The organism is Neorhizobium huautlense, assembly GCF_002968575.1.
In the GTDB taxonomy this organism is placed as follows: domain Bacteria; phylum Pseudomonadota; class Alphaproteobacteria; order Rhizobiales; family Rhizobiaceae; genus Neorhizobium; species Neorhizobium huautlense.
Window position 1 is genome coordinate 1 of record NZ_PVBM01000014.1, and the last position, 115,343, is coordinate 115,343.

Consider the following 115,343-nt stretch of genomic DNA (forward strand, 5'->3'; position numbering starts at 1 on the left):
TTCGATCCACGCTTCCTCCCCACGGTCGGTCGCCCTTCCGCAGTTGCGCTTCACTTCGCTCGCCATGACCAGCTTACGGTGGGACTTCCACCCACAAGAATGCGCCCATGCTGGGCGCACAACAAAACACCTCCCGCGCCAGCGGAGCGCGGGAGGTGTCGTACAGTCTTGGGAAGACCGGAAGCTTACGGAAAGAGCCCAAGCACTACGGCGCCGACGAAGATGAAGGCTGCCGAAACCAGGGCGGTATTGGCTGCCCACTGCCATTTGCTAGCGCTACGAACGGAAAAGGACCGTGTCTGATGTTGTAGCTGGCGCATGGATGCCTCCCGGGTTCTGGTGCCGCCCTTTGCGAGCGTTACCTATGCTACCTTATCTCGATAAACCCGATAGAGATAATGTTTCACTCAGCTATGCGTTCCGTAGAAAATCCTTTTTTCTTAACGAGCATTCCAAGGGATTAACGGTTTGTTATTCCCTGAGCCTCGTATCGCTTCTAAATTGCACTCTGGTCAAGGGCCAGACGAAAGACATTTGGGTCGATATTCCCGCCCGAGCAAATGGCTATCACTGTTTCCCCGAGCGTTTCCCCATGGAACAGCGCTGCGGCCAAGGCTACAGCACCTCCTGGTTCCACGACGATCTTGAGGCGGTTGAAGGCAAGTGCTACCGCATGAAGCACTTCACTTTCCGTCACCACGAGGCCCGAACCACAAAGCCGCGACATGATCGGAAAAGTAATCGCACCTGGCTGGGGCGTGATGATTGCATCGCAAAGCGAGCCGGATTGGGTGGAATTACGTTCAATCCTTCCGGACGCCAGAGAGCGCGCGACGTCGTCGAAACCTTCCGGCTCGCACGGATGTACCACAAAATCAGGGGCTTTGGCTTCCAGGGCCAAGGCGACACCCGAAATAAACCCGCCGCCGCCGGTCGGCACCAGCACGTCGGCCTTCTCGATGCCCAGTTCTTTCGCCTGTTCGGCGATTTCCAATCCGGCGGTGCCTTGACCGGCAATCACATACGGGTCATCGAACGGCTTGACGAGGGTGAGCTGACGCTCCTGCGACAATCGAGCGCCGATAGCATCTCGATCCTCGTTGGCGCGATCGTAAAGCACCACCTCGGCGCCATAGGCGCGGGTGTTGTCGATCTTGATGCGAGGTGCGTCGGACGGCATGACGATAACGCTCGGGATACCATGGATCTTCGCTGCAAGCGCGACGCCTTGCGCATGGTTGCCTGAAGAGAAGGCGATGACCCCTTTGGCACGCACCTCAGGCGAGAGAGCCGATATCGCCGACCAGGCGCCGCGGAACTTGAAGGAACCGGTATGCTGCAGACATTCCGGCTTCACGAATAAGCGCCGCCCCGCAATCTCATCGAGGAATGGAGAAGACAGCAACGGCGTGCGGCGCACGTGCCCGTCCAATCGGGCCTGCGCGGCTTCGATCATGCTGATATCGGTCATATGGAATTCCAAAGGAAAGATGAAGCAGATGGCCGACAGCCTATCGACGCTTTCCGTCCTGGTAAAGGCTGTAGAACATATCAGCCGGCTTCAGCGTGATCGCTGGCAGGCAGCATGCCGAGCTTCAACACTGCCTTGATCGGCAGGTGGTCGGAAGCAAGCCTTGCGAGGGGCGTGTCGTGGGTCTCTACGGTGTCCAGCAGACCCGGCCGGTTCGCCATGATTCGATCAAGAGCCAGCACCGGCAAACGCGACGGAAAGCTCGGCACAGCCGCCGGCAAACCGAACACGCTCGCGAGCGTGTTGAGGGAGGACCGGTCTCCCAGCCGCCATTCGTTGAGATCGCCCATCAGAACGGTCGGCTGTTCGGCACGTGATCGCAGGATATCGATGATGACGCGGGCCTGCTGATGCCTGGAACGGTTGAGAAGCCCGAGATGGGCGGCGATGATCCGGAACGCGCTGCCGTCCTTCAATTCCAGCTCTGTGATAAGGGCACCCCGAGGCTCGAGCCCCGGCAATTTGACCTGATGCACGTCGCGAACCAGCCCTTCGCGAAAGAAGACAACATTGCCGTGCCAGCCATGCGCCTTGGCAACGCCGCTGATCGGAACGGGAAAGAGCCCGGTTTCACGCTCCATCCAGGCGAGGTCGAGCAGCCCGCGCCGTTCGCCGAAGCGGGTATCCGCCTCTTGAAGAGCGATCACGTCGGCGCCTATCTCGCGGATGACATGGCTGGTTCGAGCCGGATCGAACTTGCCGTCGATGCCCACGCATTTATGCACGTTATAGGAGGCAACCAGCATGCCCTTGGCCCGGTCATGCGGTGCATGGACGCCGGCTCCGCGGTCCTTGCGGGCGCGGATTGATGCCAGGATATTTGTGGGAAGATTTGTGCGCTTTTCCCGCATGGTTCCGAAGGTTATTCGCAGAGAGGTGGATTATACGACAATCCGCTCATTGATCTAGCATTTCCAGCTCAGTCTAAAGATAGGGTGACCCGAGCCATAGCACGCGCTCAATGAGACGTACCACAAAGGGTCTTGCCATCAACGCCTCAAGCGTCACTTCAGTTGCGGAGGAAATTGCCAGGTCGATCCTTCGCTCCAAAGCTTCCACAAACGCGCAATCCAGAACTTCGAGATCCACCTCGAAATTAAGCCGAAGGGACCGAGGATCGAGATTTGACGAGCCGACATAGCCCCACCGACCATCGATGGCCATGAGTTTCGAGTGATTGAAGGGACCGGAAGCTCGCCAGATCCGACAATGGTTTTTCAGCATCTGATCGAATTGCGCCGTCATCGCCCTGTCGACCAGCACCAGATTGTTGGAGGTAGGGACGACGATATCGACCTTCACACCACGTCGCGCCGCGGTAACTAGCGCCGTAATCAACTCGCGATCCGGCAGAAAGTATGGCGAGACAATGCGGATGGAGGACCGCGCCACCGATAAGGCGCCCATCAACATCTTGTGGTTCGTCTCCACGCTGCGGTCGGGGCCGGACGACACAGCTCGCACGAAGACGGCTTTTCCCGGCTCCGTTTCCGGCGGATCAAGAGCCCAGGCCTCCTCGTCCAACATCTCGTCGGTAGCGAACCGCCAATCGGCTGCCGCAATCGCGAAGAGATCGGCCACGACCGGACCGGTGACCCTGAAATGCGTATCGAAGGAGCACATGTCTCCGCTGAATTCGCTTGAAAAGCCTTCGCGGATGTTCATGCCGCCCGTAAAGGCTGTCTTGCCATCGATCACCAATATTTTCCGGTGCGTTCTGAGATTGGCATAGGGCAATCTAAGTCCCATGATGACATTGCCGTTGAAGACGTCGACGATGACGCCGCCGTCGCGCAACCGGCCGAGAACGCTCGGGACGGAATACCGAGCGCCAACCGCATCAATGAGGACACGGACCTCAACGCCGCGTTTCACGGCCTCGATCAAGGCGCGGGCGAAACGCTCACCGATCCTGTCGCGATCGAATATGTAGGTTTCCAGGATGATGCTTCGCTGAGCACCGTCGATGGCACCGAGCATCGCGCGATAGGCCTCGTCCCCGGTATCAAGCGCAATGATCAGATTGCTGGTCGTCAAGCGATGATGCGTCACACGATCGCCAAGCGTCTTCATGGCTACGAACCGGCGGCCGAATCCGTCGGCGACTAGGTCGTCCGTAGCATCATAAGAAGCGAAATGGGCACGAATCTCCCCCTGAAGCAGCGCGCGGCGATCACTGATGACGGTGCGTCGGATGCGGTTGATCCCAGCAATCAGGTAAAGCAGGGCTCCGATGATCGGGGAAAGGATGATGACGCCGACCCAGCCCACGGCCGAACGTACTTCCTCCTTTGTCATCGCGGCGTGAATTGCCGCCGCCGCCCCCGCCAGGACCGATGCAGTGAAGAGGATGTGCGGCCAATAGCCCTCGGCGAGATCAAGCATAACGCTCAATATAGGAGCGCAAGTGCTTTCCGCAATCGAGCCGGATCAAGAGGTTATCCAGATCCGGTACGATGTCAGGCGGCGAGCTGTTTCTGGAACAGGTCAAGCGAAGCTTCAAAGGTGTCGAAAATGGCGTCTACCTGCTGCTCGTTGACGATCATCGGTGGGCAAAGTGCCATGGAATCTCCGATCGCGCGGGAGATGAGGCCCTTTTCCACCATGATCGAAAACAGCTTCGGACCAAGCTGTCCGGCGGCAAAACCGTCACGCGGCTTCAACTCCAATGCGCCGATCAGGCCGACGCCGCGCGCTTCGATCGCCAGCGGATGGCCTTCCAGCGCCTTCAGGCGACTCTGGAATTTCGGCGCCAAGGCCCGCACGTTACCGACGAGATCGCGCTCCTCTATGATCGCGATGTTTTCCAGCGCTACGGCGGCCGCCACTGGATGCCCCGCGGCCGTCACCCCATGGCCGAAGGTGCCGATCTTCGCCGATTCATCGGCGAGCGGTTGGTAGACGTTCTCGTTGATAAGCAGTGCCGAAATGGGTTGATAGGATGAGGAAATCTGCTTGGATAACGTCATGATATCCGGCTGAAGCCCGTAGGTCGTCGTGCCGAACATCTCGCCAGTCCGGCCAAAACCGCAGATCACTTCATCGGCGATCAAAAGAACATCATATTTCTTCAACACCTTCTGGATCGCTTCCCAATAGCCGGCAAGCGGCACGATGACCCCGCCGGCACCCATGACCGGCTCACCGATAAAGGCCGCCACGGTTTCAGGGCCCTCCTTCAGGATCAGATCCTCAAGGTCCTTTGCGCAGCGCTCCACGAACGCTGCCTCGGTCTCGCCTTCCTGCTTGAAGGTGCGATAATGCGGGCAGGTCGTGTGGAAAATTCCGGGCAATGGAAGATCGAAGGAACGATGATTGTTCGGTAGGCCGGTCAGGCTCGCAGCTGCGATCGTCACCCCGTGATAACCCTTGATGCGGGAGATTATCTTCTTCTTTTCCGGCTTGCCGAGCGCATTGGAGCGGTACCAGACCATCTTGATCGCGGTATCGTTGGCCTCCGAGCCGGAATTGGTGAAGTAAGCCTTCGACATCGGAACCGGCGCCATCTGGATCAGCTTTTCGGCGAGCTCAATGGAAGGTCCGTGGCTGCGGGCCGTAAAGGTATGATAGTAAGGCAGCTTCGCCATCTGCCTGGTGGCCGCGTCAACGAGACGGCTTTCGCCAAAGCCGACGGCGACGCTCCAAAGCCCTGCCATCGCTTCAATGTATTTCTTGCCGTTGTTGTCGTAGACGTAGATGCCTTCGCCGCGATCCATCACCAGGGAACCGTCCCGTTCCAATGCGCGGGCATTGGTGTAGGAGTGAAGGTGATAAGCCTTGTCCCGGGCTTCGATGGAGTTCGGCTGAATAGTCACGGGTGACCTCCTGTGAGACATACCACGATAGATGGATTTTCATAGGAGCAAACCACGGCATTGGACAGTCCCAATTGCCGTTTTCAGCCCCACCGAACGGTCAAAAGAATTGACGGTTCGATCAATGGATTTGGCTATTTCACCGTCATCGCCGCAACTGGCGGCTTGGCACCCGGCGGAATTGGGCTTGTATAAACCTGTCCCTTGCGCCGTCTCTTCAAGTCGGCCCAAGCGGCTTCGCGGAGCTGCTCGCTCTCGATCGCGGCAAGACCGGTAGCAGCCATAGCCTTGGCTGCAGAGATCATTCCTTTATGGGCAAGGGGGCTCTTGCCCTGCGCGACGACCTGCCACGTGTGAAGCTGGGTCCCTACGGCAAGCGTTGCGCCGTAGGCCTGCACCGTCGGCACCACCCAGCTGACATCCCCCACATCGGTGGAACCGCCCATCTGGCGATTTTCGCTATGAGCCGGCAGGATGAAATCCGCAAGCGGGACATCCCGTTCCTCCAGCCGCTCCTGGCTCCAGCTTGCCGAAATGTCCTCCGGGGTTAATGTTGCGCGGATTTTTTCCGCGAATATTCGATCTTCCTCATCGAATGGAGGCGGACCGATGCTGTCCCAGACGTCCTGCATCACATCCATCAACGGCGTGTTGACGATGAGGTTGGATACGCCCGCAAGGATGGTGCTCTCGACCTTCGTCTCGGTCATCAAAGCCGCGCCCTCCGCGACTTTCTTCACGCGCTCGATCAGTGAGAGGAGGCCCGGCAGTTCCGGCGCACGGACGACGTAACGAACCTTGGCATAAGCCTGCACCACATTCGGCGAAATGCCGCCGGCATCAAGCACCGCATAATGTATGCGACAATCGGACGGCATGTGTTCACGCATATAGTTGACGCCGACATTCATGAGTTCCACCGCATCGAGGGCGCTGCGCCCAAGCTCCGGCACCGCGGCTGCATGAGCGGCGCGTCCAGTAAAGCTGAAATCGATCCTGCAATTGGCGAGCGAAGTCTCGCGCTGCACGCCTGCAAAGTTGCTGGGGTGCCAGCTGATGGCAATATCCACGTCCTCGAAGGCACCGGCGCGAACCATGAAAGCCTTGGCCGCACCGCCTTCTTCCGCGGGGCAGCCGTAGTAGCGCACGCGGCCGGGCGTTCCCGTCTCTTCCAGCCAATCCTTGAGCGCCGTCGCCGCAAGAAGCGAGGCCGAGCCGAGGAGATTATGGCCGCAGCCATGCCCGTTTGCGCCAGCAACAATCGGCTCGTGGTGGGAAAGTCCCGCCTTCTGGCTCAGTCCTGCCAATGCGTCATATTCCCCGAGAAAGGCGATGACCGGGCCACCTTCACCCGCTTCCCCTATCAGCGCTGTCGGTATGTCGGCCACATCTTCAGTAACGGCGAAACCTTGAGCTTCCAGCATTTCCCGATGCGCCAACGCTGACAGCTTCTCCATGTAGCAGGTTTCAGGCGTCTCCCAGACCCGGTCCGCCAAATCGATAAAAACCTCGGTCTTGCGGTCGATGAAATCCCAGATAAGCGGGAGATTGGAATTGCCTGTCCTCATGAACCATCGCCTCGATGCAAGTAATGCTGATTGGAGGGCCGAACCGTACTCCATTCTCACCCGATGGCAATGCGCCAATACAGCACTCGTCAGGATCACACATCTGAAATGAAAAAGTGACCGAAAAGGCGAATTTTCGCATCTCGACAACAGAATGATAATCGCTATGCTCCCGCGCCGTTGCCGGTCGAGAATCTAAAGATCGGACCAAAAATGGTAAGAACACATGGGGATTGTGTCGAACTTGCGGAAAATTTTCTAAGAAACGCTGTCGCTACGAAAATAGACGGAGCTGTAGCCTTGCGAAAACCTGGCGCTCTGCAATTACGTGGACGTAAAATGACTTCCGCCGGAAGGAACAATCGAAGCACACGAGGGTCCAATTCGCCGACCGGGAGGTAAATAACAAGAATATCAAGCTTGAAGCGCACCGTTGCGCATCTAGTTCAATGACAGATTACCTGGGCCGCAAGAGGCCACAGGTCACACGGGAGAGACTATCATGAAATACAAACTGACCCTTGCCGCGGCGCTGCTGTCGGCGACCTTCTTCGCGGGCGCTGCTAGCGCCAAGACCTTCGTCTACTGCTCCGAAGGTTCCCCGGAAGGCTTCGACCCCGGCATCTACACGGCCGGCACCACCTTCGACGCGTCCGCTCATCCGATCTACAACCGCCTTCTCGAATTCAAGCCGGGCACGACGCAGCCGGAGCCAGGCCTCGCCGAGAGCTGGGAAATCTCCAGTGACGGCACTGTCTACACCTTCAAGCTTCGCCCGAATGTGAAGTTCCAGACCACCGACTTCTTCACCCCGAGTCGCAACCTGAACGCCGACGATGTTGTCTTCTCGATTGGCCGCCAGATCGACACGAAGAACGCCTGGAACCAGTATATCCCGGGTGCCGCCTGGGAATATGCCGCCGGCATGGGCTTCCCGGAACTCATCAAGTCGGTGGAAAAGGTCGATGACCTCACCGTCAAGATCACGCTGAACAAGCCGGAAGCACCGTTCCTCGCCAACCTCGCCATGCCGTTCGCATCGATCATGTCGAAGGAATATGCCGACAGCCTCGACAAGGCCGGCAAGAAGGAACAGCTTAACCAGATGCCGGTCGGCACCGGTCCGTTCACGTTCGTCGGCTATCAGCAGGACGCGGTTATCCGCTACAAAAAGAATGCCGACTACTGGGGTCCGGCTCCGAAGATCGACGATCTGGTCTTCGCAATCACCACCGACGCAGCAGTTCGCTATCAGAAGTTGCAGGCTGGCGAATGCCACCTCATGCCGTATCCGAACGCAGCCGACGTCCAGTCCATGAAATCCAATCCGAACCTCACGGTTCTGGAGCAGGAAGGCCTGAACGTCGCCTATCTCGCCTACAACACAACCCAGGCTCCATTCGACAAGGTCGAAGTCCGCAAGGCGCTGAACAAGGCGATCAACAAGAAGGCGATCGTCGATGCCGTCTTCCAAGGCATGGCGACCCCGGCGAAAAACCCGATCCCGCCGACCATGTGGTCTTACAACGAGGCCACCCAGGACGACGCCTATGATCTGGACGCTGCAAAGAAGATGCTCGCCGACGCCGGCGTCAAGGATCTTTCGATGAAGCTCTGGGCGATGCCGGTTTCGCGCCCCTACATGCTGAACGCCCGCCGCGCAGCGGAAATCATGCAGGACGATTTCGCCAAGATCGGCGTCAAGGTCGAGATCGTTTCGTATGAATGGGCCGAATATCTCGATCGCTCCAAGGCCAAGGACCGTGACGGCGCCGTCATTCTCGGCTGGACCGGCGACAACGGCGACCCGGACAACTTCCTCGACACCCTGCTCGGCTGCAATGCCGTGGGCGGCAACAACCGCGCTCAGTGGTGCAACAAGGAGTTCGACGAACTCGTGAAGAAGGCCAAGGTCACGTCCAACGACGAGGAACGTACGAAGCTCTATGAGCAGGCACAGGTGATCTTCAAGAAGGAAGCCCCCTGGGCCACACTCGATCACTCCCTCTCCATCGTTCCGATGCGCAAGGGCGTGACGGGCTTCACCCAGAGCCCGCTCGGCGACTTCACCTTCGAAGCCGTCGATATCACCGAGTAATTTAGCGGCTCACAATGTTTTTGCCGCGGGGCGCGTTGCGTTTCCCGCGGCATTTTCTTATGAGACGCCAAAAAATGTGGCACAGACGCCTCAATCGCCGCTTCCATGGCTTGACAAAGCCTTGAACCGGCCAAGACCGAAACCATCGAAGGTTTTAGAATGTTTGGCTTCCTTTTGCGGCGCCTCGCCGTGCTGGTCCCGACTTTTATCGGGGTCTCTATCATCGCCTTTGCCTTTATCCGGCTGCTGCCGGGCGATCCCGTGGCCCTTCTTTCGGGTGAACGAGTCATGTCGCCGGAGCGCCATGCCGTTATCAGTCAGCAACTGGGTCTCGATCGGCCGCTGGTGGTCCAATATCTCGATTATCTAGGCGGCGTGGTGACCGGCGACTTCGGTTCTTCGATCGTGTCGAAGAAACCGATCCTCGACCAGTTCCTGGCCCTCTTCCCAGCCACGATCGAACTATCACTCTGCGCAATCATCATCGCGGTTGCACTTGGCATTCCGGCTGGCGTAATCGCGGCCATCAAGCGGGGATCGTTCTTTGATCAGGCGCTGATGGGCGTCGCTCTCGTCGGTTATTCGATGCCCATCTTCTGGTGGGGCCTGCTACTGATCATCCTCTTCTCGGGCACCCTGCAGTGGTTCCCGGTCTCCGGACGCATCTCGTTGATGTTCTTCTTTCCGCCGGTGACGGGCTTCATGCTGATCGATTCGCTGCTGTCTGGCCAGAAGGGTGCTTTCGCATCGGCACTGAGCCATCTGGCGCTGCCTTCGATCGTGCTGGCCACGATCCCGCTGGCAGTCATTGCGCGGCAAACGCGCTCGGCCATGCTGGAGGTCCTGTCTGAGGATTACGTCCGCACCGCCCGGGCAAAGGGGCTTTCGCCCTTCCGCGTCGTCGGCATCCATGCTCTGCGCAACGCCATGATCCCGGTTATCACCACCATCGGCCTGCAGATCGGCGTCATGCTCGCCGGCGCGATCCTGACCGAAACGATCTTCTCGTGGCCCGGCATCGGCAAATGGATGGTCGACAGCGTCTTCCGCCGAGACTACCCGGTCATTCAAGGCGGCCTGCTGCTCATCGCCGCCATTATCATGTTCGTCAATCTCATCGTTGATTTGCTCTACGGCCTGATCAACCCCCGTATACGGCACTAAGAAGGAGAAAATCCCATGGCCGATACCATCATCGACAAGGCGCCCGCGGCCGTTTCGACCGCCGCCATGCGCCGCCAGATGCTCAAGGAGTTCTGGTTCTATTTTTCCGAAAACCGCGGCGCCGTCATCGGGCTTTTCGTCTTCCTGGCGCTTGTCGTAATCGCGGTATTCGCACCGATCATCGCGCCGCACTCACCCTTTGAACAGTATCGCGACGCGGTACTGGTGCCGCCGATCTGGACCGAAGGTGGCCGCGCTGGATACCTGCTGGGCACCGATCCTGTTGGACGCGATATTCTTTCACGCCTGATCTACGGCGCTCAATATTCGCTGTTCATCGGCGTCTTCGTAACCACGCTGTCGCTGGTGGGCGGTATTCTGGTTGGTCTGATCGCGGGCTATTTCCGTGGCTGGGTCGACACAGTCATCATGCGCCTGATGGATATTATCCTGGCCTTTCCGTCGCTGCTGCTCGCCCTGGTGCTCGTTGCCATCCTGGGACCCAGCCTGACAAACGGAATGATCGCCATCGCGCTAACGCTCCAGCCGCATTTCGTGCGTCTCACCCGCGCGGCTGTGATGGCCGAGAAGACCCGCGACTATGTGACCGCGGCCCGCCTTGCAGGTGCCGGCCCATTACGCCTGATGTTCCGTACGATCCTGCCGAACTGCACCGCGCCGCTGATCGTTCAGGCAACCCTTTCCTTCTCGAACGCCATCCTGGACGCGGCTGCCCTCGGCTTCCTCGGCATGGGTGCTCAGCCACCCGCGCCGGAATGGGGCACGATGCTCGCCGAAGCACGGGAATTCATCCTGCGCGCCTGGTGGGTGGTCACCTTCCCCGGCCTGGCGATCCTCATCACCGTCCTTGCCATCAACCTGATGGGCGACGGCCTGCGCGATGCGCTCGACCCGAAACTGAAGAGGTCCTGATCATGGCGCTTCTGCAAATAGACAATCTCACAGTCGAATTCGAAACCGCGACAGGCTGGTTCAAAGCCGTGGACGGAGTCTCGCTGTCGGTCCAAAATGGTGAAGTGCTGGCGATCGTCGGCGAATCCGGGTCCGGCAAGTCGGTCGCCATGCTTGCGGTCATGGGGCTTCTACCCTGGACTGCGAAGATCACCGCAGACCGCATGCTCTTTGAAGGCCGCGACATCCAGAAGATCAGCCCGGCCGAGCGGCGCAAGCTGATCGGCAAGGATATCGCGATGATCTTTCAGGAACCGATCGCCAGCCTCAATCCGTGCTTTACGGTGGGCTTCCAGATCGAGGAGGTACTGCGCGTCCACCTCGGCCTCGACAGACAAGCCCGCCGCGCCCGCGCCATCGAACTCTTCAAGCAGGTGGGCCTGCCTAACCCGGAAGAGCGGCTGGGCAGCTTCCCGCACCAGATGTCGGGCGGGCAGTGCCAGCGGGTGATGATCGCCATCGCCATCGCCTGCAACCCGAAGCTCTTGATCGCCGACGAACCGACCACGGCTCTCGACGTGACGATCCAGAAGCAGATCCTGGACCTCATCATGTCGCTGCAGGCCAAGAACGGCATGGGCCTCATCATGATCACCCATGACATGGGCGTCGTGGCCGAGACGGCCGACCGCGTGGTGGTGCAATACAAGGGCCGCAAGATGGAGGAGGCGGACGTGCTCTCCCTCTTCGAAAACCCGAAGAGCAACTACACAAAAGCCCTGTTGGCGGCGCTGCCGGAAAACGCCACCGGCGACCGCCTCACCACCGTTTCCGCCTTCTTTGACGGAACTCCGGAACCTGCCCAGGGAACGGGATTGGGAGCAAATGCATGACCGATAATACTATGCTCGAGGTGCGCGACATCAAGCGCGACTACGAACTCTCAGGCGGCCTCTTCAAGCCCAAGAAGATCATTCACGCGGTGAAGGGCATTTCCTTCAAGCTGGAACGCGGCAAAACGCTCGCGATCGTCGGCGAATCCGGTTGCGGCAAGTCCACGCTTGCCCGCATGATCACCTTCATCGACGAGCCGACTGCCGGCGACCTTCTGATCGACGGGAAAAAGGTCGATACACGTCCGGGGCGCCTCACCCATGAAATGCGTCAGAAGGTGCAGATCGTCTTCCAGAATCCGTATGGCTCGCTCAATCCGCGCCAGAAGATCGGCGATGTGCTCGGTGAACCGCTAGCGATCAATACGGATATATCGGCGGAAGAACGGCGGCATCGCGCAAACGAGATGCTGAAGAAGGTCGGTTTGGGGCCGGAGCATTATAACCGCTATCCGCATATGTTCTCCGGTGGTCAGCGCCAGCGTATCGCGATCGCGCGCGCATTGATGCTGAATCCAAAGCTCCTCGTGCTAGACGAGCCGGTCTCGGCGCTTGATCTTTCGGTCCAGGCACAGGTGTTGAACCTGCTTGCCGACCTGCAGGACGAGTTCAATCTCACCTACGTCTTCATCAGCCACGATCTCTCCGTCGTTCGCTATATCGCTGACGAGGTCATGGTGATGTATTTCGGAGAGGCGGTTGAATACGGTACGCGCGATGAGGTCTTTTCCGACCCCAAGCACGAGTATACCCGGACGCTGTTTGCAGCGACACCTCGCGCGGACGTCGAAACCATCCGCCAGCGTATTGCAAAAAAGAAGGCGATGGCCGAGGCCTGACTCCTCCCCTCAAGGAGGTGGGGTGATCCATCTGAAAGATTGCACCCCACCCACCGCTTCGCGGCGACATCCCCTTCAGGGAAGGTCACAGCTTTCACTCCACGAATACCCTGACGCTCGCGGCTCTTCCCACGGCATCAATCACCGTCAGTGTCGAAAAGCCTGCCCCTTCTGGCATCCATTGATTGGTTCGCCGACGCGACAATTCGGTGAGCGGTCTTCCATTGGCCAGCCAGCGGAAGGGCGCCCGCCCGCCCTGCAGTTTCAGTGCCAGCGGCGAGATTTGCCCGGACCGAGCGCCAAGATCGACCCTTGCCCCTTCGGGGGGATAGACGATCTGCGGCGGCGGCTCTCGAGTCGAGGCCGAGATGAGGCCGGCCGCCGTCATCGAAAAGCGTCGGTGGCTGATCGGAAGATCGGCCTGCGCAAGCCGCACGACACCAGCAGGAGCCGGCGGCAAGGGCGCGATCGGAACGCCTGATTTGGAAAAGGCTTCGAAGAGGATCGGTGCAGCGGTCTGATAGCCGGCAATGCCCGGCACCGCTCCATTGTCCGGCCGACCGACCCAGACTCCGAGCACATAACGACCGTCATAGCCAACGGACCATGCATCACGATAGCCGTAGCTCGTGCCGGTCTTATAGGCGATGCCGAGTCTCGGGCTCCCCTGCGGCGGCAGAACGTCCGACAGAATATCTGCGACGTGCCAGACAGCCTGCGGCTCGAGCAATGGCTCGCCCTCAATGAGACCCGGCGCCCGATCGACCCCATTTCCGAGCAAGACGGGCTGTCCCTGATTTGCCAGCGCGGCATAAGCCTGCACGAGATCCTTGAGCGTGATGCCGACGCCGCCAAGCCCGATTGCCAGACCGGGTGCCTCATTTGGTGGCAGGACCGGCCGTATATCGGCTCGCCGGAAACGGATCATCAGCCGTGACGGCCCGACCGCATCGAGCAGACGCACGGCAGGCACATTGAGCGACAATTGAAGTGCCTGCCGTATGCTGACGTCGCCCTGGTAGCTCATGTCGAAATTTTTCGGCCGGTAGCCGAAGAAATCCGCCGGCCGATCTTCAATGATCGTCTCCTGGGAGACGATCCCCTGCTCGAAGGCTAGTCCGTAGATGAATGGTTTTAGGGTCGAGCCAGGCGAGCGCAGAACCCGCGTCATATCGATCCAGCCTGAACGGCTCGCATCGAAATAGTCCGCGGAACCCACCTCGCCGACGATTGCACCGGTCGTCACATCCGCCATGACCATCGCGAGCGAAACCCGGGGGCTGAGCCTGGATGTCGCCTCGCGGGCGACTTGTTCCAGTCCCTGCTGGATGCCGCGTCTGAGCGTCGTCTTGTGCTGTTTGATATCCGGTCGCTTTCGAGTAGCCGCTTCGGAAAGATGCGCGGCATAGGCCGGCAATTGCAGCCGCCGCAGCGGGATTGCCTCGCTTAGGGCACGCTCCGCCTCGCCCTCGCCCGTCAAGTCCGCGACGGCCGACCTCACCAGCACCCGCTCACGCGCTGCCTTCGCGCTTCGGGCATGCCGATCCGGACGCCGGCCTTCAGGCGATTGCGGCAGGGCCACGAGCAGGGCTGCTTCCGCCACCGTCAATCGGCGCGGCTCCTTGCCGAAATAGGCGAGGCTCGCAGCACGAACCCCTTCCAGGTTGCCGCCATAAGGTGCATGGGTCAGGTAGATTTCGAGAATTTCCTGCTTGCTCAAGCGCCGCTCTATTTGCAGGGCACGGACAAGCTGAAGGAGCTTTGCAGAAAAGGAACGGGTTTCGCGCGGCTCTATCAGCCGAGCCACCTGCATGGAAAGCGTGGAGGCTCCGGAAACGATGCGGCCGTTCGTGATGAATTGCAGCGCCGCCCGGCCGAGAGCCAGAGGGTCGACGCCTGCATGGTCGTAGAAACGCTGATCTTCATAGGCAACCAGCATTTTGATAAACCGAGGATCGACGTCCTCCGCTGCGGTCTTCAGTCGCCAGCGACCTTCCGGCGTGGCAAAGGCCCGCAACAGCACACCATCCGCGTCCAGCACTTCGGTCGAGACGACCTGCGCCTTTTCAAGCGGCGGTGGGAAGGCCCGGTCGGCGGCATCAAGACCGGCGACCAGCCCGGCCAGGAGGACCAGGCCGGCACCGATGCCGATCGAGAGCTTCCAGCTGCGTTTCATGGGATCGAGCCGCCGCTATTGCGCGGCGAGCACCTCCATCTTGCCGGTTGCAGTCCGCGCCGAGAACTGCGGCCGGTACATATCTTCGACCTGCGCCGCCGGATGGTCATAAACGCCCGGTGTCACGGCGCGCACGACATAGGCGAGCGTGATCTGGCGATTGTCGCCGGCGCTGCGATCGAATGCGGCAACGAAACGGTCGTTGCGGAACTCCGTATGCGCAGCCTGAACCTCCTCCAGCCAATCGAAATTCGAAAGGTTGGCGCTGTTGACGACGCTCGGATTGTCGATCTCAAAACCGGCCGGCAGCAGATCGGTCACGACGATGCGCGACGGCCACTCGTTCGTCTCGGTGATGGTCAGCACCGCCACGTAACGTTCATTCTGCTGCGCCTCGCTGACGTTCACTTCCTCGCCATCCATATTGTAATAGGTTCGGGAGATTTCGAAGCCTTCTCCACCGGCAGGAAGCGGCTGGGCGGGCGCCGCAACCGTGGTTATCGCCGCCGAAAGCGTTTCGCCGCTGTCGTTCCTGATCGTTACCGGATGGTCGATCAGCGCGTCACCCGTCATCTGCGACATCAGCGTCCCGCGGTGAGAAGCGCCATTGACGTTAAGCCGCAGGCTGTCGTCGCCGTTCTGCAGAGCACGGGCGGCGAGCAGCATCCAGGTCTGTTCCTGAGTGCTGGTATATTTCTTGGAAGCCCATTCCTTGGCAACGATGTTCGCCAGCGCCGGGACGATCGGCGGCACGGGTTTGCTCTCGGCGGCCAGTGCCAGGACCGCAGCGCCGTCCCGCAACGACGAACCGTAGTCGGAGCGAGCCAGGCTCACCTTGTGGATTTGCGCCTGTTCCGACATCTGCAGGGAATCTGCAAAAATGCTCTTTGAGCGCTGGGCATCCCCATAAAGCGCCAGCGCCGCAGCAATATGGGCCTTGGCGAGAGGCGTCGGGAAGTCATTGAGCGCCGTGTCCGCGTAGTAGCGCAGATCGCTGATCGCGGCTTTCCGGTTTCGCGCGAGCACGTAGAGCGCATAGGCGATTTCGTTGCCCTGGTCCTTGATGTTGTTGGTATAGCCGAGCGTATTCTGCAGGTTCTCCAACGCCTGAACCAACGTCTTTTCCGGAACGTCGTAACCTTGCTCTCGGGCACGAGAGAGGAAGTCCGTCACATAGGAATCGAGCCACAAATCGCCGCCGCCCGGAGCCCAGAGGCCGAAACTGCCGGCCGAGGACTGGTACGAAAGCACGCGATAGATGGCGTCCTGCACCCGCTTCTTGATATCCGCATTGTCGGCCAACCCGTTCTGCACCGCCATTTCGCTGAGATAAAGAAGCGGAAGCGCGCGGCTCGTGGTCTGTTCGGCGCAGCCGTATGGATAACGGCTGAGGCCCATCAGCAGCGCCGGAATGTCGAAGGCGTTCGACCGGCTGACATTCACACTGACGGAGCCCCCGGGCAGGACACTGTCCGCAAGCAAGTTGGAATCAACTGTGAGGCTCGCCCCGGGCCGAAGCTCAACAAGCCGACGCTCCGTAATGGGCATCGACGCCGGCCGCACCGGGATATCAAGCTGCTGATACACGGAAGGTCCTGAAACGCTCGCCAGACGCACATAGACCTCACCATTGCCCGGTTCGATACCGGAAAGCGGGATTGTGAGATTTGCCTTTCCGCCTGCTGCGAGCTTTAGGTTCTTGCTCCCGTTCTGCCCGACTGAGACCGGATCGGTCGTCATGACAGTAAGCTGATAGTCGCCGGCCGGCGCATCCGTGTTGGCGATATCGAGACGCAGATTGCCCTGATCTCCAGGGGCGAGGAAACGCGGCATGCTTGCGGTTACCACGATCGGGTCGCGGATGATCACATCCTTGACGCCATGTCCGACCCCCAATTTCGACCAGGCGACCGCCATTATGCGGGCGGTGCCGTTGAACTGCGGAATATCGAAGGAAACTTTTGCTTTGCCCTCGGCGTCGAGTTTTACGGGGCCTGAGAAAAAGGCCACCAGCTTCTCCTTTGGCGGGCTCGCCTGCAGGGCAATGCTGCCGCCATCACCGCCGGTGCGCAGGCGGCCGGTGGCGCCGAGCGAGCCGTCGATAAGCCGGCCGTATATGTCGCGAATCTCAATCCCGAGGCGGCGCTGGCCGAAATACCAGTCGTCCGGTGCCGGCGGCTCGTAGCGCGTCAGGTTGAGGATACCGACATCGACCGCGGCGACCGTTACATAGGCGTTTTCATTTGCCCCGGCTCCGGCTACCTGCACGGAAATATCGAGCGGCTGACGCGGCAGCGTCTTTTCAGGCGCATCAACCGAGACCTGCAGGTCCCGATTTTCCGGATCGACCTTCAACCATGTGATACCGATCGCGCGCATCGGCATCCGGCTTTGCTGTGCCTCGCCCGGACGATAGAGCGTAGCTGTTACATAGGCGCCGGCGCCCCAAGCCGCCGTGACGGGAATTTCCACCTCACCGCCCTGCTCGCCCATGCTCGCCGCCTGCACGGTGATCAGCTCTTCAGAGCCTGCCGTCAGCATCAGTTCTCCGGCATAACGCGAGGAGACTTTGAGCTTCGCAGTGTCGCCGATTTTGTAGCTCGGCTTGTCGAGAGCGATTTCCAGTGCATCCGGCGTTTCGGTCGAGGTCGCGGTCACGAACCAGCCGGCGTCGAATTCCACGCTCGACGCGGGTCCGCCGACATCGGCAGTCTCGACCTCGAGCCTGTAACGTCCCCAGCCGACCGGGACGGAGATCCGGCCGCCATCGGCGGTGACGTTGACGGCACCATCGGCAATCTGGCTCGTGCGCGTTACCGGCTCGAAACGCCAGGAAGACCCGTCGCGATACCATTGGTAGTCGCGGTCGACCTTGATGAGCTTCCACGAAAGGCCGCGCATCACCTGCTTATTGCCGTCGGCGCCCACGACGATGACCGTGAAATTGCCGACCGAATTTTCTGTCAGATCTCCGCTAAACTCCGGCTTGATCCCGATACGAGAGCCCTCTGACTTGACAGGTAAGGTCATCGTGCGCTCGACGGCCCGGCCACCTGCCTCCTGCATCCGCACGACAATATCTGCGTTGACAAGCTGCGTGGTCGATGGGATTTCGCTCACCAGCGCTTCGATGGTCGCCTTGCCTTCCTCGTCGGTCGGCTCCAGCTCATCGAGCGGTATCCTTACCGTCTCGGTTTCCTCTTCATCCGCCAATCCGAATTGATAGCCGGGAAACGCCGAATTTTCCCGGGTAGGCTTCAGTGCAATCTCACCTTCCAGATTGAGACCGGCTGCGGGTGCACCATAAAGGAAGCGCCCGTCGACGTTGATTGACGCCGGCTTGCCCGCTTCGATCTCCTTCGCATCGCTCGCCATCTCGAACTCGATGCGGTCAGGCACGAAGTCATCGACGAGGAACGTCTTTTCGCCGATTGCGGAGCCCTTCGGGTCCGTGAAGATCTGCATCGTCCAGGTGCCACGCATGGACGTCTGCTGCAGCGGCAGGCTCACGGCATAGCCGCCGAGCAAACCATTGCTGACCATCCGCCGATCCTCGACGCCGTCCGGACGCAGGAAGACAAAGGTGAGCGGTAGATTTTCGATGGCCGATGCATCGACATCGCGGGCGAGGGTACTCGCGTAAACCGTTTCGCCGGGGCGGTAGATGCCCCGTTCCGTCCAAGGCAGGATATCGATGGCACCCGGCGCCGGGCGGCCTGTGACGCCCCGGTCCGAGAGATCAAAACCGGCGCGGGTCATATCGAGGAAGACGAAATCCTGGCCGCTGTTCAGTGCCGTCAGGACCGCCGGCACCATGCCTGCGGTGCCGCGCATCAAGCCGGCAGTGAAAACCGCGCGGCCATCCGCATCCGTCTTCGCGGTGCCAAGGATTTCATTGTTCTTGGCAAGAAGCTGAAGATCGACGCCGCTGATCGGCTTGGCGGAACCAAGCGAGCGGGCGAAGACATGCAGGCCGTCCGTACCGGCATAGGTGGTAAGGCCGATATCGGAAACGACGAACCATTGCGTCGCTTTGCTGTCCCATTCCTGCGAGACCGTATTGGAAGCGGCCGCCGTCAGCACATAGACGCCCGGCTTCCGGGCGGGCAACGCTTCATCGACCGGAAAGCTCGTCACCACATCCTTGTTGAGTTCGGTGCCAATATCGATCGTTCCCTGCCAGACGAGCTCGCCGCTTTGCTGCTCGATCTGGCCGGCATTGTAGCCGTCCATCTGGGTGAGAAACTGCGAATTGGCGAGAAGCGAGGCGATATTCCGGTCGCCTATCCGGTAGAGCTTCAGGTCCGCCTTTTCCGTATTGACCGAAACGATCGGAATACCGCGACGGGCCGTCGAAGGCAGGACGAAACTGTCACCGGTGAAGCGTACCGTCGCTGAGCGGTCCTTGACGTAGAGATCAAGATCGATCTGGGCGACGAGCGGCTCGTCGACCGATGACGGGAGGCCGCGGCGGAGCGATAGCTTGTATCGCTGGCCGTGCGTCAGACCTTCGACGCAGATCTGGTTGTCCTTGGCTTCCATAGCCTTCGGCGCCTGGCCGTTTAGCACCACGAACGGAGCGTAATCGACACCGGCTTTCACCAGTGGCTCGGAAAATTGCACGCAGGCGCGCGGATTGGCGCTGTCCGCATCGACCGTATTACCCGTCACGCGGAAACCCTGGCGCTCGCGAAGGTCGTTGTAGGCCGTCTGCACGGTACGGGCCTTCACCAACGCGAGGCTCGCTTTATAGGCATTCAGTGCAGAGCGGTAATTCTGCTGCTTGGTAAGCGCTGCTCCAAGAACCGCCAGTGCATCCGCGCGGCTTTGGGCCGTGCGGGACAGCTGGTAGCCGTTGATCGCAGCAAGGGTACCTTCGCTATCGGCGGTGCTATTGTCCCTTGCGGTGCCGGCAGCACGCGCCAGCTCGATCCAGAGCGCACCATTATCGGGGGTCAACGTAAGCGCACCTTTGAGATTGTAGATCGCGGTATCGACATTGCCGCGGAGGAGTTCCGCCTGGGCGATCGTCTTCAGGTTTTCGACACCATAACCCTGCTGGTTATCCCCGAGCGTCAGGCCCTCTTTCTGCTCCCTGGCCTGCTGCAGCAGGTCCTCGGACAGGAAAGAGAGCTTTTGTGGTGCGCCTATGTCCGGCTCCGTGGCGACGTCAACGATCTTGCCCGCCACGGCGCCGGGAAAGGGATTGAGCTGGCCGTAGTCCGTCTTCAGGAAACACCACTTGGCATTGACGTTATAGGTGAAGGCTTTGCATGCATTGTCGCCGATGCACGCCGCCTCGCATTGCGGCTGGCTGACGTTCTTCACGGTTCTGAGATCGAAACCAAGATAGTCGCTATCCGGTGTGCTCTCGATACGCCGCTCCGCAGCCGTCAACGGCAAGGCGAGAGCGAATGCGGAAAAGAGAAGAGCGGAAAAGCCGAAAAACGCGCGCCTGGACATGAACCGTCCCCCCAATGGCTGTCGTTGAATGCGCCAGTTTTCCGATGTGTGCGGGAACTTGTCAAACGAAACTAAGGCGGTTCACGCACCCCTTTTCATGAAGATATTGTCATACAGGAAAACTGTGCCGGATCGGATCAGGCCATCAGTCCGGCTGCCGTAAAACCACCATCTACGGCCAGGATCTGGCCGGTCACATAGGAGGACTGTTCGCCGTCAACGAGGAAGGCAATAGCCGATGCAATCTCCTCCGGTTGACCATAACGACGCAATGGAACCGTGCGCTGCCATTCCTCCCGTGTCACCGCAGTATGGTTTTTCTTGACCATCGGGGTTTCTATCGGCCCGGGTGCGATCGCGTTGACGCGGATCAGGTCGTCAGCGAGTTCAACGGCCATGATCTTCGTCAGCGTGATCAACGCGCCCTTGGAAGCGCCATAAGCCGAGCGACCGAGATTGCCCTTTATCCCGGAAACCGAGGCAATATGGACAATCGAACCGCCGCCATTCTCCCTGAGAACCGGGGCCAGCGCCTGCGATAGCGCAAAGGCGCCGATAACGTTGATCTCATAGATCTTCCGCAGCATGTCGGTCGTCGTATCGGCAAAACGCGCATTGGCGGCAATACCTGCGCTATTGACGAGCGCGGCCAGCGGCGCATTGAGCGTTCGGCATCGGTCGGCCAACTGCGCGACCGCCGCTTCGTCCGTCACATCAAGCGGCGCAAGCGTGATCGCGTGACGATTGCTAAGCCGCTCGCCCAGACGCGCGAGGGCCGAGGCATCCCGGTCGGCTGCAACCACATGCCAGCCGCCGTCAATCAGAAGCTCCGTCGTCGAAAGGCCGATACCCGATCCCGCACCCGTAACGACGACGCTTCGCATCCCATTCTCCTAGTTTCCGACAATGACCAGTTCGAAAGTGACGCCGACGGGGTTGTCGCCGCGCGCAAGCCGCCCGTGGTAGATGACGCCGTCCGTATCGACGACCGCCGCATCCAGCGTTGCGCGCGGCCCCTCGGCTGTCTGTTCCAACAGCCCCGTCTCGATAGCGATCTCGGTCGCCAGGCAGGCAACTCGTCGCCCATCCTCGAACACCGGCTCATTGATGCTGCCGATGCCGAAGATCCTCCCGCTTTCAATCCCGTGCTGATGACACACGTCCTCGATTACCGTTGCGATATCTTCGTTCGGCCGCACCAGCAGCAGCATGCCATTGCCTGACCCGCTTTCGCCCTTGGCGGAAAACAGGGTGAAATTTGTTTCTGGGTCGGGGATCGAATCGAAGGTAGCGGTTGCGCTGCCGTAGCCCTTGACCGTGACCGGCTCACTCACCACGCTGTCGAACGGCAGGACATGGCCCATTCGAAGCCTGTTCTCGCCTGTGTCCCAGATACCGTGGCAATGAAGGAAGGGCACACCATCGCGTTCGCCGAATATGGCGGTGGCCTTCTCGAATCTGCCGCCCGCCGACGGCGCAAAAGTCGCGCTGTACCAGGCGGCATGGTCCTCGTCCGGGGAAAAGGCCGGAAGCACGTAGCTGAACGGGTCGCAGGCTCCGCCTTCGATATTGACGTAACCGCCTTTGCAGCCCGCATCTGCAAAAACACGCGCTACGCCGGCGAGAAAGACTTCGCCCGGTCGCAGCTCGCCTTCGACAGGCCTCAATTCAGTCCGCACCGCCTGATGCCGGATTCGCGCTACAGGTCCCGGATGTTTGAGCTGACGCAGCACCGGTTTTTCATGAGCCGGCTTGTGATCAAGCTCGCCTCTCGCCTGAAGCTCTTCGCGGATCATCTTCTTGGTGATCTTGCCATAGGCGGATTTCGGCAGCGCATCCCAGAAGATGAAGCGTTTCGGGATCTTGTAGCGAGACATCTTGCCATCGATGAATGCAAGCATCTCTGCTTCTGTAACGGTCGTGCCGGGCTTTACGACGCAGACCGCATAACCCACCTCCCCCCAAAGCGGGTCCGGCACGCCCAGCACCGCCACTTCGCTGATCGCAGGATGGGTGAGCAGCTTCTCCTCGATCTCGCGGGGATAGACGTTCGAGCCGCCGGATATGTACATGTCGGATGCACGCCCGGTGATATAGAGAAAGCCTTGGTCGTCCATGTGGCCAAGGTCGCCCGTTCGAAACCAACCGTTGCGGAACGCTTTTTCGTTCGCTTCTGGATTATCGTAGTATCCGGCAAAGACCGCCGGTCCGACGACGCAGATTTCCCCAGTCTCGAAGGGCGGGACCTCTTCACCTGTATCATTCTGGATCGACACCTGCATGCCGGTACGTTCCATACCGCAGGTCCCGATCTTCACGCCTTCCCCGTCTTCCGCCGAATGAAGAGCCGGCGGCAGAACGGTGATCGCGCCCGTTACCTCACCGAGACCGAAATACTGCACGATGACGGATCCCAGGCTCTTCAGCGCCCGTTTCTGATCCTCGCGGTACATCGGCGCACCCGCATAAATCACATACCGCAGCGAGGAGTGATCGTATTTCTCCGCCGCCGGGTGCTCGACCAGGAGCTTGAGGATCGTCGGCACGGTGAACATAGTCGAGACGCGCCATTTCTCGATCAGCGCCCATGCCCCATCGATGTCGAACTTTTCGGTCGGCAACAGGATCGTCTTCGCCCCATGCGCAACCTGGGTCAACTGGTGCACGCCGGCCCCATGCGACAGCGGCGCGACGACCAAAGCCGCATCGGCGGAAGTAACGCCCGGCATCAGGTCGCAGAGATGGTTATTAACCACGAAATTCATCTGGCCATGGGTCAACACCGCCGCCTTGGGCCGCCCCGTCGTACCCGAGGTGAAGAAGAACCAGCAAGGATCATCTCTATCGACCCACTCCTCGCGAGCCGCCCGTCCACGAAATTCTTCGGCAATTTCGTCGTATGAGGGACCGAATTCCGTTTCGCCAATGGCGATCACGAAACCGATCTCGGCGCTCGCCTCGCGCGACACGCGTGCGTGATCGGGAAAGGAGGCGTTGCAGATCATGCCCTTGGCGCCGCTGGCCTTAGCGAGATAGGCCACTTCTTCCGGGGTCTGCCGAAAATTGGTCGGCACCCAGACAGCGCCAATCCGGAAACAGGCGAACATGGATTCGAACATCTGGTTGCAGTTCTGCGACTGAACCAGGATGCGGTCACCCTTGGAGACCCCAAAGCGCTGTTGCAAGGCAGCGGCCATGGCGTCGATACGCGTCTCGAATTCCTCCCATGTCCAGGTCTTCTCCGCCCAGACGAGTGCCACCCCCCGGGGATCGCGGCGCCTGGCCTGCGTCACGAAATGCGCGAGATTCATGACTCGTGTCGAGCAGGGCACAAGCCCTCCCTTCGGCTCGGCAGGATTACTGGCAGACACCGAAGTGACGGCATTCATTTCGTCCGCTCCAGAATGGAGACGTAGTTGGCGACAGCCGCACCGCCCATATTGAAAACCCCGGCAAGGGTGGCGTTCGGAATCTGCATCTCGCCTGCGTCGTCACAGAGTTGCATTGCCGCCATCACATGCATGGAGACGCCAGTGGCGCCGATCGGATGCCCCTTGGATTTGAGCCCGCCCGATGGATTTACCGGCAAACGGCCATCCTTGCGGGTAATGCCTTCACGAATAACGCGATAACCCTCTCCGGGTGCCGCAAGTCCCATGGCTTCATATTCGATGAGTTCTGCGATCGTGAAGCAGTCGTGCGTTTCGACGAAATCTAGATCATCGAGCGACACACCCGCCTCACCAAGCGATTTCTGCCAGGCCCTGCGCGCTCCCTCGAAGGCGATCGGATCGCGCCGCGACATGGCGAGGATGTCGTTGGCATGGTTGCGCGCCTTGAAGGCGACAGCCCGTTTCATGCCGGCGGCAACTTCGGGTGTCGCGATGACCAATGCGGCTGCTCCATCCGATACCAGCGAACAATCGGTACGGCGCAGCGGCGCTGCTACGTAAGGATTCTTGTCCGACACGGTGTTGCAGAAATCGAAGCCGAAGTCCTTCTGCATATGGGCATAAGGGTTCTTCACGCCGTTTGCATGGTTCTTCGCGGCGATCATCGCCAGCTCTTCTGAACGGTCACCGTAGCGCTGAAAATAGTGGCTGGCGATGCGTCCGAAGAGGCCGGCAAACCCCCCTTCGACATCCGCCTCCTCTTCGCGATAGGAAGCGGAAAGCAATATATCGCCCGTTTCCTTTGTCGGGAGCGCCGTCATTTTCTCCGCGCCCACGACGAGGGCGATCTTGCCTCGGCCGGAGGCGATAAAATCGAGCGCTGAATAAAGGGCCGCCGAACCCGTTGCACAGGCGTTCTCCATCCGCACCGCAGGCACGTGGTCCAATCCGTCGGCAGCCATCGCGACGAGAGCGCCTTGAAAATCCTGCTTGGAAAAGCCGTTGTTGAACACCCCGACGAAGATCCCGTCGACGTCCCTTGCCGTGATCCCCGCGTGTTCGAGCGCCGGATTGATCACCTCGGCCATCAGCTCCCTGGTCGATCCGGCTTCGGACTTGCCGAATTTCGAATGAGCCCAACCGACGATCTGTGCTCCTGCCATGACCTTCTCCCTTGTTTCAGACCCGTTCTGGCGCCCGTGTGCGCGCCGCCAGCTGCGGCTTTGGAATGGGCGCTTTTTCGCCGCCGAAAAGCGCCTTCAGCTTGCCTTGGACTCGCTCCACCTCCTTGCGCAGCAGTGCCATCAGTTCTTTCTGCCGCATTTCATTCATGCGGCTGTCGATGGCCGCAATGGACAGCGCACCGGCAAGACGGCCATCCGGCAGCAGGATTGCCATTCCTATTCCCCAGGAGTTGGCGATCACTCTTCCTGGGTTCAAGGCATAGCCCCGTTCGCGCGTCCAGGCGATATCTTTGGCGATGATTTCCGGCGAATAGCCGGGATACTGAGCCGCGACGACCCCTTCTATTCGGCCGATTATCGCCGCCACTTCTGCATCCGGCAGAGCAGCGAGCATAGCAAGCGACCCCGCACCGACGCCCAGCGGATTCTGATCGCCTGCAAGAAGGGCGTGCGTTCGGACTGGAAACGTCCCTTCCTCGCGATGCAGGCAGACGGCATAATCGTCACGCCGCATGGAAACGAAACTGGTGTCGCCTGACGCGGCGGAAAGCCGCTTCAGGCTTTCGCCAGCCATTTCCAGCAGGCCATGCCGGCGCGAAGCCAGCATGCCGAGCACGTAGAGCTCCCCTCCGAGATAATACCGGCGGGTTAGCTCATCCTGTTCCACCAGGCGGGACCGCATCAACGCCATGAGCAATCGCCGGGCGGTGGGTTTGTTCAATCCGCTTTCGGCAACCACATCGCCAAGGGCAATGCCCTTTTCCGCACGGCGGCCGACGATGGAAAGTAGTTGCAAAGCCCGTTCCACCGCTTGCGCGCCGGTTCCCGAAGCCACGCTCTCGCGCAGAACCGCCGGAATTTCCACGTTCCGCTCCATCATGAGCCTCTATTGGCGCCTGGTTTTCCTGCTAGCCCAGCGTCTTGCCGACAGCCTTCTCCAGGATCGCCCAGGCCTCGTCGCCGTACTTGGCCTTCCAGTCCTTGTAGAAATTGGCGCTGCGCAGCTTTTCCTGGAAGAGAGCACCATCCGGCTTGTTGAACTTCATGCCTTTGCTCTCCAGTTCCGCCTGAACAGTAGCGTTCAAGGCCATGACGTCCTTGCGCTGCAGTTCGGCAGCCGCGTTGAAGTGCTTGGAGACGATCTGCTGCAGATCTTCCGGCAACGCTTGCCACGAACGGCGGTTGAGCAGGATCCAGAAACCATCCCACATGTGGTTGGTCAGCGAGACATATTTCTGCACTTCGTAAAGCTTCGCAGTCGCAAGGATGGCAAGCGGATTTTCCTGGCCATCGACGATGCCGGTCTGCAGGGCCGTATAGGTCTCTGCGAAGTTAATCGATGCCGGTGCCGAACCAAAGGCGGTGAACATCGAGGTCCAGAGCGGGCTGACCGGCACGCGAATCTTGAACCCTTCGAGGTTCTTCGGGGACTCGATCGGTCCCTTGGATGAAGTGATCTGGCGGAAACCGTTGTCCCAGATCTTCTCCAGCGTCAGCAGGCCCTTCTTCTCGATCTCGCCGCGGACGTATTTGCCGAGCTCGCCGTCCATCGCCGGCCAAACCTGATCGTAGCTGGGGAACGCGAATCCTACACCGTTCAGCGACGCATTCGGGACGAGCGTCGAAAGAATGATCGGCGACAGGCTGAACATTTCGACGCCGCCGGAACGCACCTGGCTCAGCATGTCGGTATCGGCACCGAGCTGGCTGGACGGGAAGATGTTGATCGCCATGCGGCCGCCGCTCTCCTCCTGAATCTTCGCCACCGCTTCCTTGGCGCGAATGTTCATCGGGTGGGTCAAAGCCTGGTTGTTCGCGAACTTGTAGGTGAACTCGGCGGCATTCGCGGGCCGCGTGCGGATCGAAAATGTGGTGGCGAGACCAGTCGTGGCCGCGCCCAAAAGAATAGTTCTGCGATTGACGTTCATGAAATCCTCCTCCGACTTCAGTTCCCGGTTATGCGTTTCCTGCCCTCTCACAAAAAGGCGGTGGAAAAATAGGGCACAGCTGCGATCACCAGAAGGCCGATCATCAGCGCGCCGATATAGGGCCAGATGGCCTTCATGGCTTCGTCCGGCGAAACATTGCCGATTTTACACGCGATGTAGAAACCGATGCCGATCGGAGGGGTCATGAGACCGATATTCATCGCCGTCACCACCACCATGGAATAGTGAATGTCGTTGATGCCGAGCGAGCGAGCGACGGGGAACATGATCGGTGCCATCAGCACGATCGCCGGCAGCCCTTCGAGCACGCAGCCGAGCACCAGAAAGATGAGGATGGTGACGCCCATGAAGGTCATCCAGCCGCCCGGCAGTCCCTGCACCGCATCAACGAGCTGGGCGGCAAAACCGGTCTGCGTCAGCGCCCACGCCATGGCCGAAGCAGCGCCCAGGATCATCAAAATTGCACCGGAAAGTGCCGCGGTCTCAACCAGCATCGAATATAGCCGGCCATAGCTGATGCCGCCATAAAGCAGGACGCCAATAATCATGGCGTAAAGCACGGCGATGGTCGAAACTTCGGTAGCGGTTGCAATGCCCTCACCGACCGCCGTGCGGATCAGGAAAGGCAGCACGAGGGCGGGCGCCGCGACCAGAAGAGCTTTCTTGACGACCGGCAACGGCGCCCGGCGCACGCCGGCCATGGATTCATGCCGCGATTTCCACCGGGCAAGGACAGCCAACACCAGAAGCAGCACCATGGCGATTGCAAAGCCGGACGTAAACAGGCCCGCGATGGAAACTCCGGCTGCTGACCCCAACACGATCAACACGATCGAAGGAGGCACGGTCTCGGCCATGGCCGCCCCGGTCGCGAGCAGCGCAATCATCTCCGGCGGCTTGTGACCGCGCCGTTTCATTTCGGGAAACAGCGCCGGCGCAACCGTCGCCATGTCCGATACTTTAGAACCGGAAATACCGGAAACGAGAAAAAGCGACCCGAGCAGCACATAAGACATGCCGGCGCGCACATGCCCAAGCAGCGAGGCCAGGAATTCGACGATCGCCTTGCCCATGCCTGTCGCGTCGAGGATGCAGCCGAGAAGGACGAAGATCGGCACCGAGAGTAGGATTATGCTGGACATGCCTTCATCGATGCGACCGATCATCACGAAAACCGGTACCGAAGTGGTGAAGGTGAGAAAGGCGAGTGTTCCGAGGCCGAAGCAGAAGGCTATCGGCACGCCGAGCACCAGAAACAATCCCACGAAGCCGACCAGGAAGATTGGAATATTCCAGTTGCCGATCTGCTTGAGACCCGGCCCGACGAGCCACAGGAGACCTGTGACTGCCGCGATCAGAACGATACTACCGGCAACGCGCCTGACGCCTGACCCTCTAAGCCCTTTGGCCAGCGCCAAGATCAGCATCAGGGCGACACCAACAGGCAAGGCAGCGGCTCGAAAACTCATCGGGATATTGAGCGCAGCGGACGTAATGAAGGACTCTTCAATCGCATATTCGTAGGCAGGCAGCAGCATGGCCGCGAGGAATACCGCCATCAATAACATCGTCAGGGTATGGGCCAGGTCCTGCAGTTTACCGGGCAGCATGCCCACGAACAGGGTAAGCCTCAGATGCTCGTTGCGGTCGACCGCCATTGCGGCTCCGAGCATTGCGAGCCAGAGGAAGGAAATCGAGGCAACCTCGTCAATCCAGACGATCGGCAGCGAAAAGACATAGCGCGAAACGACCCCGGTCAGAAGCAAGCCGATCACCGCCACAAGCAGCATGGCTGCGATCCACTCCACGGGACGCATCCAGATCGACCCGCGCTGCTGTGGAGCTACACCTTCAAGGCCGGCAAGCAACGAAGCCTCGTCCATGGACTCGATCACGTTGTTCGCTGCCGTCACAACTCCCCCTCCTCCGAACAGGCGCACGCGAAGGCCGAAAGCAGACGGGGAAAGCGGCTCACCGCGAATTTGAAACCGCAACGCCTCCTCACCGGCGTCGCCGTTCCTCCCTGTCTCAGGCTCCTCCAGCCTCAATAATAGTCCACTTTCTGGAACTGGTTCTCTCCGAACTCCCCAAACTCTGCGCGAGCTTCGTCAACTAGGCAAGCGTAAAATCAGAACAGAAGGAAAAATCTTCTTTTCTGGTTCATATCATGGAACAAGAATCGGCTCAGGTGATGCTCCCGGAAACCGTGACATGCAGACCTCCGTCTACCGGCAATTCCACGCCGGTGATGTATTTCGCCTCATCGGAGGCAAGGAAAACGGAGGCCCAGGCAATGTCCCAGCCGTCTCCCTGCTTTTTCATAGGTGCCAGAGCATCGCGTTTGGCTTTCATTTCTTCCGCCGAACCATAGTAGCCACTTATCTGCTTCTGGATGTGGGGCGTATCCATGACCCCGGGAAGGATTGTGTTCGCGCGGATGCCTTTTGCGGCATACTCGATCGCGATGGCCCGTGTGAAGTGATTGAGGCCCGCCTTCGATGCATAATATGAAACATAGCGATAGCCGGTCCACCTGATGGATGCGAGCGACGAGATATTGATAATGGCACCACCTCCCTGCCGCTCCATAATCGGCAAGACCGCCTTGCAGGTCAGAAAAGCGCTGGTCAGATTGACGTCGATCACGCGCCGCCAGCTTTCCTCGGTCGCCTCCGCGGCACCGCCCGGAAGATTGATGCCGACATTGTTGTGCAGCACATCAATGCGACCGAACCGCTCCATGGTCTTTTCGATTACGGCAGCGATGTCATCGGATTTGGTCACATCAGCGGCAAGCGCCAGACCGACGCCACCCTCGGACTCGATCACCTCAAGAGTATTCTCGGCAGCGTCCCTGTTGACGTCGACACAGACGACGCTTCCGCCTTCGCGAGCGTAGGCAACAGCCGCCGCCTTGCCGTTTCCGAAGCCAGGTCCTACCGACCCCGCGCCGAACACAACGACGATCTTGTTCTTCATGCGATCCATGCGTTAATCCTCCCGCTCGCCCTCCAGACAGCGAGGCGCAACTTAAGCACGTCGGAGCTGCCGGTCCATGTTCAATCCCGAACAGGATATGTGCAGAAACGTGCCCGCTTGGCTGAGCCAGTTGCCGAAGCATTTGCCGCAATCGCTATTCTTGCGCAGGGCTCGAAGTCGCGAAAGCACCTTCGGCCAGATGTCTGGCATGGTCGCGGATATCCTTCGGCCATGGCGCGACCAGATCGGCAAACCGGTCAGCCTGCCCTGCATAGAGCGCTCGAGCCGCCTCTTCGTAGCCCGGCTGATCGCCAGCGAGCGCCTGCATGAAGCGATCGGCAGCCTCCTGAGCCTGTCGCTTGCGATTGTCGGGCTCACCGGCAGCCCGCGCAGATTCGACCAGTTTCCGCAATGCGACGGATGCACCTCCCGGTTGCCGGTTAAGCCATTCCCAATGCCGCGGCAACAGCGTCACTTCGCGAGCGACGACACCAAGCTTCGGACGCCCCGGCCGCCGTTCCGTCGGCTCAACGGAACTTTCGTCACCCATCGGTAGGCGCGCAAGGCACTCCTCGACATCCCCACGCAGGTCGAGATCGACGAGCCGTCCAGTAGCGTCGTCAAAGATCAGAACTCCGCTTGTTTCCTCGGCTTTCAATGCCGTGACGACTTCGACCGGCGAGCCGCCGGCGATGCGTTTATCGCCCTGAAAGGCGGTCCAACTGAGCTTCACCCGCTTCTCCTCATTTCGGAAATGATTTATCCGGGTAAAATCGCAGGGTCAATCGGCTTGGATTGCCCGCTGCCTCCGACGTGAGACGCCATCCTCGATCCGCCGGGCGAATTGGATGATGACCCGCCGAGCGGCCGGTTCCACCCCCCTGGCGATCAACCATGACAGGAGGAAGAGGACCGCAACCAACGCGACGCCGACTATCCAACGATCATCTTCCGTGCCGAAATGGGCGAAGACAGAGTAGCCGATGTTTTGATGGAGCAGATAAAGGGGGTAGGTCAGTCCGCCCAAGCCCATAGCCAGGCCAGGAGCAATCCGCAGTGACGGCGAGAGCGCGGCAATGGTCATGACCGCAAGCGCTGCCGGACCTATAATGGCTAGGCCGACAACCTGCCGGCTCAGGCCATAGGTCTCGACGAAATCCGATTCGGTGAGGAAAGGCGTGAACATGGCCCAGATAACGGCCACGCCAAGGACGCAAAGATTTCCAGCCGAACGATGCCGCTGGGTCTTGTAGAGCACCAACCCGAACGCAAAGTAACCAGAATACTCTGTAATCAGCAGTTTTTGCAGGACTCCGCTTCCGATTGCAATTTCATTGCAAGCGGAAATGCTAAGCCACAGCAGGATGAGCATGCGCCAGCCGCGGTCGAAAAGGCCTGTTGCAATCAGCAGAAATATCCAGCCGTAGAAGATGATCTCGTACGCAATCGTCCAATAGGCACCATCGAGGAAAGGCTGGCCGAGCGCTCTGGACAGGATGACGGCATGCGCCATCCACTGCTCAAGCGTCGGGGGCTGGAGGGACGGTACCGGCATGGCTGTCAGAACGATGGCGGTAATCGTCGCGCAGACGATAAAAGTCGGCCAGAGCCTGGCCACCCGCCCGACCGCAAATTCGTAAGCCGAACGTCCTTCTGCCGACATCGTGATGACGTAGCCGGAAATAGCGAAGAAGATCAGGAGGCCTGTGTCGAACCACATGGCCAGCGGCGCAAGCTCTGGAAAACCGATGCCGCCGCCCTCCCCGGAAATCTGCATGCGGAATCCGTAGTGGAACAACAGCACCATCAGTGCCGAAATGAGGCGCAGCAGATCCAGGTTAAGGATACGTGGCGTCTTCCCAATCGTCATCGACACCTCTCACAGGATAATTTGCGGCATCTTATGGAATGAGCCTTTGAAAACCGTGAATCCATCGGAAAGAATATGAATAGATCTGACCGGTGAGATCTTCCCGCACGCAACGTCTTCCCTTTCCGCCGTGAATGGCGTTTCCTCTTGTCTTGCGAGCGGATTCGGTCAGGACATCGAGGAGGATTCCCATGACGATCTTTGTTTGCTCCGCCTGCGGCACATCCTTCGATGACGGCGAGCATCCACCAAGAACATGCCGGATCTGCGCCGACGAGCGCCAATATGTGCCGACCTCCGGACAGGTTTGGACGACGCCGGAAAAACTTGCTCTCGCACACCGGAATACGTGGTTTCAACTCGAGCCGGGATTGATGGCCATCCAGACTGTTCCGGCCTTCGCCATCAACCAGCGTGCGCTGCTTCTGCATACGCCGGCCGGAAACGTGCTCTGGGATTGCATTGCTCTGCTTGACGAAGCAACTAAAGCAATTATCCACGCGCTTGGCGGCCTGAGCGCAATTGCCATCTCGCACCCTCACTACTACACGACGATGCAGGACTGGGCCGCCGCATTCGACGCGCCTATTTATCTTCACGCCGCGGATAAAGAATGGATCTGCCGTTCCTCTGATTACATCCGCCTATGGGAAGAGGATGCTCTCGTCCTTTCCTCCGCCGTCACGCTTGTTCATGGCGGAGGACATTTCGCCGGCGGTACCGTATTGCATTGGGCCGGCGAAGATGGGCAGGGCGTGCTGCTTGCTGGAGACATCGTCCAGGTAACTCCGGGAGCAGATCACGTGTCATTCATGTGGAGTTACCCCAACATGCTGCCGCTCAGTGCCGCGGAGGTAGCGGATGTCGCCGAACGATTGGCGCCATGGCCTTTCGAACGAATCTACGGCGCCTTCTCTCACCAGAATGTGCGACAAGGCGGGCAGGATATCGTGGCGCGCTCTGCGCGCCGCTATATCGATCGGATCAAGAACCCCAACCAGTGATAGGCAATCTGTCGGCCGAGAACACTCGTGTCTGCGACATCTGCGATTGATGCCTTGCCCGACTGACGCCATCACGGCGTGATCGCGCGCTCCCCGGATATCTGTTCATTCATCCATTCGGCGCCGGCACGAATACCACCAAGCGGGAAGACATGGATGCGGTCGATCAGGCTTTCCGGATGAGCCGCTTTGTATTGGGCGATCTCCGTCAGAAAATCGGTAGGCTCATATGGCACCAGCAGCTTGCTGAGATCCATCGCTCGCCGCTGCAACACGCTCAACGAGGCACCCACACCGCAAGAGACCGCAAACTTGATCAATGTCTGCAGCTTGGTCGGTCCGGCGACGCCGAGATGGATCGGCAACTTGATGCCGGCCGCAGCAATCCGCTCCGCCCAGGCGATCACGGGTTTGGCATCGAAAGCAAACTGGGTGACGATTGCCATCTCCGCATCGGTGCGCTGGGAAAAAGCCTGCTTGAACTGCAGCGCTTCGTCGACGATCTTCGTACCGCCGCCGGTATCTATGTCCTTGTTGCCTTCCGGATGGCCAGCGACATGCAGGCGTTTGAAGCCATAGCGATCGAATAGACCGGATTCGATCAGCTGGATCGAGCTGTCGAAATCGCCTGCCGGCGTCGTCACCCCACCCCCGAGCAACAACGCCTGATCGACACCGGCTTCGTTTCTGTAACGCTTGATCCAATCTTCAAGCGTTGCGACACTTGGAATGATGCGGGATGGGAAGTGCGGCATCACCGCAAAACCGTCCTTGGCCAGACGCTTGGCCGTTAAAACCATATCTTCGATTGGCGTGCCATCGATATGGGCGATATAGACCCGCGTGCCTTTTGGAAGAAGGACCTTGAAGTCTTCTATTTTAGCCGCTGTGCGCGGCATGACTTCGATGGAGTAGTCAGTGATGAGATCCCTGAAGCCAGCCGGCTCGGTGGATTTCTCCTCCTGCTTTCCCTTGAAAAGATTCAAAAGTGCCATAATCGATCCTCCCCCGTCTAATCCGAATGAACCTCCGGCCAAGATGGACGGAGCGGCGTGCGAGACCCATGTTCTCGCACGCCTGAAGATCAGAGGGCTTTCTTTGTGCGCCAGCTTTCGGCGTAATTTTCACGTGCTTCCTGTGCGTAGGGCACTGCAGCGACGCGAACGCGGATCTCGGCCTGGCCGTGGCCTTGCTCAACAGAGGTCTTGGAGGTCCCGCCGTCGGGCTCGCCCCAGACGAGCGTCAGGATATCGTTTTCCTTGATGTCAGCATCAACGACGCCGAGCGACAGCATTGAACGCTCGTTGTAGCTATAGCCGTTGAACATCGACAGGCCGACGACCTTGCCGTCCTTCAGAACCTTGTCGAAGCTCGAGGAGGCGTAGTTGGAGAGTGGGAAGTCGATCCACTTCTTGGCCTGTTCGCCCGGCTGGAAGGCCGAGGCAATTATTTTGACGACGTCGTCGGAATTCCATTCGAAGGTGACCTTGCGGCGCTGCGGGGTTGCCTTCTGCTTTTCGACGGCGGCGCGGCCGACGAAGTCGTGGTCGAACTTGACGTAGACGCCATAACCCAGCTCGTAGGGGTTCAGGTAATAGTCTTCGATATTGTCGGAAACGTAGCTGCCGCCGATCGAGCCGCTGGCTTCATAGCTTTGGGCAGAAAGCCAGTCGCGATATCCTTGCAGTTCATCACCGGTGTAAATCGCCGGAAGCGGCGACGGAATCCAGCCGGATTCCAGGGTGTTTGTGGCGTAGGCGCGGCTGCCGACCGGGCGCAGGTCGACGCCGGCTTCTTCAGCTGCCTTGATGATGGCGGCGCGGACTTCGTCCTTCTCCGCATAGGGACCCCATATTTCGAGACCCGGAGCGCCGGCCATGCCGTGGCGCAGAGCCTGAACCTTGCGGCCGCCGACATTGATCCAGTCGACGTGGAAGAACTTGATCTCCGGGATCGGTCCGCCGTTCATCTTTTCGAAGACCTTCGGCGCGTCCGGTCCCTGGATCTGGAACCTATAGTGGATTCGGGTAACCTCTTTGCCGTCCGGACGGGAGGGAGATCGCGGATCGTGTGTCAGCTTGACGTTATATTTGCCGAGAGAAGCATTGTAGAGCAGCCAATTGGCGGTCGGCGCGCGACCGACGAGAACGAACTTCTCCTCGGTTTCGCGGAAGATGATCATGTCACCTATGACATGACCGGCCGGCGTGACCGGAACGTAGTGCTTGGCGCGGTCGACACCGAAATTGGCGAAGCTGTTGATCGCGAGGCTCTCCAGGAACCTAGCGGCATCGGGACCTTCGACGACAAGTTCGTCCATGTGATGGGACTGGTCGAAAAGAACAGCCGTCTGCCGCCAAGCAGCCTGTTCGGAGCGCCAGTTGGAGAATTCTGGAGCAACCACAGGGTATACATAGATCCCTGTTTTGGAGTTGCGAAGATGCGTGACTGTGTTACCCGCATCCTTCAAAACTTGGGTGAGATTGGCTTTGGTCATAGAATTCCTCCCTATGGCTTGAAGTTTCATGTATACATGACGCCATCTGGGAGGAAATTCAAGGGAAAATATTCGAGGTCAGCGCGACCTCCGGCCTGCACCGTCGGAAGTGCAAACGTGGTGCTGCGTCAGGAGTTGAGCAGAACGAGGCCGGGGACGGTCAGCAGCAGCTCCGGATTTTCGTAGACTGCATATTCTAGGTTTTTACGGGCAATGCGCGCGTGTTCCCGCGCGAGAAACTCCGCTCGCGCTCCCTCCCGCCCGACGATCGCAGCGACCAGAGAACGATGTTGGTCCTGGGCGATATGCAGAGACTGCCGGAAGGCCGCAACATGCGTTCGGCTGGAAAGGAATGCCGATGGCGACGCGAAGGGCAGGCGCGTCGCTCGCTCTACTTCGCGCTGGATGACAGAACTGTTGGAAAGGGCAACTAGAGCCGCATGGAATTTCGCGTTTGCCTCGGAATAGGCTTCCAAATTCACGTCGTCCTGGCCATCCCCGAAACATGTCTCGAGACGCGCCAGGATTTCATGAAGCTGATCGATTCCTGTCTGAGGCACCCCACGCTCAGCGGCAAGTCGCGCTGCCGTTCCCTCCAGCACGCCGCGCAGCTCAATGGCGTCCACGGCGTCCGCGTATGTGAAGCTGCGTACGACGAAGCCACCGTTCGTGAGCCGATCAAGCAAACCCTCCTCGGCAAGACGCGACATAACCTCGCGAACCGGTGTGCGGGAAATTTGCAGTGTCTCCGCAAGCGGAACCTCGAAAAGCCGGGTGCCTCCGGGATAATCGCCGCTCAATATCTTCTTGCGCAACTCCATCAGAGCCCGCATCGTATGAGTGTTTCTCGAAGTTTCTTCCAAATCAGCACCTGTGCTCTGCGGCGAGGTCGGCACAGCCCCACCCCTCGATCCCGAAATCTTAGCCACATCTGATCAATTGGCCAAGCGCCATGTATACAGCCTGGCTGTGCATGCCCAGCACCGGCAGATCAGAGACAGGGGCTGGAGGATGAGTACGCTATCTCGACTGACGGCGGGCAGCCAGAACGCGCGCGACTGTCTGCCTGAGATTTCCCGCAGTTTTTGGGCCGGTTGCTGCCATCTCGTCCTGCACGGCGGCAATTTCCCGGGCAAGCCCGCCGTTGAGGCCCAGGGCATCAAGCGTCACGCCGCTTTCCCTCATTTCAGCTGCACGACGGCGGCCATGCCGCGTGGTCCGTTCGAACTGGTAGTCTGGGAATTTGGACCAGTCGAGGCCAGGGAAACTCCGGGACAGGGATGCCAATATCTCTTCGAAACAGCCGGATGCCTCGGCGGCGAGAAGAGCTTCGACCGTGATCGCCTCCAGCCCTTTGACGAACACGGACCGCACCATCTTGATGGCAGTCGCCGCTCCGGGCGCATCACCAGCTAAATCCGCTTCGAAACCGAGACTGCGAAAACGCTCCAACAAATCTGCGGCCTCCGCGCCGGCAATCAGCACCGGAGTCGCATGTCCTTTTGGATGCACGGGCGCCATGACTGCCATGTCGAGATAGGTGGCTCCCGTCGCATGAATAAGCGCCGCGGTCTCGCGCTTGCGGCCCGGCGAAACGGAATTGATATCGATCAGCAGTGCGCCTTGACCGAGATGCGGCGCCAAAGACTGCGCGGCAACGAAGCTCTGATCGGCTGTAACGGCACTGAAGATCCATTCCGCGTCTGCAAGCTCCGCCGGTGACGCGGCGGGCTTAACGTTGCGGCTGGTCATCGCCGTAAGCATCTCCTCGACGCTTTCGGTTTGATCGAGCAGCAGATCATAGGCCCGGAACTGGGCATGCTCGAGCGTCGGAGCGAGACTGTCGTGGAAAGCGCGCGCCGCTTCGCCAAAGCCCAGGAATGCGATCCTCATATTGCTGCCTCACAGATCATTCCGCAAAGACCCTGCCATCGAAAAGCTTGCGTGCCGTCCGCAATACGGCGGCTCGATCGACTTCGCCGTCCTTGATCGTGGCAATGACGCTCATTTCGCCGGTCGGATGCTCGATCGACAGCAGCTTCTCATCGCCGCCGGGTATCACGGCGAGCTCCGATGCGGGGCCTGACGGCAGAAGACAGGCGGTCGCAACGCTGACGGCGCCCAGCACGCCGATTGCATCGTGACAGGTGTGCGGAATGAAAGTGCGTGTGGAAACAGCCCCGCCTGCCGTCGGTGCCGAAACCATCGTCATTTTCGGCACCGATTTTTTTGCGACATCACCAAGATTCATCATCGGTCCGGCTTTTAGCCGGATTGCCTCGAGCCTTGCTCGCAATTCCTGGTTCACCTCCAGTTCCTTTGGGCTTTCCGTGCCTTTGATACCGAGGGCATCGGCCCGCATCACCACACAGGGCATGCCGTTGTCGATAAGCGTGCAGGCAACGCCATCGATCACATCGACCGCATTTCCGGTCGGCAGCAGCGCGCCGCAGGAAGAACCGGCCGTATCCGCGAACACGATCGGCACCGGCGCGGAGGTTCCCGGCACGCCGTCGATCCGGGCTTCGCCCTTGTAAGTCACCCGGCCGCCGGGCGTCTCGATCGTCGCAATGGCGATCTGGCCGGTATTTTCCATGAAGATCGACACCTCGGTCTTTTCGCCTCGGACCGGCACCAATCCCCGCTCGATCGCGAAGGGTCCTATACCGGCGAGGATGTTGCCGCAGTTCTGCGCATCCGTAACGATCGCCTGATCAACGAAGACCTGCAGGAACAGATAATCGACGTCGACACCCTCCCGCGCTGATTTCTTCACGACCGCCACTTTGGAAGTGAGCGGGTTGGCTCCGCCCATACCGTCGATCTGGCGCGCATCGGGCGACCCCATGACGCGCAGCAGGAAATCCTCACGGTCGGCCGGCAGGTCTTCGGCCAAAAAATATCCGCCTTTGGATGTACCACCCCGCATCCACATGCATCGGACGCCGGTTTCGGTTTTACTCATGACCGCCTCCGCTCTTTTGCAGCGCTCAGATATACTTCAGGCCCTTTTCAGCCAGCCGGCCGCGCATGTCGTAGATATCGAGGCCGAGTTCGCCGGCCGCGAGCCGCTTGCGTTTACCATCTTCGGCCGCAACACGGGCTTCCGCCTTCTTTGCGACCACTTCAGCTTCCTCGCGCAGCACGACACAAACGCCATCATCATCGGCAACGATCACATCGCCCGGGCGAACATAGGCGCCAGCGCATACGACCGGTACGTTCACAGAACCGAGGGTCTCCTTGACTGTGCCCTGGGCGAAGATCGCCTTCGACCAGACAGGAAATTTCATCTCCGTCAGATCAGCCACATCCCGAACACCCGCATCGATGATCAATCCCTTGCAACCGCGCGCCTGCGCAGACGTGGCGAGGAGATCACCGAAATAGCCGTCCTCGCAGGGGCTGGTCGGGGCGAGCAGCAGAATGTCGCCGGCCTTCAACTGTTCGATCGCCACATGCAGCATCCAGTTGTCGCCCGGAGGTGCGGAGATAGTGACGGCACTCGCCGCGAGGCGTGCACCCGGAAAGATCGGCCGGATATAGCTGGCGAGCAGGCCCTTGCGGCCCTGCGCTTCATGCACCGTGGCAACGCCGCAGGCGGCCAGCCGGTCGATGACTGACTGATCAGCACGCTCGATGTTCTGAACGACAACCGACATCAGAGTTCATCCACAGTACGGGGGAAGACGGACTGGAAGCCTTCGGCGTGGGTGGACTTGCGCCCGCCGGACTGCCCGCCCGAATTGCGCATGAAATGGTTTCCGCGGTTTTCCGCGACGTTCTTGTAGTAGTGCCACAGGTGCTCCTGGCCCTCCATGCACTGGATAGCCGCCCACTTCTTTTCCCAGACGGGCGAGATGTCGAGGAAAACATCCGGTTTCCATTCCATCTGTTCGGTCTGGTGCGGCTCGAACAGGTAAAGCTGCGGCGCGCCGAGAACCTTTTCCCCGGGATTGTGGCCCCAGGCCTGGGCAATCATGCGGGCGTCAAGTGCCACCTGTGTCGCGTACATGTGGTCGGTATTGTACGGGTCCCATTTCGAATGAGAGAGCATGAATTCCGGCTGAACCTTGCGGATCACGTCGACCAGCTTGAACTTGGCGTCCTGATCGACGACCAGTGGATAGTCGCCGAGATCGAAAAACTGGATGTCGGTAACATCGAGCGCTTTTGCCGCGTTTTCCGCTTCCCTGCGGCGCTCGGTCTTCACCTTTTCGAGCGTCATGCCCGGGTTTTTCCAGAGCTTGGCACTTTCGCCGCGCTCGCCATAGGACAGGCAGACTACCGTAACGTCATAGCCCTTTTCCTCGTGCAGCGCGATCGCGCCGCCGCAACGCCAGACGAAATCCGCCGAATGGGCGCTGATGACCAATGCTGTCTTTGCCATGGGATGCCTCTTGATTTACTTATGCAGAGCCGGCGGCGTGCCGTGCGTGTGGAAGGTTTCGATCGTCTTCATCCCCCAGGCCTGGCCCTTCTTGCGGTCGGCTTCGGTCCAGACGACCGGCTTCCAGTCGGGCCGCAAGATCAGGCGGGCGCCTGCATTGGCGAGTTCAACGCGATTACCGGCCGGCTCCCAGACATAGAGGAAGAACGTGCCCTGGATCGCATGCTTGTGCGGGCCGGACTCGATGTGAACGCCATTTTCCAGGAAGATGTCGGCGGCGCGCAGGATATCTTCGCGCTGGTCGCAGGCATAGGTGACATGGTGGAAGCGACCATGCGAACCGGTATGATCCTCGGAGCAGGCGAGGTCATAGGTCTTGTTGTTGATGGTGAACCAGCAGCCGCCGAGACGGCCGTTGTCGAGCTGGATCATTTCCGTCACCCGGCTGCCGAGCGCCGTGATCATGAATTCTCGCATGAGGCTGACATCGGCGGCGAGCAGATTGACGTGGTCAAGGCGCCGAGGACACGTTCCGCGGCCATGGTAACGCTGGGCGATGTTTTTTAGTGCCGGCTTTTCCTCCGGCGGCGCCACATATTCCCTGGTGTCCCAGTAGAGTTCGAACAGGTGACCGTCGGGGCTCTTGAACTGGTAGGCGCGGCCATGGCCAAGATCGCCTTCCATCCAGCCGACGCCCCAGCCCTTTTCCTCAATTACTTTGACGCGCCGCTCAAGCGCTTCCACGGACGATGTGCGATAGCCGATATGACCGACACCCGTGGTATGGTGCTTGGTGAGCTTCAGGGTATGGAATTCGTAGTCGTCGAAAGCTCGCAGATAAACGCTATCGCCTTCACGCCCATTTTCCGTGAGCCCGTAGATGCGGGTGAAGAAATCCAGACTTTCATCGAAACGATCAGTGTAGAGTTCCACGTGACCCAGATGGGCGACATCGTAACAGGGTTCGGTCATTGGGTCTGTCCCGAGCGGTTAGCTCATAGGCGCCAGGCGGAAAGACGCCTTCTCCTCCAAACGAAAGCCGCGTCCTCCACCTCAACGCGGCCGGCGACGAACGCCGCATCATGGTAAAGGCATAAAAGCAGATCGTCGGCATGACGAATAGGTTCTGCTGCAGGGCCATAAGTTTTGATTGAGGAGGGGATAGGCTCGCGAGCAGCGAGCAAGAGTACCGGTCGTGCAAAGGCGGCGCGGTGAAGATCTCACCGCGCCGCGAATAATCAGCCGCCGAGATAGGGCATGACTTCCACCGCGCCGCGCCAGATCATTTCGAGCGCCACGTAGAGGATCACGGCAAGACCGACATAAGCGATCCACCGGTGCTTGTTGAGGAGACGCGCGATAAAGCTTGCGGCGACACCCATGAGAGCGATCGACAGAACCAGACCGAAGATCAGGACTTCAGGGTGCTCGTGGGCTGCGCCGGCGACAGCCAGGACGTTGTCGAGCGACATTGAGACGTCTGCGATAACGATCTGCCAGGCAGCCTGCGAGAAGGTTTTGCGCGGCGCGCCACCGGCAATGGTGCCGTCTTTATTGAGATCCACCCCTTCGAGCGCCTCAGCCGCCTCGTCCTCCTGCTGATGCGGTGTACGCAGTTCTCGCCACATTTTCCAGCAAACCCACAGGAGCAATACGCCCCCTGCAAGCAGCAAGCCGACGATCTGCAGCAACTGCGTGGTAGCAAGCGCAAACCCGATACGAAGAACAGTCGCGGCAATGATACCGACGAGGATTGCCTTGGCCCGCTGTTCCTTCGGCAGTCCAGCTGCAGCAAGACCGATGACGATCGCATTATCGCCGGCAAGGACAAGATCGATCATGATAACTTGCAGGAGGGCAGATAACGCCTCTGCGGTGAAGATTTCCATCATTTGGCACCCAATCTCTTATGGCGTGGAATGCCTCATGTCGCGATGGTAGTTCAGCAGGAGCATACGACTGACATTTTGCCTGCCGTAGGTTCACTGCCGTTTTCGTTGGAGACCGCCACGAACACCAGGCACCTAACTTGGACGATTCCAGTCCGACATCACAGTTCAAGACGAACTGCCAGAGGGGCCCGGTCTGGTGGCGTGAGATTTAACGGCCCGACGACAGAAACTCAAGTGTTGAGTTGAGGTCTCTGTTGCCACTCCCATATTCCCACTGACCGGCCTAAAGCCAGACAAGATCATCCAGGAACTTCCACTGTTGTCGGGCAGAATAAGCGCGGAATCGCAGGCGCTATTTAAGACGTGTCTGGAGACTGTCGCGAATGCGCTTGCCCAGAGCTTGATAGTTTTCATCGAAGTGATGACCACCCTCGATCGGTGCGACTTCGACGCCTCGATCCTTCAACGTGGGACAGGGATCGTCATCTTCATCCGTGCCATAGACGCATTGGATGAGTTTGGGATCGATCTTCGCAATGTCATCCACGGGATCTCCACCCTTGCCGGATCCCTCGGCTCCCAGCCAACCGGTCACGGAAATTTCGTAATCAACCTGGTGCGACAAGCCCAAAAGGGTGATCTGTTTCACTCGTTCCCGGTCCGAAGGCGCGAGGCGATTGTAGGTGGCCGGCAACACGTCCGCACCGAAGGAATAGCCGACAAGGAGGACGTTCTGAACATTCCATTGGCGACGATAGTGCTCGATGATCCTTGCAAGATCTTCCGCCGTCCCCTGGGGGGACCGCTCCGACCAGAAATAGCGCAAGGAGTCCACCCCGATGGTTGGTATGCCCTGCGATTGCAGATAGCCGCCAACCTCGCTGTCCAAATCGCGCCACCCGCCATCGCCGGAATAAATCACGGCCATCGTGTTTATTGCTGGTTTGGCTTCCAGCACGGTCAGCGGCAGGTCGAGCGGCAGGTCGTTCATACTTGCTGCTGAGAGGCCGACCGCCAGCGCTTGGGAGAGCGCCGCCTCGGGGGGTGAGGCAGAATCATCAAGCTGCACTTCCGGATGTTCCTGCTTCAGTCGTTGGGCATGCGCCTTTCCGGCAATATCGGCCGCTGCGGTCGAAATGATCGTAACCGCCGTCGGCAAGGAGCCGCCGTCGAAGCCGTAGATCGTGCGATCACCGACTTTCTGTTTCGGAGCTGGAGTGCAAAGCTCCTTGGAGAGCGGTATGCCCGCAACCGGGTCGACTGCAATCGCCTCGCCAATCGTAGCATTGGGACTCTGCGAGACCATGGCCAGCGCCAGCGCTCCTCCCTCACCGAGGCCAGCCACGATCGGATGGCGATAATTCGAATTGCCGATCCGCCGCTGAATCTGCTGGGAGAGGTCTTCGACATCGGAAACCATGTAGACGCAGCCGCCGTCGTCCGCCGCGAGCGATTTGATGTAGGACGGGAAATCGATACCGACCACTGCGGCACCGGCATCCACTGCAGCCTGCGCCTGGACATCCTCGCGAGCGCTCCAACCTTCGCCGCCGGATATCAGAAAGACAATACCGTTGAGATCGGCGCTATTGGTCGGCAACAGGATACGAGGCGCCGGGATCATTCCCGTATTGAAGCCTGGCTGCTGACCGGCAGCCCCCGTGATATACAACCATGCGGCAAGCGAGATGACGAGAAAACGTATAGACATCATTTGCCGACCACTCCTCTCAAGCCGCCGCTGATCAGAAGCGTCGCGTCCATCATCACGATGGCAGGGCTCACGCCACCTGCAACGGCCAGGTACCGTGGCTTCCAGATCGGATGGAACTTCGACTTGAAGGCCTTTAATCCCCTGAAATTGTAAAACCGTTCGCCATGTTCAAACACGATGCCGCCGATCCGGTCCCAGACCGGCGCTGCCTCGCGTGCAGCCATACCCGAGAGCGGCGCCATGCCAAGATTGAACTGCGCATAACCGGCGTCGCGGAGATATTCCATGATCTTCGCAAATAGAAAATCCATAGATCCCCTGGGAGCTTCGGGCGCAAAACGCATCAGATCAACGGTTCCTTCCTGCTTCGTATCAGTGACCGACAGCGTTGCGAAAGCAACGATACGATTTTCTTTTCGCAAAACGGCAACGGCCTGAGAGCTCACATAGTCGTCGCGGAAGGAACCGAGCGAGAAGGTCTTTTCACGGGTATTATGCTCCGCAAGCCATGCATCGGAAACCGCTTTAAGATCCTCGATCGAAGCCATGACCTCCGGCTGGTCGATCACCGAAAATTCCAGTCCTTCCCGCGCTCCCTTGTTAACCGCTTGACGAAGGCTCGCGAGGCGACTGCCTTTGAGATCGAAACGCGTGAGGTCGACGATTGCAAGTTCACCCAGCTTGAAAGCCCTCAGCCCCGCATCTGCACAATGGGAAAGAAGATCTGGCGATATCTGGTAGAAGACGGCCCGCCCGCCTCGGGCACGTGCCTCCTCGATGAAACGCCACACCAGATCGGCGGTTTCCTCTCGGGCTCCTACTGGATCGAAAAGTGCAATCCAGGATCGGCCCTGAATCCCATACATGATGAACGCATGTCCGCTTTCGGAAAACATCAGCCGCTTATCGCCCATTCGGACCAGGTTGGCGTCGGCGTTGTCCTGCGACATCGCAATCCGAATGGCCGCCTCAAGGTCGCCGGTCGTTGACGGTGGCGAGCGAAATGCCGCCGGTCGGAGCAGACTGAAAAGAGAGAGCATTCCCGCAAAGATCGTAAGACCGAGCGCAGCACGCAGGCCACGTGGCGCCTCTTCGGCAAATTCAAACTGCCACCACAGCTCGTGGGTGTATTGCACCTCGCGATATACAAAAAGCAGGACAGTAACGGCTGCGGCAACAATGACCAGCATTGCGGTCATCCAGCTCGGTGTCAGAACCTGACCAAACATCGAAGACCGCCGATTGAATTGTTTGGCGCTGAGAGCTAGCCCCGCAAGAAGAATGATCAAGAACACTGCTTCGAAAAGAGCAACCGCACGTACAAAGGCAAAGACAAGAGCGAACGCGGCACAAACCAGCCCTGTCCACCAGGCTCCGTCGAGCCTCTGCCCAATGCCGCGCGCAGCGACGAACAACACAAGTCCGAAAATGCTTGACAGGAAATGCGCGCCTTCCACCAACGGCAGCGGCAGATAGCTGGAAAGCAGGTCAAGATCGGAATCCGGCGTCGGAGTGACGCTGGAAAAGATCAGCATTGCCCCCGCGATCATCGCAAAAGTGGCAAGCAGGGGCGGTGCCAGCCGGAATTCCAGTTTTCGCAAGGTCGACGCAACCGGATGATGGGCTAGCTGCCGAATTTCAAGACCGATAACGACGAGTGTCGCGATCAGCAGAGGCAGAACGTGGTAGATGACACGGTAGAGGACGAGGCTGCCAAGAACCTCGTCGACGCTGACCGTGCTGCCAAGAGCCGCGATGATTACGGTTTCGAAGACACCAAGACCTGCCGGCACGTGGCTGAGTACCCCAATTCCCACGGCGGTAGCATAGATTGCCAGGAATGACGGCCAACCGATTTCGGTCTGCGGCAAGAGGACGTAGAGGACCGACGACGAAGCGGCGATATCGAGCACAGTGACCAGAAACTGCTGCGACGATGTACGGGTGTCCGGCAGCCGGATGTTCAAGCGGCCTATCGCTATGGTCCGACCGTTCTTCCCCAATACAACCAATGCAAAAAGAACCGCGATGATCAGAACCGCCACGGCTCGCACCCAGCCTTGGTTTATATGGACGATTGCCGCGATCCGCGGGGCCGTAACGAGCGACGCGAAAGCAGTAACCGCCAACAATCCGCTACCGAAAGCAAGCGTAACGAAGGCGATGACCCGGCCGATATCATCGGGAGAAAGCCCCAGACGCGAATAGGCCCGGAATCGAATAGCCCCGCCGCTGAGCGCCCCGAAGCCAGCGGTGTTGCCGACCGCATAGGCGCTGAACGCTGTCATTGCGACCGGCACCGGCGGCAATGACCGACCGATATAGGCAAGCGCGTTCATGTCGTAGCCGACGAGCGCCGCAAAGCTCAACGCGGTAAAGAAGATCGCCAACCCGATCGAAGACCAACGGGTATGGCCGAGCGCCTCAATCACGTCGTCATAGCTGACCTCGGTCGTGAGATCGTAGATCGCAAAGGTCGTAAAGGCGAAGACCAGCAGCACCGCGAGCGCGATGAGGTAAGAACGATACGTTTCAACGAGGTCTCGAAAGCGGTTGGGCTGACGATCCGTGGATTCCATTTTGGTTGCCGATACTGAGAAAGATTTCGCGCCCGGATTTTGATCAGACGCGCAGCAAAAGCAACGGGATCGCGGCTATAATGTGTCTGATATCGTTAAAGCGCAGTCCCAGTCTTCAATATGCCGTCGGGCCCATTGGTCCCACCGGCGAGAGGGGCGCTCGCAAGACGACCATAGCCAGGGCGGCTCACGAATTATAAGCTTGACGGCCGGATCCGAAGCCATATAGTTTAAACTTAAAATAATAAACGGTGAACTGTGAGGAGGACTTGGATATGCGCATCGTCTGTATCGGTGGCGGCCCGGCCGGCCTCTATTTCGCGCTCCTGATGAAGAAGTTTCATCCCGAGCATTCGATCTCGGTGGTCGAGCGCAACAAACCTTACGACACGTTCGGCTGGGGCGTGGTGTTCTCTGACGCCACCATGGTGTCGATGAAGGCCTGGGACCCGGAAAGTGCCGCCGAAATCGAAGATGCGTTCAATCACTGGGACGATATCGAACTGCTCTTCAAGGGCACGCGCCAGCGCACGTCCGGCCACGGCTTCGTCGGCATCGGCCGCAAGAAGCTCTTGAACATCCTGCAGCGCCGCTGCGAGGCACTGGGCGTCGAACTCGTGTTCGAAACGGAGGCCAATGGCGGTATCGACTATCCGGATGCCGACCTGATCATCGCCTCCGACGGCTTCAACTCGAAGATCCGCAACCGTTATCCGGAAGTTTTCGAGCCGGACCTCGTGGTGCGCCCGAACCGCTATATCTGGCTCGGGACCAACAAGCTGTTCGACGCCTTCACCTTCGATTTCCGCAAGACGGACCATGGCTGGTTCCAGGCGCATATCTACAAGTTCGACGACAAGACCTCGACCTTCATCGTCGAGACCACCGAAGAGGCTTACGAAAAGCACGGCCTCGGCCAGATGGACCAGCAGGGCTCGATCAACTTCTGCCAGGACCTGTTCTCAGAAGTGCTCGAAGGCTCCGAGTTGATGACCAATGCACGCCACCTGCGTGGCAGCGCCTGGCTGAACTTCAACCGTCTGATCTGCGGCAAGTGGAGCCATTTCAACGGCAATTCGCATGTCGTGCTGATGGGCGACGCCGCCCACACCGCGCATTTTGCGATCGGCTCCGGTACCAAACTTGCGATTGACGATGCGATCGAGCTTACCAACCAGTTCAACAAGCTCGGTCATTCCAGGGAAAACATCCCGCAGGTTCTCGAAACCTACGAGGAAATCCGCCGAGTCGATGTCGCCCGCATCCAGAATGCGGCCCGCAACGCCATGGAATGGTTCGAAGTGGTCGGCCAGCGTTATGCCGATACGCTGGAGCCGGAACAGTTCATGTATTCGATGCTGACCCGCTCGCAGCGCATCAGCCACGAGAATCTCCGGCTGCGCGATCCCAAATGGCTGGAAGGTTACGAGCGCTGGTTCGCCAGGAGGAACGGCATCGAGGTGACCGGCAACGGCCGAACCCTGCCGCCGATGTTCACGCCCTATTCGCTGCGTGAAACGCACCTGCCGAACCGGATCGTCATGTCGCCCATGGCCATGTACTCTGCCAAGAACGGGCTGCTGGACGATTTCCATCTGGTCCACCTCGGTTCACGCGCGCTCGGCGGTGCCGGCCTCGTGTTTGGGGAAATGACCTGTGTCTCGCCGGAGGCCCGCATCACCCCCGGCTGCCTCGGTCTCTGGAACACGGAGCAGGCGGCCGCCTGGAAACGCTTCGTCACCTTCGTACATGAGAATTCCGCGGCAAAGGTCGGTATCCAGCTGGGACACGCCGGCCGCAAAGGCTCGACCAAGGTTGCCTGGGAAGGTATCGACCAGCCGGTCGAAGAGGGTGGTTGGCCGTTGCTCTCGGCTTCGGCACTCCCCTACCTCAAGAGCAGCCAGATCCCGAAAGCGATGGACCGAGACGATATGGATCGCGTCAGGGCGGATTTTGTACGGGCGGCTGGATATGCGGCCGAAGCCGGCGCCGACTGGCTGGAACTGCACTGCGCACACGGTTATCTGCTGTCGAGCTTCCTCTCTCCGCTCACCAATGTCCGCACAGACGAATATGGCGGCAGCCACGAAAACCGCGCGTGTTATCCGCTGGAGGTCTTCAAAGCGATCCGCGAAGTCTGGCCAGACGACAAGCCGATTTCCATCCGACTTTCCTGCCATGACTGGTTCGAAGGCGGAAACACGCCTGAAGACGCGGCGATCTACGCGCGGATGTTCAAGGATACCGGTGCCGACCTTATCGATTGCTCGTCCGGTCAGGTCTGGAAGGAAGAAAGGCCGGTCTATGGCCGCCTCTTCCAGACGCCATTCTCCGACAAGATCCGCAACGAGATCGGCATCCCGACCATCGCCGTCGGCGCGATTTCCGAGGCCGATCACGCCAACTCGATCATCGCCGCCGGCCGCGCCGATCTCTGCGCCGTCGCCCGCCCACATCTTGCCGACCCTGCCTGGGTGCTGCACGAGGCGGCAAAGATCGGCCTGACCAACATCCCGTGGCCGAAACAGTATTATTCCGGCAAGGCTCAATATGAGACCAACCTCGCGCGCGCTGCTGCAGCGGCTGCCCCTCCGGCCGTCGGCCCGGCGGCTGCGGCGAAATAAGGATCACGTCATGACCGAAGCGGCCCCGGCCAGGCTTGCCAACCGCCACGCCCTCGTCACCGGCGCGGGCTCGGGCATTGGCGCGGCCATCGCCACTGCACTGGTGGAGGCCGGCGCGCGCGTCACTCTGGCCGGCCGCCGGGCGGAGCCGCTGGAGGCGCTTGCCGCAACGCTTGGCAAGGACAGGGTGTGCGTCGCGGATGGTTTCGACGTGACCGACGAAATGGCGATCGGCAACGGCCTGAAGACGGTGCATTCCGCGTTCGGTCCTATCGATATCCTGGTCAACAATGCCGGCGAAGGCCCGAGCGCGCCCTTCGAAAAAACCTCGCTGGAGATGTGGAACCGGGTCATGTCGGTCGATCTCACCGGCGTGTTCCTCGTAACCCAGGCCGTGCTGCCGGATCTCAAGGTTTTTGGCGCGGGCGCGCGGATCATCAACATCGCCTCGACCGCGGGACTAACCGGTTATGCCTATGTTTCGGCTTATGTGGCCGCCAAGCATGGCGTCGTCGGCCTCACCCGTTCGCTGGCGCTGGAACTGGCAAAGACCGGCATCACCGTCAACGCCGTCTGCCCCGGCTTTACCGACACGCCTCTGATCGCCCGTTCGATCGAAACAATCGTCGCCAAGACCGGACGGACGGAGGAGCAGGCGTTGAAGGAATTTACCAAAAGCAATCCGCAGGGGCGGCTGGTGAAACCGGAGGAGGTCGCGCACACGGTTCTGTGGCTGGCATCGCCCGGAGCTGCATCAATCAACGGACAGGCAATCGCGGTTGCCGGTGGGGAGGTATTGGCAGGATGAGCGAGCAGGCTTCGATGGCGGGACATCTCCGCCCCTTCAAGGACTACCAGCCGCAGCACTTCCTTTGGGAAGCCAGCGACAACGGCCGCGTCGCGACCATCCGCTTGAACCGGGCGGAGCGCAAGAACCCTCTCACCTTCGAAAGCTACGCGGAACTGCGCGACCTTTTCCGTGATCTGGTCTATGCGTCCGATATCCGCTCGATCGTGCTGACCGGCGCCGGCGGCAATTTCTCGTCCGGCGGCGATGTCTTCGAGATCATCGAGCCGCTGACCCATATGGCGATGCCGGATCTGCTCGCCTTCACCCGCATGACCGGCGATCTCGTCAAGGCGATGAAGAAGTGCCCGCAGCCGATCGTCGCCGCCGTCGATGGCATCTGCATGGGCGCCGGCGCGATCCTCGCCATGGCCTCCGACATCCGGCTGGCGACGCCCGAAGCCAAGACCGCTTTCCTCTTCACCCGCGTCGGCCTCGCCGGTGCCGATATGGGCGCCTGCGGGATCCTGCCGCGCATCATCGGCCAGGGCCGCGCCGCCGAACTGCTCTTCACCGGCCGCACCATGAACGCCCGCGAAGGCGAGGCCTGGGGCTTCTTCAATACCATCCATCCGGGCGACGTTCTCGAAGCCGAAGCCGTGAAGCTCGCCCATTCGCTGGCCGACGGGCCTTGGTTCGCCCATACGATGACCAAGACCATGCTGAACCAGGAATGGGCGATGGGCATCGACGAGATGATCGAATCCGAAGCCCAGGCCCAGGCGATCTGCATGGCCACCAAGGACTTCCGCCGTGCCTTCGAGGCCTTCGCCGAAAAACGCAAGCCGGTCTTCGAGGGCAATTGATGGCCGCCCCCACGACGCTCAAAGGGCCGGCGCGCGATTTCCTCGACTGGCCGTTCTTCGACGGGAACCACAAGGCGCTCGCCGAAAAGCTCGATGCCTTCGCGGCCTCCGGCGCGCTCGCCCATATCGACCATTCCGATACCGACAACGCCTGCCGGGCACTCGTCAAGGCGCTTGGGCAGGCCGGCCTTCTGGATGCGGCGACCGGCGCCGGCGGCAGCCAGCCGGTCGACAGCCGCGCCGCCTGCCTCACCCGCGAAACGCTCGCCTGGCATGACGGCCTTGCCGACTTCGCCTTCGCCATGCAGGGCCTCGGCACCGGCGCGATCGGTCTTTCCGGCTCCGAGGAACTGCGCCGCACGGTTCTGCCGAAAGCGCAATCGGGCGAATGGATTTCCGCCTTCGCGCTCTCTGAAAAGGAAGCTGGGTCGGATGTCGCCGCCATGGCCTGCGCCGCCCGCAAGGACGGCGACCACTACATACTGGACGGCGAGAAGACCTGGATTTCCAACGGCGGCATCGCCGATGTCTACACGGTCTTCGTCCGCACCGGCGAAGCGCCCGGTACGCGGGGCATTTCCGCCTTCGTGGTCTTCGCCGACGATCCGGGCTTCTCGATCGCCGAGCGCATTGACGTGATCGCTCCGCATCCGCTGGCAACGATCCGCTTCGAAAACTGCCGCATTCCGGCTTCGCGCCTGCTCGGGTCACCCGGCGAAGGCTTCAAGATCGCCATGCGCACACTGGATATCTTTCGCGCCTCGGTCGCCGCCGCAGCGCTCGGCTTTGCCAAGCGCGCGCTCGACGAAGCGGTTGCTTATGCCAAGGCGCGGCCGATGTTCGGCAACCACCTTTCCGACCTGCAGCTCACTCAGGCCGCTTTCGGCGACATGGCGGCCGGGATCGATGCCGGAGCACTCTTGACCTACCGCGCCGCCTGGCGCCGCGACGTACAGGGCCTGCCGACCACCAAGGAGGCCGCGATAGCCAAGATGGTCGCGACCGAGAATGCACAAAGCGTCATCGACCGCGCCGTGCAGATCTTTGGCGGCCGCGGCGTGAAAAGCGGCGAGATCACCGAAAGCCTCTACCGGGAAATCCGGGCGCTGCGCATCTACGAAGGCGCGACCGAGGTCCAGAAGCTCATCATTGCCCGCGAACTTCTGAAGGCGTGAGGAACGATCATGGCTTACACGACCTCCCGCCGCCTGAACTTCGGAGATTGCGACCCCTCCGGCATCGCCTATTTCCCCTCCTACCTGAACATCATGGTCGGGGTTTGCGAGGAGTTTTTCGGCGCGCTCGGCGCGCCATGGCCGGAGATGATCAACCACCGCAAGATCGGGGTGCCGACGGTGACGCTCGACGTCGCGTTCAAGAGCCCCGGTTATCACGGCGACATGATGGATTTCACCATCAGGGTCATCCGGGTCGGCGACAGTTCCGCCGATCTCGAATACGAGGTACGGGTCGGCGACCGGCTGCTCTGGACGGCAAAGCAGCGGCTCGTCGCCATCTCGAACGAAACCCACAAGGCCCTCCCCTGGCCGGACGATATGCGCGCGGCGCTGACACAGCATTTGGAGAACGATGATGCACACGATTCTGCAGCCTGAAGGCTGGGCCAAACCGATCGGTTACGCCAACGGCGTTGCCGCCAGCGGCCGTCAGATCTTCGTCGGCGGGCAGATCGGCTGGAACGGCCAGTGCCAGTTCGAGACCGATGATTTCGTCGGCCAGGTTAGGCAGACGCTGCAGAACGTCGTTGCCGTGCTGGCGGAGGCCGGTGCCGGGCCAGAGCACATCACGACCATGACCTGGTATTTTACCGACAAGGCCGAATATCTCGGCAACCTCAAGGGCATAGGCCAGGTCTATCGCGAAATCATCGGCAAACATTTCCCCGCCATGGCCGCCATGCAGGTCGTGGCGCTGGTGGAAGACCGCGCCAAGATCGAAATCCAGGCGACCGCCGTCATTCCGGCCTGAGGCAGTCATGAGCAAGACGATCGAATTTTCCGCCACGGTTTCCGCCACGACCCGCAACGGAGTTCTGGTCGTCACGATCGACAATCCGCCAGTCAACGCCACGTCCGTCGATGTCCGCAGCGGTCTTGCCAAAGCGCTTGCGCACGCGGAAACGGCAGCCGACGTGACCGGCGTCGTTGTCACCGGCGCCGGCAAGACATTTATCGGCGGCGCCGACATCAAGGAATTCGGCAAGCCGGCCACGGACCCGACATTGCCTTCCGTCATCGAGAAGATCGAAGGCCTGTCGAAGCCGGTCGTCGCTGCCCTGAATGGTGCCGCACTCGGCGGCGGTCTCGAAGTCGCACTTGCCTGCCACTCTCGCGTCGCCGCGCCGGCTGCGCAGGTCGGCATGCCCGAAGTCAAACTCGGGATCGTACCCGGCGCCGGCGGCACGCAACGCCTGCCGCGCCTGATCGGCATCCCGGCGGCACTCGATCTGATTACCTCGGGGCGTGCGGCGAAGGCCGAGGAAGCCCTGAAACTAGGGATAGTCGACACGGTGGCCACGGACCTTGTCGAGGCCGCAATATCCGCTGTTTCCGCATTGGCCGGCAAACCTGTCCGCCGCACCGGCGAGTTGGGCATGGCCACTGCCGATCCGGCCGAAATCGCAAAAACCTCGGCGAAGATCCTCGCCAGGGCACGCGGCCAGAAGGCGCCCGCCGAAGCCGTCCGGCTGGTTACTTCGTCCGATCGTCCCCTTGCCGAAGGCCTGGCGGACGAACGCGCTACCTTCCTCGCACTCCGCGACAGCCGCGAGGCGGCCGCCCTTCGCCATGTTTTCTTCGCCGAGCGCGAATCCACCAGGGTGGAAGGTCTTGAAGGCGTCGAACCACGTCCGGTCAGGACGATCGGCATATGCGGCCTTGGCCTGATGGGCAGCGGCATCGCCGTCTCCGCCCTTGGCGCCGGTTATTCGGTGATCGGCCTCGACCAAACCGTCGAAGCCGCCGAAAAAGGCCGAGAACGCATCATCGGCCTTCTGGAACGCAACGTCGCCTCGGGCCGTCTGGACCAGGCCGGTTTCGAAGCCCAGAAGGCAAAGCTTTCCGTGACGGCGATGGACGCCGATCTTGCCCCCTGCGATCTCGTCATCGAAGCCGTTTTCGACGATCTCGCCGTCAAGACCGATCTCTTCCGGCGCCTCGACAAGGTTATCCGTCCGGATGCCGTGCTCGCCACCAATACCAGCTACCTGAACCCGGACGAGATCGCCGCCGCGACCGCCCATCCGCAGCGGGTGCTCGGCCTGCATTTCTTCTCGCCCGCCCATGTGATGCGGCTCCTGGAGGTCGTTCGCTGCGCCGAAACGGCGCCGGATGTCCTGGCGACGGGGCTGGCGGTCGCCAAGAGTCTCCGCAAACTGCCGGTCGTGACAGGCGTCACCGAAGGTTTCATCGGCAATCGCATCTTCTCCGCCTATCGCCGCGAAGCTGAATTCCTTCTGGAAGACGGCGCCCTGCCGCACGAGATCGACGCCGCGTTGGAAGATTATGGGTTCCCGATGGGCCTGTTTGCCGTCTACGACATGGCCGGCCTTGAAATCGCCTGGGCGCGCCGGAAGCGGCAGACCGCCGCCCGCGATCCTTCGATGCGTTATGTCGAGATCGCCGATACGCTTTGCGAGGCCGGTCGCCTGGGCCAGAAAGCCGGTCGCGGCTGGTACGTCTATCCGGACGGCAAACGCACCATCGACCCGGAGGTCACCGCAATCATAGAAGCCGCTCGGACCAAAAAAGGCATCGCACCCCGTACCTTCTCGAGAGAAGAAATCCTTGGTCGCTTGTTGAGCGCTATGGCTGCGGAAGGAAAGGCCCTGCTGGCTGAGGGCATTGCGAACCGTGCCAGCGATATCGATCTCGTAATGATCAACGGCTATGGCTTTCCTGCCCACAGGGGTGGACCAATGTTCCTCAACGGCTGAGGAGTCCAAGGTCACATCTGCCAGAGCGCCTTTTCGCCGCAGAAGGCCGCCGAACCTCATGCATGTTTCGTTGTCACCTCGGCTTCGATCTGTCACATATTTCGACAACAGCATCGCCCGAGTGGGCCACAACGACCTGACAATCCAGGAATTTCATGATGAGGATACCCCCTTCCCGTCAAGCGACCATCGACAAGGCCGTCAGCTATGTGGACGACGGTTCCTTTGAAGCCACGCTGCGCGATCGGATCGCAATACCCTCGGTAAGTCGCGTTGCCGCCAATCGGCCGGACCTTTGGCATTACGTAACAAAGAATATGCAGCCCTTCTTTCAGCAGCTCGGTTTCACCACCAAAATCTATGAAAGCGAGGTGGCCCCGGGACCGTTCCTGCTTGCTGAACGCATGGAGAATCCGAGCTACACGACGGTCCTGCAGTACGGCCACGGCGACGTGGTCGCCGGACTTGAGGACCAGTGGGACAATGGCCTCTTGCCCTTCGGGATGAGAGTGAGAAATGGCGCCTGGTATGGCCGTGGCACCGCAGACAACAAGGGCCAACATACGGTGAACCTAGCGGCAGTCGAGGCATTGCTGGCGGTCAAGGGGTCCTTGGGTTTCAACCTGAAATACCTGATCGAGATGGGCGAAGAGTCCGGCTCGCCCGGCCTGGGGGAGATATGCGCCGCGCATGCCGAGGAGTTGAAGGCTGATGTGTTCATCGCATCCGATGGACCCCGGCTCTCGTTTGACCGGCCGACGATATTCCTTGGCGCCCGAGGCGGCATCTCCTTTCATCTGGAAATCAACACGAGAGAGACGTTTCAGCACTCGGGCAATTGGGGCGGTCTTCTTTCCGACCCGGCTATCGAACTTTGCCATGCGATCACAACGCTCGTGGATCGGGCCGGCCGCATCCAGGTGCCCGAGATGACACCGGGAATGATCCCCGAAAACGTCCGGGTAGCCTTAAAGGACTGCCACATCGCACCCGCCGACGGCGACCCGCCAGTCGAACCTTGGTGGGGAGAGCCGGGCCTGACGCCGGAGGAAAAGGTCTTTGCCTGGAGTTCCTTCGATGTCATGGAGATGGAATGCGGCAATCTCGCTCAACCGCTCAATGCCATACCGCCCAGGGCAAGGGCGCGGGTCCAGCTACGTTTTCCGGTAGGCGTTGATCCGGATGCGGTCATCCCCGCCGTCCGCAAGACATTGAAGGCGGCCGGCTATGACCGGGTGGTCGTCAAAGACCCGACAGATGCTACCTTCCGCGCAAGCCGCCTGGACCCGGATCACCCTTGGGTAAAGCGGGTCGCGGCATCCATTGAGAAGACGCTGGGTGCACCACCCGCGATCCTTCCCAACCTGGGAGGCTCGCTGCCCAACAACGTCTTCTCGGACCTGCTCAGACTGCCGACGATCTGGATTCCACATTCTTATCCAGGTTGCTTGCAGCATGCGGCCAATGAGCATCTGCCGATATCCATCGTCAGGGAAGGGTTGGCGATCATGGCGGGACTTTACTGGGATATCGGTTCAGACGCCGTCTGAGCATATAGTTGGATGTATTCCTTCGTTACTTGAAGTAAGTCGCCGACGCTCGTGCAGACCGATGAGTACGGCCGAGCGTGCAACCAAGGGGAATGCACCGCTCCCCATGATCATGGCTGGTCTGGCGGGATGATTTACGCGATAGTCCCGCAGGGCATCAAATGGGCGGAGAGGAATTCAAGTGTCATCCGTACGGTCGAATGGGGGTACCGGCAATCCGGTATCGATTCTGATCGTCGAAGACGACGCGCCGACCCGTTGGCGCATCAGCGATGCACTGTCGCGCGAGAGCGAATTCAGCGTTGCAGAGGCGGCAACCCTCGGCGAGGCCCGTCAGATCGTCAACGCTTCCGTGCCGGACGTATTGCTGACCGATCTCCAGCTTCCTGATGGGAACGGGATGGAGCTGATCCGTGAGGTGAAGCAACGCAACGGCACCACCGAGATTATGGTGATCTCCATACTCGGCGATGAGGAGAGCGTCATTTCCGCAATTCTGGTGGGCGCAAACGGCTATCTGCTGAAGGATGCATTTCCGACGGACATCGCCGATACGGTGCGAAACCTGTTGCGGGGTCATTCGCCGATATCGGCGTCGATCGCCCGCTTCATCGTGAGGCGCACGCAAGGAGGGCCGGGCACCAACTCTCGTGTCTCCGACCTCAACACCGCAAAACTCACCCGCCGCGAGATCGATATCCTCTGGGGCATCGCCAAAGGCTTCAGCTATGCGGACATAGCCGATCATCTTGGGATATCGCGGCAAACCGTTCCGGGTTATATCAAGAACATTTATCGCAAGCTCGAAGTCAACACCCGCGGCGAGGCAGTATTCGAGGCTCTTCAGCAAGGGCTGATCAAATTGTAGAAACAATTTTTAATGACCGATACTTTAACCATTGCTCGCCCGCGGGATCTGAGGCTGCCGACCTATCTCGGTCTGCAGCTCATTATTATGGCTGCGTGTATCTTCCTCCTACAGTTGGATCCACCCAGACCGCCGGCACAATACCAAGTGTTGAGCGCCGAACTTCGCCAGGACGAAGCGGTTTGGCTGGCAATCGCCCTGCCTCACCGGCACCAGCGGACAAGGACCGACGCGCCGCCTTTCATCTACAGAATGAGCTTTGAACGCGCACCCACGGAAGCATCGCAACCTTGGGCGATTTTCCTCCCCAGATTTACCAGTGGGGTGGAGGTGGCGGTCAATGGGGCCACAATCCTGGATAGCCGCCTCAATCCGACCGCTGGACGCGTGGATCGCAACATTCCAGCCATAGCCCCTATTCCATCCGCACTCCTGCGGGACGGGCCGAACGAAATTACACTGCGGCTCTTCGTCTGGGGGCCACTCACGGGATACCTGGACACTATCTATGTCGGCCCGGATACAGAACTGAGGTCTTCGTACGATAAGCGGATGCTCCTGTTCCAGACAATCCCGCTCATCCTGGCTGCCTGGCAGGGAACTGTCGGTGCGATCCTCGGTTTTATATGGCTCAGCAGGCGCCATGAACACGCCTATGGTTGGCTTGCGGCGGCTATGGCGGTGGGGGTTATCCAACAATTCATCCCTTTCCCCACCCATCAGATATTGCATGGCTTTCTCGGCGCATCGGTCCCGCTGGAAAGCGCTCTCGTGCTCCATTTCGCAGCGCGTTTCACTGGCCTTAAGGTCTCGTCGCGGCTGGGATGGTTCGTCTTCCTTCCAAGCCTGATCATCTTGGCAGCCAGCGCGATTGGCGATCCCGAAGTCGTCAGAACAACCTATATGTTGCTGGGACCCGCAAGCATCGGCGTGTTCGTTGTACTGACGGCTGTCATTCTTGGCTGGTCTGCGTTGTTCCGAAGCGAACGAAGCAGCTTTTTCCTCGGATCGACGCTCACTGCAGTCCTGGTTTTCTGGGTCCACGATGCGCTGACCGTGCTCGATGCACTGCCGGGCGAGCGTATATTTCTCGGTCGTCTCTCCTACTCGGTAGTGCTGATTGCAATCGGTATCGGCCTCACCCTGCGCGTGGTCCGGGCCTTGAACCAAGCTGACGATTTTGCGGGCCGCCTGTTCAGGCAGGTCCGGGACGCGGAGGAGAAGCTGCGCGCCAGTTTCGCGCGCGAGGAGGAACGATCCCGCAAGGAAGCATTGGCTGCGGAGCGAACACGCCTGATGCGCGATCTGCACGACGGTTTAGGGGGGCAGCTCGTCAGCATCGTCGCGCTCGCGGAACAGCAACATGGCGGCAGCGCAACAGTGATAGGAGACGCGGCGCGTGCCGCACTGAAAGACCTACGCCTCGTCATCGATGCCATGGAGGAAATCGACGGCGACTTGATGCTGGTACTCGGCTCATGGCGCGAACGCATTTCGGCACAGCTACGCGCACACAGCATTCAACTCGAATGGCAGGTGCTGACGCCGGGTGGTCTGCCTATTTTTCCGGGGTTACGGCCGTGGCACGTGATCCAGGTGATCCGCCTGCTCGATGAAGCGGTCACCAATGCCGTGAAGCACTCAGGGGCCAAGAAGCTCCGGGTTATCATCGAGACCATTCATGATGTCCCTGAGGAGGCAAGCGGGCGGATCAGCGTCGAAGATGATGGCAGCGGGTTCGACCTCTGCATACCGCGCGTCGCTGCCTCACCGGCTCATCCGCGGACAGGGCGGGGACTTCTGAACATGAAGAGGCGCGCCGAGCTGTGCGGCGCACTTCTTACCATATCCTCCGGACAGCAAGGTACGAGGGTAAGCCTGATCCTGCCCAGTCACTTCGGTACGACGCCTTCTGCCGATGACAGGGATGGCGCTGCAGGCGAGCGGCACTGACCGGCATAGGACCTGCCGTCCAAGACGGACAGGTCATACGCCGTCCTATCGTCTGCCTACCCGGTTAACTGGGCCGCCCCGATTCATCGGTGTTCCGACGACGCCCACGCCCGGAGCCCCAACGCGGGGAGCGACAGCAACGGGATGGGGCCGACATCCAACCGGCACGCCGGGTGCAGTGCAATAGATCGCGGTCGCCGTCCTCGGACGAACCACGCAGCCCACGGGAACGCCGGGCGCGGTGCAATAGATCACCGCCGCAGCCGGCGGTCGGACCACGCAACCCTTGGGGATACCTACCGCTTTGCAATAGACCACGGCCGATGCCGGTGCCGGCACCAATCCGGCGATCGACAACGTCGCTAGATAGACGAACGCCAATCCGGCGCGCACGGGACCCGTTTTGCGACCCATCATCTTCCTCCTGTCGAGACCTTCAGAGCCCAAGCCATCCTGAGCGTGAACCTCACCATGCGGAAAACCGTGACGTCGGGACATGCCATGTTCATGGGGTGGCTCGGAAAGTGTTCTCAGGATATTCCGCTCCGGTTCAAACTCGATCACCGCGCATTGGAGAACCTGAAATCGCCGCGGCTGGTTGGAGGAGTCGGGGGTGATATGCAATCGACTGGAGTATCGAGAGGGGGATCGCTCCCGTGAGCGCACCGCCTCAACTGGTGGCGTCAGAATTCGGCTCTCCGCTGCAATTGATTCAAGCCTTTGCCGATCGGCTGGAAGCTGAACTCGTTGCGGCCATACTGGCGTTTCCCCGCCTGCCCGAAGACATTCTCCGGACATTCCAGTCGAACGCCGGGCATGTTTCCGCTCATCTAACCGCAACGGCGACAATCAGTTGTGCGGCGATATTGGCCTTTGCAACGGTTGCCCATCTGCTTCGCGACAGAAGACAGGCTGCGGCACGCGAACGGCTGCCCTTCATCGGCATGCTCAAGCTCATGGGATGGGATCTGCTGCCGCTGATTGCCGCTATCGTCGTCGCACGCCTCTTGCTCGTGCGCTGGTTTGGCTTTGCCCCGGGCGAAGCGACGTTTCCCGTGGATCTTGCCGGGGGAATGATCAGATGGTTGGCAACCCTGACGTTGATGGGCGTGATATTTCGGCCGAATATCTCGTCGCTCAGGCTCATAGCGCTCGATGACGAGGGCGCCCAGAAGGCCGTCTGGTATGGCAGCGCCATCCTCGCCGTCGGGCATCTGCATGCCGTTGTGCTCGAGGCCGCCGGCCGCAACGGATTGCCTCTTGATTCCGTCAAGCTCCTGACCTTCACGATTTCTTCCGCAATGCTGGCCGGCACTTTCCGGCTGTTCCATGTCCTGCGACAGCATGGGCTTCGGCCGGAACTCTATCTGTTCGGCATTTGGCTTGCCCTCCTCACCCTCCTGTTGTGGACATGGGGCTGGATTGCCGACGACTTCGATCTCTATCGAGGCATCAAGGGCACAATTGCCGCCACCTTTGTTACGCTTGTTTTTGATCGAACGCTGGCGCTCAGCATTGCGTTGTCGCGCCGCCCCGCAACCATGCGCCTGCTATTTGTCCTGCGCGTAGCGATCGACAGCATCGCCATCGCGGTAATGTTGCGCGTCATCGCAGAATATTGGCTCGTAGGGACCTTCGGCTTCGTCGCACCAGCAGACTGGCCGCATTTTTCGCGACGCCTGACATTCGCTTCCGTCGTGCTGGTGGTCGCTGCCTGGCTTGGGTCTGCCACGCATGTCTGGATCGAAGCACAGATGACGCCACCAGAAGCCCTAGAAGCCGCAGCGGCGAGGGAAACACGACAGGCGCGGCTTTCGACAGTTCTGCCTGTGGTTCGGTTCACGGTCCTCGCATTGATTGCATGCGTATTCTCTTTGATCGCACTCTCCGCCCTTGGCATCGATATCACGCCGGTTATGGCTGGCGCGGGCATCCTCGGGCTTGCGATCAGCCTTGGCTCGCAGGCCCTGGTCAAGGATATCATCAACGGCATTTTCTGCATGCTGGATGACGTATTCCGGCTCGGAGAGATGATCGAAATCGGCGATGTCCGAGGCAGAGTTGAGCAGATCAAGCTCCGGAGCCTCCGGCTGCGCGATGACGATGACCGGTTGCATACGATACCGTTCGGAGAAATTGCGACGGTGGCCAGCTACAGCCGCCGCCTGTCGAGCGTCACCGCGACCGTTCCGGTCGCGAGGCTCCCGAACAGAGCGGACCAGGAGCGATTTTCCCGGCTCGCTGCGGCAACAATCCGTAGCGAACCGGTCATTCAAGCCGCGCTAATCGGCAAGATCAGCACCACCGCGATGAATGATGAACAGGAGCCTGGCGGGCGGCTCCTGTTGTCCTTCCACATGTCCCGCCCTGTTGCGCTGCATTCGGAAGCGTTGATCGCCAGCCTCGTCGAAGAGGCGATCGGCGACGCGGGCTTGGATAAGCTGCTGACCGGGAAGGTGAATGTCTTTGTTTCCGGTGTGCGGGAGGCAAATGGCTCAGTCCCCGTCCCCTCGCCACGAGCGTCTACACCATGAACATGGGATAGCCTGAGCGGCAAGCCTTGATAAACCTTCAGCCGCCTGAAGTTCCGTATTCGCGGACGTTCGGCCACTGAATATGGGGGAAGCCAACATGCTGAAGAGGGCCCGTCTTGCGACGGCAGGGCGACGGGGCGCCATAGCGGATCGCCTTTTGAAGAGACCCGACCCAAGGCTCTCGGCTCGGGCGATCAACGGCAGACGCCGGCGCCAGCATGGAGCCGCCGCCATCGTGCCAATGCTTGTCATTGCAGCGATGAGCAGTTGCAGCACGCCGGACGCCGGCGTGCTGATTCCGCTGAAGAGTGGGGCTGATGTAAGTTGGACAAAAACGATTTTGGCGGTCACGACGCGCCGGGCTGCAGAAAAAAGCTCACCCGGTTTCCTCTTCAGCGGAGAGCGCGACAATCGCGTCCATTTCCTGAGCCTGACCATCTCAATGCCACCCCAGCGGGAACCAGGCACCCTGCCTGTGGCTGATGATCACCCGGATCCGAAAAAGGACATCGCTCTCGTCTCCTCAGAAGAGCTGAGCTATTCCGATTTTATCGCGCAAGCGAAAGCGTGGCCCTCCGCTGATCCAGTAGCCAAGCCCCGAGCTCTCGTCTTCACACACGGATACAGTACCCGCTTCGATTCCTCGGTCGTGCGCTTTGCCCAGATCGTCGAGGATACCGGCTTCCAGGGCGTCCCCATCCTCTTCAGCTGGCCTTCACGCGGGCTGACCGCCGCTTACGGATATGACAAAGATTCCGTCAACTTCAGCCGCGACACCATGCAGCAGCTTCTCGAGACGCTGACGTATGAGCCCGCACTGGGTGGCGTGGATATGGTCGCCCATTCAATGGGCGGCTGGCTCACGATGGAAACGCTCCGCCAGATCGCCTTATCGAAAGGGGCGAAGACCCTGGACCGGATCGGAACCGTCGTCCTCGCCGCGCCCGACGTAGACATGGATGTTTTCAGGACACAGGTCAGCCAGCTTGGACCGCTTCGTTCCCGCATTCAGATCTACGTATCCCAGGACGACCGTGCGCTCAGGATCTCCAGACGCCTGTTTGGCGGCAAGATCCGTGCCGGTGAGAATACCGATATCGTGCAGTTTGAAGAGCTCGGCATAACGGCCCACGACATTTCCGGCGTGAAGGGTGGCATCGGCAAGAACCACGGCAAGGCATTCGGTGACGATGCCACCATTGCCGGCATCGGACGAACGCTCGCCGATGGAACCCGCAGCAGCCCGCTTCTCAATGGCTTGGAAACGATCGTGCTCTCCGTTCCCAGACTCGACAATGCCCTGCTCTCCGCTTCCGCGGCGGCGGGACACCGCTGAACGCCGCCCAATCTCGGGTGACGAACGATCAACCGCAAACGACACCAGGAGAAATGCAATGTCTGTAATCAGAACTCTTTCGCCGGCTTTTGCCCTTGCCGCTGCTCTTGTTACCGCACTTCCGGCGGCCGCTCAGGAGCAGGCTTTCCTTACCGCAGATAAAAGCGGTGACGGCTCGCTTACGCAGACCGAATTCAAAACGTTCGTGGATACGATCGCCCAATCAGGAAAGCCGATTGCAGCCAAAATCAAGGCCTCCGGCCGCTATGGGCTCGCCTTCGGCCGCATTGACAAGAACAAGGATGGCCTCGTCTCGGTGGACGAACTCTCATCGCTCAAGTGATCGGCTGACGTAACTGCATCGGGAATCGAAACCATGTGCCGGTCGACAACTGTATTTGCGATCCTGCCTCTCCTTTGCATGCTCAACGGCATCGCCGCCGCACAGGAGGTTCAGAGGAAAGTCGTCGCGCAATCGCCGACGCGCCAACAGGTGACGCGATATCTTCATTCGACCGGCACATTGAAGGCGGTCAACGCCGTCGATCTTGTCGCCAGGGTGTCGGGAACGCTTGAAAAAATCAACTTCGAGGATGGCGCACGCGTGCGCAAGAACGACATCGTCTTCGTGGTCGAACAGGAGCCTTACCGGATCGGTCTGGCGTCAGCCGAAGCGGAACTTGCCCAAGCGCAAGCCAATCTGCAGCAGTCGGATGCCAATCTGATCCGGCAGGAGGCGTTGTCCAAACAGCAGGTGACCGCCCAGGCGGCGCGCGAATCTGCTGTCGCGCAGAATGAGATTGCCAAAGCCCAGGTAACCGCTGCCGAAGCGAAGGTCCGCAGCGCACAGCTCAACCTCAGCTACACCGAGATCCAGGCCCCGTTTGACGGAATTCTTGCAGCTCGCGCAACCGACATCGGAGCGTATGTCAACGCGGCATCGGCTCCGAAACTAGCTGCCCTCGTCCAGCCCGATCCAATGCATGTGCTTTTCTCTGCCAACGAACGGCAGGTCATCGAAATTCGCAAGGCGCTGGCAGAACGGAATATGACGATCGGCGATCTTAGCAAGATCAGAGTGGAATTTGGCCTCCAGGCCGAGGAAGGATACCCCCACTCCGGCAAGCTCGACTACATCTCTCCCGAGATAGACCCCGCTTCGGGAACTATGACCGTGAGGGGCATCATCGATAATCGTGACTACCTTTTTTCCTCGGGCATGTTCGCAAAGGTTCGCATTCCGCTTGCGACCCATACGGCGTCTGTCGTCCCGGAAACCGCCGTCGGTAATTCGCAGCAGGGGCGGACCGTTCTTGTCGTGAATGCGGATAATCGGGTTGAACTGCGCAAAGTGGTCGTCGGCGAAAATGCAGGAGCCGGTTCCCGGGAGATTGTGGAAGGGCTCTCCGACAAAGACCGCGTTATCGTCCAGGGAGCTGCAGGTGTGCGGCCCGGCGAGACGGTCACGGTGGTCGAGAAACTCCAGTAATTCCACCCTACAGGCTTGCTATGATCGCCAAGTTCTTCATCGATCGACCGATTCTTGCCAACGTCATCGCCATTCTGACGATGATTCTCGGCATCGTGGCGCTAACGCGGCTGCCTGTATCCCAGTATCCCGATGTGGTGCCGCCATCGGTCCAGGTCACCGCTCGTTATCCCGGCGCCAATGCCGAGACCATTGTTCGCGACGTGGCCCTGCCCATCGAACAAAAAGTCAATGGTGTCGAAGGCATGCTCTATATGCAGTCAACCGCGACGAGCGATGGGTCCTATACGCTCACCGTCACCTTCGCGATCGGCACCGATCCGGACCAAGCGCAGATCCTGGTGCAGAACCGGGTGGCAGGGGCCGTTCCCTCGCTACCCGACGCAGTGCAGGCTCAAGGAGTGCAGACCGCCAAACGTTCGACGGCAATCCTTGCGATTGTCGCCCTCTCGTCCTCCGATCCAAGCCATGACAGTCTGTTCATGGCAAACTACGCGACGATCAACGTTATCGACCAGATTTCGCGCATCCCGGGCATTGGCAACGTGGTTGTCTTCGGCGCCGGACAATACGCGGTCCGCATCTGGATGGATCCGGAACTTCTCGCCGCCCGAAGCCTCGTTCCGGCCGACATCATCAACGCGATCAACAGGCAGAGCCGCTCCACGTCGGCGGGACAACTCGGTCTTCCGCCGGTGCCGCAGGGTCAGAGTTTTCAATATACCCTCAGGCTCGATTCCAGGCTGACCGATGTACCCGCGTTCGAAGACATCATCGTCCGCGTGTCGGATGGCGGGCAAGTGATAAGGCTGCGCGATGTGGCGCGTGTGGAGCTGGGTGCCCAGCAATACAACCAGGACTTCTCGATGGACGGCCGGCCGGCCGCAGGGCTCGCGCTCTTCCTGTTGCCGGAAGCTAACGCCCTTGACGTCATGGAGCGCGTCAACATGAAGATGGCGGAACTGTCTGGCGATTTTCCGCAAGGCATGACCCATTCCATTCCCTTCGATACCACCCGTTTCGTCTCCGCCGCGATCGACGATGTCTATCATACGCTGGCGGAAGCGGCGGTATTGGTGCTCGTGGTCATCCTGATTTTTCTTCAAGACTGGCGAGCGACCTTGGTACCGGCAACAACCGTCCCGGTCACTATTATCGGTGCCTTCGCTGCGCTCGCGATATTCGGCTTCACCGTCAATCTCTCCACCCTCTTCGCGATTATTCTTGCCATCGGCATTGTGGTCGATGACGCCATTGTGGTTGTCGAAGCGGCGGCGAAGCACATCCGAGAGGGTCATTCCCCGCGCGACGCAGCCGTTCTCGCGATGCGGGAGCTGACAGGCCCCATTCTCGGCATCACGCTTGTTCTGCTGGCCGTATTTCTGCCAGCTTCCTTTCTGCCCGGCCTCAGCGGCGAAATGTACAAGCAATTCTCGCTTGTGATAGCGGCAACAGCGCTCATTAGCGCGGTCAACGCGATGTCGCTGAAACCTGCCCAATGCGCCCTCTGGCTGAAGGCACGCCCACCCGGATACCGCAAGAACATCCTCTCTCGTGGCTTCAACAGGGTCTACGACGCGAGCGAACGCCTCTATGCCGCTATGGTGGCGCGGATGATCCGTGTCAGCACAGCGCTGACACTCGTCACCGCCCTACTGGTAGCCTTTTCAGTCTATCTTCTGTCCCGCGTGCCGACGGCTTTCCTGCCCGTCGAGGACCAGGGTTATTTTCTGGTATCGGTGCAGCTTCCGGAAGGAGCCTCTTTGGAACGGACCCGCGCCGCGCTCGAAACCGTCCGCAAGCGGATCGAGACCGCGGAAGCCGTTGAGACGGTCATCGCCATCAGTGGACTATCCGCCCTCAACAACAATGCAGGCCTCGCCAACGCCGGAATCCTCTATGTCATTCTCACGGACTGGAGCGCTCGGAAAGACGGAGAAGATCTGCTTTCTCTCTACACGAAACTCCACCAGTTGACCGCCGATCTGCCGGATGGTCAGGCGCTGGTCCTTCCGCCGCCTCCGATCCAGGGCATAGGCAACGCGGCCGGCTTTTCACTGCAGATCGAAGCGCGCGACGGCAATTTCAACTACGCGGCTCTGCAGGAGGTCGCCGCTTCGATTACCGAAGCGGCGCGGATCAACCCGGTCTTTCGCCAGGCATTCAGTCCCTTTAGGGCCGATGCCCCCCAATTCGCCGTATCCATCGACCGAACCAAGGCCGAAACGGCGGGCGTCGACATCGGCAACGCCTATGACACGGTCAGTCAGTTCATCGGCTCTTCCTACGCCGGCCAAGTCAATCTTTTCGGGCGGGTTTTCCAGGTCTACGTTCAGGCAGAGGCGGGCAAGCGGATCGAACTTGCCGACCTCCAGCAATTGAGGCTCCGGAGCGCGACCGGCCAAATGGTGCCTCTCGGCTCATTGGCGGAGGTAAAAGCCGTAAGCGGACCTTCACTGATCAGCCTTTACAATCTTTATCCCTCTGCACAAATCATCGGCACGCAGGCCCAGGGCTACAGCACGGGTCAAGCGCTGGATGAACTGGAAAGGATGACCAGCGATCTACTGCCTGGTGACTTCTCGACCGAATGGACTGCCGTCTCCTATCAGGAGCGCGAACTCGGCGGGCAGATTTACCTGGTCTACGCCCTCAGCCTCATCCTCGTCTATTTCGTGCTGGCCGGCCAATACGAGAGCTGGTACGCACCCGTTTCGGTGATCGCCACGGTCCCTCTTGCGCTGATCGGCACAGCGGCCACGCTTCTGGCCGCCAACGCTGCCGTCAATCTCTATACCCAAATTGGTCTCGTGTTGCTGATCGCACTTTCTGCGAAAAACGCGATTCTCATCGTCGAAACGGCGCGGCATATAAGGCTGACTAGAGGCAGAACGATCCTCGAGGCCGCAGTGGATGCCGCTCGCAGCCGCTTCCGTCCGATCCTGATGACGTCAATTGCCTTCATTCTCGGGGTGGTGCCCTTGGTGCTTCAGACCGGCGCAGGTGCCAGTGCCCAGAAGTCCATCGGCATCGCCGTGCTGACCGGCATGCTTGGTTCCACATGCTTGACGGTTGTCTTCGTACCGTCCCTGTTTGTGGTGATGCAGCGCCTGGAAGAAAAATTCAGTCGAAAGCGCCATTTCCTTGCAAACGACTCTGACACCGGGGGCAGCCGACCAATCGCCGGCAAAGTCTCGACGCAACATGAAAACTGCGTCGAAACTCGCAAAGGCGGTATCTAGTTTCTTTCCGGCTGGTAGCCGAGCCCGGTGGAGGCAGCAAGCCCCGCCGCGCGCAAGAGCTCGACATATTCGGATTTCCGGCTTTCATCGAACCGGAACATCGGAAAGGAAATCGACATCGCCGCGACCGGTTTTCCCAAGTAGTTGAAGATCGGCGCCGCCATGCACCGCACGCCCGCCTCGCTCTCTTCCACCTCCTCGGCAAAGCCGCGGCTGCGGGTTATATGCAGTTGTTCAAATAGTTCCTGCGGATCGGTGATGGTGCGCGGCGCGAGCTTCGTCAGTTCCATCTTGTTGATCCGCTCACGGATCTCCTCGTCGTCCCGCCAGGCAAGAAGGGCTTTTCCCAGAGAGGTGCTGTGCAACGGGTTGCGTAGCCCCAGTGTCGATTTCATCGAGAGACTGTAGGCGGAATCGTATTTGTGAATATAAACCACCTTTTGATCGCGGTCGTCGAGAATGCCGAGATTGATGGATTCGCCGGTTGCTCGGGAAAGTTTTCCCATCGCCGGGTCCGCCACACGCAGCAGGTCGGTCTGCTCGGTCAGCGAACGGGCCCCGAGGCTGAAGAGTTTCAGCGTTAAGCCGTATTTTTCCGTCTCCGCATCCTGCTCCACATAGCCGAGATCGACCATGGTCTGCAGCAGGCGATGCGCCGTGGTTTTCGAGGTCATGGCTCGTTGGGCGAGATCCGCAAGGCTCACCTTTTTCCCCTCGACCAAGGCCTCCATCACGGCAAAGACCTTAAGGACGGCAGCGACATTTTCGGTTTTCGAGTGCAGCTCTGACATCGCTTGTTCTATTTTTTTCGAAATCTCATTCTGGAATTTAGAGAAACCGATGTCAAGATAGACAGGCGGCACCCGGAGGCTCCGTCAGGAAGCAGACTGCAGCAGAAAAACATGGTTGAAAAGCCAGCAGGAGTGTGATTTCCTAAAATCCGGAATAACGTTCCGAATATTTTAAAGGAGGTTTCCGGATGCATCCGCTGCTGCGGCAGAAGCAACACCTGATCCAGCGCAGTGATGTGTGCAGCCTTATCGATCGGCTAATTGACAACCTTGTCCATATCGAGGATCGCACCGGCGAATTTCTCCTGCGTCTCGATGACGGCCGCGTTATCGACACCAAGGGCTGGGCGGGTTGGGAATGGACCCATGGCGTCGCCCTTTTTGGACTTCTCAAATATTGGCAGCTGACCGGCAACCAGAAAGTGATGGATATCATCGTCGATTGGTTTGAAGCTCGGCTTGCTGAAGGAACGCCCACGAAGAACATTAATACCGTCGCACCGTTCCTGACGCTTGCCTATCTCTACGAGATGACGGGGGATTCCCGGTGGCGGCCATACCTGGAAACCTGGGCCGAATGGGTGATGTACGAGATGCCGCGTACCCGCGAAGGCGGGCTGCAGCATATCGTCTATAACAGCGTCAACGATCAGCAGATGTGGGATGACACGCTGATGATGAGCGTGCTGCCGCTTGCCAAGATCGGCCTTGTGCTCAAGCGGCCGGAATTCGTGGAAGAGGCAAAATACCAGTTCCTGGTCCACGCCCAATATCTCTCCGATACGGAGACCGGCCTCTGGTTCCACGGCTGGACGTTCGACGGCAATCATAATTTCGCCCGGGCTCGCTGGGCACGCGGCAATAGCTGGATCACGATCGCCATTCCGGAATTCATCGAGCTCCTGGATCTTTCCGAAAACGACCCCGTCCGCCGTCACCTGGTGTCCTTGCTCGGCCGGCAGGCAGCCGCGCTGAAACTGCACCAGCATCCATCGGGCCTGTGGCACACGCTGATCGATGATCCGTCGAGCTATCTGGAAGCCTCGGCGACTGCCGGCTTCGCCTATGGCCTGATGAAGGGCGTGCGCAAGCGGTATTTGGGCATCGAATATCTGGAGACCGCCGAGCAGGCAATGAAGGGCGTGATCGATAACATCAGCCCCGACGGAGAACTTCAGCAGGTATCTTTCGGTACGGCGATGGGCGGCGATCTCGATTTCTATCGGCAGATCAAGCTGACATCCATGCCCTACGGTCAAGCGATGGCCATGCTCTGCCTGACCGAACTTTTGCGCAGCTTCATCTAGCAAGCTGTGCGGACAAGAATGAAGCGTATCCGGCAGGAGGAGCCGTCACGCAAACATGAACGACCGCAACGAATCCGGTGCCGAAAAGGCGCTCCGGATTAGAAGGAGGAGGATGAAATGACCAAACTGACAAGACGTGCCGTGCTGAGCACCATCGGAGCGGCGGCCGCTGCTTCTGCACTTCCAGCCACGCCGCTTTTTGCTGCCGATCGCACGATCCGGCACTATTGGTGGGGCAATCCGGAGCGAGACAAGCGCACCTTTGCAGTCATCGACACGTTCCAGAAGAAGAACGCCGGAATAAAGGTTTCGGGCGAAACGATCGGCTGGGGCGACTATTGGACCAAGATGGCGACTCAGACCGCAGGCCGGAACATGGCCGACCTCGTGCAGATGGACTATCGGTTCCTGTTCGAATACGTCCATCGCGGTGCGCTGAAGCCTCTCGATGAATTCGTCGGCAAGAGCCTGATGATCGCCGATTTCGACAAAGGCCCGCTTGACGGCGGCAAGGTCGATGGAAAGCTCTACGCCCTCAACATCGGGTCGAACAGCCAGGTGATGGTCCATAATACACGCGCCTTCAAGGAGGCCGGTATCGATGCCGACCTGATCAACTGGACCTGGGACGACTTCGGCAAGGTTTGCGAAAAGATCACCGCCAAGTCCGGAGGCAAGATGAAGGGGTCGGACGATCTGTCCCTGATGATCGAGACCTTCGAATCCTGGGTTCGCCAGAATGGCCGGGAATTTTATGGCCCGGAGGGCAAGGTCACGGCGACGGCTGAGGACGTGGCCGGTTGGTGGCAGATGTGGGCCGACCTGCGCAAGGCCGGGGTCGTCCGCGACAAGAACAAGACCGTCATTCTCGACCCGCCGATTGCGGAGTCCGGCATTGCCGTTGGCGACACTGCCATGTCCCACTACTGGTCCAACCAGATGGTCGGCATCCAGGCTGTCGCAAAGGACAAGATCGGCGCCGCCATGGTGCCCCACAAGGCTGGCGGCAAGCCTGGGCAGTTCATCAAGCCCTCGATGTTCCTGTCGCTCAGCCGCGACGCAAAGGACACGGAAGCCGCAATCGCCTACATGAATGCCTGGGTTAACGATCCCGAGATCACCGGTATTCTCGGCCTGGAACGCGGAATCCCTTGTTCGCCCAAGGTCCGCGCAGCGCTGACCCCGAAGCTGACCGAGGTGGAGAAGCTCTCCGTCGACTACTTCACCGCGATTCAGAGCAAGGTAGGCCCGCTGCCGCTGCCCGCCCCCAAGGGAGCCGGAGAGGTACGAGACGCCTTCATGCGTATCGGCACTGATGTCGTGCTGGGCAAGGCGGAAGTTGCGGAAGCCGCGGGCATGTTCATCGAGGACGCCCAGGCAATCGTCGAGCGCGCCCAGTAAGAGGCGCCGGGATATCAAGGCCCCGGTCATTCCTGCCGCCGGGGCCTCTCTTCCGACAACAAGGTCGTTTCGATGAAACGTTTTTTTGCCCGCAATGCACCGGCCTATGTGTTTCTTCTTCCATGGTTGATCGGATTTTTCCTGCTCGCTTTGGGGCCGATCCTGGCATCGCTTTATCTTTCCTTCACCCGCTATGACATGGTGAGCGCGCCCCGATGGATCGGTTGGGGCAATTACGAATATATGTTCACGCGCGACCGGCGGTTCTGGAAAGCGCTGGAGGTGACGTTTACCTACGTTGCGCTGGCTGTGCCCGCTCGCCTGATCATGGCGCTGGGTGTCGCCATGCTGCTCGACAAGGGTCTGCGGACGATCGGCCTTTACCGAGCCATATTCTACCTGCCGTCGCTGCTCGGCGCTTCCATTGCCATCGCCATCCTATGGCGCCAACTTTTCGCTGCCGATGGTGTGGTCAATCAGGTTCTGGCGATGGTGGGAATTCAGGGAGCGTCGTGGATCACCGATCCCGACACCTCGCTTTATACGCTGGTGGTGCTCGCTATGTGGCAATTCGGCTCGCCGATGCTGATCTTTCTGGCGGGCCTGCGCGGCATACCGCGCGATCTTTACGAGGCGGCGGAAATCGATGGCACACCTCGCTGGCGGCAATTCACCCGCATCACTCTGCCGCTTCTTGCCCCGGTGATCTTCTTCAATCTGGTGCTGCAGACCATCGATTCCTTCAAGACCTTTTCGAGCGCCTTCATCATCTCCAACGGCACCGGCGCTCCCGCAGACAGCCTCCTGTTTTATACGGTCTACCTGTTCAACGAGGCCTTCAAGTTCTTCCGCATGGGCTACGCATCGGCGCTAGCCTGGTTCCTGCTGGTCATCATCGCGACCTTCACCGCGATTGCGTTTTTCACGTCTAAATATTGGGTGCACTATGAAAACGAGCGCGACTGATCTGGAACTCGCCATCCAGATGGATGAGGCCGCGCGGGTGGCTCACGAGCTGCGGCTGAAACGCGACCGGCAAGAACGCAACGGTCGGATCCTGAAGCATATCTTCCTGATCATCGTCTCATGTGTCATGCTCTACCCGCTGTTCTGGCTGCTCGCTTCCTCCTTCAAGCCGGAGAACGAGATCTTCGGCAGCCTGACGCTTTGGCCTTCCGAGTTTCAGTTCGAGAATTACACCAAGGGCTGGTATGCCCTGCCCATGTCATTCACGGTCTTCTACGTGAACTCGGCAATCGTCACCGGCCTGTCGGTGATCGGCAATCTGGTCTCATGTTCGTTCGCGGCCTATGCCTTCGCTCGGCTGAACTTCACCGGGCGCAGCTTCTTCTTCGCACTGATGATGATGACCCTGATGATCCCCTATCACGTGGTTCTCATCCCCCAATATGTTCAGTTCCTGAATCTTGGCTGGGTCGATACCTATCTGCCTCTGGTCGTGCCGCGCTTCCTCGCCTCCGATGCCTTCTTCATCTTCCTGATGGTGCAGTTCTTTCGCCAACTGCCGCGGGAGCTGGACGAAGCTGCGATGATCGACGGCTGTTCGCCCTTCAAGATCTATTGGGCGATCATATTGCCGCTTTCGCTGCCGGCCATGGGTACCGCGGCGATCTTTTCTCTGATCTGGGTTTGGGAGGATTTCCTGGCCCCGCTCATCTACCTCAACGACATCAAGAGCTACACAGTGCCCTTGGCGCTTCGACTGTTCCTCGATCAGGAAGGACAGTCCGCCTATGGCCAGATGTTTGCGATGTCGGTCCTTTCACTGGTCCCGGTCGTCATCTTCTTCGTCCTGTTCCAGAAACTCATCGTGCGCGGCATCGCCACCTCCGGAATGAAATAGGGAACAAGACGCATGGCAGGATTGACGCTTCGAAACGTCGGCAAGCGCTATGGAGCGCTGTCCATCATCCAGGGGCTGAACCTGGGCATCCACGATGGTGAGTTTCTTGTTCTCGTCGGTCCATCGGGCTGCGGAAAGTCGACGCTCCTGCGCATGATCGCGGGCCTCGAAGACATCAGCGAGGGAACGATCTCGATCGGTGGAAAGGTCGTTAACGACTTGCCCGCCTCGAAGCGTGAGCTCTCCATGGTCTTTCAAAGCTACGCCCTCTATCCGCATATGAGCGTGCGAAAAAACCTGGCTTTTGGCCTTCAGAATTTCAAAGTGTCGCGCAGCGAGGTGGAACGCCGGGTGGCGGAGGCGGCCCGTATCTTGCAAATCGAGCAGCTTATGGACCGCAAGCCGCGCCAGCTTTCTGGCGGACAGAAGCAGCGTGTGGCGATCGGCAGGTCGATCGTGCGCGAGCCGCAGCTTTTCCTGTTCGACGAGCCGCTTTCCAATCTGGACGCGGAACTGCGCGTCCAGATGCGGGCGGAACTTGCCTCGCTCTACGCACGCCTTGGCACTACCATGATCTACGTGACCCATGACCAGGTGGAAGCGATGACCATGGCGAGCCGGATCGTTGTTTTGCGCGGTGGCAAGATCGAGCAGCTAGGGACGCCCCAGGATCTCTATACCCGACCGCAGAACCTCTTTGTCGCGGGCTTCATCGGCTCTCCGAAGATCAATATGCTGCAGGCGAAAGCGACACGCGAAGCGGGCAGGACCGTGGTGTCAGTGGCCGGCATGCCTGATTTTGCGATTGCCGAGCTTCCAACCGGTGATCAGGCGCTGACTTTATGCGTGCGGCCTTCGTCTCTGCGCGTCGGCAGCGGCGATGTCACGGGCGAAGGCACGATTCGGCTGGTGGAATATCTGGGCAGCGAGACCCTGCTGCATATCGCCCTGTCTTCAGGCCAGGTGCTGCTGGTCAGCGACAATGGGCGCACGTCCTACCGAATGGGTGATCCGGTCACGATCGGATTCGACCTCCCCGACCTCCACTATTTCGATAGCACAGGCCAACGCATCGAACCCATCCAGAAAGAAAGCCAAGCCCAGTGAAGATCGCCATTGTTGGATGCGGCTCGCGGCATCAGATGTTCCGCAATTCCGTTGTTGAAGATTATGCTGACAAACATGAGATCGTCGCGCTCTGCGACAGCAATGCTCATCGTCTTGGAGAGGCAGCGCAGGCGGCCTCGAAGCCCGGGACGAACGGTGTCGCGACTTACCTCGCCGCCGATTTCGACCGGCTGATCGCGGAGCAGAGGCCGGATACGGTTGTCGTCGCCACGCCGGATTTCCTGCACGCCGATTACATTGTTCGTGCCTTCGAAGCCGGCTGCGACGTCATTTGTGAAAAGCCGCTGACGATCGATCTCAGCCGTCTGAAGCAGATCGTCGACGCTCAGGCGCGCACGGGCCGAAAGGTCACCGTGACCTTCAACTACCGCTATTCGCCGGCACGCACCCAGATCAAGGAACTGATTTCATCGGGAGCGATCGGCACCGTCACGGCGGTGGATTTCCGTTGGCACCTCGACCGGGTTCACGGCGCTGATTACTTCCGTCGCTGGCACCGCCAGAAGGAGAATTCCGGCGGGCTGCTGGTTCACAAATCCACCCACCATTTTGATCTTCTCAATTGGTGGCTGGGGACCGTGCCGACGGAAGTCCTGGCTTCCGGGCGCCGCGTTTTTTATCGTCCGGAAATGGCGACGGAACTTGGTCTCGCAGGCCGTGGACCACGCTGCAGCGACTGTCCCGTCGCCTATAAATGCGATTTCCGGCTCGACCTTGCAGCCGACGAAAACCTGCGCAACCTCTATGCCGAGGCTGAGCACGAAGACGGCTATTTCCGCGATCTTTGCGTGTTCGACGAAGAGATTGGCATCGAAGATACGATGCAGGCGCATATCCGCTACGCCTCGGGCGTCACCGCCAATTACACTCTGACGGCCTATTCGCCCTGGGAAGGGTTGGAGATCAAGTTCCAGGGCACCAAAGGCGACATCACCCATCGCCATGTCGAGGTCCATGGGGTGTTCGGTGGCAAACGCGCCCATGCGGATGAAGATGCGATCACCACGGAACTTCACTTGGCCGGCGAGCCTCCGCGCCAGCTTGCCGTCCCGAAGGCTGCGGGGGATCACGGCGGCGCGGATCCGGTCATGCTGGGTTATATCTTTGATCCGGAAAGCATGCAGCCCGACCTCTACGGCCGCGCCTCCGATCATGTCGCCGGCGCCTGGTCCATCCTCACCGGCATCGCCGCCAATGCTTCCATAGAGACGGGTTCCTTGGTCAATATCCAAACCATGCTCCGCGCGCGCGGCATTCAGCTGAACAGGTAAGCTCCATGGCCTTCAACCTTCGCATCGGCGTCATCGGCATAGACCATGGACATATCTACGGCATGATCAACGGCATGCTGGATGCCGGGGCCACGCTCGTTGCGTGGACGACGGGCGAGGAGACCCCGGAGGCGGCTCGCAAGACATTCCAGGAAACCTATCCGGATCTGCCGGCCCGTCCGATGCAGGCCATCCTCGAGGATAAGAGTATAACCCTTGTGCTTTCGGCCGGGATTAACAGCGAACGCGCCGAAATCGCGGTGGCGGCGATGTCGCACGGCAAGGACGTTCTGGTCGACAAACCCGGCTGCACCAGCCTGGATCAGCTGGCAGACATCCAGCGCGCCGTCGGAGAGACCGGTCGGCGCTGGGTCGTATCCTTTTCCGAACGCATCTCCGTCGAGAGCGCTACCCTGGCGGATCAGCTGATTGCCGAGGGCCGCATCGGCAAGGTGGTTCAAACGGTTGGCCTCGGGCCGCACCGCTTGAATGCGCATCTCCGGCCGGACTGGTTCTGGGACAGAGCCCGCTGCGGCGGGATTCTCGCTGATATCTGCGCCCATCAGTTCGACCAGTTCCTGCATTTCACCGGATCGACAGAGGCACGTGTGGTTTCTGCCCATGTGACCAATGTCGCAAATCCGGATCGGCCAACATTTCAGGATTTCGGCGAGGTGCTGCTCGAAGGCAATGGCGGGCGCGGCTATGCCCGGGTGGATTGGCTGACGCCGGACGGTCTTCCAGTCTGGGGCGACGGCAGGATGACCATTCTGGGAGCGGAAGGTTATATCGAGCTTCGTAAATACATTGATATCGCCGGCCATGACGGCCAGGACCACGTTTTCCTTGTCGATAAGTCGGGCGTGCTGCGGTTCGAGGCGAGAGGCGCCGGAAAACCATTCTTCGCCCATTTGGTTGCCGACGTGGAAAGGCGAACCGAGACCGCCATGGCACAGTCTCACGCGTTTCTGGCCACCCGACTGGCATTGGAGGCGCAACTTATCGCGGAAGAGAAAGCAATTCGATGACAGAGCGTATCCGTGTCGCCGTCATCGGCGCGGGAATTGGCAAGGCTCATATCGCCGCTTACGCCGAATTGGCCGATCTGTTCGATGTCCGGTACGTCTGCGACCTTAACCTTCCCCGCGCCGAGGAAGCAGCGCAACAAGCTCCGGGCAGCCGGGCAGTTCCCGATATCAGCGAGGTCTTCGCCGACCCCAAAGTGGATCTGGTCGACATCTGCCTGCCGCCTCAATTGCATGCGCCAATGACGCTCACCGCGCTTGAAGCAGGCAAGCATGTCGTCTGCGAAAAACCCCTTGCCGGTTCAATAACCGAAGTGCGCCGGGTCGCCGAGCTTTCCACACGAACGGGACGCCAGGTCTTTCCGGTATTTCAGTATCGTTATGGCGCCGGCTACCGCGCCGCGCATGAACTGAAGGTCCGCGGTCTCCTGGGCCGGCCTTACGTGGTAGCGCTGGAGACGCATTGGCAACGCGGATCTGATTATTACGCGGAACGCTGGCGGGGCACCTGGAAAGGCGAACTCGGCGGCGTGCTCGTCAGCCATGCCTGTCATATCCACAATCTGACGACTCATCTCGTAGGAGATGTGGTGGAGGTTGCCGCCTTCCTTGATACCCGCGTCAATCCGATCGAGACGGAAGATTGCGCTGTGCTTTCGATGCGCACTGCAACAGGTGCGCTGATCACGTCCTCAGTCACTTTGGGTGCGGCTGGAAACAGCTCGCGGCTGCGGATGTGTTTCGAGCATGTCACAGTTACCTCGGGCACCGAGCCTTATCAGATCGGGGCCGGGCCGTGGACGTTCGAAGCCACCGATTCTTCGCGGCAGGCGGAGATCGACGCGGCAACTCGTCAAGTACCCGAGGTCCGTCCACGATTTCCCGGACTATTCGCGGATGTCCATGCAAGACTGACCGGAGAACCGGACCTATATCTGCCATCGATTCAGGAAAGTTATCACTCGATCGAGCTTGTGACAGCAATCTATGCGTCGGCCAGAGAGCGCCAGATCGTGCGCCTGCCGCTTTCCGTGGATCACGCGTTGGCAGCAGGCTGGCTGCCAAAATAAGCAAGGCAATGCCTGCATCGGTTTCCCGCCGATGATCCTTCCAAGATCGAACTATTGTTTCAAGCCGAATTGAAGGTTGCGGCATTTTGTAAGATTGTGCCCCGCCAAAGAAAGTGCGTCGCGTTGCTCAAGCGGGATTTCCGCATCGCCAAGCACGCAATTCTCCGATTTCGGATTGAGAATCCATACCTCTGGGGAAACGGCAATTATGTCCTGCGCCACATAGGGATAGACGTGCCGCTTGCCCACCACGGCATGGTCCGCCTTGCCGAACAACCCGAGGCTTGCGGCTCCGAAGCCATCCAGCTTCTCCCTGAGGCGCAACATGCCATCCCGCACGGGCGGCTGGATCTCAAGTGCGCTGACCCTTCCCGTACCGTCGCCCAGGTAACGCAGAACAGCCCAGAATTCAGAGGGGCCATTGGTCATGATGATGGCATCCTCTGCCGACCGGGCTTCCCAGGCTACGACGACCTCGCGGTACCCCCGTTTTTCGAAGGTCATCGTGTAGTTGACGCCGCCGAAAAGCATCAGGAGGACGATGACCGAAGCCGCCACACGATGAGCAACTATCCTCTCCTTGAAAGCGGTATCCGCATAAAGCGCAAGCGAGATCGCTAAAAACGGGAGGAAGAGGCCAAGCGTCCGGTAGATGAAGACCGGTTTCGCCAACAGAGATATAGCAAGCAACACGCCGATCGGAACGACAACCAGGAAGATTCCGATCCAGCGGTCGCGGGTTTTGGTCAAAGGCAATAGAACCATCAGCGGCAGAGCGAGCAGTCCCGCGATCGTCGGCCATGGAAACTCCAGTCCCAGCAAGGTCAGCGTCAGATGGATGCCAATCGCTGGAAGATCAAATCCTGAAACGCCTTCGGTCTGCCGGACGGCACCAATCGCCAGAGGATAAAGGGCAGCCAGGGCAACGACCACATAGGTGGCTAGCAAGAGACGGAAGTCTCGTGCCGGCGTGGCTTTGAAGAGGCGTAAACCGGCATGAAGGAACAGGAAGAATGTAACAAAGAAGCCGAGGCCATGCGTAAAGGTCACAGCAAGACCGAGGCACAGCGCCACGAACAACTGCCGCATCGTCGCCCGCTTTTCCACAATCATCTGCTGAAGCACATACCAAAGCCCGATCTGCAGCAGGGCAAGCATCGGATACATCCGTACGTTTTCCGCAAAGAAGAGCTGTAGCGGCATCAATGCGAAGATCGCAGCGGCCCAAAGGCCGACAGTCCAGCCATAGATCCGCCGGCACGTCTCGAAAAGCGCTATGATGGCTATGATGCTGAACAGCGTCGAGTTGAGAATATACCAGCGATCACTGTCATCCAGCGCCGCCCACAGGTGCAACTGAACATAATAGAGAGGTGGATGCGTGTCGAAACGTAGCGCCGCCAGAAGCAGATCGGTTACCGGACTTTCGGCCATAGCCACCGAAAATATCTCGTCTTCCCAAAGCGACGCTTCGAAAAGCAGGTTGATGACCCTCAGCGTTATGCCCATAACCACGAGGGCGATGAGGGTGATCGGAAGAACATGTCCCCACGCCAACTCGCGGAAGTTCGGCGACACGGGAACAGCGCGCCAGGAACTTTGGCTCGCAGGCAGCTGATCAGTTGGGGGAAAGCTCACCGCGATGCCCTCCGCTAAATTCGATTTTCATACGGATCTGGTGGACCGGCGGCGGCGCGTGCGCTGGCCTATCGAAACAAGATTGTCTTGCGGCTGTGGGCTGATTTCCCGCCGGACGATATAAATCGGCCGCTGTTTGATCTCGGCGTAAACGCGGCCTAGATATTGACCAAGAATACCGATCCCAATCAGTTGAACGCCGCCAAGAAACAGCATGCTCACCAGCAGCGAAGCATAACCAGGCACTTCCACGCCGAAGTAGAGTGTCTTTATGATCGTCAGGAGCCCGTAGCCGAACGAGAGGGCAGAGATCGATGCTCCGACATAGGTCCAGATTTCAAGAGGCACGCTGGAGAACGAGGTGATCCCTTCGAGCGCCAGATTCCACAGGCGCCAACCGGAAAACTTCGATTGTCCCGCCACACGCGGCTCACGCGCATATTCGACAACAGCCGTCCGGAAGCCCACCCAGGCAAATAGCCCTTTCATGAAACGGCGCCGTTCGGGAAGCTGCCGCAGCGCATCGATCACCTGACGATCCATCAACCGGAAATCACCCACGTCCGGCGGTATCTCCTGGGAAGCGATCAGGTTGTGCAGGCGGTAGAACATCGAAGCGGTGCTGCGCTTGAGAAAGCTGTCGCTCGACCGGTCTGAGCGTTTGGCCACGACCACTTCGTAGCCCTCACGCCATTTGTCCAGCAGCAGCGGGATGACATTGGGAGGATCCTGCAGATCGACATCGATAGGAATGGCGGCATCGCTTCGGCAGGCATCAAGCCCGGCCGTCATCGCGGCCTCCTTGCCGAAATTGCGAGACAGATCGATGATCCGGATGCGAGGCTCGGAGCGCTGAGCCTCGATCAGGCGATCGGCGGTCCTGTCCCGGCTACCATCGTTGATAAAGATGAACTCGAACTCGATGCCTTCGGCATGTAAGGGATCGAGTTCCGCCCTGGTCGCATCCAGGAATGGGCCGATTGCCGCCTCCTCGTTATGGACGGGAATGATCAGGCTAATGACGGAGGTCGATCTGCCGTTGATAGGATTTGTGGACATCGGGGTTCTCGCGGTTCCAGCTCGATATCCTAGGCTGCTGCGCCGAACCTTGCCCACTTATGCTTTGGATGGAGGTGCCGCAGCACCTCGGCCGCTTCTCCCCCAAAAGGGGTAGGAATACAATTGCACCTCTTGGACAGGGTGAAGAGGCGCTTGGCTCCAGTATATGCTGCCACCAGCCACACGTCCCGGCTCTCCTTCTTCCGGCAATTTACGCAAGTCTATGCAATGGAGCGGACGAAGCATGGCAGCCGGGTGGACTAAACCCTGAAACCTTAGGAAAGGCGAAAGCTGGTGATTGCTCCCAAGAAGCCTCTATTTGCCGTTGCCTCTGCCCTTGCATTGCTGCTGGCAATCGACGCGCGACCGCAGGATGGAGGATCACTCGCGGACCGGCGGGATTCCGCCCAGATTTTCTTTACCGGTCACAGCCTCATCGACAATCCGTTGCCGGACTGGGTCGAACTGATCGCGAAGAGCAAAGGCAACAAGATCGCCTGGGAACAGCAGAATATCCCCGGCGCTCCTCTGCGGCTTCGCACCTGGGGCGGCGAGAACGATAAGCCCTGGGCCGGCTACGGCTATGGGAAAAACCGCGACGGCGAAGGCTTGAATGTCGCTGACGAATTGCGTCACGCACGCCATATCAAGACGGGACGACCTTATGACACGCTGGTCATTGCGGAGAATCACGGCGTTCTCGGCAATGTCATTTGGGAAAACGCGATCGGATATCTCCGCCATATCCACGACCGCCTGATGGAAGGCAATCCTCAAGGAAGAACACTCTATGTCCATACATGGCTCGCCGTTGATGAGAACAAGCTGCCGATATGGCTCGAACATGAGAAGAACGTATCCGTCGCGTGGCAATGTGTCGCCGAGAAGGTGAGGCTGACGTTACGGTCGGAAAACCGACCGGCCAATCTATCGGTCGTGCCGGGCGGTACCGCCCTGATTGAGCTCGTGGATCAGGCGCTTCAGGGAAAAATCCCCGGTATACAGGGAAACACCAAGGAAGTCCTCGGCCAGATCTTTCGGGATGACGTGCATCTGACTGATGCAGGCATCTACTTCATGGCAGCTGTTCATTATGCCGCGATCTATCACCAGTCGCCGGAAGGAGCAAAGGCGCCTGCGACAGTTTCGCCTGCCCTGGTGGCCGACTTGCAGAGGATCGCGTGGGAATCGGTGCAGGACTTCCTCAAACGGGAACAGAGACATTCACCAAGCATGGAAGAATGTCGCCAGGTGATCGTCGAAAAAGTATGCCACACCTATTGGACTCTTGCTCGAGAGCCCGATGAGGTCGGCCGCTGCCGGAGCTATTTCGCCGAGACCCGGCCACAAGCGGACGGCAATCCCTTCATCTGGCCGGACCCAAACTGGAAACCTCTCCCGAAACCCTCGCTTTGATTTTGATCCCGCAACGATATCGGCCCGAAAATCGGAATGGATTTTCGGGCCGATGCCGTAGATTCTGTTGAGATAGAGCATCCTTTGTACGTCCGCCTGGACGCACAAAGGACACTCTAAGCGGATTGCTGTGCAATGGCAGCCAATCCTTTCCCCGAACAATTGCCGGCCCCACATGAGCCCGGCGGAGACTTCGATACCACAACTGCGAACCCGCCGTTCGCAGCTGGAATATTCAAGGATAAGCCCAACGGGCAGCGGCTAGTTTACCTGTCCGTACGGAAACATATCATTGAGTTTATAGGCGACTTCCGTTCGGTTTGTAGCCTTCAACTTCTTCATGATGTTCCGGATATGAACCTTGACTGTGCTTTCGCGCAGATTGAGTTCATAGGCGATAATCTTGTTAGCCTTGCCCTTGCGAAGCGCCTCGACCACCGCTTCCTGACGCGTCGTGAACATCCCCGAAAGAGATCGCTGTTCGCTTGTCGGCGAAGTGTTCACCAAATGCCGCATGGATAGGATGCTGCTGGCAGGAATGAAGACACCGCCGGCAACAGCCAAGCTGATGGCTTCAACACAGACACCGATACCGACGCAGGACGGGATGAAACCGCGGATGCCGTATTCCAGCATTTTCACGATTTGCCCGAGATCATCGGAGTCCGAAAGGACGATGATCGGCGGAGATCTAAACTCTGCCATCAATTTGGAAATGTCGTTTGCAAGTGCGGGATCGTCTGCCTTCCGGCTGCCAATGTTGAACAAGACGGCCTGAACCGGAGGATAAAGATCCTTTTCCCTTCTCCATTCTTCGATGGAGCCGACGGCGCAGACCTCCATCTGCAGACCCCGCCCGACAAGCGCTTTTGCGAGGCATTCACGATCAAGAGCTCTCGCATCGATGATGACGAGCGACTCGTTATGACTGAGATCGGCCTTGCTTGCGTTCTCTTTTTCCGCAAGCTTCGGCATTTCACTCATAATTCGAAAGGTTTCAGACACGGCAGGAGAGCGGCCATAGCCGCTTGTCGTTGAACTCATGCTACCCCCTCCCCAGGCAAGGGCGCACCCCCCTGGGAACTGCAGTTACAACTACCCCAAACAGACTGCCATTTTTTTCTTCGACTATTTATGGAGCTTAATATACGACTAAAACGTACTTTAGTCTATATTCAATTACCATTTCCTTTACCAAGAGATCAAAATAAAGTTCTGATAAAGTATTGGTTTCGCTTTACGTAGGGTCATCTACATCCAGAGTTGGCTTGGGAGCACTCTCCACAACCCATTTGTAGATCTGCAACATTTCATTCGCCTTTACATCCCAAGTGTATCGTTGTCGTACACGCAGCGCCGCGCCGTTGCTCAAAAGAGCGACGAGCTCTGGGCTGGCTTCTATCCTCTGGAATGCAGCCAGGAAGCCGGTGGTCAACGTCTGTCGGTCGCTGAAATCTATCGATATTCCAGACTGTTCATCAAGCAACTCCGGCGGCCCGCCGTAGTTGGCAACGATCGGAACGAGCCCCATCGACATTGCTTCCAGGACGACGCCGCCTCCGAATTCGCGGACACTTGGCAGTGCCAGAACGTGAGATTCCGACAGCACCGCAGCCAAATCCTTGTGATGAACCCAGCCTGCAAAACGAACCCTGTCGCCAAGCCCCTTCCGCCGAACGGCGTCCTCCAATTCGCTCCTTTGAGGACCATCACCGATTATCAGCACATCGATCTTCAGGCCGCCGGGATAGGCGGCGACTGCCTCGATCAGGATGTCGGCCCCCTTATACGGAACCAGCCGGCCAACAAAGGCGACAGTCAGCCTGTCGCCAGAAAGCTGACGCAACCGGAACGGAAACAGTTCCGGATTGACCGCGTTTTCAGGAATCAGAAAGGCTCGTTTCTTGCAGCTTTCCGGAAGCTCACTGAACGTGTGACGGGATCCGGCAACAAGCGCTGCGGCGTGCATCCTGGTCGCCCGATAGAAAGGCATTAGCCGATAGAGCCTCCTGAATAGCGACAACCATTCGCGTTCACGGCTGCGCACCTCTGTAAAACCCTTCGGCCAGGGCAAGCCTCCATTGAGAGGCCCTAAAATGAAGGGTATTTTGTGTTTGCTCAGTCGGATAGCAATTGGGCTTTGGCTGGTCGGGCTAAGCGGCGTAATCCTATGTACGAGATCGAACTCGCCCGCTTTCAGTCGGCTGCCGAGCAACCGCCAGACCTCTCGCTCAAAGCTGTAGTAGGAGAAGGAAGAAAGCGCCGTGACGACCGTCCAACCTTTGTTCTCCCCTCCTCTCAGATATTTACTGAGCCAATGGAGAAGACGAGCAACCCCTTCGTTGTCGATGGTCAGGAAATCGCGGCCTTCAACGAGACCGGCCCGGAGGAAAGCCTCACGATTTCTGATCTGAGTCACTATAAGGCCGTTGGTCCTTTCCATGATCGACCTTGCGAGGTTCCAGCCGACCAAGGGCACGCTCGTCCATTCCGGGTTGGCTGCCTCTGCAATCAACAGAGGCCGAAGCATCCTGGCGGATGATCTCGAAATGTTATCAGGAAAGCCGCCGTCACAGTCATCGCGGGTAGGGCCACCTATGTCCGGCTCCCGCGATCCGCTTGCCCAAACCCTTTCCACATGCCCCCCTTCCGCGGTCATCTCATGACAGTCCTATCGGTGAGCACGATTGGGCACTGGAACGCTTTCGCTTCTCAGGCACGAATAGCCGGGAGGACATATGCTTCATGCAAGGAGCCTCGATTTGAAAGACGAGCTTGTTCGAATGCGGATAGGTAAGCTTGTTCGGCGGCGCTATTGTTACGAGAATAATATTTTCCCTTTATCCGCCAGCAATATACAGGAATGAGAAGTACACTACGTCTTTGGCGGTAGAATTTTACTATCCCTATCCGCACTCACTAAAAGCTGATCCCGATCATCTCGACCGCCGTCACCGCCAAATGTCCGGCAAGATATCCGACGGGCCAAACAAACAGCACGCTGATCTCATAAAGAGGATTGTTAAGCCGATTGCGTCTGTTGAAGTAAAAGACGAAGGGCAGGATCGGCAGGCTGTGAAGAGCGATTGCCCACAGAGCTCCTTCGAATCCAAATCCATAATAAGCGACAGGCAGGCACACGAAAATCGAGATCGCACGGACAAGATTGAGGACGCTTTGGTTTCGGGGTTCGTTGACGGCTTGGTAGACTGCCGACAACATAAGAAACCGCCCAGCAATTAGACTGAAAGAGAGGATTTCGATAATCAGAGCGGCATCGACATAACGATCGTCATACAGGAACTCGATGAGCATTCGTCCGCCCGAATAGACCGCGCCAGCACTGCCTATAAAAACGAGATCGAAAGGCAGGCGCATTTTCAGGAAGACGGCAGGCAAATCTTCCGGCCGCTCCCTGGCAATTTTGCTCAAGGCAGGCATAGCCACGCTGGAAAAAAGGCGCCCTCCGGCCCCCTCGAGCATCGCAATAAGATTGAGGGCGAGGATATAGAGCCCCAGCATCGTGGGACTGGTCCAACCTGCTAGCAGAATGCGGTCACCATTGGCAGCTATGACCGTTAATATCGACGATAGCAGGATCCAGCGGCCGAAGCGGAGCAGATCGCTCAAAGCTTCCCGCTGCACACGGAAACGGTTCGAAACTCCAGGCAGCCAGACATGACTTAGGATGGTCGTAACCAAGGATGAGACCAGGGCAGAGATCACAAAAGACCAGATTGAGCCGGTGTAGAATGCCAGCAAGACGGCGGTAGCCAGGCTTATGATTTGAGCCACAATCTCGATGACGGTCAGGCGTCCGAGATTGAGATTCCGGTAGGCCGTGATGATCTTTGTGGATTGCAGGCCCATGATGATGGTGCCGAATGATGCGGCGATGATGACTGTCGGAAGTTCGGGCGCAGTATAGACCGATCCTTCAGGAAACCATTCGTATCGGGCTCCATATCCCACGATGATGGCGACCAGGATGCAGGCAAACCAGATCAGGCACCCATGCAGGAACTGGAGCACCCAAGCCGTATCGAGATAGGATTGCTCGTCCCCCATCCTACTCTGGATCGCAGCCGGCCTCAGCCCCAGATCCGACAGCATGGCTATCGAGACCTGCACCATGATGGCGACGCCCATTATTCCGAACATTTCCGGGACCAGCAGACGGGTGAGGATCAGGCTGCTTGCAATCCTGAGAAATTGCGGAAGGACATACCCAATCACCGTCCATCCCGCGGCACGCATGATGAGATTGCGAAAGCCGCGAGACCCCGGATCCGATACCGTCGGAACCGGCTGAATTCCGGATCCCTGATCGTCTCCGGGTCCGGAAGGCTCCGGTTGCCAGTCACGGGAAGTCACTGCTTCGGCCAAAGGAATCTCCTCGCTCCTTGCACCTGCGGATGCAAAATAGGAGCACTATGCAAGTTCGATGACCTGTTGCGGTTCGACCCGTTCTCCATCGCGGGCGTGTGAGGCATCCGTTCTTATCCCAGAGTTTGCCGCAGCGTCGGCCACGACCGCACGCATCCGCTCCGCGAGGACGCGGACATAGGGATCCAGGACCATGCTGTCGTGATCGCCCGGCACCTCCGAAACCCTCAAGGCGCCGACATGCTCGCTCCAGCCGTTGTCCGGCAGCAGAATGGCGCGGTTCTCCCTGAGACAACGTCCTCCGCTGAGGCGATAGAAGACGGCCGGCTTGGGACGGAAGAGCGTGACAGAACCCGCATACGGCTTTACCTGATACTGGAAGGCAGCTCGTCGGAACGCCATCTCGATCTTCTCGTTGTTGAAATGCTCCGTTGTGCCGACCTGCCGTTCGGCCTCTTGCCTGGCAAGGTTTTCAGCCCGGGAGCGCCGGCGGTCGCGGAGATATTTTCCGAGATAATTCCTCTTGTGGCGGCGGATATCCTGCATTTTCATCACCACCCGGTCTAGGAAGGCCAGTTCCGGCTCCCTCGGCTGGGGCGTATCCAGCATGACCACATGCGCAACCTGTTCGCCCGCCTCCACCAGCTGACGGGCAATCTCATAGGCGGCTATGCCGCCGCCCGAATATCCGGCGAGCAGATACGGCCCATGCGGCTGTACCGTTTTAATCTCGGCGATGTAGTCGGCGGCCATTTCCTCGAAAGTGAGATGCGGCTCGTTGTCCCCGTAGAGCCCGCGTGCCTGGAGTCCGTAGACAGGCCTGTCCGCGCCCATGCACATCGCCAGATGGCGCAGGTTCAAGATGTTGCCGAACATGCCCGCGCAGATGAACAAGGGAGCCGCTTCGGCATTGCGGCCAGGATTCATCAAGACCAGGTGAAGTGGTTTACTCCTCGAAACTTCTGCTGCCTTCGTTTCTGGCCGGACTGTCTCGTTTCCTTGCGGTCGCTCGGCAGCAATGCGTTCGGCACATTGGGCAATGGTAGGCGCTTCGAACAACATCGAGATCGGCAGGTCCAACCCGTATTCCTTCTTGATCATGCGGAAGAGTCGAACTGCGATCAGCGAGTGCCCTCCCACATCGAAGAAGCCGTCGTGAATGCCGATCCTGGCAATGCCGAGAAGTTCGCGCCAATATCCGGCCAGTGTCTCCTCGATCGGATTGCGCGGCGCTACAAATTCACTGTCGAGGTCAGGTCTTTCGAAATTGTCGCCGGTCGGCGCTGCCGGCTCGGCGGTTGCAGCAACCCAGTTCCGCAACAATTCAAGATCGATCGAACTGATGATCGGCTGCGGTTCTGACGTCCCCAGCGCACGCAGAAGTGCTGTGAAGCCCTCTTCGGGGAGGATGCCGTTTCTGACCTGTGTGCCGAGCTTCAACAGAGCCGGGGACGGCGTTGCATGTTTTTTATGAGAAGCCGTTGGCACCTCTGGATGAGATATTCCAAGCGCAACATCGCTTTCCAGCCGACGCATGACGAATCGCTCAGCTTCGAAGACAAGATTGCCCAGCCGATCCATGATCATCACATCGAAGGCGGCATATCCCTCGCCGAGATCGCTGCTGTCGGAGAGGCGGACATGGCTGATGATTTCAGCCGGAAGCGGCTTGTAGAGCGCTATTCGTCCATAGGCGGCAGGTGCCCAGAGGCCAGCTGCGGCGGCATAGCCCGCCGCGAGTTCCAACGCGAAACCGGTTGCGATATCCAGGAGCGCCGGATGCAGGACCATGCCTTTCGTTAGATCTTCCGCGAAGCAGGAATCCAAACGCAATTCGGCAAGGGCTTCGCGCTTGTGGATCGCCACCGAGTGAAGAACTGCCCAACGGGGACCAAACCGGATGTGGTTCTCCTGCACGGCCCGCAACGTCTCGTCGCCAACCGCCACGCGCCTTTCCCCAAATGAAAGGGCCAACGCCGGAAGATCGACAACGCGAGATTCTTGCACTTCTCGGGGCGTGAGCGTTGCTTCGGCATGCTTGACGAAAAGAGCCGTTTCGCCGCCTTCTGCCGGCCCGGCGACGATGGCGACACGAAAACGCTCCCCGACCGGTTCAAGCCGAACCCGTAGGGTCTTGGTGTCTCCGTCGGCGAAGACCAGCGGCTTCAGAAAGACGAGATCTTCCATATCGGCCTGCAACGGCAATCCGTACTCCCGCGCCGCCTGCGCAATCAGTTCGAGATAGCCCGTACCGGGCATCACGGCTTGACCTGAAACCAGCCGGTGTTCGTTCAGCATCCATTCGGTCTGTGGGCCGATCGTTGCCTCGAGCCACGGCGTTCCGGTCTCGTCCTCCGCCCAGTGTTGGAAAAATGGGCCGGACGCCGGCCCGGCAACAGGCCGCACACGGTCTTGATCGACTGCCAGACCCAAGGCGCGGGCCGCAAGCCCGACCTCGTTCCAGACCCCCCAATGAAGGGCGATGGTGGCCCGATCGGTTCGGCGTGACCGGCTTTGCGCAAATGCATTGAGATAGGCGTTTGCGGCAACATAGTCGACTTGGCCGGCTCGCACGACGTCGGTGCTGGTGGACGAGAACATCAGGAAGAAATCGAGCTTCACGTGTTCGAAGACCGCATCAAGTACCGTCGTGCCGAGCACTTTTGGCGTCAGAACCCGATCGATACTCTCCCGTGTTTTCGTTTGGATAAGGCCATCATCCACCGTGCCGGCCGCATGAAACACGCCGTTTATTTCGCCAAAACGCACAAGCGACATTTCTACCGCCTGCGCCATCTGTTCGGGATTGCCGACGTCGCCCTGGAGATAAAGCACCTCTGCGCCCTTTTCCTCCATAGTTCGGATCGCCGAAACCGCCCTTCGGATATTGTCATGGCCATGGGTGCGTTCGTAGAAATCCCACTCTTCACGCGGCGGCAAAGCTATCCGGCCCACCAGGACGAGGCGCGCCTGGAACTGGCTCGCAAGCTTTCCGGCGAGCGCAAGAGCGATCTCACTCAAGCCGCCGGAGACGAAATAGACACCATGCCGGCGGAGCTTTGTCCCCTCCGGCGCTATCTCTCTTAATGACATCCGTTGATGGATTTGGGTCCAGCGACGCCCGTTGCGGTAAGCGACCAGCTCGGACCCGGGCTTGGCATGAAGGTCTTCCCAAAGCTGCTCAACGAGCGACGACTCGCCCAACATCCCCTGTCCGGAGCCTTTGCCTTTCCGGCGGGAGAAGAAGCCGGTCTTGCCTTCCCCCCCATCTCGCGGCAGATCGACGTCGATCACCTTGACGGTAACGCCGGCCATCTCCTTGGGCATGACGAGACCCGGGCCGAGGATCGTGGCTTTCTCCGGATAAGGCAACGGCTCGTCGCCCACCTGATGCATTCCGTTGGTCACGAGCGTGAAGTGAACATCTGCGGTCCCGCCCGCTTCACCCAGGGCTTGAGCGAGGTGCAGCAGGCTGTCGAAACCGCATTCCTGATTGCGATGAAAGAAGTTCGAACCGGACCGGAAGGTCTCCTGCTGCGTAAGAAGCCACATATGGACGATACTGGTCGGAAGGTTCTTGTCAGCTGCAAGCCCGGCGATCAATGCGTCATATCCTGATCGCCCGAATTCGGGGCAAAGCATGTACGCTTCTGAACCGTGACGAACGAAGGCGTCGCCCAAAGATACGGTCACGACACGGTGGCCTTCCGAGCGAAGCCGCTCGACCAGCCGAAGGCCAAAACCTCCCTCGTCGAGGAAGAAAAGCCATGATTGGCAATCCTTCTCGTTACCGGGCTCATAGTCTGCCAGTGTCCGCTTCCAGGCGGGACGATACCCCCACCGTTCGATATCCGGCTCCTTGGAGAGAATAGACTCGGCAGCCTGTTGATTATTGCTGACGGCCGCGCGGTCAATGAAGAACCGCCGATGCTGGAACGGGTAGGTCGGCAGCCGGACACGTCGGGGAGAACGTCCCTCCCAAATGCGGTCTATGTCGACTTCAATCCCCACGGCCCAGGCCCTGCCGACGGCTGAGAGAAAATAAAGTCTGTCGTCCGTATTCTCGTCCGGATGCGGGAGGCTGTTGATGACCTGGTTCGCCGGGACGGAGCCTTGCGCCTTTGTCAGCGACGACAGGACGCGCCCGGGGCCCACCTCGATATAGACCAATCCGGGATCGGCCGAAAGCGTCGCCAATCCGTCAGCAAAATGAACGGTCGAACGAAGGTGACCGACCCAATACATCGGGTCGGTCGCCTCTTCGGCGCTGAGCGGCAAGCCCGTACGATTCGATAGGATCGGGATTGTCGGAGCGCGAAGAGCAATACTACGAAGAAAGGTCTCGAACGGCTTGAGAATGGGGTCGACCAGACGGGAATGCGCGGCGATGTTGATGGGAACGCGTGTCGCATCGATACCCTGTTTCGCCAAAGTTTCCCGAAACGCTTCGAGATCCTCATTGAGGCCGGAAACGACGCAGAGCGACGGAGCATTGATCGAGGCCACGTCAAGCGACGGCGGCAGGAGTTCTGCGAGCCTTTCCCGATCGATCGGCACGCTGAGCATACCGCTCGGACGAATTGTCTCGAACAGCTGGCCGCGCAGATGCACGAGGTGCACTGCATCCTGGAACGACATCACGCCCGCCACGCATGCCGCAGCGTTCTCGCCCATGGAATGGCCGATCAGAGCCTGTGGCTTGACGCCCCACCCCATCCACAACCGAGCCAGGCCGATCTCCGCAATCAGGATCGCCGGGAGCTGGAGCGAGGGGCGAAGGAAGGCTTCCGCTGCGGCGGAGCTCCCCTCCACCAGCCAGGTTTTCCGGATCCGGGCCGCCACATCGGTTGGCAGGTAGGAAAGGCCTTCATCGACCGTCGAGCGAAATTTCGGATCTTCCGAATAGAGCCGTTTGGCCATGCCGACATATTGGACGCCGCCACCAGGGAAAAGGAACACGGTGCCGGATTGGGCCGGTACATGCTGATGAACAAAACCTCGGCTCGCCGCATTTGAAAGCGCCGTTATGGCATCCTGCCGATTGCGGACAGCAAGCACCATGCGATGATCGAAGTGCCTGCGGCCATGGCGCAGGGTGTAACTGACGTCGTCCAGCGAAATATCCGGCTGGCTCGATATTGTAGAAGCAAGCCGCTCAGTCATTGCATCAAGCGTCTTGCGCTGACGGGCGGAAAGAAACAGGAGCAGCGGATCCGCGTCGTCCGCCTGGGAACCCACCGTCTCGCTTGCGGGCAGGTAGCGGCACGGAGCCTGCTCCAATATGGCGTGGGCATTTGTGCCCCCCACGCCGAGAGAGTTCACAGCGGCGCGGCGCGACCCCGATATCTGAGGCCATTTCAGCAGCTTGCTGTTGACCCGGAAGGGGCTTCTCTCAAAGTCGATGGATGGGTTTGGGCGCTCGAAGCCAAGTGTCGGCGGGATTTCACCATGCTTGATCGCCAGAACTGCCTTGATGAGGCCCACGACGCCGGCGGCAGTGTCCAGATGGCCAATATTCGATTTGACCGACCCGACATGGCAGAAACCTGTTTTGTCGGTGCTCTGGCGGAAAGCCGCGGTCAAAGCCTCGATCTCGATCGGGTCTCCCAGGAAGGTACCCGTACCGTGACACTCCACATATTGGATCGTCTCCGCCCCAACGCCGGCCAACCCATGGGCTTCAAGCACGGCCTCAGCCTGCCCGCTGACGCTGGGCGCCAGGTAGCCGGCCTTGCTGTTTCCGTCATTGTTGACCGCGGTTCCTTTGATGACGGCGTGGATGACATCTCCATCGCGCAAGGCATCGGAAAGTCGACGCAGAACCACGACCCCGACGCCACTCCCGAATACGGTTCCGGCTGCACGGTGATCGAACGCGCGGCAGTGTCCATCCGGCGAGAGAATCTCTCCCTCTTGGAACAGGTACCCGTGCCGATGCGGAAACTCGATTGTCACGCCACCGGCGAGTGCCATGTCGCATTCACCGGAGATGAGGCTCTGGCAGGCGTAGTGCGTGGCGACGAGCGAGGTCGAGCAAGCTGTCTGCACATTCACACTCGGGCCGCGTAAATCAAAGGTGAAGGATGCCCGCGTGGCGAGAAAATCCTTGTCGTTGCCCGTATGGCGCAGCAGGAACATGCCGACCTGATCGACAAGGTTGCGATTGCTGCAGACGTTGAAGAAGAAATAGCTACCCATGCCACAACCGGCAAAAATGCCGACCGGACCGGAGTGGGCATGCGGGGTGGGGGTCCGGCCGGCATCCTCCATGGCCTCCCAGGCGCATTCCAGAAACTGGCGATGCTGAGGGTCCATGATAGCGGCTTCCTTCGGATTCAGACCGAAGAATTCTGCATCGAACATTTCCATGTCGGGAAGCTCGGCGCCGCGGGGCACGTAGTTGGGATGATGGATGCGCCCGGGATCTTCTCCGGCGGCTACCAGTTCTTCCGGTGAGTACGTGCGGATGGATTCCACTCCACCTCGCAGGTTCTTCCAGAACTCATCTACATTTCGGGCGCCCGGTACTCTCAAAGCCATGCCGACAATTGCTATATCGCCAGCTGAGATCTGGTTGGCCCCTTCAAGCATCGATAACGCCCCACCCCGGATGAACGCGGCCCGAGGATGTCATGTGCAATGACCCATGGGCTATGTTCCACTTCCCTTCAAAAAATGTCCGCGAGCGTCCACTCGCCATGTTCAGTGTGCTGCCAGCGCTGACGCAATCGCAATTACGTCTTTGGGAGCCGGCATCATTCAAAAGACGGAGGTGCCGATGCCCCCTGCAATTCAAGCTTAGTCGCGATCATCCGGATGGCTGGCCCGGCGCATGTTGAAATTTGTACCGCCCCCCGGTTCTATCGGAGTTCCTTCGACACAACAGAACGGGGATGAGCTTCATGGGCGAGTTAACATGTGTTCTGATCGGTGACGGGTCGTTGCTCGTCCAATGCGCCGAGATCCTTAAGGCGCGCGGGCACAGGGTTCAGGCAGTCGTCACATCAAGCGGACCGGTCAGACGATGGGCCGAGGTTGAGGAGATTTTCGCTGTCAGCCTCCAAAGCGACTACGCCTCCAGCCTCGCCGATATCTCGTACGACTGGCTTTTCAGCATTGCCAATCTGACCATTGTTCCTCGTCCGGTTTGGCAACACGCCCGCTGCGGTGCCGCGAACTTCCATGATGGCCTGCTGCCCCAGATGGCAGGGCTCAACACGCCCGCCTGGGCGATTTTGGAAGGTCACGACCATCACGGCGTCACCTGGCATGCGATCAATGAAGGGATCGACGAGGGCGATATCTATGCCCAGCAGGGCTTCGATATATCCGGCAACGACACCGCGCTGACACTGAATACCAAGTGTTTCGAAGCCGGCATCGCAACTTTTTCCACGATGCTCGATGCAATCGAGCGAGGCGTCTTGGCACCGCGCCGGCAGGATTTCGGCACCCGCGTCTATTATGAACGCCTCAAGCGCCCGGCTGGCGCTGCAACCCTTGATTTTTCTTCGTCCGCAAAGGCCCTTTCCCGCCTCGTGCGGGGTTTGGACTTCGGAAGCGGATATCTGAATCCACTCGCCACGCCTAAGGTTCGTCTCGGTGACGAGGTCTTCACCGTCGCCCATTTCCGCGTGCTCGAAGGAGAGATGAACGGTGAGCCCGGGCTTGTCATGTCGGTCGGCGCGCACGGTGTCACGGTGGGAACCGGCGACGTACCCGTCCTGCTGGAAGGATTCCGGAAAACCGCCGCAGACAGAATTGCGCTTTCCTCAGTCTTACGCCCCGGCGATCGGTTACTTGTTCCCGGAGAACCGGAAACGATCGCGCTCTCGGAGACAGTGGCGGATCTCTCGCGGCATGAAGGCTTCTTTCGCCGGGCGCTTGAAACATCAATCGACCTCTCCCTGCCCCAGATCAAGGCATCGGAGCAGGCGCCCGATATTCGCTTAAAGTCCCTCTCTTTTCCGATTGGGCTTGCGAGGAATGAACGGGTGGCAATCCTCCTGGCCTTCCTGGCGCGTTTTTCGGGACAGCCGGCTTTCGATGTCGCTTATCAGGATGATGGTCTCGCGGATCTCTCAAAACGCCATCCCGGCTATTTCGCCCAGTCAGTGCCGTTGCATATCGATACTGCGGGCCACCGGGCAACCGATGACTTGGCGGGAGAGCTCGATCGAAAACTGGCCGAAATCGGTAAACGCAAGGGTTACTGCCGTGACCTTCCCGATCGTTATCCAGGCATTGTCCCCCCGGACCTAACGATTGGTATCAGGAACACAACCGATCCAAGCCAGGGCGGAGCGATATCGGGGTGTGCCCTGACTTTTTGCCTGCGCGAGAACGGCACCGATCTTCACTACGATCGGACGCGCATCGACGACCGGCAAGTGGAGGATCTGGCAAAGGCCCTGCACGTTTTGGCCGACGCCTTCAAGACCGGCGCAATACTGCAGGATCTGCCTTTGATGTCGGATGAAGACGCGAAGATCATCCTCTACGACTGGAACAAGACGGAGCGGGAATACGAAACGACAGCCTGTGTCCACGAACTCATCGAACGTCAGGTCGAGCGCACGCCCGGCGCGGAAGCTATTGCGTTTCGCGGCCGCACGCTGACCTATCGTGAAATGGACGAGCGCGCGAACCGGATTGCGCAGGCACTCATTGCGCAGGGCGTTGGGCCGGATATCAGCGTCGGTCTTTATCTGCCGCGATCCGTGGACCTCGTTGTCGGCGCTCTGGCCATCATGAAGGCCGGGGGTGCCTATATTCCTCTCGATCCGCATTTTCCAGCTGACCGGCTGGCATTCATGATCAAGGATAGCGGTGCGAAGCTCGTCCTGACGGAACGGAGCCTGGCAAAGTCGCCAATTCTCGCCGAGGCCAGCTTTCTCTGCGTCGACGACATTCTCAGAAGCAAGGCATCTGCGGAACGTCCGACGAGTGGAGTTGCTTCAAACAATCTCGCCTATGTCATCTATACCTCAGGTTCGACCGGCCTGCCGAAAGGCGTGATGATCGAACATCGAAACGTCGTCAATTTCTTCATAGGTATGGACGAACGGGTTCCGCGTGAGACGGACAGGCAGAATGTCTGGCTCGCCGTCACCAGCCTTTCTTTCGACATCTCCGTGCTGGAGCTTTTCTGGACCCTTGCGCGCGGCTTCAAGGTGGTGATCCATTCGTCCGAGGTGATCGAGGCCAAGGCGCGAGGCGCAACCGTTTCGGGAAGAACCGCCGATCTCGATTTTGGCCTGTTCTATTGGGGGAACGATGGCGGAGCCGGCCCCGAAAAATACCGGCTACTCCTCGAGGGAGCAAAATTTGCCGATGCCAACGGCTTTAATTCCATTTGGACGCCGGAACGGCATTTCCACGCATTCGGCGGCCCTTATCCGAACCCTGCCGTGACCGGCGCGGCCGTCGCCGCTGTCACCAAAAATCTTTCGATCCGCGCCGGCAGCTGCGTCTTGCCGCTTCATCACCCCGTGCGTGTGGCCGAGGAATGGGCCATCATCGACAATCTCAGCAATGGCCGGGTCGCTCTTGCCTTCGCCTCGGGCTGGATGCCGGAAGATTTCGTGCTGCGGCCGGAAAATGCCCCTCCGAAGAACAAGGCAAGCCTGATGCGCGACATCGAAACCGTCCGCAAATTGTGGCGGGGCGACAAGGTGGATTTTGACTTCGGCGGCGGCATGGCGGGCGTCGTTACCCAACCCCGGCCCGTTCAAAAGGAACTCCCCGTCTGGCTGACGACGGCCGGCAACCCGGAAACCTATCGGGAGGCTGCGAGGCTCGGCGCCAACGTTTTGACGCACCTGCTCGGGCAGTCGGTCGAGGAACTGGCCGAGAAGATCCGGATATACAGGGAGACGCTTGTCGAGGTCGGACGCAATCCGAGCCACTACAAGGTGACGCTGATGCTTCACACGCTTCTCGGAAACGAGCGGGAAGAGGTACGGGAGTTGGCCCGCGGTCCGATGAAAGACTATCTGCGCAGTGCTGCCGCTCTGATCAAGCAATACGCATGGGCATTCCCGGCCTTCAAGAAACCGCAGGGCGTCGCCCAGCCGATGGACATCGATCTGCAGTCGCTCGCCCCGGATGAGATGGACGCCATCCTGGAATTTGCTTTCCTTCGTTATTTTGAAGACAGCGGCCTCTTCGGAACCGTCGAGGACGCACTGGAACGATTGGCGGAGGTCGGCGCAATTGGCGTCGACGAGATCGCCTGCCTCATCGATTTCGGCCTGCCTGATGAGACCGTTCTGGGACGGCTTTCGTTACTGTCGGAAGTTGTGAAAGCCAGCAAGAAACCTGCAGGCGATGACCCCGTCGAGAGCTTCGCCGAGGCGATCCGCAAGCACAGAGTTACGCATCTGCAGTGCACACCGTCGATGGCGCGTATGTTCATGATGGTCGATGAAGACCGGGCAGCGCTGAGTGACATCAGCCACGTCTTCTTGGGCGGCGAAGCGTTGCAGGGGTCGCTTCTCGCGGCCCTGGGAACGGTCACGGATGCAACCATTGAAAACATGTACGGCCCGACGGAGACTACTATATGGTCCTCGACATTTACCGCCGGGCCCGCAACAGGCATCGTTCCCATCGGCCGTGCGATTGCTAACACCCAACTCTACGTCCTCGATGGCGCGCTGAGGCCGGTTCCGCCGGGTGATATCGGCGAGCTTTATATCGGCGGCGACGGCGTCGCGAGGGGATACTTAAACCGCGAGCAGCTGACCAACGAGCGCTTCCTAGCAAACCCCTTTGCGGAAGGCCGGATATACCGGACGGGCGATCTTGCCCGTTTCGACCGAGATGGGACCCTCCACTTCCTCGGTCGAACGGATCACCAGGTCAAGATTCGCGGTCACCGCATCGAACTCGGCGAGATCGAAGCCCGGATTGCGACATTCCCAGGCATCCGGGAAACCGTCGTCGTGGCCCGCAAGGACACTCCAGGCGATGTTCGCCTTGTCGCTTACATCAGAACCGACGGAGAAGAAGTCTGCGGACAGAGTTTGCGGGCTCATGTTGCGGAAGCGCTGCCCGATGTGATGGTTCCCTCGCATGTCGTCACGATGGAGGCGTTTCCGCTGACGCCAAACGCCAAAGTAGATCGCAACAGGCTACCTCCCCCCGTGGAAAAGGTTTCCTCGCCCGTCGTCACGTTCATCGAGCCGTCCAACAACCTGCAGCGCGAGATCAGCGAAGTGTTCGGCCGGGCCCTCGGCCTGGAGAAGGTCGGCATATTCGATAACTTCTTTGCTCTGGGCGGGCATTCGCTTCTCGCGGTACAGGTGCATCGGGAGATGAAGGCCAGGCTCGCGCCGGACCTGACGATTACCGACCTCTTCCGTTTCCCGACGGTCGCCCTCCTGGCCGAGCACATCTCCGGCAAAGGGAAAGCTCAATCGCAATTGAGCAAGGTGGCCGAACGAGCCGCACTGCGCAGAAACATGATCGACCGGCGCCTTACCGTGGTCGGCGCGGACACGAAAGTCTAGCGATGCTGCTCAAAGGCATATTTGATGCTTCTGTCTCGGTAGCGGAATCGACTCTCAGCGAAGACACCGCAACGCTTTATCCGGAAGAGCGGCTGGCAATGGTCGGCGCGTTCAAACGTCGGCTGCGGGAATTTACCGCCGGCCGTTCCTGCGCCCGAGAGGCCATGAGACAATTGGGACTGCCCGAAATGGCGATACCCATCGGGCCCGATCGCGCGCCGATCTGGCCGCTCGGCATTACCGGAAGCATCAGCCACTCGTCGACCCGGTGCGCCGCCGCCGTCGCGCGGCATTCGGATGGCATCAAGGCCGTCGGTCTGGACGTGGAAGAGGAAACACCGCTTGATGATTTTTTTGCAGAGGAGATTTGTACATCACGCGAGCGCGATTGGCTGGATCAGCAACCCTCGAGCAAACGCGGCAAGCTGCTGAAAGCAATTTTCAGTGCAAAAGAATGCACCTATAAATGTCAGTATCAGCTTACAAGAAGGATGTTCGGGTTTGAGGCGGTGCACATAGAACTAAGCCTCGCAGAGGAGGCATTTGCAGCATATTTCGACCACGAGGTTCCGCCTTTCCGGCTCGCCGATCGCCTGCGCGGAAGCATCAGATTCCATGAGGGCCACGTCGTCGCCGGCATGATTGTCCGTTAGCCGCCTCAGTACGGACCAAGCCGCGGCCCTCGTCCAGTCACCTCATGATAGAAAAGAGTTACCAGCGGCAGAACTGCGTGGGCATATCTCCGCCACAACCTCTTTGGATCGGTCGTAAGTCTGTGCAGCCATTCGAGGCCGAGATGCTGCATCCAGATCGGCGCCCGTTTTTTTGTCCCGACGAGAAACTCCAGAGATGCGCCGACGCATAGTCCGATGCCCCGCGCGTCTGGATGACGCGACAGTTCATAAGCTATCTTCTCCGCCTGGGGAGAACCGATTGCGATAAAGACAAACCGTGCTTCGGCGCGAGCGGCAAAATCGACGCACGCTTGCAGAGCATCCTCATTGTTCCACAGCCCCTGGGGCGGCAGATGAGCACGAAACCTTACTTTGGGATACCGGAGACGAATGTCGCGCACGACGGCGTCATCGGAAGCTATCAGCGTTATCAAGTCGCCATCTCGAATAACCGAGTTGAAGATGCTCGCTGTAAGATCGGATCCGGTAACGACAGGCAATCTCAGGAAAAGCAACCGTGCAAGTCCGGCGATTGGGCGGCTATCGCAGACCGAAAGCCACGCCTGCTGGTAATAACGCCTGATTTGCGCATTTCCTCGCAGTCGAACCACATGATCGACGTTGGGTGTCACAACGTAGCGAAACCCTGTTTCCGGCCCGCTGTTGGCTACAAAGTCCAACACAGCAGCAGGCGTCATAAGATCGAACGGGGCGCCTAGAAAGCTACGCCTGCCGCTCCTGGCAGGACGCTGCATTTCATATGGCGCTGCTTCAATAACAGCCATGAATCTAGCCCCCTCTAACGCTCAGCTCCACACAGACCATCAGCCAACCGGACTAGTCCGTTGGATCTAAATACTTGGTTTTATTTGATAAATAGTATCTTCTACGGCCATGAAGGCTCAATTGGCCCAATCCCATCAAATGGGTGTAGGACCGCTGCGAGCCTTGTCTGCAAGCCTAAAAAGGATGAGGCCGCTTTCGTTCAAACGTCGTAGTCCGGACGAACTCACGCGTTGCGCCTTTGGATTATTATGGCTTCGAGATGCCAGCGGGGGGCGAAGCCATGTCGCAGTACCTATTGAATTCCGTAGTTATCTTATTGTCCGTAGTCCTTCTGATTCCCACTGCGGTGCTTGCGGTCGAGTGTTTCGCCAGCAGCCTCCGGGTGCAACGGAAATTGCGGCAACGGGGAACAGTGAGGCCGACGGTTGGGATTATTGTGCCCGCTCATAACGAAGAACTGCAAATCCTGGACGCAGTACAGAATATCAAAAGACAGATGCACAAAGGGGATCGGCTGGTAGTGGTGGCTGACAATTGCAGCGACCTGACTGCGTCCCTCGCCCGCGATGCCGAAGTTGAGGTGATCGAACGTTTCGATGCGGACCATCGCGGCAAGGGTTATGCGCTTGCTGCTGCAATCCGGTATCTGGCCGAAGCGCCGCCCGAGGTTGCCGTCGTGATCGATGCAGACTGCTGGCTGGAGCCGGGAGCACTGGATGAACTGGCCTACATGACCGCCGCGACAAACCGGCCTTCGCAGTCCCGCTATCTGATGATCGCACCGCACAATGCAGGCATAAATCTTGCCGTCTCCGAATTCGCTTTTCTTCTCAAGAACCGCATCAGGCTTCTTGGACTCTCAAAGCTCGGCCTTCCGGCGCAGCTGACCGGATCCGGCATGGCGTTTCCCTGGACCATATTGCAGAACGCGCAACTTGCGAACGGCAACCTGGTGGAGGACATGAAACTCGGCTTGGACTTGGCCTGCACGGGCCATGCGGCCCTCTTCTGCGATGCGGCTGTCGTCAAGAGCACGTTTCCCTATTCCAGGGACGGCCTGCGCGCCCAGGCATCGCGTTGGGATACCGGGCGCTTCGCCCTCACCCGGTCGCTGCTTTCGGCATTGACCTGCGCCAGCACTTTCAGAAAGAAAGATTATCTGGCGTTGGTAGTGGATGCCCTCGTACCTCCCCTGACTTTGCAGGCGGCGCTTCTTTTCCTGGCGCTCGTCGCAAGCGCCGGCCTGGCAACATCAGGCATGCTCAACTTTCCACTTTTGATCTGCATAGCAAATGTCCTGATCTTCGGCATGACGCTGATCGTGATCTGGTGGCTTCACGGAAGAACGGTGCTTCCGTTACGCACCATGATCCAGATCCCCGGCTATGTAGCAGACAAACTGAGGCTCTATCCCCGTCACATCTTTGCACCGGTGAGCACCCAATGGGTTAGAACTGACCGAAACCGGCCGACGGGCATGTGACGAGATCCCGCACGGATACCGAAGCCATTTCAGCAAGGTGTAGGAGAAATCTCGTCGTCTCCCGACTTCGCATCCACCTTCAAAAGTTCATCGGCAATATGCGCGCCGACTCGTAACGCGTTTGCCGCTACCGTCAAGCTCGGATTGGCTCCCCCGCTCGTCGGGAAGAAAGAGGCGTCGACCACATAGAGATTTGGGAGGTCGTGGGTTCGATTGTTGGCGTCGACGACCCCACTCGAGGGTTCGGCACCAAAACGGCAGGTCCCACAGGCATGGCCATAGTTCAGATTGACCTCCGGGCCCAGGATCATCATCCGGTGCCGCTTGAATGCCCGGCGATAGTGACGGCGGAATGCCTGAATCCGCTGGCGCAGCTCCTCGTGAATTGTGTACTCGAAAAAGATGCCGTTCGGCTCCCGAGGATCGGGTTTCACGCGGTTTTCCGGATAGGGGAGATCCTCCATTATCGACGCGAATATCGTCGCCTTGCCGGATATCAATGCTCCGATCATTGCGGGAATGCGAAGGAAAGGCTTGAGTGGCTTGAACCAGATCCAACCGTTGCGATCGATCGCGGATTTCAGAAAATGGAGAACATTATTCGCAGTGGCTGTCAGACCCGTTGACTGGATGACACCAAATTTCGTTCCATCATGTTCATAGAAATCACGAAGGGCGATAGATTTCCCCGGCGCCGAGACGCGGGTCAGGCCACGTGGCCAGACCGCAAAGAAATCCGAAACATGGAACATCAGACAGCGTCCCACCATATCGGATGTGTTGGCCACGCCGTTTGGCCAAAATTCACTGGTGGAATTGAGAAGAAGCAAGGGCGTCGATAGTGCTCCGGCTGCCAAAACATAGAATTTGGCCGCGATCGTGACAGCTTCACCGTCTTTCCGACAGGACAGGGCTGTGACCGAATCCCCGTTGGCTTCGACCTTTTCAACGCTGCACTGGTCCAGGATGGTAACATTGCCTGTCGCGACAGCTGGTTCAATGAATGCACGCCGCGCATCGAACTTGCAGGATTTGTGACAAATAGAACCGCCGCAATTGCCGCAGTCTTCAATATACCGACATGCGGTATGGACTCGATAGGGATGCATGCCATTCGACTGGGTCGAATCGAAGAAGTGCTGATCGCATCTGGTCATCACCGGAGGTTCGACGAGATGCGATCTCGGTTGCAGCGGATCCTGAGTGCCTCGGACCTGCAAAAGATGCTCCGCCATTTGGTAATAGGGTTCGAGAGTTCTGTAGTCCGTGGGCCAGATGGGCCGGCCAAGATCCTCGCCGGACTTGAAATCGGTGGGCGAAAAACGTTCCAGCGCTGCAGAATAGAGAAGCGTCGAACCGCCGAGACCGCATCCAAGGGCGGGAAAAAAGCGGACCGAACGGGCATTGACCGAACCCGTTATCTGGTGTGGCCATCGTCCGTTCCGCAGGCGTCTCGCCTCATCGAACGTATCCGGATCGTCGTCATCGTCTTGCGAAAACTCCGCAAGACCTTTCTCGATGAGCAGCACCCGATGTCCTGCTGTGGCCAATGCATAACCAACTGCCGCGCCACCCATCCCTGCGCCGACAATGGCAACGTCCCATTCCAACTCCATTACGCCCCCAACACAATCAGAGCTAAGCCGAGGCCTATCAACCGCCTGATCCCCATCGGCGGCAAAGGCCAGCGCTGCTATCGAATAACCCGAGGTAGACTGAGTATACTTACAGATATTCCACAATATAAAATGAAACTCGTGTAAACGTTGAAATTCGTTCGCATGGTTGCGCGAGCGAATGATCGCTCACTTCAATATAACTATATACAGTTTCCTTCATACAAAAAGTAGATAATAGGGACATCATGCTTAGGAGGTATCCTGCCCCCGTTGCCGAGCTTCTTCCCTCAGCTATACTTTCTGGCTGGGGGCTCAAGATGATGTTCACGCAAACCGAACCAACTGTAGGCAGGTACGAGACGCCGCTTGAGCAGCCGCGTCAACGGAGTGGCCTCGAATATCGCAGCATTGCCTACGTCGCCGCAGTTGCGGATTTCATTTATCTCCTCGGTGCATGGGCCATTGGTTTCACGGGTTATCAATATGTAGCTTTCGGTTCAGCACCCGACCCGTCGCTTTTCATCGGGCTCGGGCTCGTCATGTCGACTATCTTCCTGCTTGCAATGCACAGCGCCCAAGCCTACAGCCCCGAAAGCATACAACTCCTCAGGCCGCAGATCCGGCTGATCTGCATCCTGGTTCCGAGCATATTTGCCTTCCTGCTGACGGTGATCTTCTTCCTGAAGATTGGTGAAAACTACTCGCGCGGAGCAATGCTCATTACAGCGGTGATCGTACTTGCCGGTCTGATCTCGATGCGCTGCTTCTGGCACTGGTATCTGCCATCGGCTGCCGCTGCAGCCTACTTTAGAATGAGGCGCGTCCTCCTGGTCTGCCACGAGGATTTCCCGGTCGAGCATTGGCAGTATGAAGCCATGGCGAGCGGCATGACCCTCGTTCAGATCCTGCATCTGTCCGGCGACAGCCTGCTCTCCCCAAGCGCCTTGGAACGGTTGTGGCAAAGCGAAGCTGAGCATCTTGACGAGGTTTTTATCGTCTGGCGTGACCCGAATGTCGCCAACCTGGAGCTTTATCTCAGCGAACTCCGGCGCTCTGTATTGCCCGTCAACGTCATCTTCGACGGTGTGGTTGGCCGGCTGACCAATGCTCCCGCCCGCAAGATCGGCAGCATGACTGCCTTCCAGACGCAACGCCCGCCGCTCAGCCTCTACGAACGTGGCACGAAGAGAGCCTTCGATATCGCCTTCTCTCTCTTCGCCATCGTTTCACTGCTTCCGCTTCTGATGGTGGTGGCGATCGCCATTAAGTTGGATTCCAAGGGGCCCATCCTCTTCAGACAGGTTCGCAAAGGATATGGCGGCCGGTCTTTCCGCATTCTCAAGTTCCGCAGTATGACAGTGATGGAAGACACCGACGACATTCGCCAGGCTACCAGAAATGATCCACGGGTAACCCGAATTGGTGCAGTCATCCGCACATTGAGCATTGATGAACTGCCGCAATTTTGGAACGTCCTCCGAGGTGAAATGTCGATCGTCGGCCCGCGTCCGCATGCGCTGGCCCATGACGCCCTATACGACTCGCTGATCGCCAAATACGCCTATCGGCGGCATGTCAAACCGGGATTGACGGGATGGGCTCAGATCAACAACTGCCGGGGTGAGACCCCTAATATCGAAAAGATGGAAGAGCGTATCTTCCATGATCTCTGGTATATCAACAACTGGTCATTTTGGCTGGACATGAAGATTGTCGTCCGGACGTCGATCCAGATCTGGGACACGGGAAAAGCGTACTGACGGAGGTTAGATCGGCGGTGAGCCGGCAGCCAACGGCAAGGCGGGAATATAGGTTATGTCCCGCAGACCGCCGGCCTCCACCATAACCTCGCACGGCGGTGCGTGGCTGATGAAATGGATGGGACTGGCCGTCAGTCCGTAGGCACCGCTGTTGTGTACGGCAACCAGATCGCCCTCCTCTATCCGAGGCAGCACGACACCGATCGCCAGCCGGTCGATAGAGGTGCAGAGAGGCCCGACGAGATTGATTTTTTCCGGCTCGCCATAACCTCCCACCTTATGCATCGCGTAGTTGCGGTGCATGACCATTCCGAAATGGCCGGAGGCAGGCAGATGATTGTTCATCCCACCGTCACAGATGCCGATCCTCACACCACGGGACTCCTTGATGGCGATAACACGCGTCAGGAAATACCCGGCTTCGCCGATCAGATAGCGTCCGAGTTCGAGCACCAGACGCGTATCTGCAAACCGTGGCCGCGAGGTGAATGCGTCGAGATCGGTTGAAATGCCGGCAACGACGGCGTCGAGATCAAGCGGCAGATCCCCGTCGTGATATGGAATACCAAGTCCTGATCCGAAAATCAGCTTTTCCGGGGGCGGCAGGCCAGTCTTGTAAGCCTCGCCGAATATCTTGAGAAAGTTGCGGTAATTTTCGCAGACCGCTTCCGCCTTCAGGCATTGCGTGCCCGAATAGATATGAAGGCCGACGATCTGCAGATTGGCCAACTTTGCGATCTTTGGAATCTGTTCCGCCGCGACTTCCCAATCTATCCCGAAAGCCGAAGGCCGGCCGGCCATCTGATCGCCAAACCCCTTGGGAACGGACGGCGGCGCAATGCGGATGAGAACACGCTGGACACGGCGGAGCTTCCGCGCCGCCTCGTCCGCCAAAACGGCTTCACGGAACGATTCCAGAATCAGCTCACCCACGCCGCCTTCGATTGCTTCCCTGATCTCAAAGCCGCGCTTCCCGGGACCGGTGAAACTGATCCTCTCCGGGAGCCACCCTGCGGCAAGCGCCGTTCTGAACTCGCCGATCGAGGAGACATCGAGGAACTCCACGTGATGCCGCATGAAATCGAGCACAGCCGGATTGGGATTGCTTTTGGCGGCGAAACTCAACGCGAAACGGTCGCCGAACGCAGCCCGCAGCATGGCTGCCCGTTGTTCGATAGCCGACGCGACATAGACATAGGAAGGCGTGCCGAACGTCTCGGCCGCATTTTGTAGCCAGAAATCCAGCGACGAAGAGTAATCCATCAAGCGCTGGCTTCGGCAAAGCGCAGAATGCGGTCGGGCGTATCGAAGTTCTCGAGCGTCACGTCTTCGGCACGGATCGAAATTCCGGTCGATTGCTCGATGAAGGCCAGAAGGTTCACCATCGAGACCGAGTCGAGCAGGCCGGAGGAAAACAACTCGCTTTCTCGGTCGGCATCATTGATGCTCAGAGAGTCCCGCAGATATCCGATCAACGCCCCATAAGTAAGGCTCATCGCACATTCTCCTCAGTCTGATTCCTGTTGATCCTGGCTTTGGAAGTACCGGTGGCCGGAACGCCGCCGCCACAACTCATCCATTCGCGACAAAGACGCACAACTTCGGGCCGGGCAATTTTTCCGCTGGATGTCCGCGGCATGCTCTCCGGCCAGATGTGGAAGCGGCGCGGAACCATGTAGGACGGCATAGCCCGCCGACAGTAGAGAAGCAGCGCTTCCTCATCAAAATTGCCGACCGGAAGGATAGCCACATGCACGGCCTGGCCGAGATCTTCATGCTCCACGCCAAAGGCGACCGCCTCCGCGATTACACCGCTGCGGCAGACAAGATCCTCGATCTCATCGGGGCTGACGCGAAAGCCGTTCGTCTTGATCATCGCATCATTACGGCCGATAAACCAGAGATCGCCGTCGGCATCAACCCTGACGATGTCGCCGCTGTAGACGACGGGTTCGTCTCCGATCAGGTGCCAGAGCTCCGGACACGGCCTAATTTTCTGCTCCGTCACCTCCGGTTTGCCCCAATAACCAAGGCTCACGAGTGGACCCCGGTGGACGAGTTCGCCCTGCTCGCCGGGATGGGCAATACCTTCGCCATGTTTGATGACATAGACTTCGGCACCAGGGATAGCTTGGCCGATGGCACCCATCTTGCGTTGAAATTTTTCCGGAGACAGATAGGTGGACCGGAAAGCCTCGGTCAGCCCATACATCAGATAGACATCCACATCGGGAAATAGCCGCGGGATTTGCTGCAGGATGTTGAGCGAAATTTTCCCGCCGGAATTCGTAATCCGGCGCAATGCGGGGAATTCTGTCGGCGTTTCCGCCAGCAAACGCACGATCTGGCTCCACAGCGGCGGCACTGCGGCCACCCCTGTTACGCGATGCTTCTGCATCGTCAGGACGATCTCCGCTGCCATCGGCACAGCCTGATGCACCACCGTACCGCCCATGAGCATCATCGTCGTAAGCTGGTTCAGGCCATAATCGAAACTGTAGGGCAGAACGCTGAGCAAGCGGTCGTCTTCTCTCAACTGCAGATAGCGTGCCACGGATCGAGCGCCTGAAACGATGTTCCGGTGGGTCAGCATTACGCCCTTGGGCATGCCGGTGGAACCCGATGTGTAGATGATCATCGCAAGCTCCGTGTCGAGACGCGGGACTTCATCACCCGAGAGGTCTTCCGAAAGGTGATCCCACATATCGAACCCAGTTTCTGCCGACGGCTTACCTCTGACCAGGATGCTCTCTACCGTTTTCGCAAGTTCACGTGGCGCCAGCGCCTCCGCCACCCTTGCCTCGACGATCATCACGCGCGCACCGCAGTCCGCGGCCACATAGTCGAGCTGCTCGACAGTCCACTGGGTATTGACATTGACGATGACAGCTCCGACCTTCGCGATCGCGAACATGGCGGTAACTTCGGCGATACTCTTGCGAAGATGCACGATCACTCGGTCGCCCGGCCGGATGTTCCGACTTTGCAGATAACCCGCCAGCCGATCCACATCGGCCGCAATTGCGGCATAGCTCGCAGCCCGGTGCCCGTCGACGATAGCCGGCTTGCCCGGTCGCACATCCAGGTTGTCTGCCAGGAGCTGATAGAAGTTGGTGGTCAGTGCATTCATGGCCATTCCTCCGACAGGGCCGCTTCATCAGGTATCAGCATCGCCCCGTACGAACGGGCCGAGGCGAGGGTAGATCTTGGCGGGCGAGCCAATGACGATCGAGTCCGAAGGTACATCCGTGGTCACAGCGGTATTGGCCCCGATCCGCACACGGTCGCCGATGCGGATATTGCCGAGAACGGTAGAATTCACGCCGATGAACACGTCATCGCCGATCTTCGGCACGCCGGCGATCATGTTGGTACCGATCGTCACATTATGCATGATGCCGCAGCGTTTCCCGATGACGACGTCCGGGTGAATGGAAATCGAGCCTTCGGCATGAATGATGTGGAACCCATCTCCGAGGGTTACCTGGGCCGGAAGCCACACGCGAGTTACAGTCGAAACGACCATACTGATCGCGCCGTAGATCTTCTGAGCCGACCGCCGGGCCAGCCGATTGTTGCGAGCATTCGCCCATCGGCCAAACCGATAGACCAGCAACGTAACGAAACCGGCATTCAGAATTCTGCCTCCATGCCGGTGGAAGTCCTTTCGCACCTGCTCCCGCAGAGATCCGGGCGCCGGTCGCATGGGTATGGAATCGTCGGAAACACCGGCCGCATTGGATTGGGGATGCAAAAAACGGAGCCGTGAAATCATTTGAGCACCATATCCAAGGTACGGTCTATATCGTCCCATCCGACACTGAAGCTCTCGCAGGTCCCCTCGCCAACGACGAAGGCAAAGCTTTGGCCCTGCCGATCGGTGATGACCTTGAGAACCGAAACGACCCTGTCCGCCGGCTGGATCACGAACAGTGCCGCATCCTGAGGCATGACGGTCAGTCCGTGGACGAGTTGGCTGCCTTCCACGCCGGCAACCACTCGCGCCCCGGCGCAAGCCCGGATGAGGTCGTCAACGGAGGAGGCAATCGGATCGATGATCTGAAAGCCATATTTTGAGGCGAAGCCTTGAGCTATTTCCATCTCGTTCGACAGTATCCGATGGTCGCCCTTGCTGCCCCGCAGGATGAAGACACCCGGGTGATGCAGAAACGACGGCCCGGACGCCAGGAGCTTCTCGCGGATCTGGATGGCCCGCCGTCTCTTTCCTTCGTTCTGTCCCTTGTCTCTGAAGAGTATAAGTTCATCGAAGTGGACGTCGCCGACATGGACCGGTTTCAGATTGAGCTTTCGTGCATACTGCGGCTCGTGACCGCGTGTAATTGGCCGGGTGGTTACGGGAGTGCCGTATTCATCCGCCAACGGATAGGTCAGGCAGTCGTCCAACAACCAATTGCCAAACCAGCGATTGCCGACCCAGCTCTCGAAGAGAGCCCCCTTGGCCGCTTCCTTGGGAGCTGCGTAAAGTGGAAGTCTGCGGCTGCGTGGTTTCAAGCTCTTGGAGGATTTTGGGGCGTAGATCACCCCGTCGATTAAATCGACATTCTTCAGCCGATACCCGATCGTCGCTTCCTGTGTCGTTTCGTAGTTGCCCCGAAAACCTTTCAACACCTCGGCGATGGAACCAAACTCTGTACCCTTGATCCTGTCGAGATGATGCGGGAGAAATGTTGCCGGGCGAATAAATCGTTTGGTGGCCGGCGCAATGGTCCAGCGATCGGGGGCAACCGCCTCTATGTCTGGAAAAGGCATGCCTGCTGCCTTTCTAAGAGAATTCACGATCGGCAGAAGAGCTATCAATCCAGTCATCCTAGCAGTTTTTGATTCAGCGGATGGCGGGCGGTCTTCCCTCCAAAATTCCGCGTCTGAAGAAGATAATCGCATGGAAACCAATGGTTTCGCCGTAGCCATTGGGGGATCGGGCATACTCATTTAGGCGTATCGGGAAGCGGTCTGGTCGGGATGACCGAGAAGGGAAGAGATTGCCTGAGCACTAATGCGATGGTGAAATTTCGCGGCAATCTTAGCGCGGGACGCTTCTCTGAGACGGCGCGAGAAGTCCTCGTCCTGGAGCACCCTTTCGATGGCAGCGCTCATTTCTTCAGGTCGCTGCGGCTGCACCAATATTGCGTCCACGCCATCGTCGATCAGCTCGCTGTTGCCGCCGACGTCGGTTACGATCACCGGCATCTCCATCGCCATCGCCTCCATAATGGCGACAGAAATTCCCTCGTTGAGGCTGGCGAGAACAAAAATATGCGCCTCCTCCAGACCCTGGCGCACGCGGCTTTCCGGCACCGCTCCAAGCAACTCCACGCAGCCGGTAAGTTTCTTTCGCCATATCAGCGTTTCCAGCGCCTTGCGGTATCCGTTGCCGCCAAGCTCGTCTTCGCCCGCAATCTGCAGACGAACATCGAACCCGCGGTCACGCAGCATTTCCACTGTCTGAAGGAGAAGATCATGGCCCTTGACGGGATTGAGCCTACCGCAGGAAAAGAGCCGGCATGGCTCCCCCGCTTTCCAGGGGACGTATTGTCGGTTCCGGCGAATCTGTTCGAGGTCCACGCCCATGGGCGCAATGGCGATCCGAGCCGGTTTCGCTCCGTTCAGCTTGGTATCGATGTCATCGAATAGGCGTTTGGAGATAACGGTCGCAAAGGCCGCGCCCTTCCACTTCTGCCGCTGGTTGATGCCATATCCTTCCAGAGTGGGCCCATGCAGGGTCAAGCTGTAGGGGATTCCCGACAAGAGTGAAGCGAACGCGGCCACATTGGCCGCATCAGCGCAGGAATGGACGTGAATGTGGGTCCATTTCGCCTGCCGGGCAAGCCGCACGAGCTTGCCCGCCACGAGCAGGATGGCAAGCATCCGCAACCTGCCTAAGGGAGATCGGACTTCCGCTTCGCTGACCGCTGCAAGACTTCTGGCGATACGTCTCGGTCCCGCTTTCACAATTTCGGACGCCGCTGCGAACGCATCTCCGAACCCGAGTGGGAAAAGATATTCGGTCTTCCCTCGCGCTTCGTCGGCCCAGGCATGCGACGCGATGGCCGCTGGCGGACGCGATGTCGAAACGAATTGAGCCTCGACGCCGAGTTCGGCCAACGCTCTGTGTTCACGCCAGAGGAAGATGTGGGTCTGCCCGGGAAATTCGGGAATGAGGAACCCAATCCGGCGGCTCATGAAGCCCCCGCGATCTGCATATATCTTGACTGCGCGTAGGACATTACTTCCCCATCAGATGCCATTTCTGAAGTTCCGGAAGACGTCGATGACGTCAGCGGGCGCAACGGGATAAAGTGGCGCTGTCGAGGTCACGCCCACATTGTTTCCCGTCCGGAAAAGATCCGCGAAAGAATGGTCGAGGCTGTCTCGCCGTTTCACAACCGTTCCCTTCGGGGGAAATTCTTCATCCGAAAGGAGGGGGGAACCCCTGTCTCATCCGTTTGGGCTAGTACATGACCCGCTTGCGTACTTCTTTGTGCCTTGTATGCAGGCCTATTCCATCGCCGTACTATGATTTCGTCCTATCCCGGCTGGGTGGGATCAGCGAGCCATTGGGGGTGAATGGATGCGTGGGATAGCGAGTCTTGCGGCGCTTTTGTTTTGCTTGACGTTTGGCAGTGCAGAGGCCCAGACAATCTATCGATTGCAGCCCGGGGATGTGCTGCAGGTCTGGATCGCTCAGGAGCCTGAACTCGCCCGGGAAGTGGTGATCGCTCCGGATGGCTGGTTGTCTTTTCCTCTTGCCGGCCATCTCAAGGGCGTCGGCCTTTCGGTTCCCGAATTGGAAGGGCAGTTGTTGACGCGGCTGAAGCAATACTTCAACGACACCCCAAATCTGACGATTATGCTGCGTTCCAACGCACAACATCAGCCGCTGATCTACGTTACCGGCGAGGTCGTAACTCCTGGTGAATATCCCTACCGTGCGAATATGACCGTTCTGCATGGTGTCGCCGTTGCTGGTGGCCTTTATCGAACAGCCATGCTGGCCGCCGATCAGGACCGGTCGGTGCTTGTGCGACGCGAGGTCGAACATTCGCAAAAACGTCTGACGGAGCTCAAGGCCCGCATCACCCGTCTGGAGGCGGAATTACGAGGGGAACGGTCGCTTGGCAGCCCTGAGGTTCTGGCTGCCGATCCTGCCCTTTCACAGGAGCAGTCACTTCTGAATGCCAGGATGGAGGCTCTGGACATGCAGGAGAGAGCCCAGCGCCAAGGCAACGAACTCTCGGAACGGACCGCCGTTGCACTGCAGGAACAGATCGATACCGTCTCCAAGCGCATCGACCTCGGCAGGCGCCGGCTCCAAAGCATAACCAATCTTATTGCAAAAGGCGGCGCCGAGGGCTCTCAGCAAGCAGTCCAGGAAGGCATAATCGCCGAGCTTGAGGGGCAGGTAAGCCGCCTGATGTCGGAAATGGCAACTGCCGAGCGGACCAGGATAGCGGAGATTGCCCGTTACGACGCCGCCCGCCAAGATCGCCAGACGCAATTGCTCATCGAGCTTAATGCGGTGCGCCGCGAACAAGAAGACACCGCCGCAAGGCTCACCGACAGCACAAGCATCATGGGCATCTACGGCCAGAACGCAGCTGCGAATGAAGAAAGGCAGCGACGCGTCATCGGCTACCACATACTGCGATCGGTTGATGGTCAAACGCAGGAATTGAGGGCTAGTGAAACGACGCCGATGATGCCGGGCGATCTCCTGCGGGTGCTCTACGGCGATCCCGATCACACTGCAGCCACCTCCGATACTCGGGCGCCGGCGGCAGCTACCGGCTCCGCGGTGCCTAATCCTACGATAACGGCCGCTCGATGAGAGGGCTTCATGATGATCAACAGTATATCGGACGCGACGCAGTGAGGCGACGGGCATGATCAACGAGCTGGCACGCAACATCCTGTATTATGTAGAGATTGCATTCGCAAAACCCCTTTATGCCATCCTGCCGGCACTGATCGCCATTCTCGTCGGCGTCTACTTCATCCTGATGACCCCGCGGACCTATCAGTCCGAAGCGCTGCTGATCATGGAATTTCAACAGATACCGACGACGCTCGTGTCGCCGACGGTATCGAACGATCGGCTGCAGTTCATCGAACAGCGGGTATTGTCTCGCAACAATTTGCTTGCCCTCGCCGAAAGGCACCATCTCTTTGCGGATGTTGCGCAGGCCTGGTCGAAAACCCAGCTCGCCGGCACGATCCGGCACCAGATCTCGCTGGACATCCAGTTCACCGAAGGAGCGGATCGCACCGCACGAAACGCTTCGGTTCGAATCGGATTTAAGTATGCCGACCCTATCGTTGCCACCGATGTGGTCTCGGATCTCGTGTCTCACATCATCGAAGAGAACAAGCGAATCCGCGTCGCACGTGCTGCGGAAACAACGAAGTTCCTCACGCATGAAGTCGATAGCCTTGAGCAGCGGTTTCGCGAACGTGAAGCCGTTTGGGCAAGATATCTAACCGAGAACAACGATTCCCATCCCAGCCGGATACCGGCGCTGTTGATCGAAATGCAGGCGAAGGAACAGGAGTTCGCGACGCTGGACCGGGCAGTGGTGACAATCAACGAGGAAATCGGTCTTCTCGAGGCGCAGTTGCGCATGGGTGCGGGCGAGACGAGCGAGGCAACCCGCCTTCACTCTCAGCTCACCGAACTCGAGACGGATATGGCTGCCAAGTCGGTGATCTATTCCCAATCCCATCCGCAGATCCGCGCCATGAAGCAACGTATCGAGGAGGTGAAGGCCCAGGTTGGGAAGACAATTCCCACCGCCTCGCCGCAGGCTCTGACAGCGGAAGAAATCAAATCCCTTCCGCCGGCGCTCATTCTTGTTGCAGAACGCATTGCGGGCATAAAGCCGCGACAGGAGCAGACTCTTGCCCAAAGAGCCGACCTTGCCGAACGCATAAGCCGGTTGCGTTCCACCATTTCCCGTGCCCCCGAGGTGGAGTCTCAGATCGCGGCATTCGAAGCCGAAAAGGTTTCTTTGCAACGGACGCTGGACGATATGCAGGCCAAGCTGAACACCGCGCGTCTTGGCGAGCGTCTGGAGGAAGGTGAGGCAGCTCAGCAAATCGATATCGTGGAAGCGCCTGAGATTCCAAACGGCGCCGCCGGACCGAGACGTCTCCATTTGGCGATGGCGGTTCTCGCGGCAGCTTCCGCTGCGTCCGCCGCGGGGATCTATGCTGCGCATCTGTTCGACCGGACCATACGAGGCACCTTTGATCTCGCCAATGCTCTCGCCGGAGAAACACTGGTGGTCATTCCACGCTGGAACCCCAGGAAATACATCGCCAAAGCCTTCCGCGACGCTGGAAACGCCAGCGTCAACCCATCCGGCGGGGGACGGTATTAGCAGACTTAAGGTTCCGACCGAAAGCAAACCATTGATTGGGATAGGGTAAGAAATTCATGGAAGTCATCAAGAATATCTCCCCTCGGAGCCGAGTGGCGAACCATGTGGATGGCGTTGGTCTGACCGATTTCAACACTGCCTTTCCGAACGGCCAAAATCGTACTGAGGAGCGGCCGTCCCTTTTGGACGTCGAGCCACTGTCCCCCACATTCCTGTATTCCAACCGCGTCATTGCTTTCGACAGCAGCAATTCGATGACCCATGCCTATGATGTCCTGCGCAACCACCTGCTGAACGGGAAGACGGAACCAGACGAGCGGGTGATTTCGGTCAGTGCACCTTCCACGGGCTGCGGTACCACGGTGACGGCGGTTAACCTGGCGATCAGCCTCGCCCGGGTGCCGGGATCAACTGTGCTGCTGGTGGACGTCAATTGTCGGGATCCCGGCGTTGGCAAGATTTTAGGCCTGCCGCAAGAGCCATCCTTTTACGATCCGATCAAAGGCTGGCTGACGACGACCGATATCCGGGGCATTCGCGTACACCTTTTGCGCGCCGCCTGGGGATCGGCGAAAATCCCGCTGCCCGAAGACCTCGAACGGATGGCGGCTCAGATCGAGGTGGCACGCCAATTGCTAAGGCCGACGGTTGTCCTTTTCGATCTGCCTCCGATGCTGAATTCAGATGAGGTCATACCGTTTCTCGACATGTCCGACACCACTGTTATCGTGCTGGCGGTAGGAAAGTCAAAACTTACGGATCTCGAAATATGCCGCAGCTACCTGGGCACTGAAAAACGCACCCAGGTGGTTTTGAACAAGATGAGAAGGCATGGTCTCTAATGACTACTGCAAACCGCGCACAATCCGATAGCGCGCGATTGAAGCTCGCAGTGGTTATCGTCAACTACCGCACCGCCGGCCTGGCCATAGACTGTCTGGCATCCCTCCACGCCAGCGACACAATTCCGGCAGGAACACGGATCGTGGTTGTCGATGGGGGTTCAGGCGATCATTCGGCCGACGATATCTCCTTTGCGATAGAAGAAAACGGCTGGACGGACTCGCTATGCCTTCCACTGGAAACGAACGGCGGCTTTGCCTTTGGCAATAACCGAGGCATCGAGCATGTTCTAGCCTATTTCGGCCGACCTGAATACGTTCTGCTCCTGAACCCGGACACACTGGTGCGACCAGGCAGCATCATCCGGCTCGTGGATTTTATGGACGCTCGCCGTGATGTCGGAATTGCCGGCAGCAGGCTTGAGGATCCGGACGGAACGGCGCAGGCATGCGCATTCCGCTTTCCCTCGATAGTCAACGAGTTTGAAAGCGAGGCAAAGCTTGGTCCGATCACTCGCCTGCTTGAAAATTGGCGCGTCGTGCCGAAGATGCCAGCTCGGCCCTCGCCGATAGATTGGGTGTCCGGCGCTTGCATGATCGTCCGCACGGACGTGTTCGAGCTAATCGGCTATCTTGATGAGGGATATTTCCTTTACTACGAGGAAGTGGACTTCTGCCTCCGGGCAGCGCGCGCCGGATGGACCTGCTGGCACGTGCCGCAGAGCCGGGTTATCCACTTGGTTGGTCAATCAACAAACGTGACGCGGCACATCCGTCCTTCCAGGCGTCCGACCTACTGGTTTGAATCCCGCCGGCGGTATTTCCTAAAGCATCATGGCGGCGTCTACGCGCAGTTCGTGAATCTTGCGTGGCTCGCTGGCCATATCGTCTTCCGCATCCGCTTTCTCGCCGCAGGCAAGCACTCAAATTTGCCCCCGCATCTGCTGCAGGATTTCATCCGCCACACAGCCCCATTTCGTCGGATCTGACGCAGGGGCCAGTTTTCATTCTCCCGCCATTTTTGGCGCTTTGATCAGCGCTTCCAGCAGTGCCGCCGATTGATGGATGTTGTGCCGCTCCAACGTGCGGCGGCGCCCTGCTTCGCCCATCTGCAATATCTGGCCATCGCTTTCGGTCAACGCGCGCCGCATCGCATCCGCCAGACCGTCGACGTCTCCGGCGGGAATCAGCCAGCCGTTGTCCGGCCGGACAAGTTCCGGGATGCCGGCGATATAGGTGGAGATCACCGGGCGCTTGAGCGCCAGGCTCTCCATCAAGACCACCGGCAGGCCTTCTGCAAAGCTTGGCAGCACCAGGGCTCTCGCACGGAGGATCTCCGTTTTCACTTCATCCTGGGTAATCGTACCGGTAAGCGTGACGGATTGGCCGAGACCGAGCCGTTTTATCTCGCGTTCGATCTCGCTCCGCAACGGCCCATCGCCTACGAGGACAAGCTCGAATGTCAGGCCCTGCGCCCTTAGATTGGCGGCAGCCTGCAGAAGCAAAAGATGGCCCTTCTGCTCCGAAAGCCGCGCGATACAGACGAGGCGAGGGGAGGCGTTACGCTGCTGCGCCGTCTCGTCGCAAAGATAATGCCGGTCCACGCCACACCGCACGACCTGGATCTTGTTCCAGTCACTGAGGTCCGCCCACCGAAGTAACTGGCTTCGGCCATAGGAGCTCACTGCGACGACAAATGACGAGGCGCGAATTTTCTCCGACAGCGCCAGAGTTTCCGGACGGTCGAATTCCTCAGGCCCGTGGACGGTAAAGCTGAACCGGATGCCGCCGATCTCATGGGC

At 59.1% G+C, this 115,343-nt stretch carries 83 protein-coding genes and 1 pseudogene (1 of these 84 running past the window's edge); 38 read left to right on the forward strand and 46 right to left on the reverse strand.

Annotated features, from left to right (window positions below):
• Positions 1-185: 185 nt before the first annotated feature.
• From C5L12_RS29070 to C5L12_RS16155, 6 genes are all read right to left on the reverse strand, one after another.
• Positions 186-320 carry a hypothetical protein gene (locus tag C5L12_RS29070; RefSeq protein WP_280952528.1) on the reverse strand — a complete coding sequence of 45 codons (135 nt, stop codon included), beginning with the start codon at positions 318-320 and terminating at the stop codon, positions 186-188.
• A gap of 176 nt (positions 321-496) precedes the next feature.
• Complete coding sequence (locus C5L12_RS16135; protein WP_105373078.1) at positions 497-1,471, reverse strand: threonine ammonia-lyase; 975 nt, start codon at positions 1,469-1,471, stop codon at positions 497-499.
• Between the two features lie 80 nt (positions 1,472-1,551).
• Positions 1,552-2,382, reverse strand: a complete 831-nt coding sequence (locus tag C5L12_RS16140; protein ID WP_105373079.1) for an endonuclease/exonuclease/phosphatase family protein — start codon at positions 2,380-2,382, stop codon at positions 1,552-1,554.
• Between the two features lie 73 nt (positions 2,383-2,455).
• Complete coding sequence (locus tag C5L12_RS16145; RefSeq protein WP_105373080.1) at positions 2,456-3,916, reverse strand: phospholipase D-like domain-containing protein; 1,461 nt, start codon at positions 3,914-3,916, stop codon at positions 2,456-2,458.
• Between the two features lie 74 nt (positions 3,917-3,990).
• The gene (locus tag C5L12_RS16150; RefSeq protein ID WP_105373081.1) at positions 3,991-5,346 is read right to left on the reverse strand and encodes an aspartate aminotransferase family protein; all 1,356 of its coding nucleotides are present in this window, start codon (positions 5,344-5,346) and stop codon (positions 3,991-3,993) included.
• A 134-nt stretch (positions 5,347-5,480) separates the two neighbouring features.
• Positions 5,481-6,842: a M20 family metallopeptidase gene (locus tag C5L12_RS16155; protein ID WP_425350801.1), complete on the reverse strand. Its 1,362-nt coding sequence runs from the start codon at positions 6,840-6,842 to the stop codon at positions 5,481-5,483.
• A gap of 574 nt (positions 6,843-7,416) precedes the next feature.
• Between C5L12_RS16155 and C5L12_RS16160 the strand changes: the two genes are divergently transcribed.
• The 5 genes from C5L12_RS16160 to C5L12_RS16180 all read left to right on the forward strand — a co-directional run bounded on the left by C5L12_RS16160 (position 7,417) and on the right by C5L12_RS16180 (position 12,820).
• Entirely contained in the window at positions 7,417-9,012 is a 1,596-nt protein-coding gene (locus C5L12_RS16160) for an ABC transporter substrate-binding protein (protein WP_105373083.1), read from the forward strand.
• A 159-nt stretch (positions 9,013-9,171) separates the two neighbouring features.
• Complete coding sequence (locus tag C5L12_RS16165; protein WP_105373084.1) at positions 9,172-10,176, forward strand: ABC transporter permease subunit; 1,005 nt, start codon at positions 9,172-9,174, stop codon at positions 10,174-10,176.
• Between the two features lie 15 nt (positions 10,177-10,191).
• Positions 10,192-11,109, forward strand: a complete 918-nt coding sequence (locus C5L12_RS16170; protein WP_105373085.1) for an ABC transporter permease subunit — start codon at positions 10,192-10,194, stop codon at positions 11,107-11,109.
• A 2-nt stretch (positions 11,110-11,111) separates the two neighbouring features.
• Positions 11,112-11,981 (forward strand): ABC transporter ATP-binding protein, encoded by an 870-nt coding sequence (locus C5L12_RS16175; protein ID WP_105373086.1) that lies wholly within the window; start codon positions 11,112-11,114, stop codon positions 11,979-11,981.
• Positions 11,978-12,820 (forward strand): dipeptide ABC transporter ATP-binding protein, encoded by an 843-nt coding sequence (locus C5L12_RS16180; RefSeq protein ID WP_105373087.1) that lies wholly within the window; start codon positions 11,978-11,980, stop codon positions 12,818-12,820. Before C5L12_RS16175 ends, C5L12_RS16180 begins: the two co-directional genes overlap by 4 nt.
• Before the next feature lie 94 nt (positions 12,821-12,914).
• On the opposite strand, the gene pbpC is transcribed toward C5L12_RS16180, so the two are convergent.
• The 12 genes and pseudogenes from pbpC to C5L12_RS16235 form a co-directional block, all read right to left on the reverse strand.
• Entirely contained in the window at positions 12,915-14,996 is a 2,082-nt protein-coding gene (pbpC, locus tag C5L12_RS16185; protein ID WP_105373088.1) for a penicillin-binding protein 1C, read from the reverse strand.
• Positions 14,997-15,011: 15 nt separating this feature from the next.
• Complete coding sequence (locus C5L12_RS16190; RefSeq protein ID WP_105373089.1) at positions 15,012-20,459, reverse strand: alpha-2-macroglobulin family protein; 5,448 nt, start codon at positions 20,457-20,459, stop codon at positions 15,012-15,014.
• A 137-nt stretch (positions 20,460-20,596) separates the two neighbouring features.
• A complete protein-coding gene (locus tag C5L12_RS16195) occupies positions 20,597-21,343 on the reverse strand; it encodes an SDR family NAD(P)-dependent oxidoreductase (RefSeq protein ID WP_105373090.1) in 747 nt (248 codons plus the stop codon).
• 9 nt (positions 21,344-21,352) lie between these two features.
• Positions 21,353-21,823 (reverse strand): PCC domain-containing protein, encoded by a 471-nt coding sequence (locus C5L12_RS29130; RefSeq protein ID WP_342588636.1) that lies wholly within the window; start codon positions 21,821-21,823, stop codon positions 21,353-21,355.
• Between the two features lie 381 nt (positions 21,824-22,204).
• Positions 22,205-23,848 (reverse strand): annotated as a pseudogene (locus C5L12_RS16200) (acyl-CoA synthetase); the annotation flags it as partial.
• Complete coding sequence (locus C5L12_RS16205; RefSeq protein WP_105373092.1) at positions 23,845-25,014, reverse strand: acetyl-CoA acetyltransferase; 1,170 nt, start codon at positions 25,012-25,014, stop codon at positions 23,845-23,847. The pseudogene C5L12_RS16200 and the gene C5L12_RS16205, both read right to left, overlap by 4 nt.
• Positions 25,015-25,030: 16 nt before the next feature.
• Positions 25,031-25,900, reverse strand: coding sequence for an IclR family transcriptional regulator (locus C5L12_RS16210; RefSeq protein ID WP_245422935.1), 870 nt, complete (start codon positions 25,898-25,900; stop codon positions 25,031-25,033).
• Between the two features lie 43 nt (positions 25,901-25,943).
• Positions 25,944-26,963 (reverse strand): TRAP transporter substrate-binding protein, encoded by a 1,020-nt coding sequence (locus C5L12_RS16215; protein ID WP_105373093.1) that lies wholly within the window; start codon positions 26,961-26,963, stop codon positions 25,944-25,946.
• A 47-nt stretch (positions 26,964-27,010) separates the two neighbouring features.
• A complete protein-coding gene (locus C5L12_RS16220; protein WP_425350802.1) occupies positions 27,011-28,879 on the reverse strand; it encodes a TRAP transporter large permease subunit in 1,869 nt (622 codons plus the stop codon).
• Positions 28,880-29,168: 289 nt separating this feature from the next.
• Complete coding sequence (locus tag C5L12_RS16225; protein WP_105373094.1) at positions 29,169-29,972, reverse strand: SDR family NAD(P)-dependent oxidoreductase; 804 nt, start codon at positions 29,970-29,972, stop codon at positions 29,169-29,171.
• Positions 29,973-30,117: 145 nt separating this feature from the next.
• Positions 30,118-30,696 (reverse strand): DUF2239 family protein, encoded by a 579-nt coding sequence (locus C5L12_RS16230; protein ID WP_105373095.1) that lies wholly within the window; start codon positions 30,694-30,696, stop codon positions 30,118-30,120.
• Between the two features lie 48 nt (positions 30,697-30,744).
• Positions 30,745-31,833: an acyltransferase family protein gene (locus tag C5L12_RS16235; RefSeq protein ID WP_105373096.1), complete on the reverse strand. Its 1,089-nt coding sequence runs from the start codon at positions 31,831-31,833 to the stop codon at positions 30,745-30,747.
• A 191-nt stretch (positions 31,834-32,024) separates the two neighbouring features.
• Here C5L12_RS16235 and C5L12_RS16240 point away from each other — a divergent pair, with 191 nt between their 5' ends.
• Positions 32,025-32,837 carry an MBL fold metallo-hydrolase gene (locus C5L12_RS16240; RefSeq protein ID WP_105373097.1) on the forward strand — a complete coding sequence of 271 codons (813 nt, stop codon included), beginning with the start codon at positions 32,025-32,027 and terminating at the stop codon, positions 32,835-32,837.
• A gap of 71 nt (positions 32,838-32,908) precedes the next feature.
• On the opposite strand, the gene C5L12_RS16245 is transcribed toward C5L12_RS16240, so the two are convergent.
• From C5L12_RS16245 to mprF, 11 genes are all read right to left on the reverse strand, one after another.
• Positions 32,909-33,832 carry a methylenetetrahydrofolate reductase gene (locus C5L12_RS16245; RefSeq protein ID WP_105373098.1) on the reverse strand — a complete coding sequence of 308 codons (924 nt, stop codon included), beginning with the start codon at positions 33,830-33,832 and terminating at the stop codon, positions 32,909-32,911.
• A gap of 89 nt (positions 33,833-33,921) precedes the next feature.
• Entirely contained in the window at positions 33,922-35,334 is a 1,413-nt protein-coding gene (gene ligM / locus C5L12_RS16250) for a vanillate/3-O-methylgallate O-demethylase (protein WP_105373099.1), read from the reverse strand.
• A gap of 128 nt (positions 35,335-35,462) precedes the next feature.
• Positions 35,463-36,167: a GntR family transcriptional regulator gene (locus tag C5L12_RS16255; RefSeq protein WP_105373100.1), complete on the reverse strand. Its 705-nt coding sequence runs from the start codon at positions 36,165-36,167 to the stop codon at positions 35,463-35,465.
• A 187-nt stretch (positions 36,168-36,354) separates the two neighbouring features.
• Entirely contained in the window at positions 36,355-37,227 is an 873-nt protein-coding gene (locus C5L12_RS16260) for an NAD(P)-dependent oxidoreductase (RefSeq protein WP_105373101.1), read from the reverse strand.
• Positions 37,228-37,243: 16 nt separating this feature from the next.
• Positions 37,244-38,299, reverse strand: a complete 1,056-nt coding sequence (locus C5L12_RS16265) for a 4-oxalomesaconate tautomerase (RefSeq protein WP_105373102.1) — start codon at positions 38,297-38,299, stop codon at positions 37,244-37,246.
• Positions 38,300-38,324: 25 nt separating this feature from the next.
• On the reverse strand, positions 38,325-38,996 hold the full coding sequence (locus C5L12_RS16270; RefSeq protein ID WP_205839349.1) for a 4-carboxy-4-hydroxy-2-oxoadipate aldolase/oxaloacetate decarboxylase: 672 nt from the start codon (positions 38,994-38,996) through the stop codon (positions 38,325-38,327).
• Positions 38,996-39,724, reverse strand: a complete 729-nt coding sequence (locus C5L12_RS16275; protein WP_105373104.1) for a PIG-L deacetylase family protein — start codon at positions 39,722-39,724, stop codon at positions 38,996-38,998. Before C5L12_RS16275 ends, C5L12_RS16270 begins: the two co-directional genes overlap by 1 nt.
• 15 nt (positions 39,725-39,739) lie before the next feature.
• Complete coding sequence (locus tag C5L12_RS16280; protein WP_105373105.1) at positions 39,740-40,696, reverse strand: VOC family protein; 957 nt, start codon at positions 40,694-40,696, stop codon at positions 39,740-39,742.
• A gap of 266 nt (positions 40,697-40,962) precedes the next feature.
• Complete coding sequence (locus C5L12_RS16285; protein WP_105373106.1) at positions 40,963-41,616, reverse strand: TerC family protein; 654 nt, start codon at positions 41,614-41,616, stop codon at positions 40,963-40,965.
• A gap of 352 nt (positions 41,617-41,968) precedes the next feature.
• Positions 41,969-43,330, reverse strand: coding sequence for a virulence factor family protein (locus C5L12_RS16290; RefSeq protein ID WP_105373107.1), 1,362 nt, complete (start codon positions 43,328-43,330; stop codon positions 41,969-41,971).
• A complete protein-coding gene (gene mprF, locus C5L12_RS16295; protein WP_105373108.1) occupies positions 43,327-45,909 on the reverse strand; it encodes a bifunctional lysylphosphatidylglycerol flippase/synthetase MprF in 2,583 nt (860 codons plus the stop codon). Before mprF ends, C5L12_RS16290 begins: the two co-directional genes overlap by 4 nt.
• A 275-nt stretch (positions 45,910-46,184) precedes the next feature.
• On the opposite strand from mprF, the gene C5L12_RS16300 reads away from it, so the two are divergent.
• The 10 genes from C5L12_RS16300 to C5L12_RS16345 all read left to right on the forward strand — a co-directional run bounded on the left by C5L12_RS16300 (position 46,185) and on the right by C5L12_RS16345 (position 58,512).
• A complete protein-coding gene (locus C5L12_RS16300; RefSeq protein WP_105373109.1) occupies positions 46,185-48,533 on the forward strand; it encodes a bifunctional salicylyl-CoA 5-hydroxylase/oxidoreductase in 2,349 nt (782 codons plus the stop codon).
• A 10-nt stretch (positions 48,534-48,543) separates the two neighbouring features.
• Positions 48,544-49,341 carry an SDR family NAD(P)-dependent oxidoreductase gene (locus C5L12_RS16305; RefSeq protein WP_105373182.1) on the forward strand — a complete coding sequence of 266 codons (798 nt, stop codon included), beginning with the start codon at positions 48,544-48,546 and terminating at the stop codon, positions 49,339-49,341.
• Complete coding sequence (locus C5L12_RS16310) at positions 49,338-50,186, forward strand: enoyl-CoA hydratase family protein (RefSeq protein ID WP_105373110.1); 849 nt, start codon at positions 49,338-49,340, stop codon at positions 50,184-50,186. The genes C5L12_RS16305 and C5L12_RS16310 overlap by 4 nt, the downstream gene beginning before the upstream one ends.
• Positions 50,186-51,361 carry an acyl-CoA dehydrogenase family protein gene (locus C5L12_RS16315; protein ID WP_105373111.1) on the forward strand — a complete coding sequence of 392 codons (1,176 nt, stop codon included), beginning with the start codon at positions 50,186-50,188 and terminating at the stop codon, positions 51,359-51,361. The genes C5L12_RS16310 and C5L12_RS16315 overlap by 1 nt, the downstream gene beginning before the upstream one ends.
• A 9-nt stretch (positions 51,362-51,370) precedes the next feature.
• The gene (locus C5L12_RS16320) at positions 51,371-51,802 is read left to right on the forward strand and encodes an acyl-CoA thioesterase (protein ID WP_105373112.1); all 432 of its coding nucleotides are present in this window, start codon (positions 51,371-51,373) and stop codon (positions 51,800-51,802) included.
• On the forward strand, positions 51,780-52,175 hold the full coding sequence (locus tag C5L12_RS16325) for a RidA family protein (RefSeq protein WP_105373113.1): 396 nt from the start codon (positions 51,780-51,782) through the stop codon (positions 52,173-52,175). The genes C5L12_RS16320 and C5L12_RS16325 overlap by 23 nt, the downstream gene beginning before the upstream one ends.
• Positions 52,176-52,182: 7 nt before the next feature.
• Positions 52,183-54,141, forward strand: a complete 1,959-nt coding sequence (locus C5L12_RS16330) for a 3-hydroxyacyl-CoA dehydrogenase NAD-binding domain-containing protein (RefSeq protein ID WP_105373114.1) — start codon at positions 52,183-52,185, stop codon at positions 54,139-54,141.
• Between the two features lie 155 nt (positions 54,142-54,296).
• Positions 54,297-55,691: a M20 family metallopeptidase gene (locus C5L12_RS16335; RefSeq protein WP_105373115.1), complete on the forward strand. Its 1,395-nt coding sequence runs from the start codon at positions 54,297-54,299 to the stop codon at positions 55,689-55,691.
• A 181-nt stretch (positions 55,692-55,872) separates the two neighbouring features.
• Positions 55,873-56,559 carry a response regulator gene (locus C5L12_RS16340; RefSeq protein WP_105373116.1) on the forward strand — a complete coding sequence of 229 codons (687 nt, stop codon included), beginning with the start codon at positions 55,873-55,875 and terminating at the stop codon, positions 56,557-56,559.
• 552 nt (positions 56,560-57,111) lie between these two features.
• Entirely contained in the window at positions 57,112-58,512 is a 1,401-nt protein-coding gene (locus tag C5L12_RS16345; protein ID WP_245422937.1) for a sensor histidine kinase, read from the forward strand.
• Positions 58,513-58,557: 45 nt separating this feature from the next.
• Here C5L12_RS16345 and C5L12_RS16350 read toward each other — a convergent pair whose 3' ends face one another.
• Complete coding sequence (locus C5L12_RS16350; protein ID WP_105373118.1) at positions 58,558-58,926, reverse strand: hypothetical protein; 369 nt, start codon at positions 58,924-58,926, stop codon at positions 58,558-58,560.
• Positions 58,927-59,168: 242 nt separating this feature from the next.
• Here C5L12_RS16350 and C5L12_RS16355 point away from each other — a divergent pair, with 242 nt between their 5' ends.
• The 5 genes from C5L12_RS16355 (at position 59,169) to C5L12_RS16375 (ending at position 67,113) form a co-directional block, all read left to right on the forward strand.
• Positions 59,169-61,046 (forward strand): mechanosensitive ion channel family protein, encoded by a 1,878-nt coding sequence (locus tag C5L12_RS16355; protein ID WP_157949061.1) that lies wholly within the window; start codon positions 59,169-59,171, stop codon positions 61,044-61,046.
• A 97-nt stretch (positions 61,047-61,143) separates the two neighbouring features.
• Positions 61,144-62,382: an alpha/beta hydrolase gene (locus C5L12_RS16360; RefSeq protein ID WP_157949062.1), complete on the forward strand. Its 1,239-nt coding sequence runs from the start codon at positions 61,144-61,146 to the stop codon at positions 62,380-62,382.
• A 58-nt stretch (positions 62,383-62,440) separates the two neighbouring features.
• On the forward strand, positions 62,441-62,725 hold the full coding sequence (locus tag C5L12_RS28165; protein ID WP_157949063.1) for an EF-hand domain-containing protein: 285 nt from the start codon (positions 62,441-62,443) through the stop codon (positions 62,723-62,725).
• A 33-nt stretch (positions 62,726-62,758) separates the two neighbouring features.
• A complete protein-coding gene (locus C5L12_RS16370) occupies positions 62,759-63,871 on the forward strand; it encodes an efflux RND transporter periplasmic adaptor subunit (RefSeq protein WP_105373122.1) in 1,113 nt (370 codons plus the stop codon).
• A gap of 20 nt (positions 63,872-63,891) precedes the next feature.
• Positions 63,892-67,113 carry an efflux RND transporter permease subunit gene (locus C5L12_RS16375; protein ID WP_105373123.1) on the forward strand — a complete coding sequence of 1,074 codons (3,222 nt, stop codon included), beginning with the start codon at positions 63,892-63,894 and terminating at the stop codon, positions 67,111-67,113.
• On the opposite strand, the gene kdgR is transcribed toward C5L12_RS16375, so the two are convergent.
• Positions 67,110-67,904, reverse strand: coding sequence for a DNA-binding transcriptional regulator KdgR (gene kdgR / locus C5L12_RS16380; protein ID WP_105373183.1), 795 nt, complete (start codon positions 67,902-67,904; stop codon positions 67,110-67,112). The genes C5L12_RS16375 and kdgR overlap by 4 nt on opposite strands.
• A 188-nt stretch (positions 67,905-68,092) precedes the next feature.
• Between kdgR and bglB the strand changes: the two genes are divergently transcribed.
• The 8 genes from bglB to C5L12_RS16420 all read left to right on the forward strand — a co-directional run bounded on the left by bglB (position 68,093) and on the right by C5L12_RS16420 (position 76,970).
• Entirely contained in the window at positions 68,093-69,211 is a 1,119-nt protein-coding gene (bglB, locus tag C5L12_RS16385) for a beta-galactosidase BglB (RefSeq protein WP_105373124.1), read from the forward strand.
• A gap of 117 nt (positions 69,212-69,328) precedes the next feature.
• Complete coding sequence (locus tag C5L12_RS16390; protein ID WP_105373125.1) at positions 69,329-70,612, forward strand: ABC transporter substrate-binding protein; 1,284 nt, start codon at positions 69,329-69,331, stop codon at positions 70,610-70,612.
• A 72-nt stretch (positions 70,613-70,684) separates the two neighbouring features.
• The gene (locus tag C5L12_RS16395; protein ID WP_105373126.1) at positions 70,685-71,578 is read left to right on the forward strand and encodes a carbohydrate ABC transporter permease; all 894 of its coding nucleotides are present in this window, start codon (positions 70,685-70,687) and stop codon (positions 71,576-71,578) included.
• On the forward strand, positions 71,559-72,476 hold the full coding sequence (locus C5L12_RS16400; RefSeq protein WP_105373127.1) for a carbohydrate ABC transporter permease: 918 nt from the start codon (positions 71,559-71,561) through the stop codon (positions 72,474-72,476). The genes C5L12_RS16395 and C5L12_RS16400 overlap by 20 nt, the downstream gene beginning before the upstream one ends.
• Positions 72,477-72,488: 12 nt before the next feature.
• Positions 72,489-73,583 carry an ABC transporter ATP-binding protein gene (locus C5L12_RS16405; protein WP_105373128.1) on the forward strand — a complete coding sequence of 365 codons (1,095 nt, stop codon included), beginning with the start codon at positions 72,489-72,491 and terminating at the stop codon, positions 73,581-73,583.
• Positions 73,580-74,875 carry a Gfo/Idh/MocA family protein gene (locus C5L12_RS16410; RefSeq protein WP_105373129.1) on the forward strand — a complete coding sequence of 432 codons (1,296 nt, stop codon included), beginning with the start codon at positions 73,580-73,582 and terminating at the stop codon, positions 74,873-74,875. Before C5L12_RS16405 ends, C5L12_RS16410 begins: the two co-directional genes overlap by 4 nt.
• Before the next feature lie 5 nt (positions 74,876-74,880).
• Entirely contained in the window at positions 74,881-75,903 is a 1,023-nt protein-coding gene (locus C5L12_RS16415; RefSeq protein WP_105373130.1) for a Gfo/Idh/MocA family protein, read from the forward strand.
• On the forward strand, positions 75,900-76,970 hold the full coding sequence (locus C5L12_RS16420) for a Gfo/Idh/MocA family protein (protein ID WP_105373131.1): 1,071 nt from the start codon (positions 75,900-75,902) through the stop codon (positions 76,968-76,970). The genes C5L12_RS16415 and C5L12_RS16420 overlap by 4 nt, the downstream gene beginning before the upstream one ends.
• A gap of 51 nt (positions 76,971-77,021) precedes the next feature.
• Here the strand turns inward: C5L12_RS16420 and C5L12_RS16425 are convergent, their stop codons facing one another.
• Positions 77,022-78,608, reverse strand: a complete 1,587-nt coding sequence (locus C5L12_RS16425; RefSeq protein ID WP_105373132.1) for a glycosyltransferase family 39 protein — start codon at positions 78,606-78,608, stop codon at positions 77,022-77,024.
• A gap of 27 nt (positions 78,609-78,635) precedes the next feature.
• Positions 78,636-79,667, reverse strand: coding sequence for a glycosyltransferase family 2 protein (locus C5L12_RS16430; protein ID WP_105373133.1), 1,032 nt, complete (start codon positions 79,665-79,667; stop codon positions 78,636-78,638).
• A 294-nt stretch (positions 79,668-79,961) separates the two neighbouring features.
• Between C5L12_RS16430 and C5L12_RS16435 the strand changes: the two genes are divergently transcribed.
• Complete coding sequence (locus tag C5L12_RS16435; RefSeq protein ID WP_245422938.1) at positions 79,962-81,083, forward strand: hypothetical protein; 1,122 nt, start codon at positions 79,962-79,964, stop codon at positions 81,081-81,083.
• Between the two features lie 261 nt (positions 81,084-81,344).
• Here the strand turns inward: C5L12_RS16435 and C5L12_RS16440 are convergent, their stop codons facing one another.
• From C5L12_RS16440 to C5L12_RS16455, 4 genes are all read right to left on the reverse strand, one after another.
• A complete protein-coding gene (locus C5L12_RS16440) occupies positions 81,345-82,127 on the reverse strand; it encodes a response regulator transcription factor (RefSeq protein WP_105373135.1) in 783 nt (260 codons plus the stop codon).
• 193 nt (positions 82,128-82,320) lie between these two features.
• Positions 82,321-83,598 carry a glycosyltransferase family 4 protein gene (locus C5L12_RS16445; protein ID WP_157949064.1) on the reverse strand — a complete coding sequence of 426 codons (1,278 nt, stop codon included), beginning with the start codon at positions 83,596-83,598 and terminating at the stop codon, positions 82,321-82,323.
• 404 nt (positions 83,599-84,002) lie between these two features.
• Positions 84,003-85,340 (reverse strand): oligosaccharide flippase family protein, encoded by a 1,338-nt coding sequence (locus C5L12_RS16450; protein WP_245422939.1) that lies wholly within the window; start codon positions 85,338-85,340, stop codon positions 84,003-84,005.
• Between the two features lie 174 nt (positions 85,341-85,514).
• Entirely contained in the window at positions 85,515-92,060 is a 6,546-nt protein-coding gene (locus C5L12_RS16455; RefSeq protein WP_105373138.1) for a type I polyketide synthase, read from the reverse strand.
• A 311-nt stretch (positions 92,061-92,371) separates the two neighbouring features.
• On the opposite strand from C5L12_RS16455, the gene C5L12_RS16460 reads away from it, so the two are divergent.
• Both C5L12_RS16460 and C5L12_RS16465 read left to right on the forward strand, forming a co-directional pair.
• Complete coding sequence (locus tag C5L12_RS16460; RefSeq protein WP_105373139.1) at positions 92,372-96,982, forward strand: MupA/Atu3671 family FMN-dependent luciferase-like monooxygenase; 4,611 nt, start codon at positions 92,372-92,374, stop codon at positions 96,980-96,982.
• Between the two features lie 2 nt (positions 96,983-96,984).
• The gene (locus C5L12_RS16465) at positions 96,985-97,635 is read left to right on the forward strand and encodes a 4'-phosphopantetheinyl transferase family protein (protein ID WP_105373140.1); all 651 of its coding nucleotides are present in this window, start codon (positions 96,985-96,987) and stop codon (positions 97,633-97,635) included.
• Between the two features lie 5 nt (positions 97,636-97,640).
• Here the strand turns inward: C5L12_RS16465 and C5L12_RS16470 are convergent, their stop codons facing one another.
• Complete coding sequence (locus C5L12_RS16470) at positions 97,641-98,441, reverse strand: WecB/TagA/CpsF family glycosyltransferase (protein WP_162712453.1); 801 nt, start codon at positions 98,439-98,441, stop codon at positions 97,641-97,643.
• Between the two features lie 281 nt (positions 98,442-98,722).
• On the opposite strand from C5L12_RS16470, the gene C5L12_RS16475 reads away from it, so the two are divergent.
• Complete coding sequence (locus C5L12_RS16475; protein ID WP_245422940.1) at positions 98,723-99,925, forward strand: glycosyltransferase family 2 protein; 1,203 nt, start codon at positions 98,723-98,725, stop codon at positions 99,923-99,925.
• 29 nt (positions 99,926-99,954) lie between these two features.
• Here the strand turns inward: C5L12_RS16475 and C5L12_RS16480 are convergent, their stop codons facing one another.
• On the reverse strand, positions 99,955-101,667 hold the full coding sequence (locus tag C5L12_RS16480) for a GMC oxidoreductase (RefSeq protein ID WP_157949066.1): 1,713 nt from the start codon (positions 101,665-101,667) through the stop codon (positions 99,955-99,957).
• Positions 101,668-101,861: 194 nt separating this feature from the next.
• Here C5L12_RS16480 and C5L12_RS16485 point away from each other — a divergent pair, with 194 nt between their 5' ends.
• A complete protein-coding gene (locus C5L12_RS16485; RefSeq protein WP_245422942.1) occupies positions 101,862-103,304 on the forward strand; it encodes an exopolysaccharide biosynthesis polyprenyl glycosylphosphotransferase in 1,443 nt (480 codons plus the stop codon).
• Positions 103,305-103,310: 6 nt separating this feature from the next.
• Here the strand turns inward: C5L12_RS16485 and C5L12_RS16490 are convergent, their stop codons facing one another.
• The 6 genes from C5L12_RS16490 to epsE all read right to left on the reverse strand — a co-directional run bounded on the left by C5L12_RS16490 (position 103,311) and on the right by epsE (position 109,505).
• Entirely contained in the window at positions 103,311-104,567 is a 1,257-nt protein-coding gene (locus tag C5L12_RS16490; RefSeq protein ID WP_105373144.1) for a type III PLP-dependent enzyme domain-containing protein, read from the reverse strand.
• A complete protein-coding gene (locus tag C5L12_RS16495; protein ID WP_105373145.1) occupies positions 104,567-104,800 on the reverse strand; it encodes a phosphopantetheine-binding protein in 234 nt (77 codons plus the stop codon). The genes C5L12_RS16490 and C5L12_RS16495 overlap by 1 nt, the downstream gene beginning before the upstream one ends.
• The gene (locus C5L12_RS16500; RefSeq protein ID WP_105373146.1) at positions 104,797-106,434 is read right to left on the reverse strand and encodes an AMP-binding protein; all 1,638 of its coding nucleotides are present in this window, start codon (positions 106,432-106,434) and stop codon (positions 104,797-104,799) included. Before C5L12_RS16500 ends, C5L12_RS16495 begins: the two co-directional genes overlap by 4 nt.
• Positions 106,435-106,461: 27 nt before the next feature.
• Positions 106,462-107,010 carry a serine O-acetyltransferase gene (locus tag C5L12_RS16505; RefSeq protein ID WP_245422944.1) on the reverse strand — a complete coding sequence of 183 codons (549 nt, stop codon included), beginning with the start codon at positions 107,008-107,010 and terminating at the stop codon, positions 106,462-106,464.
• Between the two features lie 65 nt (positions 107,011-107,075).
• The gene (locus C5L12_RS16510; protein WP_105373185.1) at positions 107,076-108,074 is read right to left on the reverse strand and encodes a glycosyltransferase family 61 protein; all 999 of its coding nucleotides are present in this window, start codon (positions 108,072-108,074) and stop codon (positions 107,076-107,078) included.
• A 180-nt stretch (positions 108,075-108,254) separates the two neighbouring features.
• Positions 108,255-109,505: an exopolysaccharide biosynthesis GT4 family glycosyltransferase EpsE gene (gene epsE / locus C5L12_RS16515; RefSeq protein WP_105373148.1), complete on the reverse strand. Its 1,251-nt coding sequence runs from the start codon at positions 109,503-109,505 to the stop codon at positions 108,255-108,257.
• A gap of 427 nt (positions 109,506-109,932) precedes the next feature.
• On the opposite strand from epsE, the gene C5L12_RS16520 reads away from it, so the two are divergent.
• The 4 genes from C5L12_RS16520 to C5L12_RS16535 are packed head-to-tail and all read left to right on the forward strand — an operon-like array spanning position 109,933 to position 114,530.
• Complete coding sequence (locus tag C5L12_RS16520) at positions 109,933-111,150, forward strand: polysaccharide biosynthesis/export family protein (protein WP_170109102.1); 1,218 nt, start codon at positions 109,933-109,935, stop codon at positions 111,148-111,150.
• Between the two features lie 55 nt (positions 111,151-111,205).
• Entirely contained in the window at positions 111,206-112,699 is a 1,494-nt protein-coding gene (locus tag C5L12_RS16525) for a GumC family protein (RefSeq protein ID WP_105373150.1), read from the forward strand.
• 56 nt (positions 112,700-112,755) lie between these two features.
• Positions 112,756-113,541, forward strand: coding sequence for a P-loop NTPase family protein (locus C5L12_RS16530; RefSeq protein ID WP_105373151.1), 786 nt, complete (start codon positions 112,756-112,758; stop codon positions 113,539-113,541).
• Positions 113,541-114,530, forward strand: a complete 990-nt coding sequence (locus C5L12_RS16535) for a glycosyltransferase family 2 protein (protein WP_105373152.1) — start codon at positions 113,541-113,543, stop codon at positions 114,528-114,530. Before C5L12_RS16530 ends, C5L12_RS16535 begins: the two co-directional genes overlap by 1 nt.
• A gap of 15 nt (positions 114,531-114,545) precedes the next feature.
• On the opposite strand, the gene C5L12_RS16540 is transcribed toward C5L12_RS16535, so the two are convergent.
• On the reverse strand, positions 114,546-115,343 hold the 3' portion of the coding sequence (locus C5L12_RS16540) for a glycosyltransferase (RefSeq protein WP_105373153.1). Its footprint extends 417 nt past the window's final position; 798 of the gene's 1,215 nt are visible here — the last part of the coding sequence; its start codon lies beyond the right edge, outside the window; its stop codon occupies positions 114,546-114,548.

Excerpts from the sequence above, each read along its gene's own strand:
- C5L12_RS16440 (WP_105373135.1), bottom strand. The coding sequence starts at position 82,127 with ATGAGTTCAACGACAAGCGGCTATGGCCGCTCTCCTGCCGTGTCTGAA.
- C5L12_RS16215 (WP_105373093.1), bottom strand. The coding sequence starts at position 26,963 with ATGAACGTCAATCGCAGAACTATTCTTTTGGGCGCGGCCACGACTGGT.
- C5L12_RS16170 (WP_105373085.1), top strand. The coding sequence starts at position 10,192 with ATGGCCGATACCATCATCGACAAGGCGCCCGCGGCCGTTTCGACCGCC.
- C5L12_RS16500 (WP_105373146.1), bottom strand. The coding sequence starts at position 106,434 with ATGAATGCACTGACCACCAACTTCTATCAGCTCCTGGCAGACAACCTG.
- C5L12_RS16490 (WP_105373144.1), bottom strand. The coding sequence starts at position 104,567 with ATGGATTACTCTTCGTCGCTGGATTTCTGGCTACAAAATGCGGCCGAG.
- C5L12_RS16290 (WP_105373107.1), bottom strand. The coding sequence starts at position 43,330 with ATGATGTCTATACGTTTTCTCGTCATCTCGCTTGCCGCATGGTTGTAT.
- C5L12_RS16280 (WP_105373105.1), bottom strand. The coding sequence starts at position 40,696 with ATGACCGAACCCTGTTACGATGTCGCCCATCTGGGTCACGTGGAACTC.
- C5L12_RS16350 (WP_105373118.1), bottom strand. The coding sequence starts at position 58,926 with ATGGGTCGCAAAACGGGTCCCGTGCGCGCCGGATTGGCGTTCGTCTAT.
- C5L12_RS29130 (WP_342588636.1), bottom strand. The coding sequence starts at position 21,823 with ATGGGCCATGTCCTGCCGTTCGACAGCGTGGTGAGTGAGCCGGTCACG.
- C5L12_RS16175 (WP_105373086.1), top strand. The coding sequence starts at position 11,112 with ATGGCGCTTCTGCAAATAGACAATCTCACAGTCGAATTCGAAACCGCG.
- C5L12_RS16285 (WP_105373106.1), bottom strand. The coding sequence starts at position 41,616 with ATGATGGAAATCTTCACCGCAGAGGCGTTATCTGCCCTCCTGCAAGTT.
- C5L12_RS16205 (WP_105373092.1), bottom strand. The coding sequence starts at position 25,014 with ATGGCAGGAGCACAGATCGTCGGTTGGGCTCATTCGAAATTCGGCAAG.
- C5L12_RS16535 (WP_105373152.1), top strand. The coding sequence starts at position 113,541 with ATGACTACTGCAAACCGCGCACAATCCGATAGCGCGCGATTGAAGCTC.
- C5L12_RS16165 (WP_105373084.1), top strand. The coding sequence starts at position 9,172 with ATGTTTGGCTTCCTTTTGCGGCGCCTCGCCGTGCTGGTCCCGACTTTT.
- C5L12_RS16305 (WP_105373182.1), top strand. The coding sequence starts at position 48,544 with ATGACCGAAGCGGCCCCGGCCAGGCTTGCCAACCGCCACGCCCTCGTC.
- C5L12_RS16400 (WP_105373127.1), top strand. The coding sequence starts at position 71,559 with ATGAAAACGAGCGCGACTGATCTGGAACTCGCCATCCAGATGGATGAG.
- C5L12_RS16140 (WP_105373079.1), bottom strand. The coding sequence starts at position 2,382 with ATGCGGGAAAAGCGCACAAATCTTCCCACAAATATCCTGGCATCAATC.
- C5L12_RS16255 (WP_105373100.1), bottom strand. The coding sequence starts at position 36,167 with ATGCGGGCTCTGATGGAGTTGCGCAAGAAGATATTGAGCGGCGATTAT.
- C5L12_RS16315 (WP_105373111.1), top strand. The coding sequence starts at position 50,186 with ATGGCCGCCCCCACGACGCTCAAAGGGCCGGCGCGCGATTTCCTCGAC.
- mprF (WP_105373108.1), bottom strand. The coding sequence starts at position 45,909 with ATGGAATCCACGGATCGTCAGCCCAACCGCTTTCGAGACCTCGTTGAA.
- C5L12_RS16495 (WP_105373145.1), bottom strand. The coding sequence starts at position 104,800 with ATGAGCCTTACTTATGGGGCGTTGATCGGATATCTGCGGGACTCTCTG.
- kdgR (WP_105373183.1), bottom strand. The coding sequence starts at position 67,904 with ATGTCAGAGCTGCACTCGAAAACCGAAAATGTCGCTGCCGTCCTTAAG.
- C5L12_RS16420 (WP_105373131.1), top strand. The coding sequence starts at position 75,900 with ATGACAGAGCGTATCCGTGTCGCCGTCATCGGCGCGGGAATTGGCAAG.
- C5L12_RS16270 (WP_205839349.1), bottom strand. The coding sequence starts at position 38,996 with ATGTCGGTTGTCGTTCAGAACATCGAGCGTGCTGATCAGTCAGTCATC.
- C5L12_RS16375 (WP_105373123.1), top strand. The coding sequence starts at position 63,892 with ATGATCGCCAAGTTCTTCATCGATCGACCGATTCTTGCCAACGTCATC.
- C5L12_RS16190 (WP_105373089.1), bottom strand. The coding sequence starts at position 20,459 with ATGTCCAGGCGCGCGTTTTTCGGCTTTTCCGCTCTTCTCTTTTCCGCA.
- C5L12_RS16310 (WP_105373110.1), top strand. The coding sequence starts at position 49,338 with ATGAGCGAGCAGGCTTCGATGGCGGGACATCTCCGCCCCTTCAAGGAC.
- bglB (WP_105373124.1), top strand. The coding sequence starts at position 68,093 with ATGCATCCGCTGCTGCGGCAGAAGCAACACCTGATCCAGCGCAGTGAT.
- C5L12_RS16135 (WP_105373078.1), bottom strand. The coding sequence starts at position 1,471 with ATGACCGATATCAGCATGATCGAAGCCGCGCAGGCCCGATTGGACGGG.
- C5L12_RS16485 (WP_245422942.1), top strand. The coding sequence starts at position 101,862 with ATGATGTTCACGCAAACCGAACCAACTGTAGGCAGGTACGAGACGCCG.
- C5L12_RS16390 (WP_105373125.1), top strand. The coding sequence starts at position 69,329 with ATGACCAAACTGACAAGACGTGCCGTGCTGAGCACCATCGGAGCGGCG.
- C5L12_RS16450 (WP_245422939.1), bottom strand. The coding sequence starts at position 85,340 with ATGCGTGCCGCGGGATGGACGGTGATTGGGTATGTCCTTCCGCAATTT.
- ligM (WP_105373099.1), bottom strand. The coding sequence starts at position 35,334 with ATGACCAAAGCCAATCTCACCCAAGTTTTGAAGGATGCGGGTAACACA.
- C5L12_RS16265 (WP_105373102.1), bottom strand. The coding sequence starts at position 38,299 with ATGAGTAAAACCGAAACCGGCGTCCGATGCATGTGGATGCGGGGTGGT.
- C5L12_RS16180 (WP_105373087.1), top strand. The coding sequence starts at position 11,978 with ATGACCGATAATACTATGCTCGAGGTGCGCGACATCAAGCGCGACTAC.
- C5L12_RS16145 (WP_105373080.1), bottom strand. The coding sequence starts at position 3,916 with ATGCTTGATCTCGCCGAGGGCTATTGGCCGCACATCCTCTTCACTGCA.
- C5L12_RS16330 (WP_105373114.1), top strand. The coding sequence starts at position 52,183 with ATGAGCAAGACGATCGAATTTTCCGCCACGGTTTCCGCCACGACCCGC.
- C5L12_RS16470 (WP_162712453.1), bottom strand. The coding sequence starts at position 98,441 with ATGGCTGTTATTGAAGCAGCGCCATATGAAATGCAGCGTCCTGCCAGG.
- C5L12_RS16360 (WP_157949062.1), top strand. The coding sequence starts at position 61,144 with ATGCTGAAGAGGGCCCGTCTTGCGACGGCAGGGCGACGGGGCGCCATA.
- pbpC (WP_105373088.1), bottom strand. The coding sequence starts at position 14,996 with ATGAAACGCAGCTGGAAGCTCTCGATCGGCATCGGTGCCGGCCTGGTC.
- C5L12_RS16530 (WP_105373151.1), top strand. The coding sequence starts at position 112,756 with ATGGAAGTCATCAAGAATATCTCCCCTCGGAGCCGAGTGGCGAACCAT.
- C5L12_RS16335 (WP_105373115.1), top strand. The coding sequence starts at position 54,297 with ATGATGAGGATACCCCCTTCCCGTCAAGCGACCATCGACAAGGCCGTC.
- C5L12_RS16240 (WP_105373097.1), top strand. The coding sequence starts at position 32,025 with ATGACGATCTTTGTTTGCTCCGCCTGCGGCACATCCTTCGATGACGGC.
- C5L12_RS16430 (WP_105373133.1), bottom strand. The coding sequence starts at position 79,667 with ATGTCCACAAATCCTATCAACGGCAGATCGACCTCCGTCATTAGCCTG.
- C5L12_RS29070 (WP_280952528.1), bottom strand. The coding sequence starts at position 320 with ATGCGCCAGCTACAACATCAGACACGGTCCTTTTCCGTTCGTAGCGCT.
- C5L12_RS16275 (WP_105373104.1), bottom strand. The coding sequence starts at position 39,724 with ATGGCAAAGACAGCATTGGTCATCAGCGCCCATTCGGCGGATTTCGTC.
- C5L12_RS16235 (WP_105373096.1), bottom strand. The coding sequence starts at position 31,833 with ATGACGATTGGGAAGACGCCACGTATCCTTAACCTGGATCTGCTGCGC.
- C5L12_RS16475 (WP_245422940.1), top strand. The coding sequence starts at position 98,723 with ATGTCGCAGTACCTATTGAATTCCGTAGTTATCTTATTGTCCGTAGTC.
- C5L12_RS16325 (WP_105373113.1), top strand. The coding sequence starts at position 51,780 with ATGCACACGATTCTGCAGCCTGAAGGCTGGGCCAAACCGATCGGTTAC.
- C5L12_RS16345 (WP_245422937.1), top strand. The coding sequence starts at position 57,112 with ATGCTCCTGTTCCAGACAATCCCGCTCATCCTGGCTGCCTGGCAGGGA.
- C5L12_RS16370 (WP_105373122.1), top strand. The coding sequence starts at position 62,759 with ATGTGCCGGTCGACAACTGTATTTGCGATCCTGCCTCTCCTTTGCATG.
- C5L12_RS16505 (WP_245422944.1), bottom strand. The coding sequence starts at position 107,010 with ATGCGACCGGCGCCCGGATCTCTGCGGGAGCAGGTGCGAAAGGACTTC.
- C5L12_RS16510 (WP_105373185.1), bottom strand. The coding sequence starts at position 108,074 with ATGCCTTTTCCAGACATAGAGGCGGTTGCCCCCGATCGCTGGACCATT.
- C5L12_RS16415 (WP_105373130.1), top strand. The coding sequence starts at position 74,881 with ATGGCCTTCAACCTTCGCATCGGCGTCATCGGCATAGACCATGGACAT.
- C5L12_RS16195 (WP_105373090.1), bottom strand. The coding sequence starts at position 21,343 with ATGCGAAGCGTCGTCGTTACGGGTGCGGGATCGGGTATCGGCCTTTCG.
- C5L12_RS16455 (WP_105373138.1), bottom strand. The coding sequence starts at position 92,060 with ATGCTTGAAGGGGCCAACCAGATCTCAGCTGGCGATATAGCAATTGTC.
- C5L12_RS16245 (WP_105373098.1), bottom strand. The coding sequence starts at position 33,832 with ATGGCACTTTTGAATCTTTTCAAGGGAAAGCAGGAGGAGAAATCCACC.
- C5L12_RS28165 (WP_157949063.1), top strand. The coding sequence starts at position 62,441 with ATGTCTGTAATCAGAACTCTTTCGCCGGCTTTTGCCCTTGCCGCTGCT.
- C5L12_RS16405 (WP_105373128.1), top strand. The coding sequence starts at position 72,489 with ATGGCAGGATTGACGCTTCGAAACGTCGGCAAGCGCTATGGAGCGCTG.
- epsE (WP_105373148.1), bottom strand. The coding sequence starts at position 109,505 with ATGAGCCGCCGGATTGGGTTCCTCATTCCCGAATTTCCCGGGCAGACC.
- C5L12_RS16225 (WP_105373094.1), bottom strand. The coding sequence starts at position 29,972 with ATGGATCGCATGAAGAACAAGATCGTCGTTGTGTTCGGCGCGGGGTCG.
- C5L12_RS16320 (WP_105373112.1), top strand. The coding sequence starts at position 51,371 with ATGGCTTACACGACCTCCCGCCGCCTGAACTTCGGAGATTGCGACCCC.
- C5L12_RS16525 (WP_105373150.1), top strand. The coding sequence starts at position 111,206 with ATGATCAACGAGCTGGCACGCAACATCCTGTATTATGTAGAGATTGCA.
- C5L12_RS16465 (WP_105373140.1), top strand. The coding sequence starts at position 96,985 with ATGCTGCTCAAAGGCATATTTGATGCTTCTGTCTCGGTAGCGGAATCG.
- C5L12_RS16260 (WP_105373101.1), bottom strand. The coding sequence starts at position 37,227 with ATGAGGATCGCATTCCTGGGCTTTGGCGAAGCGGCGCGCGCTTTCCAC.
- C5L12_RS16160 (WP_105373083.1), top strand. The coding sequence starts at position 7,417 with ATGAAATACAAACTGACCCTTGCCGCGGCGCTGCTGTCGGCGACCTTC.
- C5L12_RS16460 (WP_105373139.1), top strand. The coding sequence starts at position 92,372 with ATGGGCGAGTTAACATGTGTTCTGATCGGTGACGGGTCGTTGCTCGTC.
- C5L12_RS16395 (WP_105373126.1), top strand. The coding sequence starts at position 70,685 with ATGAAACGTTTTTTTGCCCGCAATGCACCGGCCTATGTGTTTCTTCTT.
- C5L12_RS16300 (WP_105373109.1), top strand. The coding sequence starts at position 46,185 with ATGCGCATCGTCTGTATCGGTGGCGGCCCGGCCGGCCTCTATTTCGCG.